Origin of the sequence: Comamonas trifloxystrobinivorans, assembly GCF_043359985.1 — a bacterium.
In the GTDB taxonomy this organism is placed as follows: domain Bacteria; phylum Pseudomonadota; class Gammaproteobacteria; order Burkholderiales; family Burkholderiaceae_C; genus Comamonas; species Comamonas trifloxystrobinivorans.
The window spans coordinates 1-84,553 of the sequence record NZ_JBHZGV010000020.1 but is presented as its reverse complement, the minus strand read 5'-3'; the positions used below and the strand labels follow the sequence as shown (position 1 = coordinate 84,553).

Annotated in this window: 77 protein-coding genes, 3 tRNA genes and 1 pseudogene; 48 read left to right on the top strand and 33 right to left on the bottom strand. The window is 62.9% G+C overall.

Annotated features, from left to right (window positions below; genetic code table 11):
• Positions 1-127 precede the first annotated feature (127 nt).
• The gene (locus tag ACFIQF_RS21120; protein WP_393945618.1) at positions 128-1,114 is read right to left on the bottom strand and encodes an AraC family transcriptional regulator; all 987 of its coding nucleotides are present in this window, start codon (positions 1,112-1,114) and stop codon (positions 128-130) included.
• A 626-nt stretch (positions 1,115-1,740) separates the two neighbouring features.
• Positions 1,741-2,577, bottom strand: a complete 837-nt coding sequence (locus ACFIQF_RS21115) for a DODA-type extradiol aromatic ring-opening family dioxygenase (RefSeq protein ID WP_393945617.1) — start codon at positions 2,575-2,577, stop codon at positions 1,741-1,743.
• An 89-nt stretch (positions 2,578-2,666) separates the two neighbouring features.
• Here ACFIQF_RS21115 and ACFIQF_RS21110 point away from each other — a divergent pair, with 89 nt between their 5' ends.
• Complete coding sequence (locus ACFIQF_RS21110; protein WP_393945616.1) at positions 2,667-3,572, top strand: LysR family transcriptional regulator; 906 nt, start codon at positions 2,667-2,669, stop codon at positions 3,570-3,572.
• Between the two features lie 100 nt (positions 3,573-3,672).
• Here ACFIQF_RS21110 and alkB read toward each other — a convergent pair whose 3' ends face one another.
• The 4 genes from alkB to ACFIQF_RS21090 all read right to left on the bottom strand — a co-directional run bounded on the left by alkB (position 3,673) and on the right by ACFIQF_RS21090 (position 6,396).
• Positions 3,673-4,341, bottom strand: a complete 669-nt coding sequence (alkB, locus tag ACFIQF_RS21105; RefSeq protein ID WP_393945615.1) for a DNA oxidative demethylase AlkB — start codon at positions 4,339-4,341, stop codon at positions 3,673-3,675.
• A gap of 3 nt (positions 4,342-4,344) precedes the next feature.
• Complete coding sequence (locus ACFIQF_RS21100) at positions 4,345-4,857, bottom strand: methylated-DNA--[protein]-cysteine S-methyltransferase (protein WP_393945614.1); 513 nt, start codon at positions 4,855-4,857, stop codon at positions 4,345-4,347.
• A 174-nt stretch (positions 4,858-5,031) separates the two neighbouring features.
• Positions 5,032-5,823, bottom strand: a complete 792-nt coding sequence (locus ACFIQF_RS21095; RefSeq protein WP_393945613.1) for a VOC family protein — start codon at positions 5,821-5,823, stop codon at positions 5,032-5,034.
• A gap of 15 nt (positions 5,824-5,838) precedes the next feature.
• A complete protein-coding gene (locus ACFIQF_RS21090; RefSeq protein WP_393945612.1) occupies positions 5,839-6,396 on the bottom strand; it encodes an OsmC family protein in 558 nt (185 codons plus the stop codon).
• A 306-nt stretch (positions 6,397-6,702) separates the two neighbouring features.
• Here ACFIQF_RS21090 and ACFIQF_RS21085 point away from each other — a divergent pair, with 306 nt between their 5' ends.
• From ACFIQF_RS21085 to ACFIQF_RS21055, 7 genes are read left to right on the top strand one after another with little or no spacing between them, the layout of a single operon-like run.
• Positions 6,703-8,367: a TIGR04028 family ABC transporter substrate-binding protein gene (locus ACFIQF_RS21085; RefSeq protein ID WP_393945611.1), complete on the top strand. Its 1,665-nt coding sequence runs from the start codon at positions 6,703-6,705 to the stop codon at positions 8,365-8,367.
• 28 nt (positions 8,368-8,395) lie between these two features.
• Positions 8,396-9,334, top strand: coding sequence for an ABC transporter permease (locus ACFIQF_RS21080; RefSeq protein ID WP_393945610.1), 939 nt, complete (start codon positions 8,396-8,398; stop codon positions 9,332-9,334).
• A 1-nt stretch (position 9,335) separates the two neighbouring features.
• Positions 9,336-10,289, top strand: a complete 954-nt coding sequence (locus ACFIQF_RS21075; protein WP_393945609.1) for an ABC transporter permease — start codon at positions 9,336-9,338, stop codon at positions 10,287-10,289.
• Positions 10,286-11,941 (top strand): dipeptide ABC transporter ATP-binding protein, encoded by a 1,656-nt coding sequence (locus tag ACFIQF_RS21070; protein ID WP_393945608.1) that lies wholly within the window; start codon positions 10,286-10,288, stop codon positions 11,939-11,941. The genes ACFIQF_RS21075 and ACFIQF_RS21070 overlap by 4 nt, the downstream gene beginning before the upstream one ends.
• Complete coding sequence (locus ACFIQF_RS21065) at positions 11,895-13,004, top strand: putative FMN-dependent luciferase-like monooxygenase (RefSeq protein ID WP_393945607.1); 1,110 nt, start codon at positions 11,895-11,897, stop codon at positions 13,002-13,004. Before ACFIQF_RS21070 ends, ACFIQF_RS21065 begins: the two co-directional genes overlap by 47 nt.
• Before the next feature lie 47 nt (positions 13,005-13,051).
• On the top strand, positions 13,052-13,723 hold the full coding sequence (locus ACFIQF_RS21060; protein WP_393945606.1) for a CMD domain protein: 672 nt from the start codon (positions 13,052-13,054) through the stop codon (positions 13,721-13,723).
• Positions 13,720-14,331, top strand: coding sequence for an alkylhydroperoxidase domain protein (locus tag ACFIQF_RS21055; RefSeq protein ID WP_393945605.1), 612 nt, complete (start codon positions 13,720-13,722; stop codon positions 14,329-14,331). Before ACFIQF_RS21060 ends, ACFIQF_RS21055 begins: the two co-directional genes overlap by 4 nt.
• 65 nt (positions 14,332-14,396) lie before the next feature.
• Here the strand turns inward: ACFIQF_RS21055 and ACFIQF_RS21050 are convergent.
• Both ACFIQF_RS21050 and ACFIQF_RS21045 read right to left on the bottom strand, forming a co-directional pair.
• Positions 14,397-14,473, bottom strand: a tRNA-Met gene (locus ACFIQF_RS21050).
• Positions 14,474-14,612: 139 nt separating this feature from the next.
• Positions 14,613-14,689: transfer RNA gene (locus ACFIQF_RS21045), tRNA-Met, on the bottom strand.
• Positions 14,690-14,910: 221 nt separating this feature from the next.
• On the opposite strand from ACFIQF_RS21045, the gene ACFIQF_RS21040 reads away from it, so the two are divergent.
• Complete coding sequence (locus tag ACFIQF_RS21040; protein WP_393945604.1) at positions 14,911-16,092, top strand: ABC transporter substrate-binding protein; 1,182 nt, start codon at positions 14,911-14,913, stop codon at positions 16,090-16,092.
• A 363-nt stretch (positions 16,093-16,455) separates the two neighbouring features.
• Here the strand turns inward: ACFIQF_RS21040 and ACFIQF_RS21035 are convergent, their stop codons facing one another.
• The 4 genes from ACFIQF_RS21035 to ACFIQF_RS21020 form a co-directional block, all read right to left on the bottom strand.
• The gene (locus tag ACFIQF_RS21035) at positions 16,456-17,235 is read right to left on the bottom strand and encodes an enoyl-CoA hydratase (RefSeq protein ID WP_393945603.1); all 780 of its coding nucleotides are present in this window, start codon (positions 17,233-17,235) and stop codon (positions 16,456-16,458) included.
• Positions 17,236-17,380: 145 nt separating this feature from the next.
• Complete coding sequence (locus ACFIQF_RS21030; RefSeq protein WP_393945602.1) at positions 17,381-19,219, bottom strand: M61 family metallopeptidase; 1,839 nt, start codon at positions 19,217-19,219, stop codon at positions 17,381-17,383.
• A 193-nt stretch (positions 19,220-19,412) separates the two neighbouring features.
• A complete protein-coding gene (locus ACFIQF_RS21025) occupies positions 19,413-20,129 on the bottom strand; it encodes a DsbC family protein (protein WP_393945601.1) in 717 nt (238 codons plus the stop codon).
• Between the two features lie 94 nt (positions 20,130-20,223).
• Positions 20,224-21,375 (bottom strand): FAD-dependent monooxygenase, encoded by a 1,152-nt coding sequence (locus ACFIQF_RS21020; RefSeq protein ID WP_393945600.1) that lies wholly within the window; start codon positions 21,373-21,375, stop codon positions 20,224-20,226.
• Between the two features lie 88 nt (positions 21,376-21,463).
• Between ACFIQF_RS21020 and ACFIQF_RS21015 the strand changes: the two genes are divergently transcribed.
• From ACFIQF_RS21015 to ACFIQF_RS20985, 7 genes are all read left to right on the top strand, one after another.
• Positions 21,464-22,342, top strand: coding sequence for an MOSC domain-containing protein (locus tag ACFIQF_RS21015; RefSeq protein WP_393945599.1), 879 nt, complete (start codon positions 21,464-21,466; stop codon positions 22,340-22,342).
• Between the two features lie 97 nt (positions 22,343-22,439).
• Entirely contained in the window at positions 22,440-23,534 is a 1,095-nt protein-coding gene (gene ychF / locus ACFIQF_RS21010; protein ID WP_393945598.1) for a redox-regulated ATPase YchF, read from the top strand.
• A gap of 180 nt (positions 23,535-23,714) precedes the next feature.
• Positions 23,715-24,695, top strand: a complete 981-nt coding sequence (locus ACFIQF_RS21005; RefSeq protein WP_393945597.1) for an NUDIX hydrolase — start codon at positions 23,715-23,717, stop codon at positions 24,693-24,695.
• Between the two features lie 158 nt (positions 24,696-24,853).
• The gene (gene nadC, locus ACFIQF_RS21000; protein ID WP_393945596.1) at positions 24,854-25,723 is read left to right on the top strand and encodes a carboxylating nicotinate-nucleotide diphosphorylase; all 870 of its coding nucleotides are present in this window, start codon (positions 24,854-24,856) and stop codon (positions 25,721-25,723) included.
• Positions 25,724-25,826: 103 nt separating this feature from the next.
• On the top strand, positions 25,827-26,759 hold the full coding sequence (locus ACFIQF_RS20995) for a tripartite tricarboxylate transporter substrate binding protein (RefSeq protein WP_393945620.1): 933 nt from the start codon (positions 25,827-25,829) through the stop codon (positions 26,757-26,759).
• 104 nt (positions 26,760-26,863) lie between these two features.
• Entirely contained in the window at positions 26,864-27,358 is a 495-nt protein-coding gene (locus tag ACFIQF_RS20990; RefSeq protein WP_393945595.1) for a nuclear transport factor 2 family protein, read from the top strand.
• Between the two features lie 200 nt (positions 27,359-27,558).
• Complete coding sequence (locus tag ACFIQF_RS20985) at positions 27,559-28,260, top strand: hypothetical protein (RefSeq protein ID WP_393945594.1); 702 nt, start codon at positions 27,559-27,561, stop codon at positions 28,258-28,260.
• A 21-nt stretch (positions 28,261-28,281) separates the two neighbouring features.
• Here ACFIQF_RS20985 and ACFIQF_RS20980 read toward each other — a convergent pair whose 3' ends face one another.
• Positions 28,282-28,785 carry a YqaA family protein gene (locus tag ACFIQF_RS20980; protein ID WP_393945593.1) on the bottom strand — a complete coding sequence of 168 codons (504 nt, stop codon included), beginning with the start codon at positions 28,783-28,785 and terminating at the stop codon, positions 28,282-28,284.
• Between the two features lie 312 nt (positions 28,786-29,097).
• Between ACFIQF_RS20980 and dusB the strand changes: the two genes are divergently transcribed.
• The 5 genes from dusB (at position 29,098) to ACFIQF_RS20955 (ending at position 33,592) form a co-directional block, all read left to right on the top strand.
• On the top strand, positions 29,098-30,156 hold the full coding sequence (gene dusB / locus ACFIQF_RS20975; protein ID WP_393945592.1) for a tRNA dihydrouridine synthase DusB: 1,059 nt from the start codon (positions 29,098-29,100) through the stop codon (positions 30,154-30,156).
• Between the two features lie 3 nt (positions 30,157-30,159).
• On the top strand, positions 30,160-30,393 hold the full coding sequence (locus tag ACFIQF_RS20970) for a Fis family transcriptional regulator (protein ID WP_021027292.1): 234 nt from the start codon (positions 30,160-30,162) through the stop codon (positions 30,391-30,393).
• 80 nt (positions 30,394-30,473) lie between these two features.
• Complete coding sequence (gene purH / locus ACFIQF_RS20965) at positions 30,474-32,060, top strand: bifunctional phosphoribosylaminoimidazolecarboxamide formyltransferase/IMP cyclohydrolase (protein ID WP_393945591.1); 1,587 nt, start codon at positions 30,474-30,476, stop codon at positions 32,058-32,060.
• Between the two features lie 105 nt (positions 32,061-32,165).
• Positions 32,166-32,660: a c-type cytochrome gene (locus ACFIQF_RS20960; RefSeq protein ID WP_393945590.1), complete on the top strand. Its 495-nt coding sequence runs from the start codon at positions 32,166-32,168 to the stop codon at positions 32,658-32,660.
• Between the two features lie 221 nt (positions 32,661-32,881).
• Positions 32,882-33,592, top strand: coding sequence for a Bax inhibitor-1/YccA family protein (locus ACFIQF_RS20955; protein ID WP_393945589.1), 711 nt, complete (start codon positions 32,882-32,884; stop codon positions 33,590-33,592).
• A 102-nt stretch (positions 33,593-33,694) separates the two neighbouring features.
• On the opposite strand, the gene hemL is transcribed toward ACFIQF_RS20955, so the two are convergent.
• Positions 33,695-34,993, bottom strand: a complete 1,299-nt coding sequence (gene hemL / locus ACFIQF_RS20950; RefSeq protein ID WP_393945588.1) for a glutamate-1-semialdehyde 2,1-aminomutase — start codon at positions 34,991-34,993, stop codon at positions 33,695-33,697.
• 119 nt (positions 34,994-35,112) lie between these two features.
• Positions 35,113-36,045: a bifunctional hydroxymethylpyrimidine kinase/phosphomethylpyrimidine kinase gene (gene thiD, locus ACFIQF_RS20945; RefSeq protein ID WP_393945587.1), complete on the bottom strand. Its 933-nt coding sequence runs from the start codon at positions 36,043-36,045 to the stop codon at positions 35,113-35,115.
• Between the two features lie 293 nt (positions 36,046-36,338).
• Between thiD and ACFIQF_RS20940 the strand changes: the two genes are divergently transcribed.
• The 8 genes from ACFIQF_RS20940 (at position 36,339) to ACFIQF_RS20905 (ending at position 48,010) form a co-directional block, all read left to right on the top strand.
• Positions 36,339-36,725, top strand: coding sequence for a response regulator (locus ACFIQF_RS20940; RefSeq protein ID WP_393945586.1), 387 nt, complete (start codon positions 36,339-36,341; stop codon positions 36,723-36,725).
• A gap of 9 nt (positions 36,726-36,734) precedes the next feature.
• Positions 36,735-37,100, top strand: coding sequence for a response regulator (locus tag ACFIQF_RS20935; protein WP_393945585.1), 366 nt, complete (start codon positions 36,735-36,737; stop codon positions 37,098-37,100).
• A gap of 3 nt (positions 37,101-37,103) precedes the next feature.
• The gene (locus tag ACFIQF_RS20930) at positions 37,104-37,631 is read left to right on the top strand and encodes a chemotaxis protein CheW (protein WP_393945584.1); all 528 of its coding nucleotides are present in this window, start codon (positions 37,104-37,106) and stop codon (positions 37,629-37,631) included.
• A gap of 46 nt (positions 37,632-37,677) precedes the next feature.
• A complete protein-coding gene (locus ACFIQF_RS20925) occupies positions 37,678-39,936 on the top strand; it encodes a methyl-accepting chemotaxis protein (protein WP_393945583.1) in 2,259 nt (752 codons plus the stop codon).
• A gap of 45 nt (positions 39,937-39,981) precedes the next feature.
• Positions 39,982-45,996, top strand: coding sequence for a hybrid sensor histidine kinase/response regulator (locus ACFIQF_RS20920; protein WP_431193951.1), 6,015 nt, complete (start codon positions 39,982-39,984; stop codon positions 45,994-45,996).
• Positions 45,997-46,199: 203 nt separating this feature from the next.
• The gene (locus tag ACFIQF_RS20915) at positions 46,200-46,808 is read left to right on the top strand and encodes a YqgE/AlgH family protein (protein ID WP_393945581.1); all 609 of its coding nucleotides are present in this window, start codon (positions 46,200-46,202) and stop codon (positions 46,806-46,808) included.
• Positions 46,808-47,248, top strand: coding sequence for a Holliday junction resolvase RuvX (gene ruvX / locus ACFIQF_RS20910; RefSeq protein ID WP_393945580.1), 441 nt, complete (start codon positions 46,808-46,810; stop codon positions 47,246-47,248). The genes ACFIQF_RS20915 and ruvX overlap by 1 nt, the downstream gene beginning before the upstream one ends.
• A gap of 6 nt (positions 47,249-47,254) precedes the next feature.
• On the top strand, positions 47,255-48,010 hold the full coding sequence (locus tag ACFIQF_RS20905) for a lysophospholipid acyltransferase family protein (protein WP_393945579.1): 756 nt from the start codon (positions 47,255-47,257) through the stop codon (positions 48,008-48,010).
• Between the two features lie 48 nt (positions 48,011-48,058).
• Here ACFIQF_RS20905 and ACFIQF_RS20900 read toward each other — a convergent pair whose 3' ends face one another.
• Positions 48,059-49,105 (bottom strand): ABC transporter ATP-binding protein, encoded by a 1,047-nt coding sequence (locus ACFIQF_RS20900; protein WP_393945578.1) that lies wholly within the window; start codon positions 49,103-49,105, stop codon positions 48,059-48,061.
• An 80-nt stretch (positions 49,106-49,185) separates the two neighbouring features.
• Here ACFIQF_RS20900 and ACFIQF_RS20895 point away from each other — a divergent pair, with 80 nt between their 5' ends.
• From ACFIQF_RS20895 to ACFIQF_RS20875, 5 genes are all read left to right on the top strand, one after another.
• The gene (locus ACFIQF_RS20895; RefSeq protein WP_393945577.1) at positions 49,186-50,817 is read left to right on the top strand and encodes an ABC transporter permease; all 1,632 of its coding nucleotides are present in this window, start codon (positions 49,186-49,188) and stop codon (positions 50,815-50,817) included.
• A gap of 217 nt (positions 50,818-51,034) precedes the next feature.
• Complete coding sequence (locus ACFIQF_RS20890) at positions 51,035-52,417, top strand: phosphatase domain-containing protein (RefSeq protein WP_393945576.1); 1,383 nt, start codon at positions 51,035-51,037, stop codon at positions 52,415-52,417.
• Positions 52,418-52,494: 77 nt separating this feature from the next.
• Positions 52,495-52,899: a hypothetical protein gene (locus tag ACFIQF_RS20885; RefSeq protein WP_393945575.1), complete on the top strand. Its 405-nt coding sequence runs from the start codon at positions 52,495-52,497 to the stop codon at positions 52,897-52,899.
• A 13-nt stretch (positions 52,900-52,912) separates the two neighbouring features.
• Positions 52,913-53,269: an arsenate reductase (glutaredoxin) gene (arsC, locus tag ACFIQF_RS20880; RefSeq protein WP_393945574.1), complete on the top strand. Its 357-nt coding sequence runs from the start codon at positions 52,913-52,915 to the stop codon at positions 53,267-53,269.
• A 58-nt stretch (positions 53,270-53,327) separates the two neighbouring features.
• Complete coding sequence (locus tag ACFIQF_RS20875) at positions 53,328-54,728, top strand: phospholipase D-like domain-containing protein (RefSeq protein ID WP_393945573.1); 1,401 nt, start codon at positions 53,328-53,330, stop codon at positions 54,726-54,728.
• A gap of 42 nt (positions 54,729-54,770) precedes the next feature.
• Here ACFIQF_RS20875 and ACFIQF_RS20870 read toward each other — a convergent pair whose 3' ends face one another.
• From ACFIQF_RS20870 to ACFIQF_RS20840, 7 genes are all read right to left on the bottom strand, one after another.
• Positions 54,771-54,977: a hypothetical protein gene (locus ACFIQF_RS20870; RefSeq protein ID WP_393945572.1), complete on the bottom strand. Its 207-nt coding sequence runs from the start codon at positions 54,975-54,977 to the stop codon at positions 54,771-54,773.
• Positions 54,978-55,054: 77 nt separating this feature from the next.
• Positions 55,055-55,246 (bottom strand): hypothetical protein, encoded by a 192-nt coding sequence (locus ACFIQF_RS20865; protein WP_393945571.1) that lies wholly within the window; start codon positions 55,244-55,246, stop codon positions 55,055-55,057.
• A 420-nt stretch (positions 55,247-55,666) separates the two neighbouring features.
• Positions 55,667-56,176 (bottom strand): hypothetical protein, encoded by a 510-nt coding sequence (locus tag ACFIQF_RS20860; protein ID WP_393945570.1) that lies wholly within the window; start codon positions 56,174-56,176, stop codon positions 55,667-55,669.
• A gap of 492 nt (positions 56,177-56,668) precedes the next feature.
• Positions 56,669-56,743 (bottom strand) — tRNA-Arg (locus tag ACFIQF_RS20855).
• 72 nt (positions 56,744-56,815) lie between these two features.
• On the bottom strand, positions 56,816-61,183 hold the full coding sequence (locus tag ACFIQF_RS20850) for a translocation/assembly module TamB domain-containing protein (protein WP_393945569.1): 4,368 nt from the start codon (positions 61,181-61,183) through the stop codon (positions 56,816-56,818).
• A 2-nt stretch (positions 61,184-61,185) separates the two neighbouring features.
• Positions 61,186-63,072 (bottom strand): autotransporter assembly complex protein TamA, encoded by a 1,887-nt coding sequence (locus ACFIQF_RS20845; protein WP_393945568.1) that lies wholly within the window; start codon positions 63,070-63,072, stop codon positions 61,186-61,188.
• 2 nt (positions 63,073-63,074) lie between these two features.
• On the bottom strand, positions 63,075-64,262 hold the full coding sequence (locus ACFIQF_RS20840) for a vWA domain-containing protein (RefSeq protein WP_393945567.1): 1,188 nt from the start codon (positions 64,260-64,262) through the stop codon (positions 63,075-63,077).
• 72 nt (positions 64,263-64,334) lie between these two features.
• On the opposite strand from ACFIQF_RS20840, the gene ACFIQF_RS20835 reads away from it, so the two are divergent.
• Together ACFIQF_RS20835 and cls are read left to right on the top strand one after the other, a co-directional pair.
• The gene (locus tag ACFIQF_RS20835) at positions 64,335-64,967 is read left to right on the top strand and encodes a hypothetical protein (RefSeq protein WP_393945566.1); all 633 of its coding nucleotides are present in this window, start codon (positions 64,335-64,337) and stop codon (positions 64,965-64,967) included.
• An 87-nt stretch (positions 64,968-65,054) separates the two neighbouring features.
• Positions 65,055-66,527: a cardiolipin synthase gene (gene cls, locus ACFIQF_RS20830; protein ID WP_393945565.1), complete on the top strand. Its 1,473-nt coding sequence runs from the start codon at positions 65,055-65,057 to the stop codon at positions 66,525-66,527.
• A gap of 61 nt (positions 66,528-66,588) precedes the next feature.
• Here cls and ACFIQF_RS20825 read toward each other — a convergent pair whose 3' ends face one another.
• Positions 66,589-67,113 carry an SRPBCC family protein gene (locus tag ACFIQF_RS20825; RefSeq protein WP_393945564.1) on the bottom strand — a complete coding sequence of 175 codons (525 nt, stop codon included), beginning with the start codon at positions 67,111-67,113 and terminating at the stop codon, positions 66,589-66,591.
• 94 nt (positions 67,114-67,207) lie between these two features.
• Between ACFIQF_RS20825 and ACFIQF_RS20820 the strand changes: the two are divergent.
• Together ACFIQF_RS20820 and ACFIQF_RS20815 are read left to right on the top strand one after the other, a co-directional pair.
• Positions 67,208-67,426 (top strand): annotated as a pseudogene (locus ACFIQF_RS20820) (helix-turn-helix domain-containing protein); the annotation flags it as partial.
• A gap of 39 nt (positions 67,427-67,465) precedes the next feature.
• The gene (locus ACFIQF_RS20815; RefSeq protein WP_393945619.1) at positions 67,466-68,191 is read left to right on the top strand and encodes a LysR substrate-binding domain-containing protein; all 726 of its coding nucleotides are present in this window, start codon (positions 67,466-67,468) and stop codon (positions 68,189-68,191) included.
• 56 nt (positions 68,192-68,247) lie between these two features.
• On the opposite strand, the gene ACFIQF_RS20810 is transcribed toward ACFIQF_RS20815, so the two are convergent.
• The 3 genes from ACFIQF_RS20810 to ACFIQF_RS20800 form a co-directional block, all read right to left on the bottom strand.
• A complete protein-coding gene (locus ACFIQF_RS20810) occupies positions 68,248-68,841 on the bottom strand; it encodes a GNAT family N-acetyltransferase (RefSeq protein WP_393945563.1) in 594 nt (197 codons plus the stop codon).
• Positions 68,842-68,922: 81 nt separating this feature from the next.
• The gene (locus ACFIQF_RS20805) at positions 68,923-69,147 is read right to left on the bottom strand and encodes a hypothetical protein (RefSeq protein WP_393945562.1); all 225 of its coding nucleotides are present in this window, start codon (positions 69,145-69,147) and stop codon (positions 68,923-68,925) included.
• Positions 69,148-69,157: 10 nt separating this feature from the next.
• Positions 69,158-70,012 (bottom strand): AAA family ATPase, encoded by an 855-nt coding sequence (locus ACFIQF_RS20800; RefSeq protein ID WP_393945561.1) that lies wholly within the window; start codon positions 70,010-70,012, stop codon positions 69,158-69,160.
• A gap of 103 nt (positions 70,013-70,115) precedes the next feature.
• On the opposite strand from ACFIQF_RS20800, the gene ACFIQF_RS20795 reads away from it, so the two are divergent.
• Positions 70,116-70,793 (top strand): c-type cytochrome, encoded by a 678-nt coding sequence (locus ACFIQF_RS20795; RefSeq protein WP_393945560.1) that lies wholly within the window; start codon positions 70,116-70,118, stop codon positions 70,791-70,793.
• Between the two features lie 74 nt (positions 70,794-70,867).
• On the opposite strand, the gene ACFIQF_RS20790 is transcribed toward ACFIQF_RS20795, so the two are convergent.
• Both ACFIQF_RS20790 and kefC read right to left on the bottom strand, forming a co-directional pair.
• On the bottom strand, positions 70,868-71,299 hold the full coding sequence (locus tag ACFIQF_RS20790) for a DUF1841 family protein (RefSeq protein WP_393945559.1): 432 nt from the start codon (positions 71,297-71,299) through the stop codon (positions 70,868-70,870).
• Between the two features lie 83 nt (positions 71,300-71,382).
• Entirely contained in the window at positions 71,383-73,260 is a 1,878-nt protein-coding gene (gene kefC / locus ACFIQF_RS20785) for a glutathione-regulated potassium-efflux system protein KefC (protein ID WP_393945558.1), read from the bottom strand.
• A 309-nt stretch (positions 73,261-73,569) separates the two neighbouring features.
• Between kefC and rhtB the strand changes: the two genes are divergently transcribed.
• Positions 73,570-74,208 (top strand): homoserine/homoserine lactone efflux protein, encoded by a 639-nt coding sequence (rhtB, locus tag ACFIQF_RS20780; RefSeq protein WP_393945557.1) that lies wholly within the window; start codon positions 73,570-73,572, stop codon positions 74,206-74,208.
• A 279-nt stretch (positions 74,209-74,487) separates the two neighbouring features.
• On the opposite strand, the gene trmL is transcribed toward rhtB, so the two are convergent.
• Positions 74,488-74,973 carry a tRNA (uridine(34)/cytosine(34)/5-carboxymethylaminomethyluridine(34)-2'-O)-methyltransferase TrmL gene (gene trmL / locus ACFIQF_RS20775; protein WP_393945556.1) on the bottom strand — a complete coding sequence of 162 codons (486 nt, stop codon included), beginning with the start codon at positions 74,971-74,973 and terminating at the stop codon, positions 74,488-74,490.
• A gap of 64 nt (positions 74,974-75,037) precedes the next feature.
• Positions 75,038-75,832 carry a phosphoribosyltransferase family protein gene (locus tag ACFIQF_RS20770; RefSeq protein WP_393945555.1) on the bottom strand — a complete coding sequence of 265 codons (795 nt, stop codon included), beginning with the start codon at positions 75,830-75,832 and terminating at the stop codon, positions 75,038-75,040.
• 59 nt (positions 75,833-75,891) lie between these two features.
• Between ACFIQF_RS20770 and ACFIQF_RS20765 the strand changes: the two genes are divergently transcribed.
• The 7 genes from ACFIQF_RS20765 to ACFIQF_RS20735 all read left to right on the top strand — a co-directional run bounded on the left by ACFIQF_RS20765 (position 75,892) and on the right by ACFIQF_RS20735 (position 82,338).
• Positions 75,892-76,800 (top strand): biotin synthase, encoded by a 909-nt coding sequence (locus ACFIQF_RS20765; RefSeq protein ID WP_393945554.1) that lies wholly within the window; start codon positions 75,892-75,894, stop codon positions 76,798-76,800.
• A 269-nt stretch (positions 76,801-77,069) separates the two neighbouring features.
• On the top strand, positions 77,070-78,683 hold the full coding sequence (gene coxB, locus ACFIQF_RS20760) for a cytochrome c oxidase subunit II (protein WP_393945553.1): 1,614 nt from the start codon (positions 77,070-77,072) through the stop codon (positions 78,681-78,683).
• A gap of 42 nt (positions 78,684-78,725) precedes the next feature.
• Complete coding sequence (gene ctaD, locus ACFIQF_RS20755; RefSeq protein ID WP_393945552.1) at positions 78,726-80,381, top strand: cytochrome c oxidase subunit I; 1,656 nt, start codon at positions 78,726-78,728, stop codon at positions 80,379-80,381.
• A gap of 4 nt (positions 80,382-80,385) precedes the next feature.
• Positions 80,386-80,496, top strand: coding sequence for a cytochrome oxidase small assembly protein (locus ACFIQF_RS20750; RefSeq protein ID WP_393945551.1), 111 nt, complete (start codon positions 80,386-80,388; stop codon positions 80,494-80,496).
• 48 nt (positions 80,497-80,544) lie between these two features.
• Positions 80,545-81,165, top strand: coding sequence for a cytochrome c oxidase assembly protein (locus ACFIQF_RS20745; RefSeq protein ID WP_393945550.1), 621 nt, complete (start codon positions 80,545-80,547; stop codon positions 81,163-81,165).
• On the top strand, positions 81,162-81,404 hold the full coding sequence (locus tag ACFIQF_RS20740) for a DUF2970 domain-containing protein (RefSeq protein WP_393945549.1): 243 nt from the start codon (positions 81,162-81,164) through the stop codon (positions 81,402-81,404). Before ACFIQF_RS20745 ends, ACFIQF_RS20740 begins: the two co-directional genes overlap by 4 nt.
• 52 nt (positions 81,405-81,456) lie before the next feature.
• Positions 81,457-82,338 carry a cytochrome c oxidase subunit 3 gene (locus ACFIQF_RS20735; RefSeq protein WP_393945548.1) on the top strand — a complete coding sequence of 294 codons (882 nt, stop codon included), beginning with the start codon at positions 81,457-81,459 and terminating at the stop codon, positions 82,336-82,338.
• A gap of 425 nt (positions 82,339-82,763) precedes the next feature.
• Here ACFIQF_RS20735 and ACFIQF_RS20730 read toward each other — a convergent pair whose 3' ends face one another.
• Positions 82,764-83,015 carry a twin transmembrane helix small protein gene (locus tag ACFIQF_RS20730; RefSeq protein WP_393945547.1) on the bottom strand — a complete coding sequence of 84 codons (252 nt, stop codon included), beginning with the start codon at positions 83,013-83,015 and terminating at the stop codon, positions 82,764-82,766.
• Between the two features lie 392 nt (positions 83,016-83,407).
• On the opposite strand from ACFIQF_RS20730, the gene ACFIQF_RS20725 reads away from it, so the two are divergent.
• Positions 83,408-83,728 (top strand): hypothetical protein, encoded by a 321-nt coding sequence (locus tag ACFIQF_RS20725; protein WP_393945546.1) that lies wholly within the window; start codon positions 83,408-83,410, stop codon positions 83,726-83,728.
• A gap of 341 nt (positions 83,729-84,069) precedes the next feature.
• On the opposite strand, the gene ACFIQF_RS20720 is transcribed toward ACFIQF_RS20725, so the two are convergent.
• Positions 84,070-84,553 (bottom strand): hypothetical protein (locus tag ACFIQF_RS20720; protein ID WP_393945545.1); only part of this gene is annotated, 484 nt, incomplete at its 5' end.

The following is an 84,553-nucleotide window of genomic DNA, read 5'->3' as shown; positions in this document are numbered from 1 at the left end:
AACAGCCAACAGCCAACAGCCAACAGCCAACAGCCAACAGCCAACAGCCAACAGCCAACAGCCAACAGCCAACAGCCGAACAGCCGAACAGCCGAACAGCCAACATCCTCCGCTGCCAAGCTGGTGTTCAGGGGCGGTGGCTGGCGTGCCGGTCGCGGAAGTCGGTGGGTGATTCGCCAAAGCGTTGCAGAAAGCTGCGGCTGAAATGGCTGGCGCTGAGAAAGCCGCACTGGGTGGCGATTTGTTTGATGGGCAAGCCCTGCGACTGCGGCTGTTGCAAGGCGCTGTGGGCCAGTTGCAGGCGGCGTTCGCGCACGTAGTCGCTGTAGCTCACGCCGTGGCGGCGGAATAACTGGTGGATCCAGCTTTTGGAGATGCGCAGGGAGTCGACCAGGGTGTCGACGGATAAATCCGGATCGGCCAGCTTGCTGGTGATGAAGGCGTTGATGGCCACCCAGGCATCGACATGCGGGCGCTCGCCCTCGGCCGTGTCTTCTACCAGGTTGTGCGCGTAGATCGAGGCCAGCAAGGAGATCAGCGCTTCTTCGGCAAAGTAGGTGGCGGCGGTGCTCGACTGCTGTGGGTCGAAAAACACATGCGTCAGCAGGCGCTGCGCCATCTCAACCAAAGGCAGGTGCGCCGGGGCCAGCTTGGCGGTGAAGCGGCGCTGCTGCAGCGCGTGTGCGCCCAGCAAACGGGGCAGGGCGGCTTTGATGACGACGACTTGCAGATCGCTCAGGATCAGCGCTTCGGCAGGCAAGGCGGTGGTGCGGAAAATGATGTCGCCTTCGCTGAAAGGCAGGGCCACGCCGTTTTGCGTGATGACACCGCTGCCGCGCCGCGCAAAGGTGGCCAGAAACTCTGCCTGGGCCGGGTCAGCCAGCTCCTTGGGGTGGAACTGGGCGACGTAAGGATTGGCGTCGACCAGCACCACCACGCCGCCCGAGCGCAGCTTGCAGGCCTGGATGTGAAAGCGCGGCTCGGGGCTGAGCGCCTTGATGCCCGCAGGGATGAGCAGGCCGCCCAGCGTGTCGGCATAAGCATCCAGATCGGGCTCGTAGTACGGCCGCAGCTGGGGCGAAAAGCTCAGGTCGGAGGGGAGCGAGTCTTGCATCGTCGGTCAGAGTTCAGATGCTTTGACTGTAGCCAGAGCGGCCACCGCGCCACGGCGGGATTTTCCCTGGGCCAGCACTGCACTCCCAGGCAAGGGCTGTGCATTTTTGGGCAAGCTTTGTTGGCGACTATCTGCTCAGTTTCCGCGCTTCACGGAGTAGTGGGCGCTGAATGAGTGGAGCATTGGCTCATTCAGCAAGCTGTGTTTGCCAGTGAGGTAATCAAGTAGCGCGCTTCTTGCAGGCTGTTCAGGATGTTCCACCACCCTTTCAGCCAGCGCCTGCGGACGCAGCAAACGGCGGTGGTTTGGCTGCCGCAGAGCAGCCAAACTTCGTGCTCTGACTTGCGACAGCTGTTTGAGCGCAGCGCTTTGGCGCGGAGCGAGTTCTGTCGCACACCGCCGTTTGTTGTGGCCGCAGGTTGCCGCCATTGACCCGCTTGCGGGGCAGTGGGGGACGCTGGATGTAGGGCAGATTTTTCGCCTCCCTTTTTGGCTGGGCAAAAAGGGAGGTCGCCTGCCGGGGCGAGACCCGGCCAGCTGCCGCAAGCAAAGCCAAAAACGCTAGTTAGCAACCAGCCCGCACAGCGAGCCACAGCTCACAGCAGCTGGCTAGCCGCCCACCACCCTCAAGCATCCAACCGATAACTGGAAACGGCCAACCCGCCCATGAACGCTGCTTCGTGGTAACTCGCCACGGCGCGGTCGTTCTCGGCCGCGCCCACGGCCACCATCAGCGGCAGCAGATGCTCTTCGCGCGGGTGGGCCAGGCGGGCGGCGGGTGCGGCTTCCCAGTTCAGCAGGCGCTCGCTGCGCTCGGCCGGGCTGCTGCGCAGCATGGTGTCGGCCAGCCAGTCGTCAAAGGCTTTGGCGGGGGCGTGCGCCTGCGGGCCGAAGGCGCGCAGGTTGTGGTAGCTCAGGCCGCTGCCGATGATGAGCACGCCTTCGTCGCGCAAGGGGGCCAGCGCCCGGCCCAGTGCCAGGTGTTCGGCCGGGTCGAGCCCGCGGCGCAGCGACAGTTGCACCACCGGCACATTCGCCTCGGGGTAGATGGCGCGCATGGGCGAGAACATGCCGTGGTCGTAGCCGCGCTCCGGATCGCCATACGCGGGGATGCCGGCCTGGCCCAGCAACTGGCCCACGCGCTCGGCCAGCGCGGGCGAGCCGGGCGAGCGGTAGTGGATGTGGTAGGTCTCGGGCGGGAAGCCGCCGTAGTCGTAAATCATGCCGGGCTCGGCGGCCATTTGCACGGTGAACTCGGGCTCTTCCCAGTGGGCCGAGACCATCAAAATCGCCTGCGGCTGGCGGGCCAGTTGGCGCGGCATATCGGCCAGCGAGGCGGCCAGGTTGGCATAGGCCGGGGCGCTTTGCGGCATCCAGGGCCAGGGGCCGCCGCCGTGCGAGATGAAGTACACCGGCATGCGCTCGGTGTTGCTGACGGCGGGGGCAGAAACAATGGTGGACATAGAGAAGACTCCTTGGCCCTGAATGTAGTGCCTGCTTGGCAGGAAACCAAGGCACTAGAATGCATCAATCAGTTTCTTGAAAAGAAAGCATGGACCAGCTGACCAGCATGCAGATCTTTTGCCAGGTGGTGGACAGCGGCAGCTTTGCCCTGGCGGGCCAGCGCCTGGGTGTTTCCGCGCCCATGGTGAGCAAGCATGTGGCGCAGCTGGAAAAGCGCTTGGGCGCGCGCCTGCTCAACCGCAGCAGCCGCCACCTGAGCCTCACCGAAGCCGGCCAGCGCTGGTACGCGCAAAGCAGCCAGGCGCTGGAGCTGCTTGACGCCGCTGCGCAAGAGTTGGGCCAGCACAACCAGGCGCCGCGTGGCCAGCTCAAGATCAGCGCGCCGGTGTGGTGTGCCACGCCGCGCATGGCGCAGATCTTGGCCAACTACCGCGCTCGCTACCCCGAGGTGTTGGTGGATATCCATCTGGACAACCACAAGGTCGATCTGGCCACTGCCGGTTACGACATGGCTTTGCGGGCAGTGAACGAGCCCGCGCCGCACCTGATTGCGCGCCCGCTGTGCGAAGTGCCGTTTTACCTGGTGGCCACGCCCGCTTACTTGCGCAGTGCAGCTTATCCACAGCAACCGGCCGACCTGGCCGCCCACGCCGCCGTGGTGCCCAGCTACACCAACCTGGCACCTTTGCAGCTGACGCAAGCTGGCCGCAGCGCGCCCATGCACTTGTCGCCCGCGCTTTTGTCCGACGATTCCAACCTGAGCCTGCATGCCGTGCGCGCTGGCATGGGCATTGGTTTTCTGCCCGCCTGGTTGGTAGAAGACGATTTGGCCCAAGGCCAGTTGGAGCGCGTGCTGCCGCAGTGGAATGCCCTGACCGTGACCTTGTACGCGGTCTACACCAGCCGCCGTTATTTGGCCCCCAAGGTGCGGAGTTTTATTGATTGGCTGTCGGGGGAGTTGGGGCAGACTGCCAGCAAGGAATGGAAGCAATAGCTGCCTTGGGGTGGGCGGATTGGCGTTGGTGCAACTGCCCAACGGAAGTTGGGTAGTAGAAAAGGCGAGAACCTGTCAGGGCGTGAAGACCCAGGCCGAGCTACCCCGCCCGCCGAAAAGTCAGATTGATTCGCAGGCTCTCCAGCAAAGCATGCCGCACCGGGCTCACCCCATCCTTGACCGGCATCACCCCGTGAAAACGCATGCGGTCCACGCCGCCCCAGACCACCACGTCACCATGCTGCAACGGCAGCTTTTGTGTGGCGTTGGCGCGCTCGTGGCCGCCCCACAGAAAGACGGCGGGCAGGCCGAGCGAAACCGAGACGATGGGCTGGCTGGCATCGCCTTCGTCCTGGTGCAAGGTCAGGCGCGTGCCGACGCTGTAGCGGTTGATCAAACAGGCATTGGGCGCAAACGGCGGCAAGTGCGCGGCCTGCACGGCTTGCGCTGCCAGCTCGGCAAAGCTGGCTGGCATGGAGGGCCAAGGCTCGCCGCTGAGTGGATCGCGTGGCGTGTAACGGTAGCCCAGCCGGTCGCTGTACCAGCCCAGCTCGCCGCAGTTGCTCATCGCCACTTGCATGCTGCGGCCGCCGGGTGTCACCAGGTGGCGGAAAGGCGCTTGGCGTGTGATCTCAGCCACGCCGGCCAGCAGATCGGTTTGCCAGCGCAGCGCAAAGCCGCGCAGCACGCAGGCTTGCTCGCCAATCGCAATGTGTTCCCAAGCAGGTGTGCTCGGGTCTTCGGCGGCGGGGCTGAACAGGTCTTGCATGGCTCAGGCGCCGCTTGTGCGCAACCGCTGGCTGGCTTGCGCCTCCAAAGCCAGCAAGGCCTGTTTGCGCGCCAAGCCCCAGCGGTAGCCGGTGAGTGCGCCGCTTTTGCCGATCAGGCGGTGGCAAGGCACCAGCAGGGAGATTTCGTTGGCGCCGTTGGCGCTGGCCACGGCACGCACGGCCTTGGCTTGGCCCAGCTGGGTCGCCAACTCGCTGTAGCTGAGGGTGCTGCCGGCAGGAATGCGGCACAGCGCCTGCCAGACTTTTTGTTGGAAAGCCGTGCCCGCCAAAACCAGTGGCACGCGGTGTGCGGCGGCCGGGTCTTGCAAAGTGGCCAGTACCGCTTGTGCCAAGCCGGTCAGGCCAGCATCGTCTTGTACCAGCTCTGATTGCGGGTAGCAGCGCTGCAGCTCTGCTACCAAGGGCGCGGCTGCATCACCAAAATACAGCACGGCCAAAGGCGGTAATGCGCTGTTGTTGGCGGCTGGCGCATCGCTGCGCGTGGCCAGTAACACCCAACCCAGACTGCAAGTTACGCAGCTGTAATGAAGCTGGGCTGGCGGGCGCGCAGTTGGGGCTAAAAGCGTGATGGTTGGCAGAGGCATGGTGGTGTTGGCAGCGCAGCAAATGCAGCCGCCAACAGGCAATGTAGCGCAAGCGCAGCCTGCAACACCATGGGCTGTTCCATGTCAGACCAGCGCGGCTTCCTGGCGGATCACCGCGCCGTGGCTCAGGCCGTTTTGGGCTGCGGCCAGATCGCTGTCCACGCGGCTCAGGCTCAGCGCAAAAGCGCCTTCGCCGCGGCTGCCGAGTTGGTGTGCTGCCGTGCCACGGTCGGCGCTGGCGTCTGGTGTGGCTTGCTCCAATACCAGCTGCGTCGGGCCGAGTGTGATGGTGGCTGTTTGTGCTGCGGTGTCCACAGTGATGTTGGCATCCGGGCCGAGCAGCGCCAAATAACGTTGCACGCTTTGCGGCAGCTTGAACACGGCCACCGACAGGCTTTGCACACCGGCTGCGCCATTGCTGTGCTGGCGCACATCGCCCTCAGGTACACGCAGAGCGCGGGGTGTGATGTCGCCGCACAAAAACGGCAGGTCTTGCGTGTGCGGGCGGCCGGTTTGCCATTGCAGGCGTTCGCCGTCGGGGCGCAGGCGGCCGCCGTCCAGCGGGCCTTGTAGATCCAAACCGCGTGACTTGGCGGCGGCAATCACTTCTGCGGTGCTGGGTGGCAGCAAGGCAAAGTCGATGATGCCTTCGCCATGTTGCTGCAATTGTTGCCACCAGCGGTCGTCGGGCGCGGGTTGGCGCCAGGCGATCAGCTCAAAGTAAGCACCGTCGGCAAACACCACCAGCGCGTTGTGCGTGGGGCGGCCGGGGTGCGCGCCGCCGGGCGCCACGCTGAAGCCGAGGGCTTGGTAGTCGTTGATGGTCTGCTCAAGATCGTGCACTGCGATCACGATGTGGTCTAGCGTCAAAGACATGGTGTCTCTCCTGGTTCAGGCGGCTTGCAACTGGGGCTCGGCCAGCGAGTTGCGCAGCTGCAGTTCGGCACGGATGGTTTGCGGGTTGCGCAGCAGGTTGAGGATAGGGCAAGTGCGCTCTACGGCCGCAAACAGGGCATCGATATCGGCACGCGGTGCGGGCGAATCGATGTTCACGGTGTAGGCAATATCGTGTGGCCAGATGGGCGTGTTCTCGTGGCCGGGCTTGCCGGCGCGCGGGTCGATCACGCCGCTGACTTCCACGTCCAGGCTGGTCAGCGGCACTTGTTGTGCGGCGGCCTGGATCAGAAAAATATGCGTCACGCAGCTGCCGAGCACGCCCAGCTGCAGCTCGGGCGAGCTCGGGCCCAGGTTGTAGCCGGCAAAGCTGGGCGGGCTGTCGCTGATGACCTGGTGTTCGCGAATGCGGATGCGGCGGACGCCGCTGCGCCCTTCGGCGCTGACCTGGGCGCGCAGCGGGTTCGCTTGTGCAGTGCCTGCGTCAATCGCGGCATCGCGCGCCGCAACGGCGCTGCGTTTTTCTGCAAGGTAGTCGTTCAAGGTGGCAGTCATGCATGCTCTTTCAAAGCGCCGCATCGGCCAAAAAAGGATGCGGTCGGTGCTGGCGATTGTTGCCAGCTCATGCGCTGCTGTGAAGCGCAGAAAACGCATGTGCATATGCGTACTGCCGATATGCGGCGGCAGGCCCGATGGCGCTTGGCTTGCTCGGTTTTTGCATATCGATGTGCCAAAAAATACCTTCTCGTTTGCTGCGCGATCGATAGCATGAAAAGCCCTAATGGCAATGCGCACAGCAAAGGTGCGCTTTGCCGAAACAGGCATTTTTGCCGGTCCAGATTACGAGGGTTGAGCGTGGTGTTGAAAGCAAATAAATCAAAAAAATGGCTGCTGTGGAGTGCGGCGGTGCTGGCCTTGGGTGCGGCGCTGGCGGGTTGCTCCAAGGGCGATGCGGCGGCTGTGGCCAAGAACAGCAACGAGCCGGTGCAAGGCGGCAGCCTGGTGTACCTGGAGCAGCAGGCGCATACCAATCTGTATCCGCCCGCGGGCGGCTTTTACCCGAACGGCGGCGTACTCAACCAGATCACCGACAAGCTGACATACCAGGACCCGAAGACGCTGGAGATCCAGCCTTGGATCGCCGAGTCGTGGACGGTCAACGACACGGCCACCGAGTTCACTTTCAAGCTGCGCCCTGGTGTCACTTTCTCTGATGGCTCGGCGCTGGATGCGGCTGCTGTGGCCAAGAATTTCGACACCTTCGGTTTGGGCAACAAGGCGCTCAAATTGCCGGTCTCGGAAGTCATCAACAACTACGAGCGCAGCGAGGTGCTGGACCCGCTGACGGTGAAATTCTTCTTCAAACAACCGTCGCCGGGTTTCTTGCAAGGCACCTCGGTGATCGGTTCGGGCCTGGTGTCGGTGGCCACGCTGCAGCGCCCTTTTGAGGAGCTGGGCGATGCCACCAAGATCATCGGCTCCGGCCCGTTTGTGGTGACCAGCGAAACACTGGGCAAAGAGCTGGTGCTGAGCGTCCGCAAGGATTACAACTGGGGTCCGGCCAAGCTCGCGCACCAAGGGCGCGCGCGGCTCGACGAGATCAAGCTCATCGTCACGCCTGAGGACAGCGTGCGCATTGGTGCGTTGCTGTCGGGCCAGGCTGGCTATATCCGCCAGGTGCAGGCCTATGACGAAAAGCGGGTGGAGGAGCAGAAGTTCCAGATCTACGCACCGTCGACTCGCGGCGTGAACAACAGCATTGTTTTCCGCCCCGACAACGCGCTGGTCGCCGATGTGAACGTGCGCAAAGCCTTGCTGCACGCCACCAATGCGCAAGAGGTGGTGCAGACGCTGTTCTCGCACAACTATCCACAAGCTACGTCGGTGATTGCAGCGAGCGCGCTCGGCTACGTCAACCTGTCGAGCAAGCTGGGCTACGACCTGGAAAAAGCCAAGCAGTTGCTCGACGGCGCAGGCTGGCTGCCGGGCGCCAACGGCATTCGGCAAAAAGACGGCAAGGAGCTGGTGCTGTCGGCTTACGACTCGCTGCCGCAGCCGCAGAACAAAGAGACCTTGCAACTGGTGGCGCAGCAGTGGAGCAAGCTGGGCGTGAAGCTGAACGTGCTGAGCGGCGATGCCGGTGTGCGCGTGCTGGAGAACCTGGACCCGGAGAAAACCCCGGTCTCGCCCGGCATGGTGGGCCGCGCCGACCCGGACGTGATCAAAAGCAATTACTACCCGAGCAACCGCAACGTGCTGCTGCAAAAAGGCGGCGTAAGCCAAAAGGTGAAGGCGTTTGAAGACAAGCAGCTCAACGGCTTGCTCGAAGCCATTGCCGCCGAAACCGATGCGGCCAAACGCCTGCAACTGACGGCCGATGTGCAGAACTACCTGATTGACCAGGCCTACGTGATCCCGATCTTTGAAGAGCCGCAGGCCTTTGCCGGTGCGCCCTGGGTGCGCGAGGTGGGCTTTGAAGCGGTGGGCCGCCCCAGCTTCTACAGCACTTGGCTGGCCCAGCGCTGAGTGCTGGCGCTGAACAAGGAGCGATTCCATGACCCGATACTTGGCTAACCGCACCGGCCAGGCCCTGGTGGTGCTGTGGGCGGCGTTTACCGCGTCCTTCGTGCTGCTGCAGCTTTTGCCCGGCGACGCGATTCTGATCAAGTTTCTCAACCCCGATCTGGGCCTGGGCCCGCAAGAGGTGGCCGACATCCGCGCCGCCTATGGCACCGACCAGCCCGTGTGGCAGCAGTACTGGCATACCTTGAGCGGTTTTCTGAGCGGCAATTTCGGCTACTCGGTGCAAGCGGGCGTGCCGGTGAGCCAGGGGCTGGCCACCAATCTGCCGCCCACCTTGCGTCTCGCTGGTCTGGGCTTTGCCGTGGCCTTGTTGCTGGCCGTGGTGCTGGCGTTTTTGGCGCAGCTGGCCCCTTGGCGCTGGTTGCGCAATGGCTTACAGGCACTGCCTTCGGTGTTTGTGTCGGTGCCGGTGTTCTGGCTCGGGATCATGCTGATCCAGCTGGTGTCTTTCCGCCTGGGCTGGATTCCGGTGATCAACCCCGGGCCTTGGCAAGGCCTGGTGCTGCCGACGCTGACCTTGGCGATCCCGATTGCCGCGCCGCTGGCGCAGATTCTGCTGCGCAATATTGACGAAGTGCTGACCCAGCCTTTTGTGGCGGTGGCACGGGCCAAGGGCGCGGGCAAGGTGTGGGTGCTGAGCCAGCATGTGGCGCGCAACGCGGTGCTGCCCATGCTCACCATGGCCGGCGTGCTGTTTGGCGAGCTGCTGGCCGGCGCGGTGGTGACCGAAGCGGTGTTCGGCCTCAACGGCCTGGGCAGCCTGACGCAGCAAGCCGTGGGCAACCAGGACACCGCCGTGCTGCAAGCCGTGGTGGTGATCTCGGCCACCGCCTTTGTGCTTATCAACCTGACCGTCGATCTTTTGTACCCGCTGTTCGATCCGCGTCTGCGCACGCGCTTGGGAGTTTGACATGACAGCCTCTACCTCTTCTGCAGCCAGCCTGGGCGATTTGTTGGGCGCGGGCCGAAGCGCGCCTACTGCCGCACCAGCTGCTGCTCCGGTGACGATTCCAGTGTCTGTTTCGGTTGCCAAGCCAACAGCATTTTTCTCCCGCACGCTCAGCAAATGGCGTGCTGCGCCACTGGGCCTGTGGCTGGCTTGGGGCGTGTTGCTGCTGGTGGCTTTGTGGGCGCTGGCGCCGGGCCTGTTCACCAGCTACAACCCTTTGCAAGGCACAGCCGGCCAGCAGTTGCAGGCGCCCAGCGCCGCACACTGGCTGGGTACCGACGCCTTGGGTCGCGACAGCTATGCGCGTCTGGTGTATGGCGCTGTGCACTCGCTGACCGGCGCGTTTGTGGCCGTGGCCGTGGGCCTGGTGCTAGGCACGTTTTTGGGCCTGGTGGCCGGCGCTGCCGGTGGCTGGGTGGAAGACGTGGTGATGCGCATTGTTGATGTGCTGCTGTCTGTGCCATCGCTGCTGCTGTCGCTGTCGATCATCATCATCCTGGGCTTTGGCACGGTGAACGCGGCGCTGGCTGTGGGCCTGGTGTCGGTAGCCAGCTTTGCGCGCCTGGTGCGCTCCGAGGTGGTGCGGGTGCGCCGCTCTGAATATGTGGAAGCCGCGCTGGGCAGCGGCGGCCGCTTTGCTGCCGTGCTGTGGCGCCATGTGTTGCCTAACTCGCTGACCTCGGTGATCGCCTTGTCAGCGCTGCAGTTCGGCTCGGCCATTCTGGCCATCTCCACGCTGGGCTTTCTGGGCTACGGCGCGCCGCCACCCACGCCGGAATGGGGCTTGTTGATTGCCGAAGGGCGCAACTACATCTCGACCGCCTGGTGGCTGACGGCTGTGCCCGGCCTGGTGGTGGCAGCGGTGGTGCTGTCGGCCAACCACATCAGCGCTGCGCTGGCCAAGGGGCGAGCATGAGCGAGCCATCAACCCCGGTTCTGGCCGTCGAGCAGCTCTCGATCGGCTACCACGATGGCGCGGCCGAGCAGCGCATTGTGCACGATGTGTCGTTCTCGATCGGTGCTGGCGAAGTGCTGGCGCTGGTGGGTGAATCCGGCTCGGGCAAGACGACGACGGCGCAGTCCATCATCGGTTTGCTGGCCGATAACGGCCGCGTGCAAGCGGGCAGCATCCGCCTCCACGGCACCGATGTGGCGGGCTGGTCGCCCAAGCAGTTTGACGCAGTGCGCGGCAAGGTGGTGAGCCTGATTCCACAAGACCCGACGAGTTCGCTCAACCCGGTGCGCACCGTGGGCGAGCAGGTGGGCGAGATTCTGCAGTTGCACCGCTATGGCGACAAAAAAGCCATTGCCCAAAAGGTGTTGGAGCTGCTGGAGAAAGTGGGCCTGTCGCAGCCCGAGCTGCGTGCACGCCAGTACCCGCACGAGCTGTCTGGCGGCATGAAACAGCGCGTGCTGATTGCGATTGCCATTGCACTGCAGCCCGCGCTGATCATTGCTGACGAACCCACCAGCGCCTTGGACGTAACGGTGCAACGCCGCATTCTCGATCTGATCGACGATCTGCGGCGCGAGTTCGGCACCGCCGTGCTGCTGGTAACGCACGACCTGGGCGTGGCCGCCGACCGCGCCAACCGCCTGGTGGTTTTGCAAAGCGGACGCATCCAGGAGCAGGGCGCCACCGCCGATGTTTTGCGCAACCCGCAAAGCAGCTATACACGCAAGCTGCTGGCCGATGCGCCTTCGCTGAGCGCAGCTGCTGCGCGGCCCGTGCGCGCAACCGATGCAGAGCCGGCCATCGTCGTGCAAGACCTGGTGCACGATTTCCCAGTGGCTGGCAGCAAGCAGAATTTCCGCGCGGTAGATGGCGTTTCCTTCCGCGTGCCGCGTGGCAGCACGCATGCGATTGTGGGCGAATCGGGCTCGGGCAAGACCACCACGATCCGCGATGTGGTGGGTTTTCGCCAACCCACATCGGGCCGCATCGAGATCGAAGGCGTGGACGTGACAGGCTTGCGCGGCGAGGCTTTGCGCCAGTTCCGCAAGACCGTGCAACTGGTCTACCAAAACCCTTTCAGCTCGCTCGATCCGCGCCAAAGCATTTACCAGATCATCGAAGAGCCCTTGCTCAATTTTGAGCCGCTGGCACCGGCCGAGCGCGAGCGCCGCGTGCGCGACATGCTGGAGCGCGTGGGCCTGCCGCCTGCGGTGCTGACGCGCCGCCCGCGTGCGCTCTCGGGCGGGCAGCGTCAGCGCGTGGCCATTGCGCGCGCGCTGATCTTGCAGCCGCGGGTGCTGGTGTTGGACGAAGCCGTCTCCGCACTCGACGTGACGGTGCAAGCGCAGATTCTGACGCTGCTCGATTCGCTGCAGCGCGAGCTGAACCTGACCTATCTCTTTATCTCGCACGACCTCGCCGTGGTGCGCCAGATTGCTGACACCGTCTCGGTGCTGCAAGGCGGCCGCCAGGTGGACGCCGGGCCGGTGGCCGAGGTTTTCTCGCGCCCCGCCAGCGCCTACACCCGCGAGTTGATCGCCGCCATTCCTGGAAAGAAACATGTTTATGAGCCACAGCAACCCACTCTCTCAGCCGAACCCGTCAGCGCCTAAGCGCCTGGGCTTTTTCAGCCGCCTGCTTGACCAGGCCAGCGCTGCCGAGCGCTACCGCCTGGTCACCGAGCAGATCGTCCACGCCGAGGCCCAGGGCTTTGATTCGGCCTGGGTGGCGCAGCACCATTTCCACGAGGCCGAAGGCGGCCTGCCATCGCCGCTGGTGTTTCTCAGCCATGTGGCAGCGCGCACGCAGCGCATTCGCCTGGGCACGGGCATCGTCACCTTGCCGATGGAGAACGCCATCCGCGTGGCCGAAGACGCGGTGGTGCTGGACCTGTTGTCTGGCGGCCGCCTGGAGTTTGGTGTGGGTACCGGCGGCACGCCTGAATCCTTCACCGCCTTTGGCCTGAACAGCGCCGAGCGCGGCACCGTGTATGCGCAAAACCTGGCCGTGCTGCGCAATGCCTGGGCCGGCCAGCCCTTGCCGGGCGGCGACCGTTTGTACCCCGCCGGGCCGCAGTTGCTGCAGCGCGTGTGGCAAGCCACCTTCTCCGCTGCAGGCGCCGAGCGTGCCGGGCTGGCGGGCGATGGGCTGATGCTCTCGCGCACCCAGCCGCGCACGGCCGAGGCGCCCAATGCCAGCCTGGCGGATATTCAGAACCCGGTGATCGACGCCTATCTGGCTGCTCTGCCCGCTGGCAGCACGCCGCGCATCATGGGCTCGCGCACGCTGTTTGTGGCAGAAGACCGGCAACGCGCGCTGCGCTTGGCCGATGCCGGTTTGCGCCGTGGCGTGGCGCGTTTGGCAGCCATGGTGCAGCCCGGCCAGCCTGCGCGCCTGGGGCCGGATGCGCCGCTGGAGCAGCTGATTGCCGCGTACGACGTGCATGTGGGCACGCCCGACGATGTGATCGCTTCGCTGCGTGCCGACACGGCGCTGGCCCGCACCACGGACATTGTTTTCCAGGTGCACTCGGTCGATCCGCCGCATGCGGACATTTTGCGTTCCATCTCGCTGACCGCGCAGTACGTGGCGCCGGCTTTGGGGTGGGCACGCCAGCCGAGCGCTGCGCCGCGCCAAGCTTTGCTCCAACCACAGCCCGCCGATGCGCTGGCCTGAATGATTTGACTTTCTTGATTTGCTGAATTTGGGGAGAAATAGCCAACATGAGCACTTCTGCATGGAATCCGTCCGCCACACCGGACGTGATTGATCTGCTGGCCGGCATTGCATCGGGCAGCCACCTCGACGCCGTACGGCGCCACCGCCTGCAAGCCCGCGAGCAAGCGCAGCAAAGCTACTTGGCGTTGTTTGCGCCACGCGAGCCGGTGGCGGGTTCGGTAACGCTGGCCGAACGTTTGTCAGTTGCCGCGTTCGTGGCCGGCCTGCACCAGCAGCAGCCTACGCAGCGCTTTTACCACGATGCCTTGGCCAGCCAGGGCGCAGATGCGCTGTTGCAAGCGATTGACGCCGAAGTGGCACGCGGCACCACCCAAGGCCCATACGGTCACTACCCGCAAGGCCCGCTGAGCGCGGAGAACCAAGACGGCCTGGGTTACAGCGTGGGCGCGGTGGCGCGGGCCATTCTGGGCGAGCGCCTGGCAGCCGGTTTGGCGCACGCACATTTGCTGGTTTTCCACCCGCGCGATGCCAAGGCCGCTGCGCTGCAAGCCTTGCTGGATGCGGGCTGGAGCACGACGGACATCGTCATCCTGTCGCAACTGGTAGCTTTTCTGGCGTTCCAGATTCGTGTCGTTGCCGGCCTGCGCGTGCTGCAAGCCCATCCCGCCAACCCAACTGCAGCCGATGCATCTGCTGCAGCGGAGATCACCGCATGAGCGAACACAGCCTTCACTACCCCGACAATGCCGAACCCGCAGTCTTTACCCAAGCCCAGCTCGACTGGCTGCCTTGGATTGAGCCTTTGCCTGAGGCTGAGTTGACGCAGCGCCATTTCGATGGACTGGTCGATGCGGCGCGTGCCAAATCGCCGTACTTTCGCCTGCTGGCCCGTGATCCGGACACCTTGGGCGCACGCACCCGCACCGACAAAGACATTTTCTACAACCCCGCTGGCGGCTTGCCGCGTGCCGAGCGTGAGCTGGCGGCCGCTGCTACGTCGCGCCTCAACGGCTGCATCTACTGCGCCTCGGTCCATGCGCGCTTTGCCTCGCACTTCTCCAAACGCGAGGCCGATGTGCAAAAGCTGCTGGACGAAGGCGTGGGCGCCGATCTCGGCGAGCGCTGGAACGCCGTCGTCGCCGCATCGGTAGCGCTGACCGAAACCCCGCTCGCACTGGAGGGCGCGCACATCGACCGCCTGCGCAACGCCGGCCTCGACGACTACGCCATCGCCGACGCCCTGCAAGGCGCCGCCTTCTTCAACTGGGCCAACCGTTTGATGCTGTCGCTGGGCGAGCCGGCGCTGGAGGTTGCTGGCGCATAAGTGCTGGCTGTAGCCGCCAAAGCAAAAACCGCAGTGCTGTTGCCAACACTGCGGTTTTGTTCGTTTGGTGGTCGTAGTGGGACTTGAACCTACGACATCAGCATTATGAATGCTGCGCTCTAACCAACTGAGCTATACGACCAGGAGCGCAGATTGTAGAGGGAATTGGGGGCGGGTGGCGCGAAATTTTGGGTTTTTCGCTGCTGGCTTTCCTGAGTTTCGCGGGAAGGCGCCCATAGAAAAACCGCAGTGCTGTTGCCAACACTGCGGTTTTGTTTGTCTGGTGGTCGTAGTGGGACTTGAACCTACGACATCAGCATTATGAATGCTGCGCTCTAACCAACTGAGCTATACGACCGGCAGACCGCCATTATATACCGAAAAAATTGCTTGCCCCAAGATGTGCGAATTTTTTGTTGCTGCTCTGGTGCCAAGCACAGCGCGAACAAATTCGTCAATCACCTCAAACCCCAGTGTGTGTATAGACGGTATTACAAATAGAAAACTTTGTTGACATTGCGTGGCAGTTTGCGAATAGTGGCGCCTGAATTTTTGGGTTTATTGGTTCAGGAGAGACAGGTGACAGATAACAAGCTTACAAGCACAGCAGCAGCACCAGCGGTGGGCCACAAGCCCGGAAACTGGTCGCGCAGGCAGGCCATCGCGGCCATGGGGGCTTTGGCAACCGGAGCGCCGTGGATTGCGCGCGCCCAGTCGGGCCCCATTCGTGTGGCGGTCACGGTGGCGCACAGCGGCGTGGAAAAGCCCAACGGACAAGGTTTGTTCCAGGGGGCGCAGGCTTGCTTCAACGCCATCAACAAGGCAGGTGGCATGCATGGCCGCCAGGTGGAGTTGGTGCTGGCCGATGACGAGTTCAACCCCAACAAGGCCAAGGAGAATGCGCTCAAGTTCGCCTCGGATGCCGGTGTGGTGGCCTTGCTGAACCCGCAGGGCACGCGCCAGACGACCGAGGTGATGAATGCGGTGCGGCAACTGCCCATCATTGGCCCCAATACGGGTGCCACAGCTTTGCACAAGCGCGGCGCCGGCAACGTGTTCTGGGTGCGCACCAATTACGACGTGGAAGTGGAGCGCCTGGTGCGCTTTGCCGATACGCTGAACCTGAAGAAGATTGCGCTGGTGTACCCGAATGACCCGTTCGGCCAGTCGGTGCTCGATGGCTTTAACGCCGCTTTGGCGCGCCGCAATATCGAGGCCGTGGGCGTAGCCAGCACGCCGGGCACGGCCAGCCTGGATGTGGAGCCGGCCGCGCAGGCGCTGGCCAAGATGCCGGCGCAGGTGCTGATCATGAGCCTGGTGGGCACATTGCCCAAGTTCCACGAGGCCTACCGCGCCGCCGGTGGTACGGCGATTTCGTTTGCCCTGTCGCTGGGTGGCAGTGCGCCCAACCTGGCGGCCATGGCCAAGCAGCCGGAGCGGCCGATTTTCTCGGTGATCGTGCCGGCGCCGAATGCCGAGCGCTTTGAGCTGGCGCGCCGCTACCGCGCCGATATGCGTGCTTCGGAGTTCACCGGCGAATCGCTGGTCAGCCTGGAGGGCTACGCCAATGCGCGTGTGCTGGCCGAAGGCATGCGCCGCGCCGGCCCCAAGCTCGACCGCGACAGCGTGACCGCAGGCCTCGAGAGCATGAGCGATTTCGACCTGGGTGGCTTGCGCATCCGCTACGGCAAGGAGGCGCGCGAGGGCAATACCTATACCGACATCATTACCGTCGCGCAGAACGGGCAGATCATCAGCTGATGGTGGGAGAGCAGGAGAAGCAGAAAAACGCCGCAAATGCGGCGTTTTTTCTGGGTTCTTCTCCGACTCCGGATGCACAAGGGTGGCGACGAAGCCAGTTGCAATGCCTGTGTTGAGAGTCTTCGTTTTGGGCTGGTGATATGACCGCTTATGCTTTGTTGCGCGGGCTTGCCGTACCCGGGTACTGCCTGCGCCCGGATGGCCGGCCCCGCGCGGCGTCGCGCCTAAGCGGTCATCTCACCATTGCGGCGAACTGTTCCAGCGCCCGCTTCGCTGCAAAGCGAAGCTGCTTGCAAACCGTTCGATTGCGGTTTGCTCTTTCACGGTAATCCGAGAATATGCAGCGGGCGGCAGTGCAGCCGATCAGCTGTTGCTGAACTTGGCTTCGCGCTTGTTGACGAAGGCGTCCATGCCTTCCTTTTGGTCGTTGGTGGCGAAGAGCGCGTGGAACAGGCGGCGCTCGAACATGACGCCGTCGTTCAGGCTGCCTTCAAAGGCGCGGTTGACCGATTCCTTGGCGGCCATGACCGCCAGTTGCGAGAAGCCGCTGATGATGATGGCGGCGCCCAGGGCTTCTTCCATCAGCTTGTCCAGCGGCACCACGCGGCTCACCAGGCTGGCGCGCTCGGCTTCTTCGGCGTTCATCATGCGGCCGGTGAGGGCCATGTCCATGGCCTTGGCCTTGCCCACGGCGCGGGGCAGGCGCTGCGTGCCGCCGGCGCCAGGGATCACGCCCAGCTTGATTTCGGGTTGGCCAAAGCGGGCGTTGTCGGCGGCGATGATGAAATCGCACATCATGGCCAGCTCGCAACCGCCGCCCAGGGCGTAGCCGGAGACGGCTGCGATCACGGGCTTGCGGATGGTGCGGATGGTTTCCCAGTTGCGGGTGATGTAGTCGCCGCCATAGGCATCGGCAAAGCTGTACTTGGCCATGGCACCGATGTCGGCGCCGGCGGCAAAGGCTTTTTCGCTGCCGGTGATGATCATGCAGCCGATCTTGGCATCGGCGTCAAATTTCTTCAGTGCATCGCCCAGCTCGTTCATCAGCTGGTCGTTGAGCGCGTTCAGTGCCTTGGGGCGGTTCAGCGTGATGATGCCGACCTTTTCTGCTTCCACGCGCACTTCGATCATTTCGTAGGCCACGGTCTATCTCCTTGGGGTGTTGGCGCCAGCGGCCGGCTGGCGCATGTTGCTTGCTCAGGCATCCTACACCAAGCGGGCTGCTGCGGTGCGGCAGCTGGCGGAAAATGGCGCGCTGGGATACCTGAGGAAAACGGCCAAACGGCTGTCAGCGCCCATCCAGCCAGCGGTTGACGCGTGTTGCGTCGGCGACGGCGAGACTCACTGTATCGCCAGTGTTGGCAGTTTTTGTGTTGGCTTTGCGGCCCTTGGCGTTGCTGGCGGGGCGGGCGTTGGCGGGTAATTGCAGGCGCAGGCGCAGCAGGCGTTTGTCGCGTGCCACCAGGGCCAGCACTTCGGCGGCATCGCCGGCGTACAGCGGCAGATCGTCGAGTTTGAGAAGGCGCCAGCCCAGGTGGCTGTGGCTGGTTTGTAGCGGCTCGATGCCCAGCCATTCGTCGCCCGCCATCATGCCGGCGGCCTCGGCCGCGCCGCCGCGCAGCACCACTTTGAGGCTGATGCCGCCAGCACCTTCGGCCACGCGCAGGCCCAGCTGCTGGGCGATTTGCGCCGTCTCGGTCTTGTACTGGACGCCATGGCTTTCGAGCAGGCTGGCCAGTGGCAGATCGAGCTTGCCATGCACCCAGGCGGCAATATCGGCAGCCCAGCTGTGGCCGGTGAGGGCTAGCAGCACGTCGAGCAGATCCTGCTCGCGCATGGGGCCGGCTTTGCAGTGTTTGTAGAGCGCACGCATCACGTGGTCGAGCGTGGTTTTGCCTTCGCGGCGCAGGCTCAAGTCCAGGCACAGCGCCACCAGTGAGCCCTTGGTGTAGTAGCTGACGGTGGCGTTGGGCGTGTTTTCGTCCTGGCGGTAGTACTTGACCCAGGCGTCGTAGCTGGCTTCGGCCACGCTTTGCACATGGCGGCCCGGCGTTTGTAGCACCTGGTTGATGGTTTTGTTGAGCAGCTTGAGGTATTGCTCGTTGTCGACCAGGCCGGCGCGGCGCAGCAGCAGGTCGTCGTAGTAGCTGGTGAAGCCTTCAAAGAACCACAGCAGCTCGGTGTAGTTCTCGCGCTCGTAGTCGTAACTGGCCAGCTCGATGGGGCGCAGCCGTTTGACGTTCCAGGTGTGGAAATACTCGTGGCTGATGAGGCCGAGCAAGGTGGTATAGCCGCTGCTGGCCTTGGCCTCGCCTTTGCGCGGCAGGTCGCGGCGGCTGCAGATGAGCGCGGTGGAGTTTTTGTGTTCGAGGCCGCCGTAGTTGTCGTCCATGACGTTGAGCATGAACACATAGCGCTCAAACGGCGGTTTGCCTTTGGGGTGCCAGAGGCGGATTTCGGTTTCGCAGATTTTCTGCGTGTCGGCGATCAGGCGCTCGGCGTCGAAACTGGGCGCTGCGCCGGCCACGACAAAGCGGTGCGGCACGCCGTGGGCGGTGAATTCGGCGCTCCAGAACTCGCCCATTTCCACCGGGCAGTCGGCCAGCTCGTCGTAGCTGGCCGCGTGGTAGCGGCCAAAGCCGTTTTTGTTGACCTTGATGGGCGTGAGGCCGGTGGCCAGCTGCCAGCGCGGCTGGTTGACGGGTGGCTCAACGTGCAGCACCTGCAGCACTTGCTCGGCACCGTGCACGCGCAAAAAGACGCTGGTGCCGTTGAAGAAGCCGCGCTGGCTGTCGAGCCAGGCGGTGCGCACCGAGCTGTCGTAAGCGCAGATCTGGTAGCAGATGGTGAGCGGCAGGCTGGGGTCGGCATCGATCTGCCAGCTGTTTTTGCCTTGCTGCACAGCGTCGACCAGCTGGCCGCCTTGGCTGGCCGTCAGATCCTGCAGGTTTTTGGAGAATTCGCGCACCAGGTAGCTGCCCGGGATCCAGACCGGCAGCGAGACGGTTTGCTGTGCCTGCGGTTGCGGGATGTTGAGCACCACCTCATACAGGTGGGCGTGCAGCTGGGCGGGGGTGATGGTGTAGTGGATGGCGTTGGCGGCAGCCAGAGGAGCGCTTTTTTTCATGGAGCAAGGATAGCCAAAGTCAAATCGTTGCCAGCCAGTATAGGTAAAGCGCGGCAAGGCCCAAAGAAGCCGGGCCGGGTTTGGGGCGGCTGTGGGGCGGCGCAAACTGCTGCACTGCTGTTGAAAGCTGCAGCCCCAGACGCGAAAAAGGCCCCGCAGGGCCTTTGTCTGTAGCAGCGTTGGGGGGCGGCGCTTACTTGGTAGCGGTTTTCAGGCGCTTTTCGATCTCGTCGGAACCAATGGCGCCGGGCACGCGCGAGCCGTCGGCGAAGAACACGGTGGGCGTGCCGGTGATCTTGTACTTGCGGCCGAATTCCATATTGCGCTGCAGCGCCGTCACGTCGCAGCTCGAAGGGGCGGCGGGGGCATCCGTGCCCTTGACCATGTGGCTGGTCCACTCTTTGGCCGGGTCTTTGGAGCACCAGATGTTGCGCGATTTTTCGACCGAATCGGGGCTCAGGATCGGGTAGAGGAACATGTAGACCGTCACGTCCTTGACGTTTTGCAGGTCTTTCTCAAAGCGCTTGCAGTAGCCGCAGTTCGGGTCTTCAAACACCGCCAGCTTGCGCGAGCCATTGCCGCGCACCACCTTGATGGCGTCTTTGAAGTTGAGGCTGTTGAAGTCGACCGCGGTCAGCTTGTTGATGCGGTCTTCGGTGAGGTTGCGGTGCGCCTGGGTGTCGATCAGCTCGCCCTGGATCAGGTAGTTGCCCTTGGCGTCGCTGTAGAACACGTCGGTGCCCACGCGCACCTCGTACAGGCCTTGCATGGGCGTGGCGCTGATTTCGTCGATCTTCTGCAGCTGCGGAATACGCTCCGACAAGGCCTTGCGGATGGAATCTTCTTGCGCGCTGGCGCTGAAACTGGCTGCCAGGGCGGCACTGGCCAAAACGGTAGCGAAAAATCGCATGGGAGCCTCTCTCATCTAGGAATGCTGAATAGTGAAAAGGCCCCGGAACCGCTGCGTGTTCCCCGGGCCAACAGAGCTTTGTACCAGATGTGCGCTAAAAGTTCACTCCCATGGCCTGGCGCGTGACCCAGGCCTTGAGCGGCCCGCTGTGCTCGAAGCCGCTCATGCCCCAGTTGCGCAGGTTGGCCAGCGGCAATTCGGGCCTTGTGAACAATTGTTGGATGCCGTCCATCGCAAAACCGATGGGCGCCAGGCGCGCCTTGCGCTCGCGCTCGTAGCGGCGCAGCAGGCGCAGATCGCCCAGGTGGCGCCAGCGGGCGTCTTCGCTGGTGAGCAGGCGGGCGAGGGCGGCAATATCGGCCATGCCCAGGTTCAGGCCCTGGCCGGCCAAGGGGTGGACGGCATGGGCGCTGTCGCCGGCCAGCACCCAGCTGGCGGGTTCGCGCCTGCCTTCGCTGTCCGGCATGGCGCCGCACCACTGGCGCGCCACCGATTGCTGCAAAGGCCAAGCAGCGCGGGGCGCGGCCACAGTGAGGCGGCCCAGCGCGCCTTGGCTGGCCGATTGCAGTGCCAGCGCAAATGCCTCGTCGTCCATGGCTTGCAGCGCGGCCACCTGGGCCACGGGCAAAGACCAGACCACGGCCACTTCGTGGCCATCGGCGCCGCCCAGCGGCAAAAAGGCCAGAATGTCGCCGGCCGGCGAGAACCACTGGCGCGCCGCCTGGCCGTGCGGCAGCTCGGTGCGCAGGCGCGTGGCAATGGCGGTCTGGTGGTAGGGCATGGTGGCAAATTCCACGCCAAATTCTTCGCGCGTGCGGCTGTGCTTGCCTTCGCAGACCACCGTCAGGCTGGCGTCGACCGGGCTGTTCAGCACTTCCACCATGGGCTGGTAGCGTACGGCGGCGGCCAGCTGGGCTTCGAGTGCGGGCACATCGACGATCCAGTTGAGCGCCTCGGTGTTTTGCTGGCTGGCCTCAAAATGCACCTCGCCGCCCGCGTCGCCGTACACGTCCATGCGCGTCACTGGGGTGGCGTAAGAGCTTTCGGGCCAGCTGCGCACCGATTGCAACACCTCGCGCGAGAGCTGGTTGAGCGCATAGGCGCGCACATCGCTGTGACCGCTGTTGCTGGAGGCGGGGGCCGTGTCGACCAGCGCCACACGCATGCGCTCACGCGCCAGCAACAATGCCAAGCTGCGCCCGACAATGCCGGCGCCACGGATACAAACATCGAATTCGGAAGCCATAGGCAGACTATTGTAGTGGTGGGCCGTTGCCAGAGCGGTTTCCTCGTTACAGTGTGGTCTGCACCGAATAACCCAGTGACAAAACGCCATGGACACCGATTTTTTTGACGTCAGCGGCCAGATTGGCCAGTTGTGGATTTTCCCGATCAAATCCTGCGCTGGCATAGCGGTGCCAAGCGCGCGCCTGCTGCCTACGGGTCTGGAGTACGACCGCGCTTTCATGCTGGTCGATGCGCGCGGCGAGTTCATTTCGCAGCGCGAGATTGCGCGCATGGTGTTGGTGCAGCCGGCTATTGAAGGCGCAGTGATGACGGTGAGCGCCCCAGGCATGCAGCCGCTGGCCATCGACATGGCTTTTACCGGGCCAGAGCGCACGGTGCGTGTGTGGGACGACAGCGTGCCCGCACTCCAAGCGCCCGATGCGGTGAACGCCTGGTTCAGCCAATATTTGGGCACGGAATGCTTTTTGGTGCGCATGGCGCCCACGGCGCAGCGCCTGGCCAGCAAAAAATGGACGGCGGGCGCCGATGCACCCACGCAGTTTGCCGATGGCTACCCGGTGCTCGTCATCAGCCAGGCCTCGGTGGACGAGCTGAACCAGCGCCTCGTGCAGGCTGGCCACAGCCCGGTGGTGGCCGAGCGTTTTCGCGCCAACATCATCGTCAACGGCTTTCAGTCGCACGACGAAGACCGCATTGAAGCGCTGGCCGTGCACCAGGGCGCAGAAGGCAGCCAGCAGTGGCTGGATCTGCCGCTGGTCAAGCCCTGCGCGCGTTGCCCCATCCCCGATATCGACCCGGCCACGGCCCGCAGCGGCACCAGCGTGACCGACACCTTGCAAACCTACCGCCACGACGACCGGCTGGACGGCGCAGTCACCTTTGGCATGAACGCCATCGTGCCCGCTGGCGCTACGGCCGTGCTGCAGGTAGGCGGCCGCGTGGGCGGTGCACTGCAGTTTGATTGACGCTGCCAGCAGGTGTTGAATACGCCTGCTTTGCTCAGCCAAAACCGGCTCGGCTTAAAATGCCGGGTTTGTCCGAAAGAATAGAGAAAGCACTGCCATGAGCCTGAAATGCGGCATCGTCGGTTTGCCAAACGTTGGCAAGTCCACCCTTTTTAATGCGTTGACCAAGGCTGGTATTGCCGCCGAAAACTATCCTTTCTGCACCATCGAACCCAATACCGGCGTGGTGGAAGTGCCCGATCCGCGCCTCGATGAGCTGTCCAAGATCGTCGAGCCCGAGCGCATCGTGCCCGCGATTGTGGAGTTTGTGGACATTGCCGGCCTGGTGGCGGGCGCCTCCAAGGGCGAAGGCCTGGGCAACCAGTTCCTGGCCCACATCCGCGAGACGGACGCCATTGTCAACGTGGTGCGCTGCTTTGAAGACCCGAACGTGATCCACGTGGCCAACAAGGTCGATCCGATCGCCGACATCGAAGTCATCCAGACCGAGCTGTGCCTGGCCGACCTGGCCACGGTAGAAAAAGCGCTGAACCGCTACAGCAAGGCTGCCAAGTCGGGCAACGACAAGGAAGCGGCCAAGCTGGTGTCGTTGCTCACGCCCATTCAGGCCGTGCTCAACGAAGGCAAGCCGGCCCGCATCGTGCCCGTCAGCAAAGAAGACGCGCCCCTGCTCAAGCAGTTCTGCCTGATCACCGCCAAGCCCGCCATGTTTGTGGGCAATGTGGCCGAAGACGGTTTTGAGAACAACCCGCTGCTCGACCAGCTCAAGGCCTACGCCGACGCGCAAGGCGCCCCGGTGGTGGCCATCTGCGCCAAGATCGAGGCCGAAATGTCCGAGATGAGCGACGAAGACCGCGACATGTTCCTCGAAGAGCTGGGCCAGACCGAGCCCGGCCTGAACCGCCTGATCCGCGCCGGCTTCAAGCTGCTGGGCCTGCAAACCTACTTCACCGCCGGTGTGAAGGAAGTGCGCGCCTGGACCGTGCCCGTCGGCGCCACCGCGCCGCAAGCGGCAGGTGTCATCCACGGCGATTTTGAGCGTGGCTTCATCCGTGCCCAGACCATTGCGTTTGACGACTACATCCAGTTCAAGGGCGAACAAGGCGCCAAGGAAGCCGGCAAGATGCGCGCCGAAGGCAAGGAATACATCGTCAAAGATGGCGATGTGCTGAACTTCCTGTTCAACGTCTAAGCCAGCTGGCTCACAGCACCGGCGCTCCCAATGCGCAGCGGTGTCATGAAACCCCCAACCCGCTGCCGAGCCAGCGGGTTTTTTGTCTCTGCAAGCAAGCGCAAAACTGAGGCTATGGCGTTATAAGATAGCGCGCAGAACAAGCGCCCATCCATCCACGTACTGAGGGAATCTGATCTGGTGACCACTTCCGCCGCACAAGCAGCCAAAGCACGCACTCTGAGCCAAACCGAGCGCGAGCAGCATTCGGTGCAGGCCGATCTGGTGGCTGTGCTGGTGGCCGTGAGTGGCGGCCAGCCGCGCATCCTGACCACGCAAAGCGGCGCCACCTTGCCCGCCGGGCCGTTTACCGCCAACCACCGCTCGCTGCAAGCCAGCCTGCGCGCCTGGGTGGAGACGCAGACCCACCACCCGCTGGGTTTTGTCGAGCAGCTCTACACCTTTGCCGACCGCGACCGCTCGCAGGAAGTGGGCATGCGCGCCATTTCCATCAGCTACCTGGCACTGACCCGTGAGCTGGACGACGCTGGCAATGCCCAGCCCGGCTGGCAAGATTGGTACCGTTACTTCCCCTGGGAAGACGGGCGCGGCGGCATGCCGGCTTTGCTATCTGCTCAGATTGCACCGGCGCTGCGAGCCTGGAGCGGTGCTGCTGGCGACAAACGTGTGGCGAGCGCGCGCTGGGAGCGGGCGAGCGTCATCTTTGGCCTGGACGGCAACGACTGGAATGAAGACCTGGTACTGCAGCGCTACGAGCTGTTGTTTGAAGCCGGCCTGGTGGCCGAAGCTTGGCGCGACGGTGTGGCTGCGCCCGCTGGCCAATTACTGCTGGGCACGCCCATGTGCAACGACCACCGCCGCATTCTGGCCACTGGCATGGCGCGGCTGCGCGCCAAAATCAAATACCGCCCTGTCGTCTACGAGCTGATGGCGGACAGCTTTACGCTCTTGCAATTGCAGCAAACGGTCGAGGCGCTGGCCGGCCGCGCCCTGCACAAGCAGAACTTCCGCCGCCTGATCGAGCAGCAAGCCTTGGTGGAAGAAACCGGCCAAATGAGCACCGCCAGCGCGGGCCGCCCCGCCAAACTGTTCCGCTTTCGCCGCCATGTGGTGATGGAGCGGGCGCTGGCGGGCAATAAGCTGCCTTTGGCGCGGGGGTAGCGCGGCGAAGCTGTTTGCCTGGTTGCGCGCCCAAGGCTGTAAGCGCGTGGTTTGGATGCGCAGCGCTTGACTTTATTTATGCTCACAATTAGCATAAGAAAACAGCGCGACCGGAGACAAGCCGTCGCGCCCCTTTTTTTCAGCTTTAAATACTCAAAATGAGCATTAATACGATTGCCGCCTTGCCCGTTTCGCCCTTGCCCGATGTGATGCTGGAGCCGCTGGTGCGCATGGCTTTGTTGGAAGACCTGGGCCGAGCCGGAGATTTGACCACCGACACCATCGTGCCAGCAGACGCGCAAGACAGCCTGCGCCTGGTGGCGCGGCAAGAGGGCGTGTTGGCGGGCCTGGATCTGGCGCGTTTGGCTTTCCGCCTGATGGACAGCGAGCTGCGCTTTGAGCCGCTGTGCGGCGATGGCACGGTGCTGGCGCCCGGCATGGAGATTGCGCGCGTCAGCGGCAAAAGCCGCGCCATTTTGACGGCCGAGCGCACGGCCTTGAACTACCTCTGCCACCTGAGCGGCGTGGCCAGCGCCACGTATTCGATTGCACAGGCCATCAAGGCTTACGGCACGCGTGTCACTTGCACACGCAAGACCATGCCCGGCCTGCGCGCCTTGCAAAAGTACGCGGTGCGTGTGGGTGGCGGCAACAACCACCGCTTCGGGTTGGACGACGCGGTGCTGATCAAAGACAACCACATTGCGCTGGCCGGAGACGTGGCCACGGCTGTGGGCCGGGCGCGTGCGGGCGTGGGCCACATGGTGAAGATCGAGCTGGAAGTGGACACGCTCGCGCAGTTGGAAGTGGCTTTGCAACTGGGCGTGGACGTGGTCTTGCTGGACAACATGGATCTGGAGACGTTGCGCACGGCCGTAGCGATGTGCAAAGGCAAGGCGACGACCGAGGCATCAGGCCGGATCACGCCCGAGACGGCGCCAGCCGTGGCTGCTACTGGCGTAGACCAGATCGCAGTGGGCTGGCTGACGCACAGCGCCAAGGTGCTGGACATCGGTCTGGACGCCTGATCACTCCCCGTTTCAACTTCCCTGATTTGCAAGGAGGCCCGCCGTGGCCCGATTTTCCCAACGCGCTTCATGGTTCTGGGTGGCTGCTGCCACAACGGCGTGCATGGCTGCCGGTGTCTGGCTGGGCAACAGCAGCATGGCTGCTTCGCGTTTTGACAAGCCGATCACCATCGTTGTCACCTTTCCGCCTGGCGGCGGCACCGATCTGCTGGCGCGCAAGCTGGGCGCGGCCTTGCAGCAGCGCATTGGCCAGAACGTGATTGTGGAAAACCGGCCCGGTGCCAGCGGCAATATTGGCGCACGCCATGTGGCTGAGGCAGCGGGTGACGGCTCTACTTTGCTGATGGTGAACAGCTCGTTCGCCATCAACCCGGCGGTATACCAGCAGTTGGATTTTGATCCGCGCAACGATTTCAAGCCGGTGCTCAACGTGGGCACGATTGCCTCGGTGCTGGTGGTGCCGCAGAGCAGCACGCTGCAAAACCTGGCCGATGCGCGTGCTGCCGCCCAGGCGCAGGAGCTGCCGTTTGCATCGTGTGGCAACGGCACGCCGCAACATATGGCGGGTGAGATGCTGGCCCAGGCCGCACATCTGCACTTGCAGCATGTGCCGTACAAAGGTTGTGGGCCAGCCATTACTGCAGTGGCGGCAGGCCAGGTGCCAATGGGCGTGGTAACGGCCAGCAGTGCTGCGCCATTGGTGGACGCGGGCCGCGTGCGCGCCATCGCCATCACCGCGCCGCAGCGGCTGGCGCAGTGGCCGCAAGTGGCAACCGTGGCCGAGCAAGGCGTGGCAGGTTTTGCGGTGGAGCAGTGGCACGGTTTGCTGGCGCCAGCTGCTACCAGCGATGCCCGGGTGCAGCAGATGCACGCCGTGCTGGCGCAGATTCTGGCTGAGCCGGCCATGCAGCAGTCTTTGCGCGACCAAGGCTACACGCCCGTGCAGCAAAGCACGGTGCAGTTCGGCAAGACGATTGCGAGCGATATCGACCGCTATTCCGCCGTGGCACAGCAACTGGGTTTGCGGGTGGATTGAGGCATGTGGCAGCCGGGCGGCTGCGCAATAGCGCTTGGCTGACGCCACGGGCAGGCGCTGCAGAGTAAAACAGGGCTTTTGTTCAGATCTGCCAGGAGCCTGCCATGCGCCTTACGTCTACCAGCCTGTTGTTGAGCGCTGCCATTGCCAGCACGCTGCTGCTCTCGGCCTGCAGCAGTACCACGGGCCCGGTCGCTGCCGGCCCGCTCGCCAATACGCAGCAGCGCGAGGCCAACAAGAAGAACGCGGTGGATTTTTACAACCAGTTCTTCAACCAGCATGATTTGACGGCGGCCGAGCGCTATATCGGCAGCAGCTATACCCAGCACAACCCGCGCGTGCCCAATGGGCGCGAGGCGTTTGTGCAGGCGTTCACCGCCATATTCAAACAGTACCCGCAGCGCCAAAGCGTCATTCAGCGGGCCATTGCCGAGGGCGACCTGGTGGCGCTGCATGTGCATTCCACCAATGCGCCGGGCGAGCGAGGCAGCGCGATTGTGGATATCTTCCGTTTTGATGCGGCGGGCAAGATTGTCGAGCACTGGGACGTGATCCAGCCCATCCCGGAGACTACCGCCAGCGGCAACAGCATGTTTTGAGGGCCGGCGAGAAACGCAGGCCCGGCTTGTGACAGTTTTGCGGCGCCGGGCCTGCTGTTGCTGCGCCGCCGCAATGCGCTGGATAGGGCCTGACGCGCAGCGCCGACGCTTTTTATAATCCGCGCCACCCCTTGTTGGCGCGTGGTGTCGGGGCTCTGCTGCAGGCCTGCGGCCGGGCCGCTGCCGCGCAAAGGATGCCCATGCGTTTGATTCCCTTGCCTTGCCGCATTGCCCTGGCGTTGTGCGCTGCCCCGCTTCTGGCCCATGCGGCCCGCCCCATGAACACCGATGACGCCCGTGTGGTGGACGACAAGTCCTGCCAAATCGAAAGCTGGGCCAAGCGCATCGACGGCCATACCGAGTTCTGGGCGCAGCCGGCCTGCAATTTCACCGGCAATTTGGAGCTGACGCTGGGTGGCGCCTGGACGCGCCAGGACGGCAGCACGCAGCGCAGCGCGCAACTGATCCAAGGCAAGACATTGTTCAAACCGCTGGAGACCAATGGTTGGGGTTATGGCCTGGTCGTGGGCCTGTCGCGCGACCCGCGGACCGGCTCCGGCCGCGGTCACGACACCTATGCTTATGTACCAGCCAGTTTTTCCATGGCCGATGACAAGCTGGTGCTGCACACCAACCTGGGCTGGCTGCGCGAGCAGGACACGCGGCGCAACCGCTTCACCTGGGGCTTGGGCTCCGAGACGCAGCTGAGCCAGAGCAACTGGCTGATCGCCGAAACCTACCGCCAAGGGCTGGGCCGACCTTTCTACCAGGTGGGGCTGCGCCATTGGTTGGTGCCGGAGCGCGTGCAGGTCGACGCCACCTATGGCAATCGCTTTGGGGGCGAAGGCGGCCACTGGCTGTCCATCGGTCTGCGCCTGCTGTCTCCCCAGTTTTTGCCTTGAGCGTTTTGCTGGGCGGCGGGGTCAGGGCCACAAATAGAGCACGCCCGCCGTCATGACGAGGTAGCGCAGAAATTTGCCGATGGCCATGTAGACCACGCAGGGCCAAAAAGGCAGCCGCAACCAGCCGGCAATGGCGCAGATCGGGTCGCCCACCACCGGCAGCCAGCTCAGCAGGCAGGCCTTGGCGCCAAAGCGGCGCAGCCACACGCGGGCAATACGCTGGTGGCGGCTTTGCTCATGCGGGGCTTTGGCCGCTGGCGCTTCGCCCGCGTGGCGCCTGTTGCGTGCAGCGCGCCAGGCTTTTTGTGCGCCCAGGCCCATCCACCAGCTGATGGCGCCACCGATGGTGTTGCCGGCTGTGGCCACCAAGATGGCGGGCCAGAACAGCTCCGGGTTGAGCTTGAGCAAGCCAATGACCACGGGCTCCGAGCCCAGCGGCAGCAAGGTGGCTGACACCAATGCGACGATAAAGACGGTGCTGAGCCCGAACTGGGGCAGGGCCAGCCACTGCAGCAATTGATGCATCCATGCTTCCATGGGCGCCAGTGTAGCGGCTGCACCAGGCCGCTTTCGTCAGCCAAGAGCCCGGCTGCCAGACGGTGCTGCCACGAGCGTGGACAGTTTTTTACCAACTGGTGTGCGTCGGTGGTCACTATCGGGCCGAGTGCGGTGGCTGTTTTGCCGGACCCGCTGCGATGGCACAAATTTTCAGCTGTCAAGCGGGTCGTTTTGGTGTTTGCTGCTTTTTTAAGCAGGTACAATCAACCCCCTCAGCTTTTTCTCTCCACCCCATTTCAGCCTCCGCGCTGCCTTTGGCAGTGCGTGCTTTTGCATTCCATGTCCGTGCGCATCGGTCCCTATCAATTGGCCAACAACGTGTTTGTGGCACCCATGGCGGGTGTCACGGACCGGCCCTTCCGCCAGCTGTGCAAAGCGCTGGGCGCGGGCTATGCGGTCAGCGAAATGGTGACCAGCCGCAAGGATTTGTGGGACAGCCTGAAAACCAGCCGCCGTGCCAACCACGCGGGCGAGCCGGGCCCGATTGCGGTGCAGATTGCCGGCACCGATGCGCCGATGATGGCCGAAGCCGCCCGCTACAACATCGAGCGCGGTGCGCAGATCATCGACATCAACATGGGTTGCCCGGCCAAAAAGGTCTGCAACAAATGGGCCGGCTCGGCGCTGATGCAAAACGAGCCCTTGGCGGTGGAGATTGCAGCGGCTGTGGTGGAAGCCGCTGCCGCCTACAACGTACCCGTTACCTTGAAGATGCGCACCGGTTGGTGCGATGCGCACAAAAACGCCATCGTGCTGGCACGGCAGTTTGAGCAAGTGGGCATCCAGATGCTGACGGTGCACGGCCGCACGCGCGAGCAAGGCTACAAAGGCCTGGCCGAGTACGACACGATCCGCGCCGTCAAGCAGGCGGTCAGCGTGCCGGTGGTAGCCAATGGCGATATCACCAGCCCTGAAAAAGCGCGTGATGTGCTGGCCTATACCGGCGCCGATGCGGTGATGGTGGGGCGCGCAGCCCAAGGGCGGCCCTGGATTTTTCGAGAAATCGTGCATTTCCTGCAGACCGGTGAGCACCTGGCGCCACCGCTGGTGGCAGAGTTGCGCCGACATTTGCTGGCGCACCTGCAAGACCACTATGTGCTGTACGGAGAGAGCACGGGCGTGCGTTCGGCGCGCAAGCACATCGCGTGGTACGTGCGCGATCTGCCGGGAGGGGACGCGTTTCGACGCGAGATGAACCAGATGGAAGACAGCGCAACGCAATGGCGTGCGGTGGCCGATTACCTGACTGCGCTGGAGCAGCAGATGGATCGCCTGCCGGCCGCGTCTGCGCTGGCGGCCCGCGGGGGAGCTGAGGCCGAAACAACAACGATTGAATGATGTATGAGCAAGACGACGATTGAACAGTCCGTGCGCGACAGCCTGCAGACCTATTTCCAGGATCTGGAAGGCGAGGTGCCGGACCGTGTGTATGAAATGGTGGTGCGCATGGTGGAGCGCCCCATGTTGGAAGTGGTGATGAACCACGCCGACAACAACCAGTCGCGCGCAGCCGAATGGCTGGGCCTGAACCGCAATACCCTGCGCAAGAAGCTGGTCGAGCACAAGATGCTCTGACAACCCCTGTCCGATTCATAGCCGCTGGCGCTGATGGCGCGGGCGCTGAGCCTGTTTTTTATCTTTAGAGATTGATGGTCATGAAAGCACTGATTTCTGTTTCCGACAAGACCGGTATCGTGGAGTTTGCGCAAGCGCTGCACGCTCTGGGTGTGCAACTGCTGTCCACGGGCGGTACCGCCAAGCTGCTGGCCGACAAGGGCCTGCCCGTGACCGAGGTGGCTGAGGTTACCAAGTTCCCTGAAATGCTCGACGGCCGCGTCAAAACCCTGCACCCCATGGTGCACGGCGGCCTGCTGGCCCGCCGCGACTTCCCTGAGCACATGGCTGCACTCAAGCAGCACGGCATTGAAACCATCGATCTGCTGGTGGTCAACCTCTACCCGTTTGAAGCCACGGTGGCCAAGCCCGGTTGCACGCTGGCAGATGCCATCGAGAACATTGACATTGGCGGCCCCGCCATGGTGCGCTCTGCTGCCAAGAACTGGAAAGACGTGGGCGTGGTCACTGCTGCCGACCAGTACGAAGCCGTGCTGGGCGAGCTGAAGGCCGCTGGCAAGCTCTCCAACAAGCTGCGTTTTGAACTGTCGGTGGCTGCGTTCAACCGCATCAGCCAGTACGACGGCGCCATCAGCAACTACCTGTCGTCGGTGAAGTTTGAAGACGAAAAGTTGAGCGAAGAATACGTGCCCGAGCGCGCTGCCTTCCCTGGCCAGTTCAACGAGCAGTACCTGAAGGTGCAAGACCTGCGCTACGGCGAAAACAGCCACCAGCAAGCCGCCTGGTACCGCGATCTGGCGCCTGCTGCCGGTTCGCTGGCCACTGGCGTGCAGCTGCAAGGCAAGGAACTGAGCTACAACAACATTGCCGACGCGGATGCCGCCTGGGAATGCGTGAAGAGCTTTGAAGTGCCGGCCTGCGTGATCATCAAGCACGCCAACCCTTGCGGCGTGGCCGTGGGTGCGAACCCGTTCGAGGCTTATTCCAAGGCTTTCCAGACCGACCCGACCAGCGCTTTTGGCGGCATCATCGCCTTCAACCGCCCGGTGGACAAGGCTGCGGCCGAAGCCGTTTCCAAGCAGTTTGTCGAAGTGCTGATGGCTCCTGAGTTCAGCGCCGAAGCGCTGGAAATCTTCAAGGCCAAGGTCAATGTGCGCCTGATGAAGATTGCACTGCCCGCCAACTACGGCAGCGTGCGCAATGCGCTGGAAACCAAGCGCGTGGGCTCGGGCCTGCTGCTGCAATCGGCCGACAACCATGAGCTCAAGCTCGAAGAGCTGAAGGTGGTGACCGTCAAGCAACCGACGCAAGAAGAACTGCAAGACCTGCTGTTCGCCTGGAAGGTGGCCAAGTTCGTCAAGTCCAACGCCATCGTGTTCTGCAAGAACGGCATGACCATGGGCGTGGGCGCTGGCCAGATGTCGCGCCTGGATTCGGCCCGCATCGCCTCGATCAAGGCCGAAGCAGCCAAGCTGAGCCTGAAGAACACGGTCGTGGCGTCGGACGCTTTCTTCCCGTTCCGCGACGGTCTGGATGTGGTGGTCGATGCTGGCGCAACTTGCGTGGCACAACCGGGTGGTTCGATGCGCGACCAGGAAGTGATCGACGCTGCCAATGAGCGCGGCGTGGCCATGGTGTTCACCGGCGTGCGTCACTTCCGCCACTAAAAAGACCGGGGCCGCACTGGCGCGGCCCGGCCTTGCTCTGGGGCGTCAGCCCTGCTTTTATTAACTGCGCCCCTGGTTTTGGGGCGTGTCCATTTTGGGTGAGCCATGAGTGATAGGGAAGACCGCGACGGCGACGAAGCGCCGCGCCGCTCGCGCTGGTGGGGCGTGGTGATTGTCGGCTTCGCCCTGGTGATCGGCCTGGGCATGTTCAATATCGGGCGCCTGATCTTGCGGCCCAAGCCCGAAGTGGTAGCCGTGGAAAAGGCTATCGAAGCCAACCCGCAGCTGCAGCTGGGGCGCGATCTGGTCAGCAAAAGCAGCGATTGCATGCGCTGCCACACCATGGAGCTTGATGTGGTGGGCCCAAGCTTCATGACCATTGCCAAGCGCTACGGCGACCGCCCCGACGGCGTGGCTTACCTGGCACACAAGATCCGCGAAGGCAGCGTGGGCGAGTGGGGCCGCATCGTCATGCCGCGCCACCCGCAGGTGACGCAAGAGCAGGCCGAGCTGATGGCTGGCTGGCTGATGGCGCTCAAACCCAAAACGGCAGAGAAGGCACCGGCAGCAGAGGCGGGTGCGGCTGGCACAGCCCGCTAAGGCACTGTAGCTGCGACGCTGAACCGCGCATCACCAAGCCTGCCGCCCAAACGTTGCAGGCTTTTTTACTGCTTGGCGGCAATAGCCTGCAAGCTGTGGGCGGAATGTTAAGCAATTGTTGGTTGAATCTGCGATACTTTCTCGCACGGGTGGCAACTATCGGCGCAATAGCGTTGATTAAAGACCCCTGGTAGATCGACAAAACCTGAAGGAGGAAAACCATGAACTATCCCGAATACGCCGGCCATGGCGGCGGCGTACCCGAGGCGCACAGCCGCGGCGAATTTATCAAGGCGGCCTACAGCCATCTGGCGGTCGCCATTCTGGCTTTTGCCGTGGTGTCGTTTGGCCTGTACGCCAGCGGCGTGTCGTTTGCCATGCTCAAGATGCTGGGTGCCAGCAAGTGGAGCTGGTTGGCGGTGATGGGGGCCTTCATGGTGGTGGGCTGGTTGGCCACCAATGCCGCCGACAACTCCGAAAACAAGAGCACGCAATACCTGGCCCTGGGCGGCTACGTGTTGGCAGAAGCACTGATTTTTGCCCCGATGCTGGCCATGGCCAGCATCATCGCCCCCGGCTCCATCCAGGCGGCGGCCATCGCCACTTTGGCGCTGGTAGCGGGTTTGACCTTCACCGCATTCACCAGCGGCAAGGATTTCTCCTTCCTCGGCGGTTTCCTCAAGATCGGTGGTCTGGTGGCTATCGGCATGATCATCGCTGGTGTGATCTTCGGCTTCAAGCTGGGCATCTGGTTCTCGGGCGCGATGATTCTGTTTGCCGCTGCTTGCGTGCTGTATGACACCTCGCAAATCATCCACCACTATCCGTCGGACCGTCCTGCAGGCGCTGCGCTGCACCTGTTTGCTTCGGTGGCGCTGATGTTCTGGTATGTGCTGCGTCTGATCATGTCGCTCAGCGGCAACGACGACTGAGTACTAGCAACAGCAGCTCCATAAAAAAACCTCGGCCAGTGATGGCCGAGGTTTTTTGTTTTTAGCAGACCCGCAACAGGCGGCTGCGGGCAGGGCTTGGGATTACAAGGTCTGGAACACTTCGCGTGCGGCTTGCACGGTGGAGGCAATGTCTTCATCGCTGTGCGCGCTGCTGACAAAGCCCGCTTCGTACAGCGCTGGCGCAAAGTAGTGGCCACGCGAGAGCATGCCGTGGAAGAACTTGTTGAAGAGCTGCTTGTCGCTCTTCATCACCTCTTCGTAGTTGTGCGGCAGCTCGGGCAGCAGGAAGAAACCGAACAGGCCGCCCTGGTGGTCGACGCTGAACGGAATGCCGGCCGCATCGGCCTCGGCCTTCATGCCGGCCATGAGCTTGCCGGTCTGCTGGTGCAGGCGCTCGTGGAAGCCGGGCTGGCTGATCAGCTCCAGCGTCTTCAAGCCGCAGGCGGTAGCAATCGGGTTGCCCGACAAGGTGCCTGCCTGGTAGACCGGGCCCAGCGGCGAGAGCTTTTCCATGATCTCGCGGCGCGCGCCAAAGGCGGCCATGGGCATGCCGCCGCCGATCACCTTGCCCATGACCGTGATGTCGGGGCGGAAACCGGGGATGGCTTGTGCATACAGGCTTTGCGCGCTGCCCAGGGCGACGCGAAAGCCCGTCATCACCTCGTCGTAAATCATCAGTGCGCCGTGCTCGTCGCACAGCTGGCGGATGCGCTGGGTGAAATCGGGCGTGGCGCGGACAAAGTTCATGTTGCCGGCGATCGGCTCCATGATCACGCAGGCGATCTGGCCGTGGTATTTGGCAAAGGCTTCTTCCAGTTGCACCAGGTCGTTGTACTCGAGCACCACCGTGTCTTGCACCACTTCGGCGGGCACGCCTGCTGACGAGGAAGCGCCAAACGTGGCCAGGCCCGAGCCGGCTTTGACCAGCAGCGCATCGGCGTGGCCGTGGTAGCAGCCGTTGAACTTGATGAGCTTGTTGCGGCCGGTGTAGCCACGGGCCAGGCGGATGGCGCTCATGCCCGCTTCGGTGCCCGAGCTGACCAGACGCACCATGTCCATCGACGGCATCAGCTTCAGGATGGCCTCGGACAGCGCCACTTCGCGCTCGGTGGGCGCGCCGAACGAGAAGCCGTCGAGCAAGGCGGCTTGTACGGCCTGCACCACTTCAGGGCGGCCGTGGCCCAGAATCATCGGGCCCCATGAGCCGATGTAGTCCACATACTGCTTGCCATTGGCGTCCCAGATATGGGCGCCCTGGGCGCGGGCGATGAAGGGCGGTGTACCACCCACGGCATTGAAGGCGCGCACGGGCGAGTTGACGCCGCCGGGAATCACCTGGCGGGCGCGTTCAAACAGTTGGGCGTTTTTGTCAGTCGTCATTGCGTATCTCGTCGTCAATAGGTTGGCGCTGATTGTCGGCCAAGGGCCGGGCGATCGCTGTCCCGGCAGTGTTTACTGCAGCGGGCTGTGCTGGTTTGGGGTGGCTGAGCGGCGCGCCATCAATGCCCTGGCGTGGCGGCTGCGCCAGCGTCCTGCTCAGAGGCCTCGTCGGCTTCGTCGTCATCATCGCCGGCGTGCACCCAGAACAGACGGTCTGGAATCGTCTTGCCCATGCCGGGGCGCAGGCCGCCTTCCAGGCATTTGTCGAGGTAGGTCATGGCTTCGGCAGTGGCGTCGCTCAGCGGCACTTCGGTGGCGAGCAGGGCGGTCAGTGCGGCGCTCAAGGTGTCACCAGCGCCGATGTATTCGGTTTCGAACAACTCGAACTCGCCGCTGCCATAGATGGTGTCGGCCGAGGCCAGCACGTTTTCCACATGCTGGTGGTGCGTGGGAATGCCGGTGACCAGCACGAAGGGCACGTTTTTCTCGGCCGCCGCGCGGGCAATGTCGCGCGGCGTGGGTGGGCGCTCCGAGGTGCGGTCGGGCAGCAGCCAGCGCCAGAGCAAACCGTAAGCGCCCACCAACAAAGTTACCTGGGGCAGCAGCAGCTCCTGGTAGGCGTCGAGGTAGTCGTCGATCAGCTCGCCGTCCCACCAGGCCATGCTGCTCAGGTAGGCCACCACCGGCACTTCGGAGTAGTCGTTGGTGATTTCAGCGCACACGCGGATGTTCTCGATCGAGCCCAGAAAGCCGATTTTGATGGCCCGGATCGGAATGTCTTGCAGCACCGCCTGCGCTTGTTGTTGCACTGCGTCATCGGGCAGCGGGTAGAAATCGAGCGTATCGAGGGTGTCGCGCACCAGGCTGCCGGTGACCACGGTACAAGGGTGGGCGCCCATCGAGGCCACCGCGAGGCTGTCGCCATTGATGCCGCCTGCGCCGCTGGGGTCGTTGGCATTGATGCACAGCACGCTCACCGTATCGATGGAGGCGGCCAGGGTGCTCTCGCTGGCAATGGATTCGGGCACGGTCGGGGTGGTGGATGATGTCATAGGTCAAGGGTATATGGCACAGTGCCGCAAGAACCACAACCGGGGATGTTGAAAAGCTACAATCGTTGCATTCTAGGAAAAGGCTCGTTAAGCTTTTCAAAATTAGGAGCAGGGGCGACGGATGCAGTGTACGCGTTGTGGTGCAAAATGCGCCAAAAACGGGTACCGTTTTCGTCAAAAGAAACCGCATTCAAGGCGGTTCATTGTTTCGTGCGAACGGGGTGGGGAGGGGCGTTGTCCGCCTGTGCTGCCGCGTGCACCTGCATTTCATACATTGGTGAGGAGAGTGGCCGGTGACAGCATCCGCAGAAAACTTCAAAGTCCTGGTGGTGGACGACAGCAATACCATTCGCCGCAGTGCCGAAATCTTCCTCAAGCAGGGGGGCTACGAGGTCCTGCTGGCAGAAGACGGGTTTGACGCACTGTCCAAAATCAACGATTTCCGGCCGGACATGGTGTTTTGCGACATCCTGATGCCCAAGCTCGATGGCTACCAGACTTGCGCCATCGTCAAGCGCAACGAAGCCTTTGCTTCCACACCAGTGGTCATGCTCTCGTCCAAGGACGGCGTCTTCGACAAGGCCCGTGGCCGCATGGTGGGCTGCGAAGACTACCTGACCAAACCATTTACCAAAGACCAGTTGCTAGAAACCGTCGAGCGCTTTGTCGCCGTACGGTAAGGAGGGGTTGTGCCTATTCAAAAAGTGTTAATCGTGGATGACTCGAAAACCGAGTTGATGTTTTTGAGCGATCTGCTGGCGCGCCACGGCATGGCAGTGCGCACGGCGCAAAATTCCGAAGAGGCCATGCAGCGCCTGGCCGAAGAGCGCCCCGACCTGATTCTGATGGACGTGGTCATGCCCGGGCAGAATGGCTTTCAGCTCACCCGCTCGATCTCGCGCAACCCGGATTACGCCGACATCCCCATCATCATGTGTACCAGCAAGAACCAGGAAACCGACCGGGTCTGGGGCATGCGCCAGGGGGCCAAGGGTTATGTGACCAAGCCGGTGGATCCTGCCGAGCTCAAAGCCAAGATCGAGGCACTGGGATAAGGCATGGCACAACGCGAAGACCTACGAGATCTCCAGGCCCGATTGGCCGATCGCTTGAGCCAGGCGCGCACGCAGACAGCCGTCGGCGCCTCGTGGTTGGCAGTCAAAATCAGCCATCGCAACTTTCTGCTGCCTCTGAGCCAGTCCGGTGAAGTGGTGGGTTGGAGCGGCGTCGAGCCGGTGCCCTATACCAAGCCCTGGATGCTGGGAGTGACCAGTATCCGGGGCATTTTGTTGACCGTGGCCGATCTGGCCACCATGCTGGGCTTGCCGGTGGCGCGAAGCGAGCAGGTGTTTGCTGGTGCTTCGGTCGTGGCGCTCAACCCGATGATGGGTGTGAACGCAGCGCTGTTTGTCGAGCATCTGGAAGGGCTGCGTGGTGTCGCCGACTTTCAGCAATCGAGCGATGCACCCGAGGGTGCGCCCGAGTTCTACGGAGCGCTCTACACCACGGCTGGCGGCGAGCAATGGCAGGAATTGAACCTGCAGCTGCTGGCCAATGCGCCCGATTTCCTGGACATCACGGCCTAGGCCGGCTCCGAAATCGCCCGCCCACACTGACCCAAAACGAATCTGTATGTTTAGCAAACTCTTCAAACGCAAAGACGACACGCCGGAACCCGGCGTCAGTATCTTTCCCGATGGCGACCAGGTCATGCTCTCCGAAGGTTCCTCGACCGGCGACGCCATGGTGGCCGCAGCGGCTCCCGCTGCCAGCTCCAGCAACGACTACATGGAGCAACTGGTCGAAGGCGAAACCCGTGGCGACGACCTGGTAACCCTGCCCGTGCTGGGCACCGCGCCCGCTTCCAAACACCAGAAAACGCTGTTGGCGGTGGTGATCGGCGGCCTGGTGGTGTTCTTCGCGCTGGCCATGTGGGCCATCTTGCAATCGCGTACCGTCAGCAGCCAGTTGTCGGCCACCGGGCAGGCGCTGACCCAGTCGCAACGTCTGGCCAAATCGGTGGGCCAGGCACTCAACGGCGATGAGCAGGCATTCAATGACGTGGCTGACAGTGCCGCTGTGCTCAAGCAAAACGTGCTGGGCCTGAAGTCGGGCGACGATGCGCTGGACATCAAGGCGCTGGCTGATTCGTATGCGCCCATGCTCGATCCGCTGGTCGAAGACGCCAACCGCACCTCGGGCAAGAGCGACATCATCATCAAGCAAAAGGCCTCCCTGGTCTCGATGAACAAGGCCTTGCAAGCCATCCACAAGAACACCCAGAACCTGCTGGAGCTGAGTGAAGCCGTGGTCAGCCTGAAGCTGCAACAAGGTGCGCCTACCGCTGAAATCGCCGCTGCCAGCCAGCTGACCATGCTGACCCAGCGCATTGCCAAATCGGCCAGCGATTTCCAAGGTGGTGCCGGTGCCAGCGCCGAAGCGGTTTTCCTGCTCGGCAAAGACTTGAACACCTTCAAGGAAATCGTCGGCGGCCTGCTCAATGGCAGCAACGAACTGCGCCTGGGCGCAGCCCGCGACACCGCAGTGCGCGAAAAACTGCAAGCGCTGAGCAACCAGTACGAAGCCACGCTCAAGGACGGCTCGGCCGTGCTGGGCAACCTCAAGGGTATTTCCGAAGCGCGCGAAGCCGGCGTGTCCATCCAGGCTGCCAGCGAACCCATGCGCCAAGGCTTGGGCAACCTGCAGACCGAGCTGAACAGTGGTTCGAACCGCGTCTGGCTGTACCTGGTTGGCATTGTGCTGGCCGCTTTGCTGGTGGGTCTGGGCGGTTGGGGCCTGGTGCGTCTGCAACTGGTGGATTCTGCCAACCGTCGCCGCGCTGCTGAAATGCTGCAAGAAGACGCCAAGCGCCAGGAGCAAGAGGCCAAGCGCCTCAATGACGCCAACCAGGCCGCCATTTTGCGTTTGATGAACGAGCTGCAATCGGTGGCTGAGGGCGATTTGACGCAAGAAGCCACGGTGACGGAAGACATCACCGGCGCTATCGCCGACTCGGTGAACTACACCGTGGAAGAGCTGCGCATGCTGGTGGGCAGCGTGCAGAACACGGTTACCCGGGTGGCACAGACCACCTCGACGGTGGATTCCACCTCGACCGAACTGCTGGCCGCATCGACCGAGCAGCTGCGCGAAATTCGCGAAACCGGCAAGTCGATTCTGGACATGGCAACCCGCATTAACCAGGTGTCCTCGCAAGCGCAGGAATCGGCCTCGGTGGCGCGCCAATCGCTGCAAGCAGCCGAGTCGGGCCTGAAGGCGGTGGAAAACACCATCGGCGGTATGAACTCGATCCGCGACCAGATCCAGGACACCTCCAAGCGCATCAAGCGCCTGGGCGAATCCTCGCAAGAGATTGGTGAAATTACCGACCTGATCTCGGACATTACCGAACAGACCAACGTGCTGGCGCTGAACGCCGCCATCCAGGCCGCTTCGGCGGGTGAAGCCGGTCGCGGCTTCTCGGTGGTGGCCGAGGAAGTGCAGCGCCTGGCCGAGCGCTCGGCAGATGCAACGCGCCAGATCTCGGTGCTGGTGAAAGCCATTCAGACCGACACCCAGGACGCGGTGGCCGCTATGGAGCGCTCCACCCAGGGTGTGGTCGAAGGGGCCCGCCTGTCCGACAGCGCAGGTACCGCGCTGGCTGAGATCGACCGCGTGTCGCGTCGTCTGGCCGAGCTGATTTTGCAGATTTCGCGTTCGGCATCGGACGAGGCCGTGCAGGCCAACGAGGTGGCCGAAAACATCCAGCACATCTTCGCGGTGACGGAGCAGACCAGTGATGGCACCCGCACTACGGCACAACAGGTGCGTGAACTGTCGCAAATGGCGGAGGAGCTGCGCCAGTCGGTTGCGCGATTCAAGATCGCGTAACCCACACCTGTTGTTCATTTTTGACCCGCAATCGGGGACTGTTGCATGTCTATAGCTATCGAAAACAAAGCGGAAAACGCATTGCCAACAGATGAGAGGGATCTCGGGCCATTGGCATGGATCAGCGACGAAGTTCGTCGCTCGTTGGAGGGAATGGTCAAGGCGCTGCACCGCTTCACACGTGACGTGGAAGCGGCAGGCGCCTCCGACCTGGAGGCGATTGATAACACCGGTATTCGCGTAGCACGGCAAAACCTGCACCAGGTGCACGGCGCTTTGCAAATGGTCGGCGCCGACCAGGCGGCCCAGCTGGTGCAGATGATGGAAGCGGTGACCCAGCGCTTTGCGCAAAAGCCGCATCTGTGCACCGAAAAATCGATTGCGCTGCTCGAGCGCAGCTCGTTCGCCTTGCTCGAATACCTGAGCCATGTGCTCAAAGGCCGCGAGATCTCGTTCGTCGCCTTGTTCCCGCAATACAAAGAGCTGCAAGCGCTGCAAGGCGTGGAGCGCGTTCACCCGGCCGATCTGTGGCACGGCGATACGGCGCAACAAGAGCCGCAAACACCAGCGGCAACCGCGCTGGAGCTGGACCGTGGTGCCCGCGAGCGCCTGGATGCGGGCATGCTGCACATCATCAAATCGGCCGACAGCAATGCGGCCCGTGATTTGACCGCCGTCTGCCTGGGCATTGCCCAAGGCCAGACGCAGCCCCCATTGCGCTTGTTCTGGAAAGTGGCGGCCGGCTTTTTTGACGCGCTGGCCCACCAACTGCTGGCGGCGGATCTGTATGTCAAACGCTCGGCTTCGCGCGTCATCATGCAGTTCGCGCAGCAGGCCAAGGGCAGCACCGAGGTCGACCAGGCCTTGCTGCACGAGCTGAACTTCTTCTGCGCTGCAGCGCAAGGCAACGACGAAGAGCAGGCCAAGGCCCAGGTTTTGGAAGCCGTACGGGCCAGCCTCAAAACCGCTGAACTGCAAGGCGTGAACTACGCCCAGGAGCGCTTTGGCTTGTACGACCCGGCAGTGCTGGCGCAAGCGCGCAAGCGCATTGAGTCGGCGGCCGAGCTCTGGTCCTCGCTGGCCGATGGCGATCGTTACAAGATCAAGCCGGTGGCCGACCAGTTCCACCTGATCCGCGAATCGCTGCACAAGCTGCACATTGGTGCCGAAGAGCTGGGCGCTGCGCTGGGCCGTGTGGCCGAGCACTTGCTCTCGACCAGCGCCGTGCCGTCGGCGCCACTGGCCATGGAAGTGGCCACGGCCATTCTTTATTTACAGGCCAACCTGGAATCGCTCGACGTCAAACCGGCAGTGATGCGCGAGCGCGCTGACCGTCTGTCGCAGCGTCTGGACCACGTGCTCTCGGGCCAAGCGCCCGAGCCGCTGGAGCCCTGGGTGGAAGAGCTGTACCGCAAGGTCAGCGACCACCAGACCATGGGTAGCGTGGTGGACGAGCTGCGTTCCACCTTGGGCGAAGTCGAAAAACACCTCGACCAGTATTTCCGCCATCCGGAAGACGTGTCCATGCTGGGCTCGGTCACCGGCTCCATGTCGCAAATGCGTGGCGTACTCTCGGTGCTGGGGCTGGACCAGGCTTCGGCCGCCACGCAGCATTTCCGCGGCGTGGTCGAGCAATTGGCCGTGGGTCAGGTTGCCGACGAAGACAAGCCGGCCGTGTTCGAAAAACTGGGCAACAGCTTGGGCGCCTTGGGCTTCCTGCTCGACATGCTGGGCTACCAGCGCACGCTGGCACGCAAGCTGTTTGTGTTTGATGCCGCCAGCGGCGAGCTGCGCATTGTCATGGGCACGCAAAAGCCCGGCGATGTGCCGCCTCCTGCGCCTGTCGTCGTCACGCCGCCAGTGGCTGCGCCCGCACCTGCCTTGCAGGCCGTGGCGGCCGAAGTGCCAGCCGATGAAGAACTCGACGATGAGCTGCTCGACATCTTCCTCGAAGAGGCGCAAACCGTGGTGCAAACCGGCGGCCAGGCGCTGCAGACCTTGCGCCGCGAACCCGGCGATAACGAAGCCCTGACCACCGTACGCCGCGCTTTCCACACGCTCAAGGGCAGCTCGCGCATGGTGGGCTTGATGCAGTTTGGCGAAGCAGCCTGGTCGATGGAGCAGGTGCTCAACCACTGGCTGGCCGAGCACAAGCCGGCTGACCCCGCCTTGCTGGCGCTGAGCACCGAAGCCCTGAACGGCTTTGGTCGCTGGGCCGAAGACATTGGCGCCGAGCGCAACTCCACCTGGAACCCTGACATCTTCCGTATCTCGGCCGATGCCATGCGCCTCGATGGCACGCATATCCCGCTGGTCATGCCCGCACATGTACAAGAGGGCGAGGCGCCTGAAGCCGCCGTGGCCGATCAGCCCGCTGAACTGGCGCCGGTAGAGGCCACTGCGGCCGAGCCAGAGCGCACCATGATGCTGGAGCTGCCCGAGCTGTCGCTCGATGACGAACTCACATCGCAGCCCTCGCCACTGGCCGAAGCGGGCGCAGAGCTGCCAGCCCAAGTGCCTGCAGCGCAAGAGGCCACACTCGATTTCAGTGATGTCGAACTGCCGGTGGCGGCCAGCCCCGAGGCTGCGCCCCAGGCTTTGTCTTGGCCGCTGGACAACATCGATCTGGAGCTGAAGCCCGCCGTCGAGGAGCCAGAGCCTGTCACTGCCGATGCGGTGCCTGCAACCGCCCCAGAAGGCGCTGAAGAAGTCGACTTTGCCGAGTTCGCCCAGGCCATGGCCGAAGGCGATGCCGCTGCACCTAAGCCAGAGCCTGCGCCAGTGCAGCCGCTGGATATGGGGGTAGGTTTTGTCAGTGTGGATGACAGCGTTGCCTTCATCGATGCCGACGAAGAGCCAGCGCCTGCGGCCGACATGACGCCTTCCGAGCTGACGGCGCTGGAGGCCGTGGTGCCCGAAGCGACGCCTGCCACGCTGGCCAAATTGCCCGTCGATTTGCCGTCGCTCGATCTGGTCAGCGACACCGAAGCCGTGGCAGAACCAGCGCCAGAACCTGTCTCGGCGCCTGCTGCCGAGCCCGTGATGCAGGCAGACGCCGCGTTGGCCGCAGACGGCTCCGACGGCGAAGCACCCGCGAACGCACTGGGTGTCAACTCGGCGCTGTTCAATGTTTACCTGACCGAGGCCGAAGACTGGTCGCACAGCCTCGAAAAAGTGCTGCTGCAATGGGGCGAGCAGCCGAACAAGGCTTTCCCCGACGATGCCATTGCCTATGCGCATTCGCTGGCAGGCAGCTCGGCCACCGTGGGCTTCGGCTCGCTGTCCGAGCTGGCCCGTGCTACCGAGCATGCGCTGGCCCATGTGCAACACGCTTCGCAGCCCGAAGTGGCCTGGCTCAACACTTTCCAGGCCTCGGGCTCGGAAATCCGCAAGCTTCTGCACCAGGTGGCGGCCGGCTTTGTCAAGCCTGCCAACGAGATCGTGCTGCACGATCTGCAAGCCATTGCGCACCTGGAGATCGACTCTGCGCTGCACCCGCCTTACGAGGCAGCCGATGCGCCCATCAGCGATCTGCAAGGTCTGGAGCTGGACGAGCAGCAGCCCAATTCGCGCCTGGCCGCACTGGAGCCTGTGCCTGAGCTGCCCGTGGCAGCGCATGCGGCAGACCACGCGGTTGAAGTGGTCGATGTGATCGACCCCGATCTGTTCCTGATCTTCGAGGAAGAAGCGCAAGAACTGCTGCCCAAGCTGGGCTCGGCGCTGCGCGAATGGTCGAGGGATCCGAACTACCTGCCGCCACGCGGCGAGGTGCTGCGCCATCTGCACACGCTCAAGGGCAGTGCGCGCCTGGCTGGTGCCATGCGCCTGGGCGAAATGGCCCACCGCATGGAGTCCGAGGTCGAGGACATCGGCACCGAGCACCTGACCACGCAAGACATCGAAACCCTGCTGGGCCGCTACGACAGTTTGCAGACCGAGTTCGTCGGCCTGCAGCAGCGTGGCAACCAGGTGCTGGCCGAAGGCGCTTTGCCGCAAACCGCAGCTGCCGCTACCGATATGAGTGCCGTGGTGGCCGAAGTGGTGGCCAGCGCGCCGGTGCCGCAAGAGGAAAGCGAAGAGGTCGTCAGCGCCGAAGAGGCCGAGGCCGCCGTTTCTGGCGTACACCACAAGCCGCTGGTGCTGCGCATGGCGCCTGTGCGTGTGGCCGCCGGCCAGTCCGTGCGCGTGCGCTCGCAGCTGCTCGACCGCCTGGTCAACGAGGCTGGCGAGGTGCTGATTGCCCGCTCGCGCCTCGACATGCGCTTGTCCAACATCCGCTCGTCGATCAAGGACATGTCGGCCAACCTGGAGCGTCTGCGCAACCTGTTGCGCGATGTGGAAGTGCAGGCCGAATCGCAGATGCAGTCGCGCATGGCGCAGGCCAAGGACACCGATTCCGGCTTTGACCCGCTGGAGTTTGACCGCTTTACCCGCGTGCAAGAGCTCACGCGCATGATGGCCGAATCCGTCAACGACGTGGGCACGGTGCAGCGCAATCTGCAGCGTACCGCCGAAGGCGCGGAAGACGACCTGATCGCCCAAGGCCGCCAGGCCCGCGAGCTGCAGCGCGATCTGCTGCGCACACGCATGGTGGAGTTTGATTCGGTCTCCGAGCGTCTGTACGCCATCGTGCGCCAGATCTCGAAAGAGCTGGGCAAACAGGTCAAGCTCGACATCACGGGCGGCGCCATCGAAATCGACCGTGGCGTGCTCGACCGCGTCACGCCCGCGTTCGAACACTTGCTGCGTAACAGCGTGGCCCACGGCATTGAATCGCCGGAGCAGCGCAAAAAGCAAAGCAAACCGCTCATCGGCACGATCACGGTCGATGTCAAACAAGAAGGCAATGACATTGCCGTCTCGTTCAAGGACGATGGCGCTGGCCTGCAGCTGGAGAAAATTCGCCAGAAGGCGGTCAACTCCGGCCTGATCACCGCCGAAGAAGCGGTCGATGTGCAAAAGGCTGCGCAGCTGATCTTTGCGCCCGGTTTCACCACTGCATCGGCGGTATCCGACATCTCCGGCCGCGGCATCGGCATGGACGTGGTGCGCACCGAGATCCAGTCGCTCGGTGGCCACATCGTCACCACCTCGGAGCAGGGCAAGGGCACGACCTTCCAGATGGTCATGCCGCTGACCACGGCGGTGACGCAGGTGGTGATGATGCGCGCAGGCGATATCAAGTTCGGCGTGCCGGCCAACCTGGTCGAATACGTGCGCCGCGTGTCGCAAGAGTCCATCGACGCTGCACACGCCAGCGGCATTTACCGGGACAACGAGGACGAGCTGCCGTACTACTTTGCCGGCGCCTTGCTGCAAGGTGATCTGCGCAGCCGCGAAGCACCGGAAAAGACCAGTGCTGTCGTCATCCTGCGCTCGGCGGCCAAGCGCGTGGCCGTGCACGTGGACGAAGTGCTGGGCAACCAGGAAGTCGTGGTGAAGAACCTTGGCCCGCAGTTGGCGCGTCTGCCCGGCTTGGCCGGCATGTCCGTGCTGGCATCGGGTGCGATTGTGCTGATCTACAACCCGGTCGCCCTGTACACCGTGTATGGCAAGCAAGTGGCCGAGCGCATTGCCCAGGCCCAACTGCACCCCGAAGTGGCCAATGCACCGGTGCGTGCACTGGCAGAGCAAGTGGTGCAAACGCCGCTCGTGCTGGTGGTGGACGACTCGATCACGGTGCGCCGCGTCACGCAGCGCCTACTGCAGCGCGAAGGCTACCGTGTGGCTTTGGCGGCTGATGGTTTGCAGGCGCTGGACCGCTTGCGCGAAGAGCGTCCAGTGATGGTGCTCTCCGACATCGAGATGCCGCGCATGGACGGCTTTGAGCTGGTCAAGGAAATCCGTTCCGACGACGCGCTCAAGGACTTGCCGGTGGTGATGATCACCTCGCGCATTGCCGACAAGCACCGCGAGCACGCGGCCGCACTGGGCGTAGACCACTACCTGGGCAAGCCTTACGCCGACGAAGTGCTGTTGTCCCTGGTGCGCCAATACGCGCTCGACAGCGAAATCAAGGCGGCCGACGCGGCTGCTGAACCAGGCGCTACGCTGCACTAAGCAGCCGCTGGCTCCCGTCACCCGGAAAGGGCTGCAGTGATGCAGCCCTTTTTGTTGTTGTGCGGGCCATTGGTCAGCGGGCATGGCAAGAGCAGACAGTGATCCGCTGCGTCGCCCTGCCGTCCAAGCGCATGGCCAAGAAGACCGCCATTCCGGCTGTCATTGTGCGAAAAGGGCTGTTTGGCTGCCCGTACAATGCCCGCATGAGCGCTGCCACTGAGACGACCGACTCCCTGAACCTGACCCACCACTTCCTCATTGCCATGCCCGGCATGGAGGACGATCTGTTTGGTCGCAGTGTCGTCTACGTCTGCGAACACAGCGACAAAGGGGCGCTCGGCATCATCATCAACAAGCCATCGGACATCACCATGGGCAAGCTGTTCGACAAGGTCGATCTGCCGCTGCGCCGCGAAGACCTGCAGGAATCACCGGTTTTCCAAGGCGGCCCCGTGCATACCGAGCGCGGCTTTGTGTTGCACGACCGCATTGTGCTGGATGTCAGCGCGGGCGATGAATCCGCTTACGCCTCTACGCTCACCATCCCTGGCGGGTTGGAGATGACCACCTCGCGCGATGTGCTTGAAGCCCTGTCCACCGGCGCGGGGCCTCGGCGCGTGCTGGTGTCGCTGGGCTATTCGTCTTGGGGTGAAGGCCAGCTCGAATCCGAAATCAGCGAGAACTCCTGGCTCACCGTGCCCGCACAAACGGGCGTGATCTTCGATACCCCCATCGAGCAGCGTTACGACAGTGCGCTCGGCCTGCTGGGCGTGCAAACCTGGGCGCTGTCTGCCGCCGCGGGGCGTGCCTGATGCTGACTGAAGCAGCGCACATGCAAAGCTTTCTGGCTTTTGACTATGGCATGAAGCGCACCGGCGCCGCCTACGGTACGCGCATGCTGGGCACGGCGCGGCCCTTGCCCACCATTAACGCCGAGGGCAAGGCCCGGTTTGTGCCCATGGAGCAGCTCATCAGCCAGTGGCAGCCCGATGCGCTGGTAGTGGGCGTGCCCTATCACCCCGATGGGGCACCGCACGAAAACACCACCAATGCTCTGCGCTTTGCCCGCCAATTGCGGGGGCGTTTCGGCCTGCCGGTGTTCGAGGTGGACGAGCGCTACAGCACCACCGAAGCCCTGGCCAATGGCGCGCGCGACGCCGACGCGGCCTCGGCCTGTATCATCCTGGAGCAGTTCATGCGCAGCCTGGACTTGCCCGCTGCCGCACCGCCTGGTGCCGATCAAAACGACTGAACCAGCATGCCCGGATTGCATCGCAAAGTCATTGGCGTGGTTCGCCTGGGGCGGCTGGGCGTGCACATTGTTGCTGGCGTTGTCACCGTCTGGAGCCGCTTTGGCCGGCTGGACCACGAGCAACGCAACCGCGCCGTCGAGCGCTGGGCGGGTCAGCTCTTGCGCCATGCCGGCGTAGAGCTGCAAGTGCACGGCCAGGTGCCATCAGGTGGGCCGCTGCTGCTGGTGGCCAACCACTTGTCGTGGCTGGATATTCCGGTCATCCATGCCAGCCAGCACTGCCGCTTTGTTTCCAAATCCGATGTCAAAGCCTGGCCGGTGATTGGCGGCCTGGCCAGCGCGGCAGGCACCTTGTTCATCGAGCGCACCTCGCGCCGCGATGCCATGCGCACTGTCACCCGCATGGAAGAGGCCATCCGCAAAGGCGACATGGTGGCTGTATTCCCCGAAGGCACGACAGGCGATGGCGCTGAACTGCTGCCATTTCACGCTAACTTGCTGCAAGCTGCTATTGCCGCGGAGGCCGCCGTACAACCCATGGGCTTGTGCTTTTACGACAAGCGGACCGGCGAGCGCAGCCCAGCGCCCAGTTATGTGGGCGACGAAAGCCTGCTTGGCTCTATCTGGCGTACGGTGACCGCGCCACCTTTGGTAGCGCAATTGCACTACGGCGATCCGCAAGACGCGCAAGGCCGCAGTCGCCGAGAGTGGTCGGACGCACTTTATGACGAAGTGGATAGATTGCGCCAGGTTAAGCGCTGATAGCGCTTAGTAGGCGTATTTTGTCGAGGACTGCCGAGCCGTGTCGGCTCAGGCTTGCTCGTTGCTGAAGCGCACCAGGTTGACCGGTTGCGCCCTTAGCCCCACGCGGCTGCCAATCTCGTGGTTCCACTGGCTGGGCACCTGGGCGTAGACTTGGCGCTGGTCATCCAAAGCCAAGGTGTAGAGGTATTGCGAGCCGCGAAAGGATTTGCGCAGCAAAACCCCTTGGTAAGGCGAGTTGGCATCTACCACCACTTCGTTGGCGCGCAGCAGCACATCGCAAGCCGGCTCAGCTTGCTGGGTTGCAATGGCGCCCAGTGGCGTTTGCAGTTGCCAGCCTTGCGGGCCTTGCTCAGGCCGGCCCGGCACAAAGGCGCCGTGGCCGATAAAGTCCGCCACAAAGCGCGAGGCTGGCTGCCGGTACAAGGTGGCGGCATCGGCCCACTGGTGCAGGTGGCCCAGCTCCATCACGCCGATCTGGTCGCCAATGGCAAAGGCTTCCAGCTGGTCGTGTGTCACAAACAAGGCGGTGGCCTGGGCGGCTTTGAGAATATCGCGCAGCTCGTGCGCCAGGCGCTCGCGCAGATCGACATCGAGGTTCGAGAACGGCTCATCCAACAGCATCAGCTGGGGCCGGGGCGCCAGCGCGCGGGCCAGCGCCACGCGCTGCTGCTGGCCGCCCGAGAGCTCGTGCGGGTAGCGCTGCGCACTGCCTTCCAGGCCCACCATGGCTAGCACCTCGCGCACACGCTGTTCTTGCTCGACCTTAGGCAGTTGGTGGATACCAAAGGCCACGTTCTTGCCCACGCTCAGGTGCGGGAAGAGGGCGTAGTCCTGGAACACCATGCCAATGCGGCGCTTCTCGGGCGCCAGGCTGCCAGCGCTGGAGCTGACGATGGCGCCGCTCAGGCGGATCTCGCCCTGGCTGATGGGCTCCAGCCCGGCCACGGCGCGCAGCAAGGTGGTTTTGCCGCAGCCCGATGGCCCGATGAGCACGCCAATATCGCCCACCTGCAGCTGCAGCGACACCTGTTTGACGGCGGCTTGCGCGCGTCCGGCGTAGCGCACCTCGAGTTGGGAGACCTCTAGAAACATGGCGCGTATTGTAGGCGGCGCCCAGCCCGGCGGGTGGCCGCAGAGTAGAATCGCCAGCTTTTATTCAGGCTGATTCGCATTTGCAAAACCTCGCCCGCCTACGCCGCCAGTGCCTGCTTTTCCTAGTCGCTATTGCCCTGGTGCTGCCGGTTCTCACCGTTTTCAGCGCCTGGCTGCCGGGGTTCGGTAACGAGGCCGATGCCTTTGCCATCGTGCGCGAAATGTTCGCCACGGTGCTGCCCGGTTATCTGCGCACCACGGTTGCGCTGGGGTTGATGGTGGCGGTGGGCGCCGCTTTGGTGGGGACGGTCTGCGCGGCGCTGGTCACTTTGTTCGATTTTCGCGGCCGCAAAACCCTGGAATGGTTGTTGTTGTTGCCGCTGGCCATGCCTGCTTACGTCACGGCCTATGCCTATACCGACTTTCTACAATTCAGCGGTCCCTTGCAAGTAGGCTTGCGCTCCGCGTTCGGGCTGGAAGGGCGGCTGCTGCCCGAGATTCGCTCGCTCGGCGGCGCGGTTCTGGTGTTTGTGGTGGCGCTTTACCCCTATGTTTATCTGCTGGCGCGCACGGCTTTGTCGGAGCGCGCTGCACACCTGATGGAAGCGGCACGCCTGCTGGGCGCACCCATGGCCAGGCGCGTTCGTACCATCGCCTTGCCAATGGCGCGGCCGGCCGTGGTGGCTGGCGTAGCCCTGGTGCTGATGGAAACCTTGGCCGACTTTGGCGTGGTCAGCTACTTCGGCATCCAGACCTTCACCACCGGCATCTACAAAGCCTGGTTGTCGATGGAAAACCGCACCGCTGCCGCCCAATTGGCCACCATGCTGCTGGTGTTGGTGCTGGTGGTGCTGCAGCTTGAGCTGCGCGCCCAGCGCCGCATGCGCTTTGCCGGCACGGGTGTAGGCCGCGCTGGCTCGGCCGAGGCGCAGCCGCAACGCTTGAGCGGTTGGCGCTGTGCACTGGCCTGGTTGCTGTGTGGATTGCCGGTGGTGCTGGGCTTTGTGGCTCCCGTGCTCTTCATGCTGCGGCCGCTGGCGGCCGATTGGTCGGTGATTCCGCTCGATCGTTTTGTGCAATGGGCCGCCAACAGCATCCGCTTTGGTGCCATCACCGCCGTGCTGGCGGTGGCGATTGCCTTGCTGGCGGCCTATGCAGCGCGCCGCAGCCGCGATTGGTTGACCCGGGCCCTGGTGGCATTGATCAGCCTGGGCTACGCCGTGCCGGGCGCGGTCATCGTGGTCGGCCTGCTGCTGCCGGTGGGCTGGGTGCAGCAATGGGCGCCGCAATGGGGCTTCCCGGCCTGGATCACCGCTACCGCGGCGGGCATCATCTGGGCCTATCTGGTGCGCTTTACCGCGATTGCGCTGCAAAGCCTGCAAAGCGGCTACACGCGCATTCCGACCAGCCTCGACGAATCGGCGCGCATGCTGGGCACGGGTGGCCTGGGCTTGCTGCTGCGCGTGCACTTGCCCTTGCTGCGCCGCTCGGTCTTCACGGCGGCATTGCTGGTGTTTGTCGATGTGATGAAAGAGCTGCCCGCCACCATGGTGCTGCGCCCTTTCAACAGTGATACCTTGGCCGTTGTGGCCTACCAGTTGGCGCGCGACGAGCGCTTGGGCGAGGCGGCCTTGCCATCGCTGGCGCTGGTTTTGGTGGGTTTGGTGCCGGTCGTGCTGCTGATCCGTACTATTCGTTCGGATAGGAAGTAATCACGTTTGATCTACATCAAGCTTGAATTGTTTGCTAGCGTAAAATTACCAATGATGTAACTTTTATTTGCAATCAACACATTTTGCATTATTTTTTACGGTTGATTGCTTTCTATAATCCGGGCGAAAATCAGCAACAGGTGCTCGGCGAGCGGCACCGGTTTTTTTGCTGCCTGCTTCGCCGTTCAAGACCCTGCCGCACAGCGGCAACGCACGCGTGTCCCAACCAAGCTTTGTTCTGGAAACAGACAACTGGGGTGTTGCCTATGGCGACAAGGTCGTCCTTTCGGCCATCCACCTCCAAATCTCCCCGAAAACGATCACGGCCCTGATGGGGCCTGGCGGTGCTGGTAAATCCAGCCTGCTGCGCAGCCTGGCGGGCGTCAACAACGACAACACCCGCTTTCGCCAATGGGGCGAGGTGCGCTACCTCGGCCAGCCGCTGACGGACGACAACCGCCCCCGCATGGTGCGCCAGCACGCGCGCCTCATGCTGGCCACGGTGCAGGAGTCGCTCACCGAGTTCCAGCGCCACGGCCAGCAGTCGCTGCAAGAGCGCCGCGAATGGTGCGAGGCCTTTTTGGAGCGCATGGGCTTCTCGGAGCTCAAAGCCGCCCTCAACAAGCCCGCCGTCGAGCTGCCTGCCGTGCAGCAACGCGCCATTGCCATCTTGCGCGAAGTGGCAGCGGATCCGGCTTTGCTGATGGTCGACGAGCCCACCGCTGATCTGGACGAGTACGACGCCTACCTACTGCTCGAGCTGCTCAAGCGCGTGGCGCAAGAGCGGGCGGTGTTGCTGGTCACGCACAACCAGCGCCATGCGGCAGCCATTGGGCAGCGCGTGCTGCTGTTGGCTGGCGGCACGATCCAGGAATCAAACACGGCCGAGGCGTTTTTCTCGGCCCCTTACTCGCCCGCAGGCCAGCAGTTTGTGCGCAGCGGCAGTTGCGCCGTGGTCACGCCCGAGCTGTCGGTCGAAGAGGCCATGCAGGCCGAGCCGGTAGCCGAAGCGGCGGCGCCTCCCGCAGCCACGGCGGCCCAGGTGGCACGCCAAGGGCAGCGGGCCGTCTTGCCCGACCTGGCGCTGGCCAGCCCGGTGTTGCCAGCAGAAGAATTTGTTTCCGATTCGCGTGGCCCCCGCGGCTTTGCCTGGCTGGTGCCGGGCAAGCTGGCCGGTACGCCATTGCCCGGTGTGGTGAACGATATCGATATCGACCTCAAGGCGCTCAAGCGCTGCGGCGTGACGGTGCTGATCTCGCTCACCGAAAAAGACGTGGACCAGGCTGCGCTGGCACGCAACGGCATGCGCAATGTGCACCTGCCCGTCTACGACCGCGAGCCGCCTACGGTGTCGCAGCTGCAAATGCTGATGCTCAAGATGAAGCGCTTGCTACTGGGTGGCGAAGTGCTGGCCGTGCACTGCCTCGCCGGCCTGGGCCGTACCGGCACGGTGCTGGCGGCTTGGTTGGTGTTTGAAGGCATCACCGCTGAGGCCGCGCTGCAGCGGGTGCGCGCAATCGAATCGCAGTATGTGCAGTCGGAGCTGCAAGAGAACATTCTCTTTGCCTACGAAGCCATGCTGCTGGAAAAAATGGGTTAGTGCTGGCGGCGGTGGTGCAGGACCGGCGGTCGCCGCCTGCCACTGCGGGCCAGCGGTTTACAAGAAAGGAACCACAGATGTCGATGGATGCTGTTTTACAAAAAGTCGCCTCGTTCGTACCAGAATGCTTGGCTGCCGGCTATGTCGATGTGGCCAGCGGCATGCTGCTGGGCATTCGCACGGTGGATTCGCACCCCCGTGAAGTGATTGACCTGGTGGCCGCTGCCACGGCCGATCTGTTCAACGGCCCGAACGTCTCGATGATCGAGCGCATGTTCAAAAAATCCCGTGGTCTGCAAGACGACGGCCACCACTACTTTCAGGAAATCATCGTCAACAGCGACAACCTGATCCACGTCTTCATCCGTGGCAAGGGCAACCCCGAGTACGTGGCCGTCTTCGTCTGCCGCCGCACGGCCAACCTCGGCATGGCGCTCACCAAAGCGCGCATCATCATGCCCGAGCTCGAAGCAGCCTTGTAATAAGATGGGGGCCATGTCGCAAGCCCCCGTCACCATCTATCACAATGCGCGCTGCAGCAATTCGCGCGGCGCGCTCGCCCTTTTGCAAGAGCGCGGCATCACGCCGCAGATTGTGGACTACCTCAAAGAGCCGCTCAGCGCCGCACAACTCACGGCGCTGATGGCGCAATTGGGCCTGCCGGTGCGCGAGGTCATGCGCAGCAAAGAGGCCATCTACCAAGAGCTGGGCCTGGCCGACGAGGCGCTCAGCGATGCTGAGCTGATCGCTCAGATCGCCGCTCACCCGGTGCTGCTCAACCGCCCGATCGTGGTCACTGGTAAAGGCGCCAAGCTGTGTCGGCCGCCTGAGCTGGTGCTCTCCCTCCTGTAAGGCTGGTTGTTGGATGGGCCGCTTCCTCCAACAACCTCCCATCCGCAGCGGATAAGCCATGCTGCGCGTCACCGTACTGTCCGGCCTGGGCCACACCATCGCGGTGGCGGTCTCCTTGCTGGTGTACGTGCTGGCCACCCGCGCCGGTCAGCAGCGCCGCCACCCCGCCTCGGCCATTGGCTGGGTGCTGGGCATGCTGACCTTCCCCTATCTGTTTTTGCCGCTGTTCCTGCTGTTCGGGCCGCGCAAGGCGGTGCGCCCGCCCGCGCATCGCGTGCCGTTGACCGAAGCCGCGCTGCGCCGCTCGGTGCCTGCCGAAGTGCCGCTGTGGGCCGGCCAACTGCTGGCCAGCATGGAGTTGGACAGCGCCCAGACCAATGTACACGCGCAGTTCCACAGCGACGGTCTGCAATCACTGCAAGCGTTGTTGGCGCTTGTCCAGGCTGCGCAGCGCAGCATAGACATCAGCACCTACGTCTTTGGCAACGACGTGGTGGGCCGCCAGCTCATCGTGGCCTTGCAGCAAGCGGCGCAGCGCGGCGTGAAAGTGCGCTTGCTGCTGGACGGCATTGGCTGCTGGCGCTTGCTGCCCGCCCATTTGCGCCGCATGCGCCGCGCGGGCTTGCTGGTGCGGCGCTTCATGGTGCCGCTGCTCTTTACCCGTGGCAGCAGCAACCTGCGTAACCACCGCAAACTGGCGGTGGCCGATGGCGTCTTGCTGTGGAGCGGCGGGCGCAACCTGGCTGACGAGTATTTTTTGCCCAGCGCACAAGGCAAACCGCCATGGCTGGATCTGAGCTTCAGCCTGCAAGGCGCCTTGGCTGGCGTGGTGGCTGCACAGTTTGAGGCCGACTGGCGCGCTGCACGCGGCCGCCGGCGGCCCATGTGGCTGGCACCGGCGCTGCCTCTGGGCGGTGGACACCAGCACTGGGCGCAGTGGGTACCCAGCGGCCCCGACCACCCGGACGACTGCCTGCATGCGCTCTACATGGCGGCGGCTTTTCATGCGCGCAGCAGCATCACCTTGGTCAGCCCGTACTTTGTGCCGGACGACGCTTTGCTCGAAGCCTGGTGCCTTGCCTGCCGACGCGGCGTCAAATTGCGCGTGCTGGTGCCGCAGCAATCCAACCACCGTCTGGCTGACTGGGCCCGCGAGCGCTCATTGCGGGCGCTCGCGCAGGCGGGCGCCGAGGTTCGCGTCTGCCGCGACATGGTGCATGCCAAGCTGGTCATCATCGACAACAGCGTGGCCTTGTGCGGTTCTGCCAACTTGGACGGGCGCAGCCTGTTTCTCAACTATGAAGCCATGACCGCTTTCTACAGCCCGCCAGAAATCGACTGGCTGCAACAGTGGAGCGATGCGCTGGCTAGCAGCAACCCCGCCTACCAGCCCAAACCACCGAGCTGGTGGCGCGATGTGGCCGAAGGCCTGGTGCGGGCGGTGGCTTTTCAGCTCTGAACCCGGAGAGCCCATTGCGCCAGGCAAAGGGCAAGTCAGCCACTATTTCTTGGGCTGCTGCTCGGGGTAGCAAACCGCCAAGCTCGTCCACTGGTTTTGCGCTTGGCAAAACACCTCTTGCCGACCCGTCAAACGGTCTACGCGCACTGATTTGTCGCTGGTGTACTCATAGCGGAAAAAAGCCGCGCCTATCACCAGCGCCAGCAACAACAAAACAGCACGCAAGAGCCAGCGGGCATGGGTCTTCACAAGCAACTTTCAGGACAAAACGGCAGTTTAGCTTGGGCGCTGGCAAGGGGGCCGATTGCAAACCCGCCCGCTGCTGATCACTTGGTAACGGACGGCGCTTGCGCTGCCAGCTGCAGCATATGTTGCTTCAGCTCCAGTTCGGCCAGGCGCAAACGCTCGAACTGCGCCGAGCCCCGCAGCGGCTCGAGCTGGTGCAAACCGCTGATCTCCTGCACCAGGCGTTGAATCAAATAGTCCAAGCGTAGGCTGGTGGGTGCGGTGGTGACCATAAGGCATCCTTTCTCGCAGAAATCCCTGCGCTGGCTCATGCCTGGGCAATCTAGCACGCGGTATTCGTGCTTGTCTTGCTTGGTTGTATGGGCAATTGATAATTGATGTGCCGAATAAGCATCGCGGCGCTGCCGAATAGAGGCAGACCGAGGCGAGGAAAGCCCATGGAGGTGATACAAATCACCACAAATTTACCGGGCCAGCGGTAGTTGGCGCAGCAGCTGAAACCTGCATCTTGGCTACTAGGCAGAGCTTGTGAGAAGCTCGGTAGCGCCTGATGGCCAAAAAATCCCGGAGCAAAAAGCGGCGGCATGCGCTTTGCCCCCGTGTTGTCCCGGTTCTGAAATTTATTCAACGTTGAGGATCGGCCATCAACGGGTCGATGGGCCTTCGAGATTTCACTGACGGTGCAGCCACCCTTATTGCTGGGGTTTCCCGGTCACTCCGGCCGTGGCATCTGTGCGAAATTTACGGATTGCGTTGCCGTACTCCGCTTCAATAGCGGTACATGGAATGGGTAGATGGTCTCCGTCTTTGAAGATGCCATAGCCATATTTCGAATACATCAAACCCACCTGGATCAACGGCCCAACGGGTATGCGACCACAGCCCCGAAAGCCGATATAGCGCGATGACCGTTCGGCAGATCGAAAGACATCATGGATACCGTCGTGGATTTCAGTGCCAGTCGTGTCCAAGCCATGTTCATCGGGAAGAAACAACCCGAATCTGTAGCTGAAAGTACCGTCGGTATTTAGGTACACCGCTTGAACGTCGCAGTTGTTCTCGACCTCTTTCAGGTGGACTTTCACTCGGGCAGACTGCAGCTCCAGATATCGACCGAAAACATACCAGTCGTAGCTGTGTCGGCGCAGCATGTCCGTTCGGTCGAGTGCTTCCCCATCTGTGCGTAATGAATTCGGCATCATTTACCCTGCTTTTTTTAGAGATGATAAAGCCCGGTGACCGTGCGGCACTGCCCGAGTCATGGAGCTCACCGGGCAGCGCAGCCCAGAATCCACCAATGAATGGGGAACGATGCCCCGTGGACTTGAGCCTTTCTTCATGGACAGATAAGTCAGCGCCAGCACCTGGCCGCAGCAAATGGCTCGAGTGACCGTCGCCCATGTGTCCGGTTCAGTTTGGTTCAATCGCTGGGACGCTGCGTGGAATACAGGCCGCCCCGTCGTTGTGCTTATCCCCAGCAGCTTTGCCAGAGTGCTTGTATTGCTTCACCAAGGTGTCCGAGAGCGGCATTGCTGGCATGTCGTATCTGTTGGTACGCGAACTGCCAACAAAAGTACCAGCAAAATGTTGGCATGTCTAGAGATCGTATGAGACAACGCTAGACAACAAAAAACCCGCAACGCTAATAAGCATGCGGGTTTTGAGCGCTTGCGAGACTGTCTGAAATCTTCACATGGTCCCCCCGACAGGAATCGAACCTGTATCTAGCGCTTAGGAGGCACTCGTTCTATCCATTGAACTACGAGGAGGGTGACCAGCGGCTATTGTAGGGGCTGGCAGGGCGCGGTCGGAGAAAACTGCGCTCTGCGTGCATGCCAGCCTTATTCGTAGCGCAGTGTGTAGATCAGGTCCAGCGCGCTGGTGGTGCCGGCGGAGCCGCGCAGCTGCAGGTTGCGGGTGAAGTCGTAGAAGATGTAGAGCGCGCCCAGTGTGCCGGCCAGGCCGGCTTCGTAGGTCACGTACAGGTCTTTCGACAGGCGCTTGCCCAGTGAGAGGCTGCCGCCGTTGGCGTCGTCACCACCAAAGCCGATCTCGTCCAGCCCCAGGCTTTGGGCGATGTTGCCGGTGAGGCTTTCGCCCGAGCCGCCGCCCAGCAGCGCCAGCGCGGCCTGCTGCATCATGGCGCTGTTGGCGCCGCCTCCGGCCGGGTCGCGGCCCATGACCACCCAAGAGATTTTCTCGGCATCGGGCATCACCGGGTCGGAGTACAGGTTGACGCGCGGCGCCATGGCCGAGCCGGTCACTTGCACGCCGGCCTTGACGGCGATGTTCGGGCGCAGCGCCAGAATGTCGAGCGAGGGGTTGTTGTAGGGGCCGTTAAAGCGGATCAGCCCGGTTTCCACGTTCAGCACCTGGCCCCAGGCGCGGTAACGGCCTTCGACGGTGTTGATCTCGCCGGTGATGCGCGGCATGCCAATGCCGCTGGTGTTGCCCGAGGCGTTTTGCACGTTCAGCGCGCCACTCAAACGGGTGGTGATGCCGTAGCCTTGCAGCGCAAAGTCGTTGCCCAGATCCAGCGTCACGGCCAGCTGCAGCGGCTTGGCGGTGGTGATGCCGCCTTTGCTTTCTTCCAGTTTGCCGTCGGCGGCCTTGGCGGCAGCTTGTTTGGCTTTTTCGGCCGCGGCGGCGCGGCTGGCCTTGGTGTGCACCACTACGTCGGAGCCAAGTGTGGGCGCAGATTCGTTGGCCAGCATGATGCTGGCGCGGTCCACCGTCAGTTTTCCGGTGATGCTCATCTGGCCTTGCTGCAGTTGGCTGCGCACATCGCCCGAAACGCTCACTTGTCGGTCGGCGCGCACCAGCACTTGCAGTGCCTTGGCTTCGGCGCGGATGTCCATCTGGATGTCGGGCTTGCCGCCGCCTTCGGGCATGCTCCAGCGGATGGTGCCGCTGGCGTCGAGTGTGCCGCCCGCCGTGGGGGCTGGGGTCAGGTTGCCGCTGAAGCCGATGATGCGCGCACGGCTGCCTTCGCCGCCGTCGAAATGCAGGTTTTGCAGCACCAGCTCGTTGCCGTTGAGCTGGGCGCGCAGGCTGCCGTTGCGCAGGTCCACACCGTCAAGCTGCGACTGAATGCGCATTTTGTCGGCCGCCATGGTGCCGCCCCAGCGCGGGTCCTGCAGATGGCCTGAGAGCTTCACATCCGCTGTCAGGCTGCCGGCCACGCGCCAGCCCGGTGGCGCAAAACTGGCCCAGATGCCGAGGTCGGGCATTTGCGCTTTGATGCTGCCGCTCAGCGGTGCGTCGGGCGCCAGGTTGGCGGCCAGGTAGTCTTTGCCGTCGTATTGCAGGGCGGTTTGCAGATCGGCTGTCAGCTGGCCGGCATTGGCCGAATCCCAGCGCACCTGGGCTTGTACCTGGCGGTCTTGCACGTTCAACTCTACCTGGGCGGTACGGATGCCGGCGGTGATGGTTTGCCCTTGCGCGGCAAACGCCTTGGCGAGGCTGCCTTCGCTGCCGCTGGAGTGAAAGCTGACGCTCTTGGGCAAGCTGTTCTGGCTGTGCAGGCGCAGGTCGCCGCTGGCGCGCTCTACCAGCAGTTTGGCGTTCAGGCCGTTGCTGGTGTTGATGTCCCAGCGGCCTTGTACCACCAGGTCGGAATCGAGCGGGTTGATGGCCTGGTTCTGGTTCGCATCAGGCTTTTGGAAGGCGCGCGCCCAGCGCAGCGGCAAGCCTTGTAGCGTGCCCGTGCTTTGGAGCAGAAGGCTTTTGTCGGCCGCTTGGCTGAACTGCAGCGGGTTCCACTGCAGGGTGACGGTGCCTGGCTCCGGCCCGGTCAGCTGCAGCTGGCTGGCGCCGGTGCTGGCTTGCAGCGGTTTGTTGCCCTGGGGCAGTTGCAGTTTGAAATCGAGCGGCTGCTGCAGCGCCAATTGCCATGGCTTTTTATTGGGCGGCAAGGTGGCGCTGGCTTGCAGGCGGCTGAGACTGCCGCTCCACTGCTGGTTGGCGGCGCTGCTGGCGGCCAGTTGCAGTTGGCCAGCAAATTGCTGTTCGCCTTGGCGGGCTTCGGTTTGCAGGTCGGCTTGCACCTTGGCCAGGTTGCCGCTCAACAGCAGTTTGGTGTTGCGCAGCTGCAGGTCCGCCGCGGATTCGCTGGTACGCACGCTCAGTTGTGGTGTGCTGATGTTGGCATCCAGTGCAAACGGCTGTGCGCCGTTGCTGGTAATGCCAGCGGGCATTTTGGCCAGCAGGCCGGCACGTTGCAATTGGCGCAGTGCGTCGCCATAGCCGCCGCTGAAGCGCAGTTGCGCATCCAGGCTGCCTTGCGCTTTGAGCGCGGGCGGCATGGCTTCGGCCACGCCGGGCAGCTTGCGCAGCCATTGCAGCAGTTGCTCGGCGCTGCTCAGCTTCAGCGCTATATCGCCCTGGCCTTTGGTGGGTGCGGCCTGGGCTTTGGCCTCCAGCGTGGCGCCGGGCACTTGGGCCGAGAGCTGGCCGCCGCCGCTCAGTTGCTCGGTGTGCGCTACCAGCCTGTTGGCACTGATGTGGGCACCCAAGGCGTCGATCTGTGCGCTCTCCAGTTGCAGCTCGGGCGCTTTCCACTGGCCTTTGGCGATGATGCGCTCGATCGGCAAGCTAGCTGCTGTTTTGGCGCTGCGTACGGCTGGCGCCTGTTGCGAGCGGATGTCGGCGTCAAACAAGATCGTGTCTTGGCGCGATTGCGCGCTGAGCTTGCCCGACAGCGGCGCGCTGTCGATGCGGGTGTCTATCAGCGCCGGGTTCAGCGCTTGCAAAACGGCGCTCAGCGCAGCGTGCCGGTCGGCCAGGCGGTAGTGGCCGTTGGCTTGCAAGCTGCCATTGCCCACGTGCAGCGCCGTGCCTTCGAGCAGGTCAACGCGCTGGCCGTCAAACATGGCGTGCGCTTGCAGCTGGCTCAGCGGCAGGCGCTGTTCGTTGATCGGGCCGGGCAGAGCGTTCTTCAGGTCGGCCACTATCTCCAGCGGTACAGGCAGTGGCACGGCAGTTTCTTCCGCCGGTGCATCGGCAGCCGCTGCAGGCAGTGGCGGTGCGGCGTGCTGGGCGTGCACGCTGGCCAATTGTTCGGCAATGGCTTCGCTCACTTTGAGCTCGCCACTCAGCAAAGTGGTGGGCAACTGTGGCAAAAATGCGGCCAGGTTGATGCTTTGCAGGCTGGCTTGCGTGGGGCCGAGCGGCCAGCTTTTCCAGGGGTAGACGGTGGCGTCCACATCGGCCTGCATCGGCGGCGCTTGCGCCAGAACCTGGGCGGCTTGTTGCTTGGCGCGCTGAGCTGCGCTGTTGGTGTTGACGGGTTTGGCGCTGCGTACCAAAGGCGGTGCGCCGGGCTTGCTTTGGGCCGTATGCTCAGTCACTGGTTGCGGCCGGGGTTGCAACTGCGCTTGCACGCGCAGCGTGGCATCGGCGCCCGAGAGTTGGCCGCTGACATGGGCTTTGGCATCGGCCACGATGGCGGGCAGTGTTTCCGTGGCGGGCTGCTCCACATGCGCTTGCAGTTGCGCATCCAGCGCCATCGGCGCCAGAGCACCCAGTGTGGCTTTGGCCTGGTAGCTGCCGTTGAAAGCCTGCACGCTGCTGATCTGCAACTGGTGCTGATCGCCCTGGTACAGATAATGGCCTTGCAGGCCGGCAATGGTGATGGGTTTTTCTGCGGCCCAAACTATTTCATCCACTGCAAACGGCACTTCCAGCACGCGCAGCGGCAGCGGCAATTTCTCCAGCGGTTGCGTCGGCTCTTTGGGTTTTTCCAGGCCCGGGGGCGTAATGGTGAGCTGCTTGATCTGGATAGGCGCCAGCCGCACTTCCTTGTCCCACACGTTGTCGAGCGTCCAGCCGATGGTGGCACCGCTCATGTCTACCGTCAGCGAGGGGTTGCTCCACTGCAAATTGCCCACGCTACCGCCGCGCCGCAGGCTGCCGCGCACATCGGTGGCTTGCAGTTTTTGCTCGGCCGGCAGATAGCGCTGCACGATGGCGATCACGCGCGCCAGGGAATCGTCTTGCCCGCTCCACCACCAGGCGCCGCCCAGCAACACGGCGAGCAGTACGACGAGCGCCAGTAGCAACCAGAGCAGGCCGCGCAGCATGCGCATCGGCAAGCTGCGCTTTTTCTTGGGCGTTTTCTCAGGCGTTGGCTGGCGCGGCTTGCCGGCAGCGCTCTGGCTGGCGTTGCTGCCAAGGTTGGCCGGAGAGGGGGTGGTATTGCTGTCTGCCATCGTCAAAAGCTGTATCCCAGGCGCAGGTGCAGGCGAACGCGGGAATCCTTGAGGCCGTAGGCCAGATCGGCCTGCAGCGCGCCCACCGGGCTGCGCCAGCGCAGACCCGTGCCAATGCCCCAGTGGGGCGACATGTCGCCTGGCTTGTCTCCGACCGAGCCGACATCGGTGAACACGGCCGATTCCCAGTCGCTGATCTCGCCGTTGCGCACCAAGGGGCGTTGGTATTCGACGCTGCCCACATACATGTAGCGGCCGCCGTAGACTTTGTCGCCCGCCACGCGCGCGCCGATCTGGCGATAGCCGTAGCCGCGCACCGTGGTGTCGCCACCGGTAATGAACAGCTGTGTGGCCGGAATAGTGGCCGACTCTTTGGCCAATATGGCGCCGCCTTCGGCACGCATGGAAAAGCGGGCGCTGCGCGAGCTGCCATTGGGCGCGGTTACCCGGCCCGCTGGTAAAAAGCCTTGCCAGCGCAGCGCGGTGCGGATGAACGGGTCGCGCTCGGGCGTCAGTGTCATGCCGGCGCCGAACTCGCCCGCCAGGCCGTAGCCGCGCGTGGGGTTGGTCGGGTTGTTGAAGTAGCGGCCGGTCCAGCCGTAGTTGGCGCTAAGCGCGCTACTGGCGGGGATTTTCTCGGTGCCGGTGACCGACGACGAAAAGTCGTATTGCAAGAAAGCGCTGCGGTCGATATGGTCGGTGCTCTTGCGGTGGCCGCCGCGCAGCTGGGCCGAGTTGACGGTGAAGTCGCCATTGATTTCGCGCTTGACTTCGCCACCGGTGAAGTAGCGCCAGCCGTTTTCGTTGGGCAGATCGGTCCACTCGGTGGACAGCAGTTTCAGGTTCCGCTCCAGCGAGAGTTTGCTCACCGCGCGCCAGCCCAGCCAAGGCATTTTGTTGTGCGTGTGGTTGAGCGACAGGCGCGGGCCGGTGTCGGTCGACATGCCGATGCCGAACACCGCTTTCTGGTATTTGGCCTCGCGCACCTGGGCAATCACTGGCGCGGCTTCGGGGGTTTTGGTGTCGGTGTCGAGCGTCAGAAACACCGATTCGTAATAGCCGCTGCCCGCCAGCCGGGTTTGCGCGTCCAGCATCGCGGTTTCGCTGTATTCCTGGCCGGTGGGCAGGCGGCCAATGCGGGCAATGCGCTCGGCGTCGTAACGCTCGCTGCCTTCGATGCGCAGCGGCCCAAACTTGTACAACGGCCCGCTGTTGTAGAGCACCGAGAGCTTGGCCTCGTGGGTGTCAGCGTCGATATCGGCCTGGCTGGTTTCAATCGACGCGGTCGGGTAGCGGCGGCGCTGCAAGCTGCGCAGACCTTCGTTCTTGGCGCCGTCCCAGCCTTTTTGCGTAAAGCCGGTGCCTGGCTGCAGATCCCAGTTGCGCAGGTAGCGCTCTTTGCGGCTGGCAAAGTTGCCGCCTTCGGTGACGGCGCCGCTGTAGTCGAGCTGCACCTCGCTCACCTTGGTTTGCGGGCCGGGCTCGACCGTGATCACGATCTGCGGCCGCTCGGCGCTGTCGCTGGCCGAGATGCCGCTGTCGGCGGGCGCAGCGCCGGTGTCGTACACATCAATGCGCAGCTCGGGGCTGAAGTAGCCGAGCGTGCCCAGCAGCTCGCGCACATTGGCGTCGGCAGCGCCGAGCAGGCGCGTCAACTCGGTCAGCTGCAGGCCGGGGAACTGGCGGTAACGCTGCAGCTCCACATAGCGCTCCAGGTAGGTTTTCACATCGTCCGGGGCTTTGACGGTCAGGTCGAAGGCCACTTGCCCGCTGGTTTCGGCGGGGGTGCCGTCCTCGCTGGCGCGCGGCGTGCTGCTGCAGCCGGCCAGCAAGGCAGAGAGGGCAATAAAAAACGCCGGCAGGACCGGCGTTGTCAGGCGAAGGCGCATGGTCACTTTGACAGCAACCGCATGGTGTCCTCCAGCCCTTTGAGAGACAGAGGGAACATGCGGTCGCCCACGAGTTGTTGGATGAGGCTGATGCTCTGGCGGTATTGCCAGACACCCTGCGGCTCGGGGTTGATCCAGGCGTGCTTGGGGAAGGCGTTGGTCAGACGCTTGATCCATTCCGCACCCGGCTCTTCATTGTTATATTCAACCGAGCCTCCCGGTTGTAGGATTTCGTAGGGACTCATTGTGGCATCGCCGACAAAAATCAGTTTGTAATCCTTGTTATATTTTCTGATGATGTCCCAGGTCGGAAACTTCTCGGCGTAGCGACGCTTGTTGTTTTTCCACATGTAGTCGTAGACGCAGTTGTGGAAGTAATAGAACTCCAGGTGCTTGAACTCGCTCTTGACGGCCGAGAACAGCTCTTCGACGCGCTGGATATGGTCGTCCATGGTGCCGCCCACATCCATCAGCAGCAGCACCTTCACATTGTTGTGCCGCTCCGGGATCATCTTGATATCCAGGTAGCCGGCATTGGCCGCCGTGGCGCGAATGGTGTCGGGCAGGTCCAGCTCCAGCTCGTTGCCGTCGCGGGCAAACTTGCGCAGGCGGCGCAGCGCCACCTTGATATTGCGCGTGCCCAGCTCCTGCGTGTCGTCGTAATCGCGGTAGGCGCGCTGCTCCCACACCTTGACGGCGCTGCGGTTCTTGCCCGGCCCGCCAATGCGAATGCCGGCCGGGTTGTAGCCGCCGTGGCCAAAGGGGCTGGTGCCGCCGGTGCCAATCCACTTGTTGCCGCCTTCGTGGCGTTCTTTTTGCTCTTCGAGGCGCTTTTTCAGCGTCTCCATCAGCTCGTCCCAGCCCATGGCCTCGATCGCGGCTTTCTCTTCGGCGCTCAGGTCGCGCTCCAGAATCTGCTTAAGCCAGTCTTCGGGCAGCTCCTTCTTCCAATCGGTCAGCAGCTCCATGCCTTTGAAATAGGCCGAAAAAGCCTGGTCGAACTTGTCGAACAGCTTCTCGTCTTTGACGAGGCAGGTGCGGGCCAGAAAGTAAAAATCGTCCAGGCTCCAGGCGTCCTGCGAACGCGGGCCGACCAGGCCTTTGTCCAGCGCTTCGAGCAGGGTCAGCAGCTCTTTCACGGACACCGGCAGTTTGGCGGCGCGCAAGGTGTAGAAGAAGTCGATCAGCATGGCTTTGTAAACACTTGGTAACAATTGGGTGCTAGCCTGACCAGTCTACCGGCATTGGGAGGGCAGGGATCGATGGCGATGATCAAAACGGACAAGGCACACTTGGCATTGCGTAACCGCGCCAGCCTGTCGGTGCAGGAGCGCCAGATCCTCATCTTGTGCGATGGCATCCGCTCCCGTCAAGAGATCGCCGGTTGGCTCGGCGACACGGCGCTGGCGCTGTTCGACAGCCTTGCCGCCCAGGGCTACCTGGTATTGCGCCCCGCAGGCGGCCAGGCCTGGACGCGCACTGACGCCCGCGATGCCTTGCTCCAACGCAGCGCTGCGCCGCCCGCTGCGCCAGTTGCGGCACCCGCTGCCACAGCGCGGCACGCTGCGCTCTGGCAAGACGCTGCACTGGCGCCCATGGAGAAAAGCCCGGCACCCGCCACGGCAGCCAGCAAACGCTCGCTGGCCGCTTGCAAAATGTACGCGCAAGGCATTTTGCAAATGCAGCGCGGCAGCGATGTGCAGCACATGCTGGCCCAGCTCAACGCCAGCCCGGACGAAGCCGGCCTGGTGGCCAACCTGCAGCAGCTCTTGCGTTTCTTGCAACAAAAAACCAATGCCAGCTACGCCGACAAGGTGCGCCAGCACCTGGGCAACATCCTGCCCGAGCAGCACCTGGCCAGCCTGCAGTCTGTGCAATTGCTCGACTGCGCCTGAGCGTTGGCAGGCGCTTGCTCGCTGCCCATGGCCCGCCAAACGGCGTGCTAGCATGGCCCATCTTTACCGGATGGCGATGCGCAACCCATGCCCAGCAACCTGCTTTTCCATGTGTGGACGGTGTTCCTCTTTGTCTTGCATTTGCTGGTGGTGGCGCGGGCGCTGACGCGGCCCAACCGCGCGCCGGCATCGCGCGTGGCCTGGGTGGCGGTCATCATGCTGCTGCCGGTGGTGGGCGTGCTGGCCTATTTGCTGTTGGGCGAAACCAGCGTTGGCCGGGCGCGGGCCAAGCGCTTGCGCGAGGCCGAAACCACCTTGCAGCGGCCCGCGCAAACACCGGCCACCGTGCCGGAGCAAGCCCAATCTCTGGCGGCTTTGGCGCAATCCATCACCGGTTTCCCGGCCGTGGCTGGTAACCTCATCCAACTGCTGGGCGATGCCGCAGCCCCCGCCACCGAGCCCATGCGCAACTCCAAGGCCGCCATTGCGCAGCTGGTGGCTGACATCGGGCAAGCGCAGCACCAGGTACACATCGCTTTCTATATTTGGCTGGACGACGCCGTAGGCCAGCAAGTGGCCCGCGCGGTAGCCGATGCAGCGCGCCGCGGTGTGCAATGCCGGGTGATGGTAGATGCGCTGGGCTCGCGCGCTTTCCACGGCAGCGCCCTGTGGCGCGAGCTGGCGCAGGCCGGCGTCAAGCTGCTGGCTACTTTGGACGATGTAGGCCTGCTGCGCCACCTGGCGTTCAGTCGCGTCGATCTGCGCGACCACCGCAAGCTCGTCGTTATCGACAACCGCCTCGCCTACTGTGGCAGCCAGAACTGTGCCGAGCCCGAGTTCCGCGTCAAAGCAAAATATGCCCCTTGGATCGATGTGCTGCTGCGCTGCGAAGGCTCGGTGGTGCGGCAGCTGCAAGCGCTGTTTCTGAGCGGCTGGGTGCCGGAGACGGGCGAAACCGGTTTGGACAACCTGGCTTGCGCACCCGTGGAACCACAAGATGCAGCGCCGGGCAACGCCGTGGTGCAGGCTTTTGAAACCGGCCCCACCGCCCGCCACAACGCCATGTCCGACATGTTTGTGGCCAGCATGTATGCGGCGCAAAAAGAGCTGCTCATCAGCACGCCGTACTTTGTGCCAGACGAGGCCATGCTGCGCGCGCTGTGCGCTGCTCCCCGGCGCGGCGTCAAAACCAGCTTGATCGTGCCTGCGCGCAACGACTCGTGGTTGGTCGGCAACGCCTGCCGCAGCTGTTATGCCGAACTGCTGGAAAGCGGCGTGGCCTTGTACGAATACCCGCTGGGCATTCTGCACGCCAAAACTTTGACGGTAGATGGCGAGCTGGCCATCGTCGGCTCCGCCAATATGGACCGCCGCAGCCTGGAGCTGAACTACGAGAACAATCTGCTGATTTGCGATGCGCCCACCACGCAGAGCATCCGTGCACGCCAGCTCAGCTACCTCAGCGTTTCGCAGCTCGTGGCACCAGACACGGTGCGTGCTTGGCCTTTCCACCAGCGTCTCATCCAAAACGCCGTGGGCATGCTGGCGCCGGTGTTGTAGGGGGCGGCCAGTCAAAAGGTAGTGACCTTGGATGGCCTTGATTTTCTCGTCAGCAGTTTGTTCAATGCGGTGGGTGCCGCTGCTCAACGGCAGTCTTGAGCGCCAGGTTCATGCGGACGAAATCTGCCTGGAAACGCTGAACATCGATCCACCAAAGCAACACACCCTGGAAGTTCTCGCCGTGGGTCAGGCGTGTGAGCGCACGGCTGTTGCCTGCCTCGGTCTGCTCCTGCAACTCGAAATAGTGCTCGCCATCAAACACTCGGGGCAGCAGCAGTCGGCCGCGCCAGCGTAATTCCTGTGCCGGTACCACCTTCAAAACGGTGGGGCGAAAGCGTATGGGTTGGCTGCCTTCAGAGTGCATAAGGGTTTCGAGACGCTGGCCCTCTCTCTGTACCCCTTGCATCGATACGATGAAGGGATTCCATTCCTGGTAGCTGTGGGGGTTCCCCAGCAGCTCCCAGATCTGTTCCGGCGTTGCATGGATATCCATGTGGGTCAGCAGTGTTGCGCGCGGCGCTTGCCAGAAGGCAAAACACAGGGCGAGCACAAGGCATGAAACAGTCGGCAGCAAAGCAAAACGCATGGAGTGTGGGGAAGGGAGTGAAGACGCCCCATGCTAGGTACGATCGTATAAAACTAAAATCCCCCAACATCATTTGTTATCTATACATAAATCGATGAACAAACCAGCACGTGACCCAGGGCCTGCGCCTGCGCTTGCAGCGCCAGGCTGGGAGTTGTGGCGCACATTCTTGGCGGTGGCGCAATGCGGAAGCTTGTCCGGCGCTGCGCGTGCGCTGGGAATGACCCAGCCGAGCATTGGGCGCCACGTGAGCAACTTGGAGCAAAGTGTGAATGCGGCCCTGTTCACGCGCTCTCGCCAAGGCTTGAGACCGACTGCGCTGGGCCTGTCGCTGATTCCGCAAGCGCAAGCCATGGCTGCTGCAGCGCAGAGCCTGCAAAGAGCGGCTTCGGCTCCCAATGGGCAAGCGCGCGGCACCGTGCGGGTAACAGCCAGTGAAATGATGGGTACCCTGGTGCTGCCAGCCATGCTGGCAGCCTTTCGGACAAAACATCCGGCGATCGTGGTCGAGCTGGCGCTTTCCAACCGCAATGAGGATCTGCTCCAGCGCGCAGCCGATATTGCCGTGCGCATGCAGCGCCCCACTCAGAGTGCCTTGGTCGCACGCCATGTTGGTGATGTGAGGCTTGGCTTGTTTGCGCATGAGCGCTATGCCCAGGCGTGCGGGTTGCCGCAGAGTCTGGCCGAACTGGCCTCACATCCATTGATCGGCATCGACCGGGACGAGCAGGTTCTCGACCACCCAGCGCTCAAGCACCTGGGCCTGAGGCGCGAGAGCTTTGCGTTGCGTTGTGACAGCGATGTGGCGCAATTGATGGCCATGAAAGCGGGCTTTGGCATCGGCGCCTGCCAGATTCCGTTGGCGGCCGACGACCCCGACTGCGTTGCCGTGCTACCCGGGAGTGTGGAGATGCGCTACGAGGTGTGGCTGGCGATGCACGAAGACCAGCGTCACACGCACCGTATACGACTGCTGTTTGAGCACCTGGCCGAAGCCTTGGGGGCTTATGTGCAGCGTGGAGAGCAGGGCAACGGCAACGCAAGCCAGCTTGCTCACCATGCCCGCCGTGGCCGGTAGCGGCAGACCGGGTTATCCCCCCTTGTCTGCCAACTGAGGCCCGGGCCCAATGCCGATCAGCGCGGCTTGTTCAGCAAGTACAGCAGCTGGGCCTTGGCTTCGGGCCATTCGCCGGCCAGCATGCTGTACATCACCGTGTCGCGCACCGTGCCGTCGCGGCGCGGGGCGTGGTGGCGGATGACGCCGTCTTTCTTGGCGCCCAGGCGCTCGATGGCGCGCTGGCTGGCAAAGTTGTAGTTGTCGGTGCGCCAGCCCACCACGGCGGCGCCCAGCGTCTCGAAAGCGTGGGTCAGCAGCGTCAGCTTGCAGGTGGTGTTGACGTGGCTGCGCTGTACGCTTTGCGCATACCAGGTGTAGCCAATCTCTACGCGCTTCAAGGCGGGCACGATGTCGTGGTAGCTGCTGCTGCCCAGCACCTTGCCGCTGGCCTCGTCGATCACTGCAAAGGCCAGGCGGTTGCCGGCGGCGCGCATGGCCAGAGCTTGTTCGATATAGGTTTTGGTGTTTTCCGGCTCGGGCACCGAGGTGACGCGGATCTTCCACAGCTCGCCATCCTGGGCGGAGGCGCGCAGGCCGGCCTCGTGTTCCAGGCCCAGCGGGGTGAGCAAAATGCCGTTGTTGCGCAGATCGACGGGTTCTACAAAGGCCATGGTGAGTTCGTGCGGTTTGTGTGAGGAGGGGAGGGCGAGCGCTGCGGGCCGCTGGTCTGCAGCGCTCCGTTTCAGTTTTATTTACTCAGGCGGGTCGTTGCGCGTGCGCCAAAGGCGGGCGGCTTGCAGGCCGGCACCGCCGCCCAGGCCCACCAGGGCAATGGCGGCAATGCTGCCCCGGCCATAGCCTTCGGCGAACAAATCCCAGCCGATCAGGGTGGCGATGCCCCAGCCGAGCAGGGCGCCCACCACAAAGCCGGCTGCGTCCGTCAGGCCTTCGATCAGCAGTTTCCGAGGCTGGCTCATGGCGCGGGCTTCAGCGGTTGCGCTGGTTCATGAACACCAGCTTTTCGAACAGCGACACGTCCTGCTCGTTCTTGAGCAGTGCGCCCACCAGCGGGGGCACGGCAATTTTCTGGTCGGCAGTTTGCAGCACTTCGGGCGGAATGTCTTCGGCCACCAGCAGCTTGAGCCAGTCGATCAGCTCGCTGGTCGAGGGCTTTTTCTTCAGGCCGGGCAGGTTGCGAATCTCGAAGAACACCTTCATCGCCGCTTGCAGCAGCTCTTGCTTGAGCGTAGGGAAGTGCACCTTGACGATTTGCACCATGGTCTCCGCGTCGGGGAACTTGATGTAGTGGAAGAAGCAGCGGCGCAAAAAGGCGTCGGGCAGCTCTTTCTCGTTGTTCGAGGTGATGAACACCAGCGGGCGGTGCTTGGCGCGGATCATCTCGCGCGTTTCGTAGCAGTAGAACTCCATTCGGTCGAGCTCGCGCAGCAAATCGTTCGGGAACTCGATGTCGGCCTTGTCGATCTCGTCGATCAGCAGTGCCACCGGCTTGTCGGCCGTAAACGCCTGCCACAGCACGCCTTTGATGATGTAGTTGTTGATGTCTTTGACGCGCGCTGCGCCTTCCACATCGGCCAGCTGGCTGTCACGCAAACGACTCACTGCGTCGTACTCGTACAGGCCTTGCTGCGCCTTGGTGGTGGACTTGATGTGCCATTGCAGCAGCGGCATGCCTAGCGCCTCTGCCACCTCTTCCGCCAGCATGGTTTTCCCTGTGCCGGGCTCCCCCTTGACGAGAAGCGGTCTTTGAAGGGTAATTGCCGCATTGACCGCGAGCATCAGGTCATTGGTCGCGACGTAGTTCTGTGTGCCTTGGAATTTCATGAAAGTGAATGCAGAATCGTGGTGACAGGGCTGGTACAGCGTTGACTATAAACCCAGATTTCCGCCGTGTAGCGGTGGGCTGACTCACAAGATTGTGCGCACAATGAACAAAACATGGACCACGATATTTGCAATGCTTGTCGCCTCAGTGACCGGGGCCGCCTCGGCCCAGGAGATCAAGGGTGACGCCAAGGCAGCGGAAAGCAAGGTCGCCATGTGTATCGGCTGCCACGGCATCGTCGGCTACAAGGCCAGCTTCCCCGAGGTCTACCAGGTGCCCAAGATCAGCGGGCAAAACGCCAAGTTCATCGAAGCGGCCCTGCATGCCTACCAAAAGGGCGAGCGCAAACACCCCACTATGCGCGCCATCGCCGATCCGCTGAGTGACCAAGACATCGCCGATCTGGCCGCGTTCTACGAACAACACACCGACGGCTCGCCCGCCGTAGGTAACCAGCCGAGCAAGCAGCCCAGCGCCAAGGTGGTGGCACTGCTGCAAAAAGGCACTTGCGCCTCTTGCCATGGCGAGAATTTCTCCAAGCCCATCGACCCCAGTTACCCCAAGCTCGGCGGGCAAAACGCCGATTATCTGTACGCCGCCCTCAAGTCCTACACCATTGAGCGCAATGCGGTCATTGGCCGCGGCCACCCGGTAATGGCAGGCATGGCCAAGCAGTTCACGCACCAGGAGATGAAAGAGCTGGCCAACTACATCGGCAGCCTCGACGGCAACTTGCAGGTCGTACCTGAGCCGCGCTTTCGCACCAGTAGCAGCAAATAAGCAGGGAGTAGAAGGCACGAACGCCCGGCTGGACCGGGCGTTTTTGCGTCTGGGCTGCGCGCGCTGGCGCAGGCTCAGTCTTTGGTGGCGCGGCGCTGCACGGCGGCCACATAGGCGTCGCCATCGGGCGGACGGCCCGAGCGCTGGCTCTCCCAGAGCATGCTGCCCAGGCATTCCATCACCTCGTGGTGGGCCTCATGCAGATCGCGCTTCTTGGCCAGCAGCTCTACCGCCTGGCGAATGCCGCGGGGCGAATCCACGCTGCACTGCTCGCTGATCGACAAGTGCATCGACAGGTGCAAAAACGGGTTGGTCTTGTCGGGCGTGAGGTCGTAGTTGCGCGCAATGGCGGCATCCACATCCAGCAGATCGGCGTGGAACTCGGGGTGCTCGGCTATCCACATGCTGGCCAGCGTCTCGATGGCTTCCATGGGCTGGCCGGCGCGCTGCTTGGCATAGGCGGCGCAGAAAAAGCGCCGCACATCGGCTTGAGAGGGGTTGAACATAGGGCGCAAAGCGTAGCACGCAGCCCTTGCACCGTGTGTGCAAGGGGACAAGGCGGGAGCGCCATGTTTTGGGCGTGCCAGCGTCAGATATGCGCTTGCGGATCGTCCGGCTGGTGCGGGTAGGGGCTGCTGGGCGCTTCTTGCGCTTCCTGCACTTGGGCTTGGCGCTCCTGGCGCTCGCGCATCATCTGCTCCACCAGCTGGTCGCGGCCTTGGCGGCCCACGGCCAGCATGGTTTCGCGGTCGTTGCGGTGCTCGTACATCTTGTCGCTCAGCTCAATATTGTGGGCGCGGAACACGGTCACCACGTACTGTGCATCTTCAGGCGTGTAGCCCACCAGCTCCAGCGTTTTCTCGGCCGTTTGCAGGCTCGAATCGAACAGCTCGCGGTCCACGTACTGCACGCCCATGTCGCGCAGCGCAAACCAGTGCGCCACGTCTTTGGCGCGGGCCACAATTTTCAGATGCGGAAAATGCGTTTGCACCAGCTTGACGATCTGGTTCGTCTGGTTCTCGTCATCCACCGCAATCACCATCACCTCGGCGGTCTCGGCGCCGGCAATGCGCAGCAGATCCTGGCGCGTAGCGTCGCCGTAGAACACGCGGTAGCCAAAGTTCTGCGCCACCTGCAGCATCTCCACGCTGTGGTCCAGAATTACCGCCTTGATGCCCTGGCTCAGCAGCACGCGGGTGACGATCTGGCCATAGCGGCCAAAGCCGGCAATGATGACCGGCGCCTCTTGCTGCTCGTGCAGCTCGGTCGGCACATCGCCGTCGTCGGCCAGCTTGGCAAAGCGCGGCATCAGCCAGCGGTCCATCGCCGTCACCAGCAGTGGCGATGCCACCATCGAGATGGCCACGGCGCCAATCAGCAGAGAAGATTGCTGCGGCGTCAGAATGCGCTGTGCCTGCGCGGCGCTGAAAACCACAAACGCAAACTCGCCGCCTTGCGCGAGCAGCAAGGTGAACAGCGGGCGCTCTTGCAGCGGCATGCGCAGCACGGCGGCCAGGCCGTAAATGACGATGGCCTTGATGGCAAGGAACAGCACCACCACCGCCGCCATGGCCAGCGGTGCTTGCCAGATCACCGCAAAGTCGATGCTCATGCCCACGGCGATGAAGAACAATCCCAGCAGCAGGCCTTTGAAAGGCTCAATATCGGTTTCCAGCTCGGCGCGGAACTCGCTGTCGGCCAGCAGCACGCCGGCCAGAAAAGCGCCCAGCGCCATCGACAGACCGATCTGCAGCATCAGGTAGGCAATGCCCACCACCAGCAGCAAGGCGGTGGCGGTAGATATTTCGCGCGACTCGCTCTGCGCAATCCAGCGCAGCACGGGGCGCAGCAGGTAGCGGCCCACCACAATCACGGCGGCAATGATGGCCAGCGTCTTGCCAATCTCCAGTGCCATATTGCCGTCGGCCTGGCTGGCCTGGTGGCCTACGGCCAGCAGCGGAATCAGCGCCAGAATCGGGATCGCCGCCACGTCCTGGAACAGCAAAATCGCAAAACTGGTTTTACCGCTGGTGGTGGACATCAGGTTGCGCTCGGCAATGCTTTGCAGCGCAATCGCGGTAGACGACAGCGCCAGCCCCAGGGCGGCCACCACGGCCACGTGCCAGTCCTGGCCAAACAAAATCGCGGTACCGGCCAGGGCGGCGGTGCACAGCAGCACTTGTGCCGAGCCCACGCCAAAAATAGGGCGGCGCATGCTCCACAAGCGGCTCGGTTGCAGCTCCAGGCCAATCAGGAAAAGCATCAGCACCACGCCGAATTCGGAGAAATGCAGAATGTCCTGCACATTGCTCACCAGCTTGAGCCCGCTGGGCCCGATGAAGATGCCGGCCACCAGGTAGCCAATGATGGTGCCCAGGCCGAGCGCGCGCGAAATCGGCACGGCGATGACGGCGGCTGCCAGGTACAAAAAGGTGTAGGTCAGCCAAAGAGGTGCGTGCGCTTCCATGCGTGCCGGTGTTGTTACTGTTGTCGATGCGGTGTTGCCAAGGTTACTTTTATTTGGGCTTTTTCGGCGATTTATTGCAAAGATTTGCGTTTTGAACGCACCAGCCATACGCTCACTGCTATCAAAAAAACAGGTGACAGGTAAAAGCCGTAGCGCCTGCAACGGCTGGCGGCCGGGCGTGATAATCGGCATCTCACCGGTTTTTGCCCGTTGCGTCTGGCCGACACTGTCGCCTTGGCGCGCTGCTTGCCCCTGTTGCGCTCAGGGGCGAAGCGGGGCCGCCGCCGGCATTGCACTGCAGGATTTTTCATGGACTTTCATACCTGGCTGGCCTACGTGGTGGCCGCCATCATCATTGCCGTATCGCCGGGCTCGGGCGCCGTGTTGTCGATGAGCCATGGGCTCTCGTACGGCGTGCGCAAGACCAGCGCCACCATTCTGGGCCTGCAACTGGGCCTGCTGCTGATCTTGCTGATTGCCGGCGCGGGCGTGGGCTCGCTCCTGGTGGCTTCGGAGACGGCCTTCAACATCGTCAAAATTGTGGGCGCCTGCTACCTGATCTACATCGGCTTTCAGCAATGGCGCTCCACCGGCGGTTTGGTCAGTGACGACGCCACGCAGCAACCCGCCGGCAGCTGGAAAAAGCGCACGCTGAGTGGCTTTCTCACCAACGCCACCAACCCCAAGGGCATCATCTTCATGGTGGCCGTGCTGCCGCAGTTCATGACACCCACGCGCCCGCTGTGGCTGCAACTGCTGGTGCTCTCGGTCACCACCTTGGCGGTGGACAGCATCGTCATGCACGGCTACGCGGCCAGCGCCAGCGTGTTGCGCCGCCTGCTGCGAGACAGCAAAGCGATGCGGATTCAGAACAAGGTGTTTGGCGGACTGCTGATGCTGGTAGGCATGGGCCTGTTCTTTGTAAAGCGCTCGCAAGCGGCAGCTTGAATACCAGGTCCATTACGGATTCTTTGGGCACAAGTGTGGTGACGAAGCTTGCCGCCGTGCTTGTGTCGAGAGTCTTCGTGTTGAGGTGGCGATATGGCCGCGTATGCTTTGTTGCGGCGGGGCAGGCCATCCTGGCTTTGCCGTACAGGCGTACTGTCTGCAGCTCGGACGCCGCGCCTACGCGGCCATCTCACCATTGGGGTGAGCGATTCAAAAGCCCGCTTCTCTGCGTAGCGGCGTCGTTTGAATACCGGGCAATCCAGCCGTTTTATTAGGGGCTTACTGCGCCTTGCCGCCGTCGGGCATGGCAAAGCCGTTCTGGCGCCAGGCTTCGAAAACGGTCACGGCCACGGCGTTTGAGAGGTTCAGGCTGCGCTGGCCGGCCACCATGGGCAGGCGCACGCGCTGGCTCAGCGGGAAGCTGTTGCGCAGCTCGGGCGCGAGGCCGCGGGTCTCGCAGCCAAACACCAGCCAGTCGCCGGGTTGGAACTGCATGTCGAAAGCGGGGCTGCTGCCGTGCGTTGTCATGGCGAACATGCGCTCGGGCGCTGGCTGCATGCTCTCCAGAAAGGCTTGCCAATTGGCGTGGCGCAGCGTGTGGGCGTACTCGTGGTAATCGAGCCCGGCCCGGCGCATGTAGCGGTCTTCCATCGAAAAACCCAGCGGCTCCACCAGGTGCAAACGGCTGCCCGTATTGGCACAGAGGCGGATCACATTGCCGGTATTGGGAGGAATCTCCGGCTCGACGAGGACGACGTTAAACATGGCGGGCGCTAAAAAACAAGGGCGCCAGTGTAGCGGTGCGGCAAAGCTTTTGTTGGCTGCTTTGCTATTCGCCCGGGGCGGCAGTGCGGGCAAAAACCACTGCATCTACCGCCGTGGCGCCGTGCCGCAGCAGCAACTGGGCCAGGGCGTCCAAGGTGGCGCCGGTGGTCATTACGTCGTCTATTAATAGCACTTGCTGGCCGGCAATGGCCGGAGCCCAGGCGGGCGCTACGGCAAAGGCGCGGCGCAAGTTGCGCTGGCGGGCGCGGCGGTCCAACTGGGCTTGGGCGGAGGTGTCCAACTGGCGCAGCAGCGCAAGCGGCTCTACGCGGGAAAGTGCTGGTGTTTTGTCTGGTAAGTGGATGCTTGCTTGTTTTCTCAGCGCCTGTGCCAGCAGCAAAGCCTGGTTGTAACCGCGCTCGCGCAGTCGGCTGGCAGACAAGGGCACGGGCAGAATCAGGTTGGCCTCTTGCAAGCTGGCCAGCACGCCCGGCGTTTGCAGCATCAGCTGCGCCATGCGGCTTGCCCATGCCAAATGCTGGTGATATTTGAGCTGCTGCACCATGCCGCTCCAAGGCGGGCTATAGTCCACGGCGGCATGGCAGCGCCTGAGCCAAGGCGGGCTGCGCAGGCAGGCGCCGCACACATCGCTGCTGGCCGGCAAGGGCAGGGCGCAGCGGTTGCAGCGGCGCTGTTGCGCTTGCCAGCAGGCGCTGGCGCAGGCCGGGCACAACCAGTCGCTCGGCCAACGCTGGCAAACCAGGCACTGGCTGGGCCAGGGCCCGAGCAGGCGCCGGGCGCGCTGCCACCAGGCCGAGGCTGGGGCAACTGCCGCAGCCAGGGTGTCGGGTGCTGTCATGGCGCCCCTTTGCAGACAATGACGAAATAAAAACCGCGCCGCAAGGTGCCGGTGCCACTATGGCTGAATTTACCGCTCCCCCGACGATCGACCCCCACGCCGCGCTGCGCTGGCAGCAACTGATGCCCGCCCACAGCCCTTGGCTGCACGACGAAGTGGGGCGGCGCATGCAAGAGCGCCTGCAGTGGATTATGCAAAAGCCCGCTGCCTGGTGCAGCTGGGAGCCGCTGTACGGTGGTTGGGCCGCGCACCAGAGCGTGGCCGAGCGCTACCCGCAGTCGGCGCTCACCATCGTAGAAAACCAGCCCGCCCACGAAGCCGCCTTGCGTGCCCAAATGGCCACGCCCTGGTGGGATGTGAGCCGCTGGCGCCAGCCCAAGCTGCAATGGGGCTTGCCGGCCGCCGGCAGCATGAACATGCTCTGGGCCAATATGGCGCTGCACAACCACCCGCAGCCGCAGCAGTTGCTGCAAACCTGGCACCAGATGCTGGCGGTCGATGGTTTTGTGATGTTCTCCTGCCTGGGGCCGGACACGCTGCAAGAGTTGCGTGCCGTCTATGCCCAGCAGGGCTGGCCCGCCGCCAGCCACGAGTTCACCGACATGCACGACTGGGGCGATATGCTGGTGCAAGCCGGCTTTGCCGAGCCGGTGATGGACATGGAGCGCATCACGCTGTCTTATTCTGATGCCAGCAAACTGCGCGCCGAGCTGCGCGAGCTCGGCCGCAACCTGCACCCGGCGCGCTTTGCCGGGCTGCGCGGGCGCCAATGGCTGGCGCAGCTTGATCTATCGCTTGAGCGACAGCTGGCGCGGGCCGACGAGGGCGGCCGCCTGGTGGTCACTTTCGAGATCATTTACGGCCATGCTTTCAAGCCCACGCCGCGTGTCAAGCTGGAGGGCGAAGCCCGCATCAGCATGCAAGACATGCAGCAAATGCTGCGCCAAGGGCGCACCCCGCGTGAGTAAGCACTGATAAGCAGGCCGCGCTTGCGCGCCTTGGAACGGCAATTGCCGCTGCTGTCTAGTGCCTGACAGATTTTGTTGTGAAACCCCTATGATCGCGGGATTGCATGGGTTGCAATATTGCGCGGTTGACGCCATGCTCGCCATGGATGACAAAGTGGCATGGGTGCAAGCGCAGATGCTCCGCTGCTGCTAGCACTTCGCGGCCCCGGGTTTCCCCTGGTCGGGGCTTGCACTTCATAACGATGAGAAGTTGAGAATAAGTGACAACTATGAAAAGTGTTTCTCAAAAACTGGCTTCTTTGCTGCTGGTAGCGGGCACAGGCCTCGCCTCAGTGGCCCATGCGGTGCAAAGCCTGCCGGGCGGCCCGGCGGTAGGGCAGATGAACCTGGCGCCGCCCGTCACCAAAATTGCGCAAGAGCAGCACACGCTGCACTGGATGATGCTGTGGATCTGCACCATCATCTTTGTCGGTGTGTTTGCGGTGATGTTCTATTCCATCTGGAAGCACCGCAAATCCAAAGGCGCCAAGGCCGCCGATTTTCATGAATCTGTCACCGTCGAAGTGGTCTGGACCATCCTGCCCTTCGTCATCGTGATCCTGATGGCCTTGCCCGCCACCAAGGTGCTGGTGGCGCAAAAAGACACCACCAACGCCGACCTCACCATCAAAGTCACCGGCTACCAGTGGAAATGGGGCTACGACTACCTCACCGGCGAAGGCCAGGGCCTGGGCATCATCTCCACGCTCGACAGCGGCCAGCGCGCCATGTCCAGCAGCGGCGATGTCTCCAAAGCCCCTAACGACTACCTGCTGCGCGTAGACAACCCGCTGGTGGTGCCGGTCGACAAAAAAGTGCGCATCATCACCACCGCGGCCGACGTGATCCACTCCTTCATGGTGCCGGCCTTCGGCATCAAGCAAGACGCCATCCCCGGCTTTGTGCGCGACACCTGGTTCCGTGCCGAGAAAACCGGCGATTACTACGGCCAGTGCGCCGAGCTGTGCGGCAAAGAACACGCCTACATGCCCATCCATGTGAAGGTGCTCTCCGCTGCAGATTACACCGCCTGGGTGGCCGAGCAAAAGAAAAAGCTCGCCGCCAAGGCCGACGATCCCAATAAAGTCTGGGCGCTGGCCGATCTGGTTGCCCGTGGCGAAAAAGTCTATGCCGCCAACTGCGCCGCTTGCCACCAGGCCAACGGCAAGGGCGCTGGCGCCATCAAGGCGCTTGACGGCAGCCCCGTGGTGCTCGGCCCCACGGCCGACATGATGCACGCCGTGCTGGAAGGCCGCGCCAACGGTGCCATGCCCGCCTGGAAGCAGCTGAGCGACACCGATCTGGCAGCCGTCGTCACCTTCGCCAAAAACCACTGGAGCAACAAAACCGGCACCATGGTGCAACCAGCCCAGTTTGTAGAAGCCCGTGGTGGCAAGTTCCCTGAAGGTGGTGGCTCGGCCACCCCCGCAGCAGCTCCGGCTGCACCAGCGCCTGCCGCTCCAGCCGCGCCCGCTGCTGATGCCGCACCCGCTGCTGCAGCCCCGGCTGCTGCCGCTGCGCCCGCAGCCGCCGGCCCTTACCAGGTATTTTTTGCCAGCGGCAAGAGCGAGCTGGACGACACGGCCCAGGCCACCGTCAAACAAGCGGCCGCCGCGCTGGCCAGCCAGGCTGGCAAGGTGGTGCTGTCGGGTTTTGTCGATTCCACTGGCAGCGCCGAGCAAAACGCCGAGCTCTCCAAGCAACGCGCCCAAGCCGTGGCCCGCATGCTCACCGACAACGGCGTTGCCGACACGCGCATCGAAATGCGCAAGCCAGAAACCATTACCGCAGGCCAGGGCGCTGACAGCCAGGCGCGCCGAGTCGACATTGTCGCGGCGCAGTAAGGCCATTCGCCAGCCCACCACGAGCTATCGGAGTCAAGCACTATGAGCGCCGTTCTTCCTACCGACCACAGCCACGCCGACCACGGCCATGACGCGCACGGTCACGACCACCACGACGATCACCACCACGCAGCGCCCACCGGCTGGCGTCGCTGGCTGTTTGCCACCAACCACAAAGACATCGGCACGCTGTACCTGCTGTTCTCGTTCACCATGCTCATGGTGGGCGGTGTGCTGGCGCTGCTGATCCGGGCCGAGCTGTTCCAGCCCGGGCTGCAACTGGTCAACCCCGAGCTGTTCAACCAGCTCACCACCATGCACGGGCTGATCATGGTGTTCGGCGCCATCATGCCGGCCTTCGTGGGCTTCGCCAACTGGATGATCCCGCTGCAAATCGGCGCCTCCGACATGGCCTTTGCCCGTGCCAACAACTTCAGCTTCTGGCTCATGATCCCCGCCGGCCTGATGCTGGTGGGCTCGTTCTTCATGCCCGGCGGCGCACCGGCAGCCGGCTGGACGCTCTACGCCCCGCTTACGCTGCAAATGGGTCCGTCCATGGACACCAGCATCTTTGCCATGCACATCATGGGTGCCAGCTCCATCATGGGCTCCATCAACATCATCGTCACCATCCTCAACATGCGCGCCCCCGGCATGACGCTGATGAAAATGCCCATGTTCTGCTGGACCTGGCTCATCACCGCCTACCTGCTGATCGCTGTGATGCCCGTGCTGGCCGGCGCCATCACCATGACGCTGACCGACCGCCACTTTGGCACCAGCTTCTTCAACCCCGCCGGCGGCGGCGACCCGGTCATGTACCAGCACATCTTCTGGTTCTTCGGTCACCCCGAGGTCTACATCATGATCTTGCCGGCCTTCGGCATCGTCAGCCAGATCGTGCCCGCCTTCAGCCGCAAAAAACTGTTCGGCTATGCCTCCATGGTGTATGCGGTGGCGGCCATTGCCATCCTGTCGTTCATCGTCTGGGCGCACCACATGTTCACCACCGGCATGCCGGTGACTGGCCAGCTGTTCTTCATGTACGCCACCATGCTGATCTCGGTGCCCACGGCCGTGAAAATCTTCAACTGGGTGGCCACCATGTGGCGCGGCTCCATGACGTTTGAAACCCCCATGCTCTTTGCCGTGGGCTTCATCTTCGTGTTCACCATGGGCGGCTTTACCGGGCTGATTCTGTCCATGGCGCCTATCGACATCCAGCTGCAAGACACTTACTACGTGGTGGCGCATTTCCACTACGTGCTGGTGGCCGGCTCGCTCTTCTCCATGTTTGCCGGCTACTACTACTGGGCGCCCAAGTGGACGGGCGTGATGTACTCCGAAGCACGCGGCCGCATCCACTTCTGGGGCTCGCTCATCTTCTTCAACATCACCTTCTTCCCCATGCACTTTTTGGGCCTGGCCGGCATGCCTCGCCGCTATGCCGACTACCCCATGCAGTTTGCCGACTTCAACATGATCGCCTCCATCGGCGCCTTCGGATTCGGCCTCATGCAGGTGTACTTCTTTGTCTTCGTGGTCTGGCCCGCCATGAAGCACCGTGGTGAAAAAGCGCCGCAAAAGCCTTGGGAAGGCGCCGAAGGTCTGGAATGGGAAGTGCCATCGCCCGCACCGTTCCACACCTACGAGAACCCGCCCAAGCTCGACGCCACCGCCACCAAGGTGATCGGATAAACCCATGGCCGCTACGCCCGAGCAACGCAAATCCAACCTGCGACTGGCGCTGATACTGGCGTCCATCGCAGTGGCCTTCTTCATCGGCTTCATGGTGAAGATGAGCATTTTGTAAACCGGCCAACCCGGCCCAACCGGCACAAGCTAACAAAAGGAGCAGCAGGTGAGCAGGCACGCAGAAAACGCCAAAATGGTGGGAAAACTGGCCGTGGTAGCCCTGGGCATGTTTGCCTTTGGCTACGCGCTCATCCCGCTGTACCAGCGCATCTGTGAGGCCACGGGCATCAACATCCTCTCGCTCACCGAACGCCAGGTGCCCGGCAACGGCACGGCGGGGAAAGACGTCAAACTCAACACCCAGGTCGACCAAAGCCGCACCATCCTGGTGGAGTTCGACGCCAACGCCCACGGCCCCTGGAGCTTCAAGCCCGCCGTAGCGTCCATGAAAGTCCACCCCGGCGAGCTCACCACCGTCATGTACGAGTTTCGCAACGAGCAAAACCACCGCATGGCCGCGCAAGCCATTCCGAGCTACGCGCCCAAACAGGCCGCGCCTTACTTCAACAAGCTCGAATGCTTTTGCTTCAACCAATACACGCTGGAGCCGGGCGAGAAAAAAGAATGGCCGGTGGCCTTCGTCATCGACCCCAAGCTCTCCAAAGACGTCAGCACCATCACCTTGTCGTACACCTTCTTTGAAGTAGGCGGCAAAACCCCCGGCGCTGCCGTACCCACCGCCGCCGTGCAAGAGCCGGCCGCTGCCAGCAGCGGAGGGGCATCATGATGACGGCGCCCACCCCAACGCCTACGCCTGAACCGGGCCGCCCCGCCGCACCGCGCAAAGGCAGCATCTGGCGCACCGTGCAGGCCGTGGGCTGGTCTTTGCTGGGCGTGAGAAAAGATTCAGAATGGCAGCAAGACGGCGCGCAAATCACGCCCTTGCAGATCATCGTAGTGGGGCTGGTAGCCCTGCTGGTATTTGTGCTGGGCCTCATGGGCCTGGTGCATTGGTTGGTTGGATAAACGTATAACAAGCTTGCAAGCAACATCGAAATAACAGCAATCAGGAGCAGCAATGAGTGCGACACCCCATGGCTCAACGCCGTACTACTTTGTTCCCGCCGAATCGCGCCACCCGCTGATGGCCGCCATCGGCCTGGGCCTGGTCATCGTGGGCGCAGGCAACTGGGTCAACGGCCATGAATGGGCCAAATATGTGCTCTTCATTGGCCTGGCCTGGTGGCTGTTTGTGCTCTACCAGTGGTTTGGCGACGCCATCCGCGAAAGCGAAAGTGGCCTCTACAGCCACCGCATCGACATGTCTTACCGCTGGAGCATGAGCTGGTTCATCTTCTCCGAGGTCATGTTCTTCGGCGCCTTCTTCACCGCCCTGTGGTGGGCGCGCTCGCACTCGGTGCCCGCGCTGGGCAGCTTGGACAACGCCATACTCTGGCCCGACTTCAAGGCCGCCTGGCCCAGCGTATCGCCCGGCGCCACCGCATCGCCCGCCGGCATTGTGGACCCGTTCCAAACCGTCGGCCCGTTCTGGCTGCCCACCATCAACACCGCCTTGCTGCTGACCTCGGGCGTCACCCTCACCATCGCCCACCACGCGCTGCGCGACGACAACCGAGCCAAATGCATCAAGTTCATGTGGATGACCGTGCTGCTCGGCCTCATCTTCCTGTTCGTGCAAGGCTACGAGTACTACCACCTGTACACCGAGCTCAACCTCAAACTCAACTCTGGCGTCTACGGCTCCACCTTCTACATGCTCACCGGCTTCCACGGCTTGCACGTGTTTGTCGGCATGCTGATGTTGTTCTTCATAACGCTGCGCCTGCAAAAAGGGCACTTCACGGCGAAGAAGCATTTTGGCTTTGAAGGAGCAGCGTGGTACTGGCACTTTGTAGACGTAGTGTGGCTAGGCCTCTACATCCTGGTCTACTGGATGTAAATTCAAAAAAGCGCCGCAAGGCGCTTTTTTTTATCCATTCATCTATCTGTTTGGTGTGCGGGTGTGGTGACGGAGCGTAGTGCTATAGGACGTTGAGAGTTTTCGTTTTGAGGTGGCAATATGGCCGCGTAGGCTTTGTTGCGGCGGCTTGCCGTACAGGCGTACTGTCTGCGCCCCCGACGTCGCGCCTACGCGGCCATCTTGCCATTGGGGTAAACAGTTTCAACGCCCGCTACGCTGCGTGGGTGGTTGGAAATACCGTTAGGTTATCTGCGCTGTGAAGAATACGAGCTGCCTGCTGTTTGTTGATTCCCTCTCCCTGCGGGAGAGGGTGAGGGGCGCCCGGCCAGGGTGAGGGGCTACGGCATCAACACCCCAAATGCCGCCCATTACAACCAACTCCAACACCCAACGCGACCACAACCTCACTGCCCCACCTGAATCCCATGCGGCTGTATATAGCCCAGCTTCCAGGCGAGCAGAATGCACAGAAAAATCAGCACCGACACGGCAATACGCACCGTCAAAGCCCAGGCCATGCGCTTCTTGCCGGCGTCGCCAGCGTCACCCGCTTCGCCGTCACCGGGCGCGCTGCGGCCGCCGCGCAGCATAAAAAACAAAGCCGAACCCAGGCTGGCAAAAATCGCAACAAAGGCAAGCGCAACCACAATCTTCATAAGGTGCTCCAGGGCAGGCGAGGGGACAGGCGGCCGGGGTTTATTTTGCAGCAGATCGGGGTGGAAAGTCTGTCTCTTCAAGCCATGGCTACAAGCGCTCCAGAGCAGATTTCTGCATGCAGCAAAGCGCGATTCAATTGCGGCCTACGACCTGGGTCAATCCAGCGCAATTTGCCTGTGGCTTGGCGTTTCGCCGCGCAATGCGAAATGCCATAATCCGCCCAGTCCCGTAACGGGGCGGGTGCGTAAGAACACCTAACAGCTAGCGGTGTAGCCTCCTCGACAGCGAGGCGTATCACTAAGGAGCAAGGAACCATGAAACCAATGGACTTCCCCCACCGCTGCGCCAGCCACGCGTCCCTCCACATTTCGCAGAAATCGGGAGGTGCGCAATGAGCAATACCAACCGCGACGATCGCCCACCTTTCGATCTGCACGCCGCCGCCCACGCCAACACGACCGCTGGCTTTACCCACTCCCTGCGCCTGCAAAGCCACCAAGCCGCCCACCTGGCCCGCAGCCTGCGCGGCATAGAAGCCGCTGCCCGCGTACTGGTAGCAGAAACTGGCGAAGACTACAGCGACACCGCCCTGATCCTGGGCGACTACCTGCGCAGCGGCCTAGCCGAAGCCATAGTCACCATGTCCGCCAACGCCGGCGAACTGCTAGACACGCTGAACGACCAAGCTCAAGCGGCTAGCAAGCGGGTTTAGCCGTTGGGCTGGGCGTTAACGCCCAAACTATAGAAACGAAGCCCGCCTAGTTTGGTGCTGGCGGGCTTCGGATTGCCTAAGTTAAGCGGCTCTTAGGTAGTGGATAGTTCCGTCACGCGTCTTCGTAGATATATTTTAGGTAGTGAATATATCGTCATTATGCAGCCGGGGCACTGGAGCAGGTCGAGTGCAATCATTTGCGTGCGGTTTCGATAAATTTTCTAAGTGCTTTATTAACGATTTTATTTCGGCTATGAAAATATTTTGTTAATCAGGAAAACTTGAAGTTGTGCACTCTGTAAAAGCTACAAACTTAAGCTTGTCGTATCAATAGAGATAGCTCAAGTAATGCGCGAGCTTATCTTTTCAGGGGGAATTCCGAGTGCAATGGCGGCTGAACTGAGCAGCGCTTTAGTTTCTTGGTGTCCAAGCTCAACTTCTGTAATTACCCGCTTAAGCATGGGAATGTTTACTCGAGACTCGAACAAGAACGCGTTGTGCGACAAATCCTTCCATACAGGGCTGAACGCCCGGGCAATCGCTCGGCAATATGTGTGTTGAAGCAATAGGCCCTCAGATGAAATTACAGTCATAGATGCTAAGAGCGAGTGCAGTCGCAGGGTCAGCACTGGGGGAGAAGGTTGGCGTAGAAGTGTTATTGCTGCCCTAAAAACTCTCTCAAGGGAATTTGCCTGGGTGTTTTTCAGAATTTCTTGTGCATCAGTCAACTGCATTGGTAGTTTCAATGGGCGTTGTTGCATAAAGTGCTGCCAAAGTCGAGGTAGCCTCGGCGCATGAGTGATTCGAGCTGGGGCAAGCGGCGCT

Coding starts and splice junctions, on each gene's coding strand:
- dusB (WP_393945592.1), top strand. CDS start 29,098: ATGTCCGTGCGCATCGGTCCCTATCAATTGGCCAACAACGTGTTTGTG.
- ACFIQF_RS20915 (WP_393945581.1), top strand. CDS start 46,200: ATGAGCGCTGCCACTGAGACGACCGACTCCCTGAACCTGACCCACCAC.
- ACFIQF_RS20875 (WP_393945573.1), top strand. CDS start 53,328: ATGCTGCGCGTCACCGTACTGTCCGGCCTGGGCCACACCATCGCGGTG.
- ACFIQF_RS20980 (WP_393945593.1), bottom strand. CDS start 28,785: ATGCATCAATTGCTGCAGTGGCTGGCCCTGCCCCAGTTCGGGCTCAGC.
- ACFIQF_RS21080 (WP_393945610.1), top strand. CDS start 8,396: ATGACCCGATACTTGGCTAACCGCACCGGCCAGGCCCTGGTGGTGCTG.
- ACFIQF_RS20960 (WP_393945590.1), top strand. CDS start 32,166: ATGAGTGATAGGGAAGACCGCGACGGCGACGAAGCGCCGCGCCGCTCG.
- ychF (WP_393945598.1), top strand. CDS start 22,440: ATGAGCCTGAAATGCGGCATCGTCGGTTTGCCAAACGTTGGCAAGTCC.
- trmL (WP_393945556.1), bottom strand. CDS start 74,973: ATGTTTAACGTCGTCCTCGTCGAGCCGGAGATTCCTCCCAATACCGGC.
- hemL (WP_393945588.1), bottom strand. CDS start 34,993: ATGACGACTGACAAAAACGCCCAACTGTTTGAACGCGCCCGCCAGGTG.
- ACFIQF_RS20765 (WP_393945554.1), top strand. CDS start 75,892: ATGGCTGAATTTACCGCTCCCCCGACGATCGACCCCCACGCCGCGCTG.
- ACFIQF_RS21065 (WP_393945607.1), top strand. CDS start 11,895: ATGAGCCACAGCAACCCACTCTCTCAGCCGAACCCGTCAGCGCCTAAG.
- ACFIQF_RS21075 (WP_393945609.1), top strand. CDS start 9,336: ATGACAGCCTCTACCTCTTCTGCAGCCAGCCTGGGCGATTTGTTGGGC.
- ACFIQF_RS20730 (WP_393945547.1), bottom strand. CDS start 83,015: ATGAAGATTGTGGTTGCGCTTGCCTTTGTTGCGATTTTTGCCAGCCTG.
- ACFIQF_RS20735 (WP_393945548.1), top strand. CDS start 81,457: ATGAGTGCGACACCCCATGGCTCAACGCCGTACTACTTTGTTCCCGCC.
- ACFIQF_RS21120 (WP_393945618.1), bottom strand. CDS start 1,114: ATGCAAGACTCGCTCCCCTCCGACCTGAGCTTTTCGCCCCAGCTGCGG.
- ACFIQF_RS21060 (WP_393945606.1), top strand. CDS start 13,052: ATGAGCACTTCTGCATGGAATCCGTCCGCCACACCGGACGTGATTGAT.
- kefC (WP_393945558.1), bottom strand. CDS start 73,260: ATGGAAGCGCACGCACCTCTTTGGCTGACCTACACCTTTTTGTACCTG.
- ACFIQF_RS20905 (WP_393945579.1), top strand. CDS start 47,255: ATGCCCGGATTGCATCGCAAAGTCATTGGCGTGGTTCGCCTGGGGCGG.
- ACFIQF_RS20865 (WP_393945571.1), bottom strand. CDS start 55,246: ATGGTCACCACCGCACCCACCAGCCTACGCTTGGACTATTTGATTCAA.
- ACFIQF_RS21025 (WP_393945601.1), bottom strand. CDS start 20,129: ATGCGATTTTTCGCTACCGTTTTGGCCAGTGCCGCCCTGGCAGCCAGT.
- ACFIQF_RS20815 (WP_393945619.1), top strand. CDS start 67,466: ATGGCTGCTGCAGCGCAGAGCCTGCAAAGAGCGGCTTCGGCTCCCAAT.
- ACFIQF_RS20805 (WP_393945562.1), bottom strand. CDS start 69,147: ATGAGCCAGCCTCGGAAACTGCTGATCGAAGGCCTGACGGACGCAGCC.
- ACFIQF_RS21055 (WP_393945605.1), top strand. CDS start 13,720: ATGAGCGAACACAGCCTTCACTACCCCGACAATGCCGAACCCGCAGTC.
- ACFIQF_RS21110 (WP_393945616.1), top strand. CDS start 2,667: ATGGACCAGCTGACCAGCATGCAGATCTTTTGCCAGGTGGTGGACAGC.
- ACFIQF_RS20885 (WP_393945575.1), top strand. CDS start 52,495: ATGTCGATGGATGCTGTTTTACAAAAAGTCGCCTCGTTCGTACCAGAA.
- ACFIQF_RS20860 (WP_393945570.1), bottom strand. CDS start 56,176: ATGATGCCGAATTCATTACGCACAGATGGGGAAGCACTCGACCGAACG.
- ACFIQF_RS20995 (WP_393945620.1), top strand. CDS start 25,827: ATGGCTGCCGGTGTCTGGCTGGGCAACAGCAGCATGGCTGCTTCGCGT.
- coxB (WP_393945553.1), top strand. CDS start 77,070: ATGAAAAGTGTTTCTCAAAAACTGGCTTCTTTGCTGCTGGTAGCGGGC.
- ACFIQF_RS21090 (WP_393945612.1), bottom strand. CDS start 6,396: ATGACTGCCACCTTGAACGACTACCTTGCAGAAAAACGCAGCGCCGTT.
- ACFIQF_RS20790 (WP_393945559.1), bottom strand. CDS start 71,299: ATGTTCAACCCCTCTCAAGCCGATGTGCGGCGCTTTTTCTGCGCCGCC.
- ACFIQF_RS21070 (WP_393945608.1), top strand. CDS start 10,286: ATGAGCGAGCCATCAACCCCGGTTCTGGCCGTCGAGCAGCTCTCGATC.
- ACFIQF_RS20920 (WP_431193951.1), top strand. CDS start 39,982: ATGTCTATAGCTATCGAAAACAAAGCGGAAAACGCATTGCCAACAGAT.
- ACFIQF_RS20810 (WP_393945563.1), bottom strand. CDS start 68,841: ATGGCCTTTGTAGAACCCGTCGATCTGCGCAACAACGGCATTTTGCTC.
- purH (WP_393945591.1), top strand. CDS start 30,474: ATGAAAGCACTGATTTCTGTTTCCGACAAGACCGGTATCGTGGAGTTT.
- ACFIQF_RS20850 (WP_393945569.1), bottom strand. CDS start 61,183: ATGGCAGACAGCAATACCACCCCCTCTCCGGCCAACCTTGGCAGCAAC.
- ACFIQF_RS20800 (WP_393945561.1), bottom strand. CDS start 70,012: ATGAAATTCCAAGGCACACAGAACTACGTCGCGACCAATGACCTGATG.
- arsC (WP_393945574.1), top strand. CDS start 52,913: ATGTCGCAAGCCCCCGTCACCATCTATCACAATGCGCGCTGCAGCAAT.
- ACFIQF_RS20925 (WP_393945583.1), top strand. CDS start 37,678: ATGTTTAGCAAACTCTTCAAACGCAAAGACGACACGCCGGAACCCGGC.
- ACFIQF_RS20990 (WP_393945595.1), top strand. CDS start 26,864: ATGCGCCTTACGTCTACCAGCCTGTTGTTGAGCGCTGCCATTGCCAGC.
- ACFIQF_RS20725 (WP_393945546.1), top strand. CDS start 83,408: ATGAGCAATACCAACCGCGACGATCGCCCACCTTTCGATCTGCACGCC.
- ACFIQF_RS20740 (WP_393945549.1), top strand. CDS start 81,162: ATGATGACGGCGCCCACCCCAACGCCTACGCCTGAACCGGGCCGCCCC.
- ACFIQF_RS20970 (WP_021027292.1), top strand. CDS start 30,160: ATGAGCAAGACGACGATTGAACAGTCCGTGCGCGACAGCCTGCAGACC.
- ACFIQF_RS20930 (WP_393945584.1), top strand. CDS start 37,104: ATGGCACAACGCGAAGACCTACGAGATCTCCAGGCCCGATTGGCCGAT.
- ACFIQF_RS21030 (WP_393945602.1), bottom strand. CDS start 19,219: ATGAAAAAAAGCGCTCCTCTGGCTGCCGCCAACGCCATCCACTACACC.
- ACFIQF_RS21095 (WP_393945613.1), bottom strand. CDS start 5,823: ATGTCTTTGACGCTAGACCACATCGTGATCGCAGTGCACGATCTTGAG.
- ACFIQF_RS20770 (WP_393945555.1), bottom strand. CDS start 75,832: ATGACAGCACCCGACACCCTGGCTGCGGCAGTTGCCCCAGCCTCGGCC.
- cls (WP_393945565.1), top strand. CDS start 65,055: ATGCCCAGCAACCTGCTTTTCCATGTGTGGACGGTGTTCCTCTTTGTC.
- ACFIQF_RS20900 (WP_393945578.1), bottom strand. CDS start 49,105: ATGTTTCTAGAGGTCTCCCAACTCGAGGTGCGCTACGCCGGACGCGCG.
- ACFIQF_RS20955 (WP_393945589.1), top strand. CDS start 32,882: ATGAACTATCCCGAATACGCCGGCCATGGCGGCGGCGTACCCGAGGCG.
- ruvX (WP_393945580.1), top strand. CDS start 46,808: ATGCTGACTGAAGCAGCGCACATGCAAAGCTTTCTGGCTTTTGACTAT.
- ctaD (WP_393945552.1), top strand. CDS start 78,726: ATGAGCGCCGTTCTTCCTACCGACCACAGCCACGCCGACCACGGCCAT.
- nadC (WP_393945596.1), top strand. CDS start 24,854: ATGAGCATTAATACGATTGCCGCCTTGCCCGTTTCGCCCTTGCCCGAT.
- ACFIQF_RS20985 (WP_393945594.1), top strand. CDS start 27,559: ATGCGTTTGATTCCCTTGCCTTGCCGCATTGCCCTGGCGTTGTGCGCT.
- thiD (WP_393945587.1), bottom strand. CDS start 36,045: ATGACATCATCCACCACCCCGACCGTGCCCGAATCCATTGCCAGCGAG.
- ACFIQF_RS21015 (WP_393945599.1), top strand. CDS start 21,464: ATGGACACCGATTTTTTTGACGTCAGCGGCCAGATTGGCCAGTTGTGG.
- ACFIQF_RS21115 (WP_393945617.1), bottom strand. CDS start 2,577: ATGTCCACCATTGTTTCTGCCCCCGCCGTCAGCAACACCGAGCGCATG.
- ACFIQF_RS20845 (WP_393945568.1), bottom strand. CDS start 63,072: ATGCGCCTTCGCCTGACAACGCCGGTCCTGCCGGCGTTTTTTATTGCC.
- ACFIQF_RS20835 (WP_393945566.1), top strand. CDS start 64,335: ATGGCGATGATCAAAACGGACAAGGCACACTTGGCATTGCGTAACCGC.
- ACFIQF_RS20825 (WP_393945564.1), bottom strand. CDS start 67,113: ATGCGTTTTGCTTTGCTGCCGACTGTTTCATGCCTTGTGCTCGCCCTG.
- ACFIQF_RS21020 (WP_393945600.1), bottom strand. CDS start 21,375: ATGGCTTCCGAATTCGATGTTTGTATCCGTGGCGCCGGCATTGTCGGG.
- ACFIQF_RS20750 (WP_393945551.1), top strand. CDS start 80,386: ATGGCCGCTACGCCCGAGCAACGCAAATCCAACCTGCGACTGGCGCTG.
- ACFIQF_RS20795 (WP_393945560.1), top strand. CDS start 70,116: ATGAACAAAACATGGACCACGATATTTGCAATGCTTGTCGCCTCAGTG.
- rhtB (WP_393945557.1), top strand. CDS start 73,570: ATGGACTTTCATACCTGGCTGGCCTACGTGGTGGCCGCCATCATCATT.
- alkB (WP_393945615.1), bottom strand. CDS start 4,341: ATGCAAGACCTGTTCAGCCCCGCCGCCGAAGACCCGAGCACACCTGCT.
- ACFIQF_RS20840 (WP_393945567.1), bottom strand. CDS start 64,262: ATGCTGATCGACTTCTTCTACACCTTGCGCGCCGCCAAACTGCCGGTG.